At 57.9% G+C, this 112,817-nt stretch carries 114 protein-coding genes, 1 tRNA gene and 2 pseudogenes (1 of these 117 running past the window's edge); 43 read left to right on the forward strand and 74 right to left on the reverse strand.

Annotated elements, in window-relative coordinates; translation table 11 throughout:
- Nucleotides 1-45: 45 nt before the first annotated feature.
- From AB1748_RS12730 to AB1748_RS12745, 4 genes are all read right to left on the reverse strand, one after another.
- Nucleotides 46-768 carry an RNA polymerase sigma factor FliA gene (locus AB1748_RS12730; RefSeq protein ID WP_128084334.1) on the reverse strand — a complete coding sequence of 241 codons (723 nt, stop codon included), beginning with the start codon at nt 766-768 and terminating at the stop codon, nt 46-48.
- Between the two features lie 144 nt (nt 769-912).
- Entirely contained in the window at nt 913-1,881 is a 969-nt protein-coding gene (locus AB1748_RS12735) for an HNH endonuclease signature motif containing protein (RefSeq protein ID WP_111139958.1), read from the reverse strand.
- A gap of 291 nt (nt 1,882-2,172) precedes the next feature.
- Nucleotides 2,173-3,375 (reverse strand): flagellin lysine-N-methylase, encoded by a 1,203-nt coding sequence (fliB, locus tag AB1748_RS12740; protein WP_367395565.1) that lies wholly within the window; start codon nt 3,373-3,375, stop codon nt 2,173-2,175.
- Nucleotides 3,376-3,532: 157 nt separating this feature from the next.
- Complete coding sequence (locus tag AB1748_RS12745) at nt 3,533-4,843, reverse strand: FliC/FljB family flagellin (RefSeq protein WP_367395566.1); 1,311 nt, start codon at nt 4,841-4,843, stop codon at nt 3,533-3,535.
- A 336-nt stretch (nt 4,844-5,179) separates the two neighbouring features.
- Here AB1748_RS12745 and fliD point away from each other — a divergent pair, with 336 nt between their 5' ends.
- From fliD to amyA, 4 genes are all read left to right on the forward strand, one after another.
- Nucleotides 5,180-6,592: a flagellar filament capping protein FliD gene (gene fliD / locus AB1748_RS12750; protein ID WP_367395567.1), complete on the forward strand. Its 1,413-nt coding sequence runs from the start codon at nt 5,180-5,182 to the stop codon at nt 6,590-6,592.
- A gap of 11 nt (nt 6,593-6,603) precedes the next feature.
- Complete coding sequence (fliS, locus tag AB1748_RS12755; protein ID WP_111139963.1) at nt 6,604-7,011, forward strand: flagellar export chaperone FliS; 408 nt, start codon at nt 6,604-6,606, stop codon at nt 7,009-7,011.
- On the forward strand, nt 7,011-7,376 hold the full coding sequence (gene fliT / locus AB1748_RS12760; protein WP_293771424.1) for a flagella biosynthesis regulatory protein FliT: 366 nt from the start codon (nt 7,011-7,013) through the stop codon (nt 7,374-7,376). Before fliS ends, fliT begins: the two co-directional genes overlap by 1 nt.
- 100 nt (nt 7,377-7,476) lie before the next feature.
- Nucleotides 7,477-8,958: an alpha-amylase gene (gene amyA / locus AB1748_RS12765; RefSeq protein ID WP_367395568.1), complete on the forward strand. Its 1,482-nt coding sequence runs from the start codon at nt 7,477-7,479 to the stop codon at nt 8,956-8,958.
- 88 nt (nt 8,959-9,046) lie between these two features.
- On the opposite strand, the gene yedD is transcribed toward amyA, so the two are convergent.
- Entirely contained in the window at nt 9,047-9,517 is a 471-nt protein-coding gene (yedD, locus tag AB1748_RS12770) for a lipoprotein YedD (RefSeq protein WP_367395569.1), read from the reverse strand.
- A gap of 251 nt (nt 9,518-9,768) precedes the next feature.
- Here yedD and AB1748_RS12775 point away from each other — a divergent pair, with 251 nt between their 5' ends.
- On the forward strand, nt 9,769-10,092 hold the full coding sequence (locus AB1748_RS12775; RefSeq protein WP_293771430.1) for a DUF6388 family protein: 324 nt from the start codon (nt 9,769-9,771) through the stop codon (nt 10,090-10,092).
- A gap of 167 nt (nt 10,093-10,259) precedes the next feature.
- Here AB1748_RS12775 and iraP read toward each other — a convergent pair whose 3' ends face one another.
- Nucleotides 10,260-10,559 carry an anti-adapter protein IraP gene (iraP, locus tag AB1748_RS12780; protein ID WP_293771432.1) on the reverse strand — a complete coding sequence of 100 codons (300 nt, stop codon included), beginning with the start codon at nt 10,557-10,559 and terminating at the stop codon, nt 10,260-10,262.
- 176 nt (nt 10,560-10,735) lie between these two features.
- Here iraP and AB1748_RS12785 point away from each other — a divergent pair, with 176 nt between their 5' ends.
- On the forward strand, nt 10,736-10,975 hold the full coding sequence (locus AB1748_RS12785) for a DinI-like family protein (protein WP_111139969.1): 240 nt from the start codon (nt 10,736-10,738) through the stop codon (nt 10,973-10,975).
- A 38-nt stretch (nt 10,976-11,013) separates the two neighbouring features.
- Here AB1748_RS12785 and AB1748_RS12790 read toward each other — a convergent pair whose 3' ends face one another.
- From AB1748_RS12790 to AB1748_RS12800, 3 genes are all read right to left on the reverse strand, one after another.
- Nucleotides 11,014-11,280, reverse strand: a complete 267-nt coding sequence (locus AB1748_RS12790) for a hypothetical protein (RefSeq protein ID WP_111139970.1) — start codon at nt 11,278-11,280, stop codon at nt 11,014-11,016.
- A 151-nt stretch (nt 11,281-11,431) separates the two neighbouring features.
- A complete protein-coding gene (locus AB1748_RS12795) occupies nt 11,432-11,773 on the reverse strand; it encodes a hypothetical protein (protein WP_367395570.1) in 342 nt (113 codons plus the stop codon).
- Nucleotides 11,760-12,143: a hypothetical protein gene (locus tag AB1748_RS12800; protein WP_111139972.1), complete on the reverse strand. Its 384-nt coding sequence runs from the start codon at nt 12,141-12,143 to the stop codon at nt 11,760-11,762. The genes AB1748_RS12795 and AB1748_RS12800 overlap by 14 nt, the downstream gene beginning before the upstream one ends.
- Nucleotides 12,144-12,279: 136 nt before the next feature.
- Between AB1748_RS12800 and AB1748_RS12805 the strand changes: the two genes are divergently transcribed.
- A complete protein-coding gene (locus tag AB1748_RS12805; RefSeq protein WP_111139973.1) occupies nt 12,280-12,912 on the forward strand; it encodes a helix-turn-helix domain-containing protein in 633 nt (210 codons plus the stop codon).
- Between the two features lie 39 nt (nt 12,913-12,951).
- On the opposite strand, the gene AB1748_RS12810 is transcribed toward AB1748_RS12805, so the two are convergent.
- Complete coding sequence (locus tag AB1748_RS12810) at nt 12,952-13,200, reverse strand: hypothetical protein (RefSeq protein ID WP_128084347.1); 249 nt, start codon at nt 13,198-13,200, stop codon at nt 12,952-12,954.
- Nucleotides 13,201-13,471: 271 nt separating this feature from the next.
- Between AB1748_RS12810 and AB1748_RS12815 the strand changes: the two genes are divergently transcribed.
- Nucleotides 13,472-13,672, forward strand: coding sequence for a hypothetical protein (locus AB1748_RS12815; protein WP_111139975.1), 201 nt, complete (start codon nt 13,472-13,474; stop codon nt 13,670-13,672).
- Between the two features lie 135 nt (nt 13,673-13,807).
- Here the strand turns inward: AB1748_RS12815 and AB1748_RS12820 are convergent, their stop codons facing one another.
- On the reverse strand, nt 13,808-14,149 hold the full coding sequence (locus tag AB1748_RS12820) for a hypothetical protein (RefSeq protein ID WP_111139976.1): 342 nt from the start codon (nt 14,147-14,149) through the stop codon (nt 13,808-13,810).
- Between the two features lie 859 nt (nt 14,150-15,008).
- Here AB1748_RS12820 and AB1748_RS12825 point away from each other — a divergent pair.
- On the forward strand, nt 15,009-16,094 hold the full coding sequence (locus tag AB1748_RS12825; protein WP_293771445.1) for an acyltransferase: 1,086 nt from the start codon (nt 15,009-15,011) through the stop codon (nt 16,092-16,094).
- 309 nt (nt 16,095-16,403) lie between these two features.
- Here AB1748_RS12825 and fliE read toward each other — a convergent pair whose 3' ends face one another.
- A complete protein-coding gene (fliE, locus tag AB1748_RS12830) occupies nt 16,404-16,715 on the reverse strand; it encodes a flagellar hook-basal body complex protein FliE (protein ID WP_111139987.1) in 312 nt (103 codons plus the stop codon).
- 230 nt (nt 16,716-16,945) lie between these two features.
- Here fliE and fliF point away from each other — a divergent pair, with 230 nt between their 5' ends.
- The 15 genes from fliF to AB1748_RS12905 all read left to right on the forward strand — a co-directional run bounded on the left by fliF (nt 16,946) and on the right by AB1748_RS12905 (nt 30,802).
- Entirely contained in the window at nt 16,946-18,667 is a 1,722-nt protein-coding gene (gene fliF, locus AB1748_RS12835; RefSeq protein WP_111139988.1) for a flagellar basal-body MS-ring/collar protein FliF, read from the forward strand.
- Nucleotides 18,664-19,656, forward strand: coding sequence for a flagellar motor switch protein FliG (gene fliG / locus AB1748_RS12840; protein ID WP_008926874.1), 993 nt, complete (start codon nt 18,664-18,666; stop codon nt 19,654-19,656). Before fliF ends, fliG begins: the two co-directional genes overlap by 4 nt.
- On the forward strand, nt 19,649-20,341 hold the full coding sequence (gene fliH, locus AB1748_RS12845; protein ID WP_111139989.1) for a flagellar assembly protein FliH: 693 nt from the start codon (nt 19,649-19,651) through the stop codon (nt 20,339-20,341). Before fliG ends, fliH begins: the two co-directional genes overlap by 8 nt.
- On the forward strand, nt 20,341-21,705 hold the full coding sequence (gene fliI / locus AB1748_RS12850) for a flagellar protein export ATPase FliI (protein ID WP_111139990.1): 1,365 nt from the start codon (nt 20,341-20,343) through the stop codon (nt 21,703-21,705). Before fliH ends, fliI begins: the two co-directional genes overlap by 1 nt.
- A gap of 25 nt (nt 21,706-21,730) precedes the next feature.
- Nucleotides 21,731-22,174 (forward strand): flagellar export protein FliJ, encoded by a 444-nt coding sequence (gene fliJ, locus AB1748_RS12855; RefSeq protein ID WP_111139991.1) that lies wholly within the window; start codon nt 21,731-21,733, stop codon nt 22,172-22,174.
- Nucleotides 22,171-23,436, forward strand: coding sequence for a flagellar hook-length control protein FliK (locus AB1748_RS12860; protein ID WP_111139992.1), 1,266 nt, complete (start codon nt 22,171-22,173; stop codon nt 23,434-23,436). The genes fliJ and AB1748_RS12860 overlap by 4 nt, the downstream gene beginning before the upstream one ends.
- Nucleotides 23,437-23,565: 129 nt before the next feature.
- Entirely contained in the window at nt 23,566-24,051 is a 486-nt protein-coding gene (gene fliL, locus AB1748_RS12865) for a flagellar basal body-associated protein FliL (protein WP_111139993.1), read from the forward strand.
- A gap of 4 nt (nt 24,052-24,055) precedes the next feature.
- Nucleotides 24,056-25,063, forward strand: coding sequence for a flagellar motor switch protein FliM (gene fliM, locus AB1748_RS12870; protein ID WP_293771461.1), 1,008 nt, complete (start codon nt 24,056-24,058; stop codon nt 25,061-25,063).
- On the forward strand, nt 25,056-25,466 hold the full coding sequence (gene fliN, locus AB1748_RS12875; protein WP_111142212.1) for a flagellar motor switch protein FliN: 411 nt from the start codon (nt 25,056-25,058) through the stop codon (nt 25,464-25,466). Before fliM ends, fliN begins: the two co-directional genes overlap by 8 nt.
- A 13-nt stretch (nt 25,467-25,479) precedes the next feature.
- A complete protein-coding gene (fliO, locus tag AB1748_RS12880; RefSeq protein WP_111142211.1) occupies nt 25,480-25,878 on the forward strand; it encodes a flagellar biosynthetic protein FliO in 399 nt (132 codons plus the stop codon).
- Complete coding sequence (fliP, locus tag AB1748_RS12885; RefSeq protein ID WP_128084380.1) at nt 25,878-26,609, forward strand: flagellar type III secretion system pore protein FliP; 732 nt, start codon at nt 25,878-25,880, stop codon at nt 26,607-26,609. The genes fliO and fliP overlap by 1 nt, the downstream gene beginning before the upstream one ends.
- A 25-nt stretch (nt 26,610-26,634) precedes the next feature.
- Nucleotides 26,635-26,904 carry a flagellar biosynthesis protein FliQ gene (fliQ, locus tag AB1748_RS12890; protein WP_003854466.1) on the forward strand — a complete coding sequence of 90 codons (270 nt, stop codon included), beginning with the start codon at nt 26,635-26,637 and terminating at the stop codon, nt 26,902-26,904.
- A complete protein-coding gene (gene fliR, locus AB1748_RS12895; protein ID WP_367395571.1) occupies nt 26,904-27,689 on the forward strand; it encodes a flagellar biosynthetic protein FliR in 786 nt (261 codons plus the stop codon). Before fliQ ends, fliR begins: the two co-directional genes overlap by 1 nt.
- A 628-nt stretch (nt 27,690-28,317) precedes the next feature.
- Nucleotides 28,318-28,953: a transcriptional regulator RcsA gene (gene rcsA, locus AB1748_RS12900; RefSeq protein ID WP_009089542.1), complete on the forward strand. Its 636-nt coding sequence runs from the start codon at nt 28,318-28,320 to the stop codon at nt 28,951-28,953.
- Between the two features lie 142 nt (nt 28,954-29,095).
- Nucleotides 29,096-30,802 (forward strand): methyl-accepting chemotaxis protein, encoded by a 1,707-nt coding sequence (locus tag AB1748_RS12905; RefSeq protein ID WP_367395572.1) that lies wholly within the window; start codon nt 29,096-29,098, stop codon nt 30,800-30,802.
- A 141-nt stretch (nt 30,803-30,943) separates the two neighbouring features.
- On the opposite strand, the gene dsrB is transcribed toward AB1748_RS12905, so the two are convergent.
- Nucleotides 30,944-31,138: a protein DsrB gene (dsrB, locus tag AB1748_RS12910; protein WP_111141182.1), complete on the reverse strand. Its 195-nt coding sequence runs from the start codon at nt 31,136-31,138 to the stop codon at nt 30,944-30,946.
- Nucleotides 31,139-31,201: 63 nt separating this feature from the next.
- The gene (locus tag AB1748_RS12915; protein ID WP_111141183.1) at nt 31,202-31,360 is read right to left on the reverse strand and encodes a YqaE/Pmp3 family membrane protein; all 159 of its coding nucleotides are present in this window, start codon (nt 31,358-31,360) and stop codon (nt 31,202-31,204) included.
- Between the two features lie 314 nt (nt 31,361-31,674).
- Here AB1748_RS12915 and AB1748_RS12920 point away from each other — a divergent pair, with 314 nt between their 5' ends.
- From AB1748_RS12920 to AB1748_RS12930, 3 genes are all read left to right on the forward strand, one after another.
- Nucleotides 31,675-31,908 carry a DUF2525 domain-containing protein gene (locus AB1748_RS12920; RefSeq protein WP_367395573.1) on the forward strand — a complete coding sequence of 78 codons (234 nt, stop codon included), beginning with the start codon at nt 31,675-31,677 and terminating at the stop codon, nt 31,906-31,908.
- Between the two features lie 353 nt (nt 31,909-32,261).
- Complete coding sequence (locus tag AB1748_RS12925; RefSeq protein WP_111141185.1) at nt 32,262-33,050, forward strand: mannosyl-3-phosphoglycerate phosphatase-related protein; 789 nt, start codon at nt 32,262-32,264, stop codon at nt 33,048-33,050.
- Nucleotides 33,051-33,080: 30 nt separating this feature from the next.
- Entirely contained in the window at nt 33,081-34,301 is a 1,221-nt protein-coding gene (locus AB1748_RS12930; RefSeq protein ID WP_111141186.1) for a glycosyl transferase, read from the forward strand.
- Nucleotides 34,302-34,364: 63 nt separating this feature from the next.
- Here AB1748_RS12930 and AB1748_RS12935 read toward each other — a convergent pair whose 3' ends face one another.
- The 5 genes from AB1748_RS12935 to AB1748_RS12955 form a co-directional block, all read right to left on the reverse strand.
- Nucleotides 34,365-34,559: a YodC family protein gene (locus AB1748_RS12935; RefSeq protein WP_111141187.1), complete on the reverse strand. Its 195-nt coding sequence runs from the start codon at nt 34,557-34,559 to the stop codon at nt 34,365-34,367.
- 187 nt (nt 34,560-34,746) lie between these two features.
- Complete coding sequence (locus tag AB1748_RS12940) at nt 34,747-34,878, reverse strand: hypothetical protein (RefSeq protein WP_003854444.1); 132 nt, start codon at nt 34,876-34,878, stop codon at nt 34,747-34,749.
- Between the two features lie 33 nt (nt 34,879-34,911).
- Entirely contained in the window at nt 34,912-35,823 is a 912-nt protein-coding gene (locus AB1748_RS12945; protein ID WP_367395574.1) for a DUF808 domain-containing protein, read from the reverse strand.
- Between the two features lie 10 nt (nt 35,824-35,833).
- A complete protein-coding gene (locus AB1748_RS12950; RefSeq protein ID WP_293771487.1) occupies nt 35,834-36,109 on the reverse strand; it encodes a hypothetical protein in 276 nt (91 codons plus the stop codon).
- Between the two features lie 52 nt (nt 36,110-36,161).
- Nucleotides 36,162-36,641 carry a very short patch repair endonuclease gene (locus AB1748_RS12955; RefSeq protein WP_111141190.1) on the reverse strand — a complete coding sequence of 160 codons (480 nt, stop codon included), beginning with the start codon at nt 36,639-36,641 and terminating at the stop codon, nt 36,162-36,164.
- A 189-nt stretch (nt 36,642-36,830) separates the two neighbouring features.
- Between AB1748_RS12955 and dcm the strand changes: the two genes are divergently transcribed.
- The gene (gene dcm, locus AB1748_RS12960) at nt 36,831-38,216 is read left to right on the forward strand and encodes a DNA (cytosine-5-)-methyltransferase (protein ID WP_293771492.1); all 1,386 of its coding nucleotides are present in this window, start codon (nt 36,831-36,833) and stop codon (nt 38,214-38,216) included.
- Nucleotides 38,217-38,256: 40 nt separating this feature from the next.
- On the opposite strand, the gene AB1748_RS12965 is transcribed toward dcm, so the two are convergent.
- Both AB1748_RS12965 and AB1748_RS12970 read right to left on the reverse strand, forming a co-directional pair.
- A complete protein-coding gene (locus AB1748_RS12965) occupies nt 38,257-38,538 on the reverse strand; it encodes an Arc family DNA-binding protein (RefSeq protein WP_111141192.1) in 282 nt (93 codons plus the stop codon).
- A 71-nt stretch (nt 38,539-38,609) separates the two neighbouring features.
- On the reverse strand, nt 38,610-39,314 hold the full coding sequence (locus AB1748_RS12970) for a phosphohydrolase (protein ID WP_111141193.1): 705 nt from the start codon (nt 39,312-39,314) through the stop codon (nt 38,610-38,612).
- Between the two features lie 611 nt (nt 39,315-39,925).
- Here AB1748_RS12970 and AB1748_RS12975 point away from each other — a divergent pair.
- The 3 genes from AB1748_RS12975 to AB1748_RS12985 all read left to right on the forward strand — a co-directional run bounded on the left by AB1748_RS12975 (nt 39,926) and on the right by AB1748_RS12985 (nt 41,724).
- On the forward strand, nt 39,926-40,603 hold the full coding sequence (locus AB1748_RS12975; RefSeq protein WP_111141194.1) for a hypothetical protein: 678 nt from the start codon (nt 39,926-39,928) through the stop codon (nt 40,601-40,603).
- Nucleotides 40,604-40,771: 168 nt separating this feature from the next.
- Nucleotides 40,772-41,545, forward strand: coding sequence for a DgsA anti-repressor MtfA (gene mtfA, locus AB1748_RS12980; protein ID WP_233499002.1), 774 nt, complete (start codon nt 40,772-40,774; stop codon nt 41,543-41,545).
- Between the two features lie 103 nt (nt 41,546-41,648).
- Nucleotides 41,649-41,724 (forward strand) — tRNA-Asn (locus AB1748_RS12985).
- Nucleotides 41,725-41,948: 224 nt separating this feature from the next.
- Here AB1748_RS12985 and AB1748_RS12990 read toward each other — a convergent pair.
- Nucleotides 41,949-42,203 (reverse strand): LysM peptidoglycan-binding domain-containing protein, encoded by a 255-nt coding sequence (locus AB1748_RS12990; protein WP_111141196.1) that lies wholly within the window; start codon nt 42,201-42,203, stop codon nt 41,949-41,951.
- Between the two features lie 154 nt (nt 42,204-42,357).
- Between AB1748_RS12990 and AB1748_RS12995 the strand changes: the two genes are divergently transcribed.
- From AB1748_RS12995 to AB1748_RS13005, 3 genes and pseudogenes are all read left to right on the forward strand, one after another.
- The gene (locus AB1748_RS12995; RefSeq protein ID WP_111141197.1) at nt 42,358-42,618 is read left to right on the forward strand and encodes a GlsB/YeaQ/YmgE family stress response membrane protein; all 261 of its coding nucleotides are present in this window, start codon (nt 42,358-42,360) and stop codon (nt 42,616-42,618) included.
- A gap of 26 nt (nt 42,619-42,644) precedes the next feature.
- Entirely contained in the window at nt 42,645-43,025 is a 381-nt protein-coding gene (locus tag AB1748_RS13000) for a YidB family protein (RefSeq protein ID WP_293771502.1), read from the forward strand.
- 179 nt (nt 43,026-43,204) lie between these two features.
- Nucleotides 43,205-43,439, forward strand: a pseudogene (locus AB1748_RS13005) (SymE family type I addiction module toxin).
- A gap of 68 nt (nt 43,440-43,507) precedes the next feature.
- Here AB1748_RS13005 and AB1748_RS13010 read toward each other — a convergent pair.
- The 6 genes from AB1748_RS13010 to AB1748_RS13035 all read right to left on the reverse strand — a co-directional run bounded on the left by AB1748_RS13010 (nt 43,508) and on the right by AB1748_RS13035 (nt 49,166).
- Entirely contained in the window at nt 43,508-43,738 is a 231-nt protein-coding gene (locus tag AB1748_RS13010; protein ID WP_367395575.1) for a hypothetical protein, read from the reverse strand.
- Nucleotides 43,735-45,105 carry a VENN motif pre-toxin domain-containing protein gene (locus AB1748_RS13015; RefSeq protein WP_367395576.1) on the reverse strand — a complete coding sequence of 457 codons (1,371 nt, stop codon included), beginning with the start codon at nt 45,103-45,105 and terminating at the stop codon, nt 43,735-43,737. The genes AB1748_RS13010 and AB1748_RS13015 overlap by 4 nt, the downstream gene beginning before the upstream one ends.
- Before the next feature lie 598 nt (nt 45,106-45,703).
- Complete coding sequence (locus tag AB1748_RS13020; RefSeq protein ID WP_367395577.1) at nt 45,704-46,177, reverse strand: hypothetical protein; 474 nt, start codon at nt 46,175-46,177, stop codon at nt 45,704-45,706.
- 2 nt (nt 46,178-46,179) lie between these two features.
- Nucleotides 46,180-46,335: a hypothetical protein gene (locus AB1748_RS13025; protein ID WP_167498253.1), complete on the reverse strand. Its 156-nt coding sequence runs from the start codon at nt 46,333-46,335 to the stop codon at nt 46,180-46,182.
- Between the two features lie 134 nt (nt 46,336-46,469).
- A complete protein-coding gene (locus tag AB1748_RS13030) occupies nt 46,470-47,582 on the reverse strand; it encodes a lactonase family protein (protein ID WP_367395578.1) in 1,113 nt (370 codons plus the stop codon).
- 174 nt (nt 47,583-47,756) lie between these two features.
- Nucleotides 47,757-49,166 carry an EmmdR/YeeO family multidrug/toxin efflux MATE transporter gene (locus tag AB1748_RS13035; protein ID WP_128084378.1) on the reverse strand — a complete coding sequence of 470 codons (1,410 nt, stop codon included), beginning with the start codon at nt 49,164-49,166 and terminating at the stop codon, nt 47,757-47,759.
- A 450-nt stretch (nt 49,167-49,616) separates the two neighbouring features.
- Here AB1748_RS13035 and AB1748_RS13040 point away from each other — a divergent pair, with 450 nt between their 5' ends.
- The 3 genes from AB1748_RS13040 to AB1748_RS13050 all read left to right on the forward strand — a co-directional run bounded on the left by AB1748_RS13040 (nt 49,617) and on the right by AB1748_RS13050 (nt 53,226).
- A complete protein-coding gene (locus AB1748_RS13040; RefSeq protein WP_367395579.1) occupies nt 49,617-51,071 on the forward strand; it encodes an AMP nucleosidase in 1,455 nt (484 codons plus the stop codon).
- Between the two features lie 801 nt (nt 51,072-51,872).
- Nucleotides 51,873-52,556, forward strand: coding sequence for a helix-turn-helix transcriptional regulator (locus AB1748_RS13045; protein WP_111141202.1), 684 nt, complete (start codon nt 51,873-51,875; stop codon nt 52,554-52,556).
- 4 nt (nt 52,557-52,560) lie between these two features.
- On the forward strand, nt 52,561-53,226 hold the full coding sequence (locus AB1748_RS13050) for a PAS domain-containing protein (protein ID WP_111141203.1): 666 nt from the start codon (nt 52,561-52,563) through the stop codon (nt 53,224-53,226).
- A gap of 355 nt (nt 53,227-53,581) precedes the next feature.
- Here AB1748_RS13050 and AB1748_RS13055 read toward each other — a convergent pair whose 3' ends face one another.
- The gene (locus AB1748_RS13055) at nt 53,582-54,880 is read right to left on the reverse strand and encodes an NCS2 family permease (protein WP_233499003.1); all 1,299 of its coding nucleotides are present in this window, start codon (nt 54,878-54,880) and stop codon (nt 53,582-53,584) included.
- 422 nt (nt 54,881-55,302) lie between these two features.
- On the opposite strand from AB1748_RS13055, the gene AB1748_RS13060 reads away from it, so the two are divergent.
- A complete protein-coding gene (locus AB1748_RS13060) occupies nt 55,303-56,046 on the forward strand; it encodes a response regulator (protein ID WP_293771513.1) in 744 nt (247 codons plus the stop codon).
- Nucleotides 56,047-56,079: 33 nt separating this feature from the next.
- Here the strand turns inward: AB1748_RS13060 and AB1748_RS13065 are convergent, their stop codons facing one another.
- Nucleotides 56,080-56,805 (reverse strand): SDR family oxidoreductase, encoded by a 726-nt coding sequence (locus AB1748_RS13065; protein WP_367395580.1) that lies wholly within the window; start codon nt 56,803-56,805, stop codon nt 56,080-56,082.
- A 135-nt stretch (nt 56,806-56,940) separates the two neighbouring features.
- Between AB1748_RS13065 and AB1748_RS13070 the strand changes: the two genes are divergently transcribed.
- Nucleotides 56,941-57,831 (forward strand): AraC family transcriptional regulator N-terminal domain-containing protein, encoded by an 891-nt coding sequence (locus tag AB1748_RS13070; protein ID WP_367395581.1) that lies wholly within the window; start codon nt 56,941-56,943, stop codon nt 57,829-57,831.
- A 56-nt stretch (nt 57,832-57,887) separates the two neighbouring features.
- On the opposite strand, the gene AB1748_RS13075 is transcribed toward AB1748_RS13070, so the two are convergent.
- From AB1748_RS13075 to AB1748_RS13090, 4 genes are all read right to left on the reverse strand, one after another.
- A complete protein-coding gene (locus tag AB1748_RS13075; protein WP_111141550.1) occupies nt 57,888-58,571 on the reverse strand; it encodes a D-lyxose/D-mannose family sugar isomerase in 684 nt (227 codons plus the stop codon).
- Nucleotides 58,572-58,614: 43 nt separating this feature from the next.
- A complete protein-coding gene (locus tag AB1748_RS13080; RefSeq protein ID WP_111141548.1) occupies nt 58,615-59,553 on the reverse strand; it encodes an ABC transporter substrate-binding protein in 939 nt (312 codons plus the stop codon).
- A 90-nt stretch (nt 59,554-59,643) separates the two neighbouring features.
- Entirely contained in the window at nt 59,644-60,624 is a 981-nt protein-coding gene (locus tag AB1748_RS13085) for a ribose ABC transporter permease (protein WP_111141546.1), read from the reverse strand.
- A 10-nt stretch (nt 60,625-60,634) separates the two neighbouring features.
- Nucleotides 60,635-62,149 (reverse strand): sugar ABC transporter ATP-binding protein, encoded by a 1,515-nt coding sequence (locus AB1748_RS13090; RefSeq protein WP_367395582.1) that lies wholly within the window; start codon nt 62,147-62,149, stop codon nt 60,635-60,637.
- Between the two features lie 147 nt (nt 62,150-62,296).
- Between AB1748_RS13090 and AB1748_RS13095 the strand changes: the two genes are divergently transcribed.
- Complete coding sequence (locus AB1748_RS13095; protein ID WP_367395583.1) at nt 62,297-64,900, forward strand: ATP-binding protein; 2,604 nt, start codon at nt 62,297-62,299, stop codon at nt 64,898-64,900.
- Here AB1748_RS13095 and phnE (AB1748_RS13100) read toward each other — a convergent pair.
- The 14 genes from phnE (AB1748_RS13100) to phnF form a co-directional block, all read right to left on the reverse strand.
- The gene (phnE, locus tag AB1748_RS13100; RefSeq protein ID WP_111141540.1) at nt 64,854-65,738 is read right to left on the reverse strand and encodes a phosphonate ABC transporter, permease protein PhnE; all 885 of its coding nucleotides are present in this window, start codon (nt 65,736-65,738) and stop codon (nt 64,854-64,856) included. The genes AB1748_RS13095 and phnE (AB1748_RS13100) overlap by 47 nt on opposite strands.
- Nucleotides 65,735-66,595, reverse strand: a complete 861-nt coding sequence (gene phnE / locus AB1748_RS13105; RefSeq protein WP_111141537.1) for a phosphonate ABC transporter, permease protein PhnE — start codon at nt 66,593-66,595, stop codon at nt 65,735-65,737. The genes phnE (AB1748_RS13100) and phnE (AB1748_RS13105) overlap by 4 nt, the downstream gene beginning before the upstream one ends.
- An 88-nt stretch (nt 66,596-66,683) precedes the next feature.
- Nucleotides 66,684-67,610, reverse strand: a complete 927-nt coding sequence (gene phnD, locus AB1748_RS13110) for a phosphonate ABC transporter substrate-binding protein (RefSeq protein ID WP_367395584.1) — start codon at nt 67,608-67,610, stop codon at nt 66,684-66,686.
- A 26-nt stretch (nt 67,611-67,636) separates the two neighbouring features.
- Complete coding sequence (gene phnC, locus AB1748_RS13115) at nt 67,637-68,464, reverse strand: phosphonate ABC transporter ATP-binding protein (RefSeq protein WP_367395585.1); 828 nt, start codon at nt 68,462-68,464, stop codon at nt 67,637-67,639.
- Between the two features lie 79 nt (nt 68,465-68,543).
- Nucleotides 68,544-69,314, reverse strand: a complete 771-nt coding sequence (gene phnP / locus AB1748_RS13120) for a phosphonate metabolism protein PhnP (protein ID WP_293772103.1) — start codon at nt 69,312-69,314, stop codon at nt 68,544-68,546.
- 53 nt (nt 69,315-69,367) lie between these two features.
- On the reverse strand, nt 69,368-69,904 hold the full coding sequence (gene phnN / locus AB1748_RS13125) for a ribose 1,5-bisphosphokinase (protein ID WP_367395586.1): 537 nt from the start codon (nt 69,902-69,904) through the stop codon (nt 69,368-69,370).
- Nucleotides 69,904-71,040, reverse strand: coding sequence for an alpha-D-ribose 1-methylphosphonate 5-triphosphate diphosphatase (gene phnM, locus AB1748_RS13130; protein ID WP_367395587.1), 1,137 nt, complete (start codon nt 71,038-71,040; stop codon nt 69,904-69,906). The genes phnN and phnM overlap by 1 nt, the downstream gene beginning before the upstream one ends.
- Nucleotides 71,037-71,750 carry a phosphonate C-P lyase system protein PhnL gene (phnL, locus tag AB1748_RS13135; RefSeq protein WP_367395588.1) on the reverse strand — a complete coding sequence of 238 codons (714 nt, stop codon included), beginning with the start codon at nt 71,748-71,750 and terminating at the stop codon, nt 71,037-71,039. Before phnL ends, phnM begins: the two co-directional genes overlap by 4 nt.
- Entirely contained in the window at nt 71,751-72,512 is a 762-nt protein-coding gene (phnK, locus tag AB1748_RS13140) for a phosphonate C-P lyase system protein PhnK (protein WP_111141393.1), read from the reverse strand.
- Nucleotides 72,502-73,350 (reverse strand): alpha-D-ribose 1-methylphosphonate 5-phosphate C-P-lyase PhnJ, encoded by an 849-nt coding sequence (locus tag AB1748_RS13145; protein WP_293771540.1) that lies wholly within the window; start codon nt 73,348-73,350, stop codon nt 72,502-72,504. Before AB1748_RS13145 ends, phnK begins: the two co-directional genes overlap by 11 nt.
- Nucleotides 73,343-74,419, reverse strand: coding sequence for a carbon-phosphorus lyase complex subunit PhnI (locus tag AB1748_RS13150; RefSeq protein WP_293771543.1), 1,077 nt, complete (start codon nt 74,417-74,419; stop codon nt 73,343-73,345). Before AB1748_RS13150 ends, AB1748_RS13145 begins: the two co-directional genes overlap by 8 nt.
- A complete protein-coding gene (gene phnH, locus AB1748_RS13155) occupies nt 74,419-74,994 on the reverse strand; it encodes a phosphonate C-P lyase system protein PhnH (protein WP_111141390.1) in 576 nt (191 codons plus the stop codon). The genes AB1748_RS13150 and phnH overlap by 1 nt, the downstream gene beginning before the upstream one ends.
- Nucleotides 74,994-75,440, reverse strand: a complete 447-nt coding sequence (phnG, locus tag AB1748_RS13160; protein ID WP_111141389.1) for a phosphonate C-P lyase system protein PhnG — start codon at nt 75,438-75,440, stop codon at nt 74,994-74,996. The genes phnH and phnG overlap by 1 nt, the downstream gene beginning before the upstream one ends.
- A complete protein-coding gene (gene phnF, locus AB1748_RS13165; RefSeq protein ID WP_111141388.1) occupies nt 75,440-76,153 on the reverse strand; it encodes a phosphonate metabolism transcriptional regulator PhnF in 714 nt (237 codons plus the stop codon). The genes phnG and phnF overlap by 1 nt, the downstream gene beginning before the upstream one ends.
- 341 nt (nt 76,154-76,494) lie before the next feature.
- On the opposite strand from phnF, the gene AB1748_RS13170 reads away from it, so the two are divergent.
- Entirely contained in the window at nt 76,495-77,307 is an 813-nt protein-coding gene (locus AB1748_RS13170) for a hypothetical protein (protein ID WP_367395589.1), read from the forward strand.
- 52 nt (nt 77,308-77,359) lie between these two features.
- Here AB1748_RS13170 and AB1748_RS13175 read toward each other — a convergent pair whose 3' ends face one another.
- From AB1748_RS13175 to AB1748_RS13185, 3 genes are all read right to left on the reverse strand, one after another.
- Nucleotides 77,360-78,169: a Brp/Blh family beta-carotene 15,15'-dioxygenase gene (locus tag AB1748_RS13175; RefSeq protein WP_367395590.1), complete on the reverse strand. Its 810-nt coding sequence runs from the start codon at nt 78,167-78,169 to the stop codon at nt 77,360-77,362.
- Nucleotides 78,166-78,879: a bacteriorhodopsin gene (locus AB1748_RS13180; protein ID WP_367395591.1), complete on the reverse strand. Its 714-nt coding sequence runs from the start codon at nt 78,877-78,879 to the stop codon at nt 78,166-78,168. Before AB1748_RS13180 ends, AB1748_RS13175 begins: the two co-directional genes overlap by 4 nt.
- Nucleotides 78,880-79,639: 760 nt before the next feature.
- Nucleotides 79,640-80,731 (reverse strand): mechanosensitive ion channel family protein, encoded by a 1,092-nt coding sequence (locus AB1748_RS13185; protein WP_111141384.1) that lies wholly within the window; start codon nt 80,729-80,731, stop codon nt 79,640-79,642.
- Between the two features lie 375 nt (nt 80,732-81,106).
- Here AB1748_RS13185 and AB1748_RS13190 point away from each other — a divergent pair, with 375 nt between their 5' ends.
- Nucleotides 81,107-83,281 carry a putative bifunctional diguanylate cyclase/phosphodiesterase gene (locus AB1748_RS13190; protein ID WP_367395592.1) on the forward strand — a complete coding sequence of 725 codons (2,175 nt, stop codon included), beginning with the start codon at nt 81,107-81,109 and terminating at the stop codon, nt 83,279-83,281.
- A 45-nt stretch (nt 83,282-83,326) separates the two neighbouring features.
- On the opposite strand, the gene AB1748_RS13195 is transcribed toward AB1748_RS13190, so the two are convergent.
- The 3 genes from AB1748_RS13195 to AB1748_RS13205 are packed head-to-tail and all read right to left on the reverse strand — an operon-like array spanning nt 83,327 to nt 86,743.
- Entirely contained in the window at nt 83,327-84,013 is a 687-nt protein-coding gene (locus AB1748_RS13195; RefSeq protein ID WP_111141382.1) for a cysteine hydrolase family protein, read from the reverse strand.
- Nucleotides 84,006-85,310, reverse strand: coding sequence for a cytosine permease (locus tag AB1748_RS13200; RefSeq protein WP_111141381.1), 1,305 nt, complete (start codon nt 85,308-85,310; stop codon nt 84,006-84,008). The genes AB1748_RS13195 and AB1748_RS13200 overlap by 8 nt, the downstream gene beginning before the upstream one ends.
- The gene (locus tag AB1748_RS13205) at nt 85,307-86,743 is read right to left on the reverse strand and encodes an amidase (protein WP_367395593.1); all 1,437 of its coding nucleotides are present in this window, start codon (nt 86,741-86,743) and stop codon (nt 85,307-85,309) included. Before AB1748_RS13205 ends, AB1748_RS13200 begins: the two co-directional genes overlap by 4 nt.
- A gap of 355 nt (nt 86,744-87,098) precedes the next feature.
- On the opposite strand from AB1748_RS13205, the gene AB1748_RS13210 reads away from it, so the two are divergent.
- Complete coding sequence (locus AB1748_RS13210; RefSeq protein ID WP_367395594.1) at nt 87,099-87,755, forward strand: hypothetical protein; 657 nt, start codon at nt 87,099-87,101, stop codon at nt 87,753-87,755.
- Nucleotides 87,756-87,965: 210 nt separating this feature from the next.
- Here AB1748_RS13210 and AB1748_RS13215 read toward each other — a convergent pair whose 3' ends face one another.
- The 20 genes and pseudogenes from AB1748_RS13215 to cbl form a co-directional block, all read right to left on the reverse strand.
- Nucleotides 87,966-88,808, reverse strand: a complete 843-nt coding sequence (locus tag AB1748_RS13215; protein ID WP_367395595.1) for an oxidoreductase — start codon at nt 88,806-88,808, stop codon at nt 87,966-87,968.
- 91 nt (nt 88,809-88,899) lie between these two features.
- Nucleotides 88,900-90,687 carry a thiamine pyrophosphate-requiring protein gene (locus AB1748_RS13220; RefSeq protein ID WP_367395596.1) on the reverse strand — a complete coding sequence of 596 codons (1,788 nt, stop codon included), beginning with the start codon at nt 90,685-90,687 and terminating at the stop codon, nt 88,900-88,902.
- A 62-nt stretch (nt 90,688-90,749) separates the two neighbouring features.
- On the reverse strand, nt 90,750-92,708 hold the full coding sequence (locus tag AB1748_RS13225; protein WP_367395597.1) for a hydantoinase B/oxoprolinase family protein: 1,959 nt from the start codon (nt 92,706-92,708) through the stop codon (nt 90,750-90,752).
- A gap of 1 nt (nt 92,709) precedes the next feature.
- Nucleotides 92,710-94,755, reverse strand: a complete 2,046-nt coding sequence (locus tag AB1748_RS13230; protein ID WP_367395598.1) for a hydantoinase/oxoprolinase family protein — start codon at nt 94,753-94,755, stop codon at nt 92,710-92,712.
- Between the two features lie 26 nt (nt 94,756-94,781).
- Nucleotides 94,782-95,219: pseudogene (locus AB1748_RS13235) on the reverse strand (GNAT family N-acetyltransferase); the annotation flags it as partial.
- Nucleotides 95,220-95,462: 243 nt separating this feature from the next.
- Nucleotides 95,463-95,975, reverse strand: a complete 513-nt coding sequence (locus AB1748_RS13240; protein ID WP_111140661.1) for an Lrp/AsnC family transcriptional regulator — start codon at nt 95,973-95,975, stop codon at nt 95,463-95,465.
- A gap of 285 nt (nt 95,976-96,260) precedes the next feature.
- Complete coding sequence (gabT, locus tag AB1748_RS13245) at nt 96,261-97,577, reverse strand: 4-aminobutyrate--2-oxoglutarate transaminase (protein WP_367395599.1); 1,317 nt, start codon at nt 97,575-97,577, stop codon at nt 96,261-96,263.
- Between the two features lie 113 nt (nt 97,578-97,690).
- On the reverse strand, nt 97,691-98,824 hold the full coding sequence (locus AB1748_RS13250; protein ID WP_111140663.1) for a M20 aminoacylase family protein: 1,134 nt from the start codon (nt 98,822-98,824) through the stop codon (nt 97,691-97,693).
- A 1-nt stretch (nt 98,825) separates the two neighbouring features.
- The gene (locus AB1748_RS13255) at nt 98,826-99,752 is read right to left on the reverse strand and encodes a glyoxylate/hydroxypyruvate reductase A (RefSeq protein WP_111140664.1); all 927 of its coding nucleotides are present in this window, start codon (nt 99,750-99,752) and stop codon (nt 98,826-98,828) included.
- Nucleotides 99,752-100,594 (reverse strand): GNAT family N-acetyltransferase, encoded by an 843-nt coding sequence (locus AB1748_RS13260; RefSeq protein ID WP_367395600.1) that lies wholly within the window; start codon nt 100,592-100,594, stop codon nt 99,752-99,754. The genes AB1748_RS13255 and AB1748_RS13260 overlap by 1 nt, the downstream gene beginning before the upstream one ends.
- Nucleotides 100,595-100,605: 11 nt before the next feature.
- Nucleotides 100,606-101,937, reverse strand: a complete 1,332-nt coding sequence (locus AB1748_RS13265) for an NAD(P)/FAD-dependent oxidoreductase (RefSeq protein ID WP_367395601.1) — start codon at nt 101,935-101,937, stop codon at nt 100,606-100,608.
- Nucleotides 101,938-102,080: 143 nt separating this feature from the next.
- Complete coding sequence (locus tag AB1748_RS13270; RefSeq protein ID WP_128084501.1) at nt 102,081-103,745, reverse strand: ABC transporter ATP-binding protein; 1,665 nt, start codon at nt 103,743-103,745, stop codon at nt 102,081-102,083.
- Nucleotides 103,742-104,593, reverse strand: coding sequence for an ABC transporter permease (locus AB1748_RS13275; protein WP_111140668.1), 852 nt, complete (start codon nt 104,591-104,593; stop codon nt 103,742-103,744). Before AB1748_RS13275 ends, AB1748_RS13270 begins: the two co-directional genes overlap by 4 nt.
- The gene (locus tag AB1748_RS13280; protein ID WP_111140669.1) at nt 104,590-105,546 is read right to left on the reverse strand and encodes an ABC transporter permease; all 957 of its coding nucleotides are present in this window, start codon (nt 105,544-105,546) and stop codon (nt 104,590-104,592) included. Before AB1748_RS13280 ends, AB1748_RS13275 begins: the two co-directional genes overlap by 4 nt.
- 41 nt (nt 105,547-105,587) lie before the next feature.
- Entirely contained in the window at nt 105,588-107,195 is a 1,608-nt protein-coding gene (locus AB1748_RS13285; RefSeq protein WP_367395602.1) for an ABC transporter substrate-binding protein, read from the reverse strand.
- An 81-nt stretch (nt 107,196-107,276) separates the two neighbouring features.
- The gene (locus tag AB1748_RS13290) at nt 107,277-108,554 is read right to left on the reverse strand and encodes an NAD(P)/FAD-dependent oxidoreductase (RefSeq protein WP_367395603.1); all 1,278 of its coding nucleotides are present in this window, start codon (nt 108,552-108,554) and stop codon (nt 107,277-107,279) included.
- Nucleotides 108,555-108,564: 10 nt separating this feature from the next.
- Nucleotides 108,565-109,233: a haloacid dehalogenase type II gene (locus AB1748_RS13295; protein WP_111140672.1), complete on the reverse strand. Its 669-nt coding sequence runs from the start codon at nt 109,231-109,233 to the stop codon at nt 108,565-108,567.
- 27 nt (nt 109,234-109,260) lie between these two features.
- The gene (locus AB1748_RS13300; protein ID WP_367395604.1) at nt 109,261-110,730 is read right to left on the reverse strand and encodes an aldehyde dehydrogenase; all 1,470 of its coding nucleotides are present in this window, start codon (nt 110,728-110,730) and stop codon (nt 109,261-109,263) included.
- A gap of 444 nt (nt 110,731-111,174) precedes the next feature.
- Nucleotides 111,175-112,632, reverse strand: coding sequence for an NAD-dependent succinate-semialdehyde dehydrogenase (locus tag AB1748_RS13305; RefSeq protein WP_367395605.1), 1,458 nt, complete (start codon nt 112,630-112,632; stop codon nt 111,175-111,177).
- A 157-nt stretch (nt 112,633-112,789) separates the two neighbouring features.
- Nucleotides 112,790-112,817, reverse strand: partial view of an HTH-type transcriptional regulator Cbl gene (cbl, locus tag AB1748_RS13310; protein WP_128084508.1) — the 3' end only. It continues 932 nt past the right edge of the window; only the last 28 of its 960 coding nucleotides appear in the window; its start codon lies off the right edge, out of view — the gene reads right to left on this strand; the stop codon is at nt 112,790-112,792.

The following is a 112,817-nucleotide window of genomic DNA, read 5'->3' on the forward strand; positions in this document are numbered from 1 at the left end:
GAGTCCCCGGTTTCTTATAATTTGAATCGCCAGGAACTGATACTGCTAGCGCGCTCCCGTAAGTCGGGCACGCAGGCGTTTAATCGCCTGACTGTGCAGCTGGCTGACACGGGATTCCCCCACATCAAGCACCGCGCCAATCTCTTTCAGGTTCAGTTCTTCCTGGTAGTACAGTGTCAGCACCATCTTTTCACGATCGGGTAACGCTTCGATCGCTTCAATGACGCGCTCACGCAGACTCCCTTCCAGTAGCTGATGAAGCGGATTGGCCTCTTCATGGCCTTCCGTCACCAGTTCCGCACTGTCGCCGTGCTCTTCCCGATACTCGTCGTAGGAGAAGAGTTGACTATTGTTGGTGTCCAGCAGGATCTGCCGGTACTCCTCCATAGAGACATTCAGCTGCTGTGCCACTTCCTGCTCGGAAGCAGAACGCCCCAGCGCCTGCTCCACTTTATGCATTGCTCCGGCCACTTCACGCGCGTTACGACGAACGCTGCGCGGAGCCCAGTCCCGACTGCGAAGCTCGTCGAGCATTGCGCCACGAATGCGCTGCACGGCGTAGGTGGTAAAGGCTGTGCCCTGTAGCGCATCGTAGCGCTCCACAGCGTTTAACAACCCTATCCCTCCGGCCTGCAGCAGGTCGTCAAGCTCCACGCTGGCTGGCAGGCGAACCTGCAAACGCAACGCTTCATGGCGCACCAGCGGCACGTAGCGCTGCCAGAGCGAATGTTTGTCCATCACGCCTTCGGCGGTATAGAAATCGTTCACGTTGACTACCCTGCGTTAATGAAGTTATCGGCATGATTATCCAATTCTGTAGCGTTTTCGATTGGATGAATAGGCGGGGTAAAACGAGGCTATTTCATTTTTGTTGCATCAGAGCGCAGATCCCTCTGCACTCATCAGTCGGGATTAACGACGGGCTCGCAGCCGTTGCCGCGTGGCGGGCGGCACGGCTGACCACAGGCTACAGACACGTCCATCCAGCTCCTGATACCAGGGCGCAATATGCTGCCGCGCCTCCTCACCAGGGTGCACATGAATCTCGCCCGACTCACCATCAATGCTAATCAATCGGTTAATAAACAGTCGCTGCAAATCGCTGCGCAGAAACAGGCCGTTGTCGATGCTGTTGTCGGCCAGCAGACCATCCTCCCCCTCTCGCGTATCGATGTGGCAGGCTTCCACCCACGGCCAGTTGTGTCGCTCAGTCAGCTCGGTGCCGGTCATAACGCAGGCCCCGTAGCGCGCTTTGACGCCAGCGCTGAATTCGGCCTGGCTGGCGCGTTGCAGCACCCGCGCTTTGACCCGGCGCCCGACCTCCGTTCCCGGCATTACCGCCGCAGGCACTTTGAGCTGAGGGGTACTCAGCACCACAATGAACTGAATGCGTCGGGACTGCGGAAAACAGGGATTTGCCTGCGGATTAAAGAGCTGCCAGTACGCCTCATCGTCGTCCTGGTGCATCAGTACCAGCTTATAACCGCGGCTGCTGAGCAGGTTCTGCGCCGTGGCCGATTGCGGATCGATCATCGCAAAGACCTGACTGCTGCCCATCACCTTCCACAGGTTGTCGCGCCTCTCGTTTTCGCTGCGACGGAAATAGAGAAACGAGAGATTCTGTTTCAGGTAGTGCTCAAAGCGGCGCAGGTAATTTTTACGCTCGTTGTCACTGGAGATAAACAGCAGATCCTCCAGCGGGCTGTTGCTCTCCTCCTGGGCGAAGACCGCACGAATTTTCAGGGTGCGCAGGCCGGTTGAGGGACTCAATAAGGCGCGCGCCGTCAGCTCTTTGTCATCAGGGTATTGCAGAGCATAGCGCCGGGCGATCTCCTCGAAGGTCAGCCGCTCGCCCGGCAACAGATCATAATTGAAGCGCATAGACACTCCACAAAGTTAAAATCAAAATGATGTTGTTCTGTGAAGAGTTATCGGCAGGCCAGGGGGGAACTGTAACGGGAGGGGGAGATTAGGGGGAATAAGTGATAGTAAGGCTGAATCCGGCTGTTTCACGGATCGCAGAGCGGTTGCCTGACTATTCTGTATGATTGCCTGGCGTAACGGCTTTGAAAAGGCCGTTACGCCAGCAGCACGCTTGGGGGTATCAACAGACGCGGCATCCAGAGCAGGAAATAGAGTCGCTGCCCCCCCTTTTGAAGCGGACAGACCGGACTATTTCAGCAGGTAAATCAGCGACAGATCGTCATTGACTTTGACCTTGTTAATCTCTGCCAGAAATGCAACCACCGACTGTGGTGTGTGTTTGGTAATAGAATGGTAGCTATAAATAATATTGATAATATCTTCCTCATCCAGCTTGCCGACCAACTCAACATTGGCCGCTATTAATGACTTAATCATGAACCATTCTGTAGTCAGGAGATATAGACTTAGCAACGGGCTGCGGGACTCATCATTCGGAAAGAAATCATCATAAATACGATACTGAATATAGTTATTCATTATCCACGGGCGTTCCGCAAACCAGGGCATGACCTTATTCTGCCAGACCTCATCAAGCCTGATCATCGACTGACTGATATCACCGGCTTTAGCCCCTTCCGCCTGAATATAGATGAGCTTATTAACGTAGTGGTTGAGGGTAGAAAAGGCACGTTTATCTTTCCTGGTACCTAACCATGCTTGCATCCGTAAAAGTAATGACCATTGAAGATGATAGTCAGGGCGGATACTGGCCAGCTGCTCTCTGATTACGCCCTGTGCCAGGTTGTTAAGCACGTCTGAAAAGTTATTTTCAATTTGTGTCAGCCAATCCTTACTCGGATTTATTCTTTCAGCGCCCAGTAAAAAAGTGACCAGCGCGTAAAAAGCTTCATCCAGTTTCTCACCACTACCTTTAACCAGATTAAGACACATAAGACTCATCAACTTTTTTTGCTGATCGAGGTCGCTGGCCTTGTTAGCTTTAGCCTGTGGTCTGAGTACCTGTGCAAAAAGCATTGCATCCGGTGCTCCTAATAACTGGCTGGTTGCTTCCGGACACGAGAGTGTAAGGTTTTTTTGCTGCTCAGTTTTAAACACCCTTGACTTCCTGGGATAGGTGGCACATGTGTTGCTAAGAGCGGATGCGCCCAGCGTGGCGTGTACTTTACACAGGCGAGCTTCATCCATAAAGCCACAGTTGCCCGCTGCGTTAAGCTTCATTACCCCCCAGTTAGAATAACTTTTTCGGGTGACATCAATATTATCAGCGGCCAGGTTTTTTATCTCAATAATAGAGGATCTTAAATAGCGATTGACCGTAGGTTTATCGAGATTGACATCCCAGCCCTGGCAACAGTGATCACGACACTTACTGCCAATGCATTTAAAGGCACTGACAAAAAGCGGTTCGACGATAGCAATATTTTTCATTATTTACCTGCCTGCAAGCCATATACAAGAATGTAATTAATGACCAATATAAACGAATGAGGAGTGGTTGATTGACAGAGAAACAAGGTAAAAAGGGGCTAATCATACGCATAAAAAACCCCGCCGGAGCGGGGTTTTGGATGAAACCAGAAGGTGATTAGCCCTGCAGCAGAGACAGAACCTGCTGTGGAACCTGGTTCGCTTTCGCCAACACTGAGTTACCCGCCTGCTGTACGATCTGCGCTTTAGACATGTTCGAAACTTCAGTTGCGTAATCGGCATCCTGAATACGAGACTGTGCTGCAGACAGGTTAGTGGTGGTGTTGTTCAGGTTAGTTACCGCTGAGTTCAGACGGTTCTGCACGGCACCCAAGCTTGAACGGAAGGTATCGACAGATGCGATAGCTTTGTCCAGCAGAGCCAGTGGATCAGCAGACGCTGCGCCAGCAAACTGAGCCGTTGGAGTTGCAGTAGACAGCTCAACGGTGATTTTATTGTCAGTACCCGTCTTGGTGTTGTCATCATCCAGAGCAGTAGTTACGGTTGTTGCGTAGTTTTTACCCTGGAAGGTGACATAACCCTGCGCTGCGCCAGAGGAGTCTGTACCTACTTTAATCAGGTTATCTTTCTGCGTTGCTGCAGCGGTTAAGCCGTTGTCGGTATCAGTGTATTCAACGTCAGCTTTGTTCAGTGTAACTTTACCAGAGGCGTGGTCGATAGACGCTGAGTAGAAATCACTACCGCTCTGTACCACGAAATCCTTCGAAGCAGTACCATCTGCTTTCAGGGTGTTGTGCAGGCTCAGGCTTGATGCATCAACAGTTTTACCTGTTGAGGTGCTCAGAGAAGCTGCAGCAGTTTTCAGGTCAACTGCAACCGGTGCCGTACCGGCAGCGCCTGTGATCTGCGTGATGGAATCGCTGACTTTCAGTGCATTACCTGCTACTGAGAAGCCGGCCAGTCCTAGGGTAGAAGAGTCGATTTTCTTCAGATCGATATCGATGGTCTGGCCATCGTTAGCGCCAACCTGGATAGACATTTTGCCGTCTTTCGCCAGCACGTTCACGCCGTTGAACTGAGTCTGACCTGATACGCGGTCGATTTCGCTCAGACGGGATTTGATTTCGTCCTGGATTGAAGTTTTATCAGAATCGGAGTTAGTTCCGTTCTGCGCCTGTACGGTCAGCTCACGAACACGCTGTAAGTTGTTGTTGATTTCTGACAGTGCGCCTTCAGTGGTCTGCGCAGCAGAGATACCGTCGTTGGCGTTACGGGCAGCCTGAGTCAGACCCTTGATGTTAGAGGTGAAACGGTTGGCAATCGCCTGACCCGCAGCGTCATCTTTCGCGCTGTTGATACGTAAACCAGAAGACAGACGCTCCATAGAGGTAGACAGAGCTGACTGGTTCTTGTTGATGTTGTTCTGAGTGATCAGCGAGAGGCTGTTGGTATTAATGACTTGGGCCATGATAAATTTTCCTGTTAATCAAGTCTTTCGGTTAAGGTGTGGGCTTCAACCCGCCGGCTTCAGCGCCGTCAAGGTTGTTATCGTCTGCCGTCAAACAACCTTTAGAATTTTTTTAGTACCAGGCGAACTTTTCTGCTTCTGCCTGTCACGTTGTAAGTTATCGCCACCGGTTCCGACTTCTTTAGACTTAATTCATTAATTTTCTAGCCGCTGAATTACCCTTCTCTATAGTGCTTATTTATCCCATTACCCTAAGGCAAATAGCTTTAAACTTTCCTTAATCAAGGCCGATAACTCCGGTATCAATTTCCCTGTCGACCTTATAAAGGAATAAACATGGCTAGTTTTAGCAACCTCGGTGTCGGTTCCGGCCTGCCGCTCAGTACGATGCTTGATAATCTGCAGACTGCGGAAAAAGCGGCGCTGAAACCCATCTCAACGCAACAGACAGCTTATACCGCCAAGCTGAGTGCCTATGCCACCCTGAAAAGCTCGCTGACGACGTTCCAGACCGCAAACACTAAACTCAACAGTGCCGATCTGTTTACCGCCACGACGGCGGCCAGCAGTTCGACCGCGTTCAGTGCTACTACCTCAGGCAGCACCGTAGCCGGTAAATATTCGATCAACGTAACGCAGCTGGCGCAGGCGCAGGTTCTGACCTCGGCGGTACAGAGCAGCAACACCGACGCGCTGGGCGACAGCTCCGCGACCAGCCGTAGCATCGCTATTACCCTGAAAGATGGCACCAGCAAAAGCGTCACGCTGAGTAACGACCAGACGTCGCTGACCGGCATGCGCGATGCAATTAACGGCGCAAATGCTGGCGTGACCGCCACGATTATCAAAGTCTCGGATGGCAGCTTCCGCCTCTCAATGAGTGCCAACAAGACCGGCAGCGACAATGCAGTCGCTTCTGTTGCCGTCACTGGCGACAGTACCCTGCAGGGGATCGTCGGTTTTGACGCCAGCGCCAGCAGCAATCCCATGACGCAGAGTGTCGCGGCGCAGAACGCTAAACTGACCGTGAACAATGTGGCCATTGAGAACAGCAGCAACCAGATCAGCGACGCGCTGGAAGGCATTACGCTGAATCTGACTGCGCAGACGGTGGGCGATCAGACACTGACGATCACCAAAGATACCTCAAAAGCGTCCAGCGCCATCAGCAATTGGGTGGATGCTTATAATACCCTTCTGGATCAGTTTAATACGCTGACCAAGTACACCAAGGTCGATACCAATACGGGGTCTCAGGACAGCAGCAACGGTGCACTGCTCGGTGACAGCACGCTCCGGACTATTCAGACCCAGCTGAAAAGTATGCTGACCAATGCGCAGAGCACATCAGCTTACAAATCGCTGGGGCAGATCGGTATCACCACTGACCCTACCACCGGTTCACTAAAGATTGATGCGACTAAAGTCAGTGCCGCCCTGGATAAAGATGCGGCGGGCGTGAAAGAGATGATTGTGGGTGACGGCAAAACCGGCATCACCGCAAAAATGGACACCAAACTGACCGAATGGCTCTCATCAAAAGGGATCGTTCAGTCTGCCACCGATGGTGTCAGTAAAACCCTGAATAACTTAACGGCGCTTTATAACACCACCAATGATCGCATCGATGCGGATATCGCCCGTTATAAAACACAGTTTACCCAGCTGGATATGGCAATCAGTAAACTCAACTCGACCAGCACCTATCTGACGCAGCAGTTCGACACGTCCGATTCGTCTAAAAAATAAAAGGAGTGACCATGTACACCGCTACAGGCACCCAGGCCTATGCAAAAATTGGCGTCGAAAGCGCCGTCATGAGCGCCAGCCAGCAGCAGCTGGTGGTCATGCTGTTCGATGGCGCACTGAGCGCATTAATCCGCGCACGCCTGTTTATGCAGGATGGCAATATTGAAGGCAAAGGCAAATCCATCTCCAAAGCCATCAATATTATCGAAGCGGGCCTGAAAGAGGGTCTGGCTGAAAACCGTGGTGATGAACTGGCAGATAACCTGCTGGATCTTTACAACTACATGACGCGTCGCCTGTTAGAGGCCAACCTGCACAATGATGTTGCCGCGATTGAGGAGGTCGAAGGCCTCCTCCGCAACATCGCAGACGCGTGGAAAGAAGTGGTTCAACCTAACCCTATTCAGGACGCCGTTTAATGACAACTGCACCGCATCTGATTGCCGTTTACCAACAGTTACTCGACCTCAGCCAGGGGATGCTGCATCATGCGGTACAGGGCGAATGGGATGAATTAATCAGCAGGGAGACGGAGTATGTCAGCGCGGTGCAGAATTTAGCGCACTCGACAGAGGCGGTATCGCCCTCCTCGCAGACGCAGGAGCAGTTGCGCCCGGTACTGCGTCGTATTCTGGATAATGAAAGCGAAGTCAAACGCCTGCTGCAGGCGCGAATGGATGAGCTGGCCTCGTTAGTGAGCCAGAACAGCCGCCAGAAATCGGTACTCTCCGCCTATGGCAAGCAGGGCGGCGTCGTTATGGTGCCGCGCGAAACCCTCTCCTGATCCCCTGCTTTTCACGCCGCCAGATTTATTTTTCTGCGCGGCGTCTCTTTTCTGCCGCTTACTCCATACTTAATTTTCATCATCCCCTGGAGTGTGGTAAATGCAAAACCCGACGTTATTACAGTTTTTCCATTGGTATTACCCGGATGGCAGCAAACTGTGGCCTGAAGTCGCCGAACGTGCAGCCTGGCTCAGTGAAATTGGCATTACGATGGCGTGGCTCCCTCCGAGCTACAAAGGGGATTCAGGAGGTTATTCTGTCGGTTACGACACCTATGATCTCTTTGACCTGGGTGAATTTGATCAGAAAGGCGGCGTTGCCACCAAATATGGTGATAAAAAGCAGTTACTGGCGGCAACAGAGGCGCTGCGCAGCCACAACGTTGGAGTGCTGCTCGATGTCGTGCTGAACCACAAAATGGGTGCCGATGAGAAAGAGGCAATCAGCGTCAACCGCGTCAATCCGGACAACCGTGATGAAATCTATGACGAAGTCGTGGAGTGTGAGGCCTGGACCAAATTCACCTTTCCGGCGCGTGAAGGAAAATATTCGAAATTCGTCTGGGATCACAAATGCTTCAGCGGCGTAGACCACATCGAAAATCCGGACGAAAACGGCGTCTTCAAAGTCATCAACGACTACACCGCCGAAGGCTGGAACGATCAGGTCGATAACGAGCTGGGCAACTTCGACTATCTGATGGGCGCCAATATCGATTTCCGGAATAACGCGGTCCGGGAAGAGCTGAAATACTGGGCGCGCTGGGTGATGGAACAGGTGCCCTGCACCGGCTTCCGCCTGGATGCAGTCAAACATATTCCCGCCTGGTTCTATAAAGAGTGGATCGACCATATCCAGGAAGCCGCTCAGGACCCGATGTTCATCGTGGCGGAATACTGGTCGTTTGAAACCGAAAAACTGCAGGAGTATGTGCATCAGGTGGAGGGCAAAACGATGCTGTTTGATGCTCCCCTGCACATGAACTTCCATCAGGCCTCTACGGCCGGCAGCGCCTACGACATGAGCCAGATCTTCGCAAACTCCCTGGTCGTGGCCGACCCGTGGCACGCGGTGACCATCGTAGCCAACCACGATACGCAGCCGCTGCAGTCACTGGAAGCGCCGGTGGAAGCCTGGTTTAAACCGCTGGCCTATGCGCTGATTCTGCTGCGCGAACAGGGCGTGCCGACCATCTTCTATCCGGATCTGTTCGGAGCGACCTATGAAGATGAAGGCGGCGACGGCGAGAAGCACAAAATCGAAATGCCGGTGATCCCGGAACTGGAAGGGTTAATCCGCGCCCGTCAGCAGTATGGCTGGGGTGTCCAGACCGACTATTTTGATCATCCGAACTGCGTGGCGTTCAGCCGCAGCGGGACCGAAATACAGCCGGGCTGTGTGGTCATCATGTCGAACGGCGATGCGGGCGAGAAGAGTGTGCCAATGGGCGAAGGCTTTGCCGGCAAGGTCTGGCGCGATCATCTGGGTAACCGGGAAGAGACCATTACCGCCGACGAGCACGGCACTGCGGTCTTTGCCTGCAACGGAGGCAGCGTCAGCGTCTGGGTGTTAGCAGAATAACCTAAGCCGTAAAAACAGCACCGCCCCGGCGGGCAGAGGCGTAAAGGACGCCATCTGTCCGTCGGGGCGGTGCATGTCAGGAAAGTATTTAACCGGCGTTGTGTTCGGTGATCGCCGTCCGCAGCAGCTGCGGCTCAATATTCTGGATCACCGCCGCTTTAGGCTGTTTCGCCACTTCTTTCATCGCCTTCTGACACTCGACGGTCGGACGCGCCACTTTGCGCAGGGCCAGTCCGTCATATTTCAGCTCACCATTATCTACGTTGAGCGGCATCACCCGCATCTGACGCGTAATGTTGACATAGTCCCCGTTCAGTCGGGTCAGTTTACCCGGCTTCGCAATCACCCGCTGCCACTGACGGCAATCCAGCGTGGTGCCCTCTGCAGTAATCAGCAGACTGCCGATAGCCTGATCGCTGACGAGGCTGCTCTGCGGGCCGACGGTCTGCCAGTTCCCCTGCAGTTCCGCTGGCGCCGGCGTCTGCACCGCACTTTCATAATCGTTGATTTGCGCACAGCCACCCAGTGCCAGCGCAGCAATCAGCATCCACTTTTTCATGTTTAATCCCTAAGATCGCGTCAATGGCGGCTACGTTATAATTTTTCCCCCGCGTTGCGCAAGGTATCTGGTGTCTGGCAGGCGACGAAGAACCAATAAAAGCCGTATTTCATCCGCAGCGCCTGCCCCCTGCCCTCTTCGGCTGGCTGATGCTCCCCGTGAGAGGTTCCTGATGCGGGTCTGTCGCACCTGACAAGCGAAACACAACCCGCTACACTGGCGCGCTGCAACACTTTTTCAGGAATATGAGTATGAAAACGCCAGAAGCCTACTATGCCCAGGCGCGCGAGATGTTTTTCACCGCGCATCCCGACTTTCAGGCTGCGCTTGATGAGTTAACTGAGAGCGATGCCCGTGCCGCCAATCTGTCGCTGCGCGAGCTGCGCGCATGGCATGCAGAACGCATCTATGCCGCTTTTTTACGGCAGAAGAATCTGGATGGGATGATCTTCTCTATTCAGCTCGCCGAGCCGGATAAAGCGGTGGCGGCGGAAGCGATCGAGACCTACCTCAAATCTCACGCGGAATCGCTGGGGATGAGCTGGGAAGAGTTCTGCATCAAAAACGAACTCTGATCGGCGCTGTACCGGAAAGCCAGGTGATGGCTTTCGGGCCGTTGCACTACGACCATCATGCGGGTGCGACGGGCCCCCCTGAACGGATTTTGCAGGTAAACTCTGGTTTTCACTGGCCCTGAAACGGCGGCACTCTGTGGTAACGCAGGACGCGCGTGAACCTGCTGTTACTCTCTCTCTTCCGCGATTCTGCCCTTCACTTCCACATAACTGGCCACGGCCAGCAGACGATTGATGTGGGTCAGCAACAGGTCAACGTCGGACTGCATAAATTCCGCGGAGGACTGCGAGGCGGTGATAATCGCATCCTGAACCGTTTCCGTAATGGTCAGGGAGTTATCCTGTTTGGCCTGCACCAGCAGCGCGGCAACCAGCAGGGACTGAGCCTCCAGCTGTGCAGTCAGCTCCTTAGCATCAACGTCCATTTTTGCCAGTTTGAGCAGAATATCAATCACCAGTTGTCGCATCGGGCACCTCCTGAAAAGTAAGCCGCCATTATGTCGTGAGGCGTGCCTGTTTTGCCAGTTTAAGATGACACCCCGTTTACCCTGAAAATTTTGCCCAAAATCGGCTGCGCCGCCTTGCTACTGTTTTTATTTACAGTATCATAGGTCAGCGATTTTACTCAGAATGGATTGCCATCATGTTTGTTGAACTGATTTATGACAAGCGCAACGTTGCCGGTTTGCCGGGTGCCCGCGAGATGATTCGTGAGGAGCTGGAAAAGCGGGTGCATCGGGTGTTTCCTGATCTCGAAGTCAGGGTTAAGCCGATGGAGCGTAACGCGATTGATACTGATTTAAGTAAGAATGATAAAGCGACGGTTGCGCGGATTGTTGAAGAGATGTTCGACGAAGCGGAAATGTGGCTGGTGGCCGATTAATCCCTTATCGGCCACCGCATCAGTCAGCGGGAGAAAACTTAACTCTCCTGCTCGCTGTGATTGATTTCAATCTCGATGTCCTGAATCGCGGCATCCAGATCTTCCAGCAGTTTTCCCTGCTTATTCAGCAACGCATCAATTCGGTCGGCGTTGGTTTTGTCTTTATACTCACCGGCATCAAACGCTAACCAATGGCTGGAAAGGGTTTCGGTGTTGGTCTGCGCGTAGTGGCGCATCTCTTTAAGCTGAGAGGTCACGTCACGCAGATATTCAGTTTTGGTCTTGGTTTCAGTTGAATCGCTCATGCTGAATTTCCTTCTGGTCAGTTATCCAAAGTGATTAGGCTTAGCGGTTCATCAACCGGCCAATCAACCAGCGCACATTAAGAGATAAAATGTCGCCGTGAGATTTAAATGTAGTCGATAATAGCGAAGCCGCACTAAGAATAATCGGAAGTTACGGTTTTGCTTTCGCTTTGACCGGTGGCAGTTCACCATCCACCACCACCTCTTTCACTTTGATGACCGTCTTGTCCGCGGTGCGGTCAGGAATGGCATCCAGTTTATGCTGCAGCGCCGCCACCTGCGTCGTCAGCAGATCGACTCTGTCATCCCGTCGCGCGGCGATCACCCGGTAATCTGCCCGGATCTCCTCCACCCGCTTATTTGCTGTGTTGCTGACATAGAGAAAAATAATTGTCATCAGGATGCAGATCATTGAGCAGCTCAGCAGAATACAGCCCAGAATGACTTTGCGCCGGTATGACATCGGAGAGTGACTACCATTAATCGTTGTCATCACTGCGATCCTCCAGAGTTGAGATAAGCCGATCAATCTCGATACGAAATTTGTCGTTGTGATCGGTTTCGGTCATGGCCAGTAATATCCCTACCGCGTTCTTGATTAACCGAAGATCGGTTTCGAGTGTCGCAATCCGCCGCAGATTCCTGTCATGACGTTCACGCAGCTCGTCGTTCTCCTCCCGCATCAGTTGATTACTCTCTTTCAGCAACACCACCTGCTCTTTGTAACTGGTAATAATTTCGCCGCCTGCACGATTACTGGTCACGATTGAGGCAATCCCTGCCAGTAACGGTTTCCAGAACAGTGCTGCTGCCCCCCCACCCAGAACTAACGCACCCATACTGGTAATCAGACTACTTTCCATGCCACACCCCTTAATCCGGTAAGGTCTCTGGAACTTACTGCGTGCTTATCAGACACGATCCCCGCCAGGAATTTAAGATTGCTTAAATCACCAACTTAAGTATACTTAAGCCACACTTCATCAAAAAGTCAAGCCAATGAAAAACAGAACCCTGGGTGACCGCATCCGACTCCGCCGTAAGGCATTGCAGTTAACGCAGAAACAGCTGGCTCAGCAGGTAAACGTGTCCCATGTCGCTGTTTCACAATGGGAAAAAGAGGAGACGCTGCCGCGCGGCGAGAACCTGCTGCGGCTCGCCGAAGCGCTGGGCTGCGCGCCCTCGTTTCTGATAGATGGGGATGGCCCTGTTTTCAGCGAAAGCGCGTGGGGCGGCCTGCACCAGATCCCGCTGGTGAGTCAGCGGAACCTAACGCAGTGGCTGGCGGATGCGGAGGCTGTGAAGTGTGAGTGGCTGATGCACAACGACATGGCGCTTGCGCAGCAGAGCTTTGGTGTGCGTGTGGAGGAGCAGGCGATGGCACCCGCAATCCTGCAGAATGATGTGGTGATTATCGATCCCACGCAGTCACCTCAGCCCGGCGACTGCGTGCTGGCCCTGCAGCAGCAGACTCCCCTGCTGCGCACCTGGCGTCAGCGCGGCCCGCAGGATGGTGTCGTGCAGTTTGAACTTGCCCCGGTCAACATTAACTTTCCCGATCTGCATTCCAGCCGGGACAGCCTGAAACTGATCGGCACGCTGGTCGAACTGCGCCGCTATCGCCAGGCATAAAACCTGGCACAGACCAGGTTCCGGCGGGAGCCTGCGGGGTTACAGGGCGTCGGTGAGCTGATCGACCACCACGTTACCCTGCAGGTCGGTCTGCATGATACGGTAACTGACCGGCCACGAGCGGCGGGTACTGAGTTTGTCAAACAGGGTGACGCCGCCGGTCTTCATCCCCTGACCATTGACGATAATCCATTCCGTGACCTCTTCCTGCCCCCGATTCTTCAGGCTCAGCGAGCGTTGCTCAATCAGCTGATCGTCAGCTTCAATTTTTAAATAGTCTCTTAACATTGTATCCACCTCCTGGTAACGCTGGTCACTATATGCTTTTATTTAATCATTTCAATCGAATTTATTTATCGACATGGGACTGCCTGACAGTGATCGCCAGCCTGAATCTGCTTACGACGCTGTCTGGCTTTTGCTTTGAATGGCCATTGCACAAAATCCGGAACGGATACGTCACTCGCAGCGACTCTGCTGCTGAAAGTCATCCTCAACTCAGCGCGGATAAGACGCTCAGGCTGGTCTAGACTTAAGAGACTGAAAAAAGGAGCGACGCATGTTTAAGCACAATTCGAACGAAGAACGTAATAAAGAAGGTGATGTCAGCAAGAGCCTTCCGGAAGCAGCCCCGCACGCAGGAAATATGTATGAAGAGGACGATCATCCCGCGACGGATGCGCCGAAAGATCATGGCGAAGTGCCGCGTAAAAACGACGACAGCCAGGATGATAAAAAGGATCCCTTTAAAGCCAGCTAAGGCGAATGGCGCGCCCGACGGGCGCGCGGATTGCAGGATTCAGGCGGTGCCGAAGCCTGTCGGCGTTTTCCCCTTTTCACCTGAGGCATCCCCCGGTTTCCAGGCTGCGATGACCCGTTGTTCTCCTCAGCGGATTTACTTCACCTGTTCGCAATCATACGCGCCCCGTATACGGATCTGGCTCTGGCTGGTGCGGACGATTTCGGCTCTTAACATCCCTTTGCCATCCCGTGTCGTCTGCTCCATATCCACCATCCCCGGTGCCCGGCTGTTTTTGACCCGCAGCTTAATCGTCGCGTTATCGTAATCGCCCTTCTGTTTTGCAAACGTGACCTTCTGCGTCTTTGCGCGCTCCCCATTGACGGAGAACCAGCCGCTGCTGTCCGGTTTAAGGGTGAATGGTCCGCACTGCGTGGAGGCCAGGGCCGAAGAAGAGAGCGCGGTTAAACAGGCGATAAGGGTGAGCGTTTTAAACATAGGTGAGCGTCCTGCTGTTCACAGAAAAGCGGAAAAGCGCGGCAGACGGAGGACCCTTTTGTCTGCCACGCGCTGAAGTAAACAGAAGTATAGCCGGGTGCAGTCACCTTATCACTGGCGGACGTGACCCGTTCAGCGCATCAGCACTAATCTTATGTTGCACCAGTGTGTAACTTGCAGAGGCGATAATAGAGCAGGCGTTAGAAGGCTCCAGTTTTTTTGTTGAAGTCATTCAACAGTAAAAGAAGGTTAAACCAGTTTTGGATTGCAGTAAGTAACTGCGTCTTTATCAGAACAGTTTAAGGATATAGACAGTCCCATCTGTTGAAAAAAAATTAAGACAGATCGAGATCACGATCAGACCTCTTAACGACCGAAAAAAGATAAAAAATTATCTGGCTCTCTACTTTTGACATCTTCTTTCTGCATTCATAATGCATAAGAAATTTGAAGGCTCTTTACTATAAAATGGACCTGTTTTCACCTTTTAAAAGCCTTACTTATTCCCGCCCTTAGGACCTTAAGCCATTTTGAACTGCTAAATACTGGATGTTTAACATACAAAAAAAGGGAGTCAGTGGAGTGAAATATTCTCCAAAAAGACAATAAACGAAAATCATCTCTTGACAATCTTAAGACATTTCTTAGTATCCCTCTTAAATTTGCTTACAGATTCCTTACGAATGATTCATCAGAAAATTTTTCGTTTTATCCTCCGATCCAGCAGGCTGCTATCAGCCTCCAGATTCATGACAACTCACCTTTTTTGCTTTTTTAATGGCTCCGCCGTTCGGTTGTTTATCGGGCGCTTGCGAGCCGAACATACAGGAATAAACATGCAAACAGAGATGTGCAGCTCATGAAGAGACTGGCTGGTCTTGATGGTTTGAGAGGGATCCTTGCACTTGGCGTCGCTCTATCGCATGCCTATAGCCACTTCACCGGTTGGCGCACGGGTTATGACATCTTCCATAATCCGGATTATGCGGTTGACATATTTTTTATTCTTTCCGGTATTGTTCTCTATCACTCTTATAAGAGCAAAGTCGGCCAGGGAGGTATGTCAGCACTTGAATTTTTTGTAATCCGGCTCTTCCGGCTCTATCCCCTGCATATTATCGCTGTCGTACTGGTACCTCTCGCTTTGTTTGTGTCTACCGGATCGTTCTTTCCCGCGTGGCTGGGGCCAGTTACGCCATGGAACCTGATAGGAGACCTGACATTGACCAACTCAATTGGTATCGGGTTTATACCCAAAACGAATGTGCCAAGCTGGTCGATTTCGGTAGAGCTCTTTGCCGGTACTGCAGTTCTGCTCCTGAGCTTTATTCACAGAGGATTGCCGTGGATCACGGCCGCCGCAGGCATCGGACTCAGCCTCTTCTATCACATTGACATCAAGGGAGCTTCCTATGCTGCCTTCCCATTCCTGAGTGATGGCGTCATCCGCTGCATTTTGTGCGTTTCTTTAGGCATCTGCGCTTATCAGGTATCAATGAGATACAGTGAATGGATAACGCGTCATGATCGTGTGGTTTCGACAGGTATCTTTATCACCTTTATGCTGACTCTGATCATTCTTTTTGGCATGAATATCACACTGCCCGCCTATCTGTTTATTACTCCGATAGTGGCTCTGGCGATAGCGGCTATGCCACATATTGAATCTGATTGCCGGACCTTTCTTGAGTCAGATAAGTTAGTGTTTCTTGGCCACATATCGTTCTCGCTCTACCTGTTACACACGCCCGTTGTCTATGCGATGTTGTGGCTGAAGGGTGAGTCATTCGATGCAAACATTATTTATGCAACTCTGGCTGTAGCTATAGCGGCTGGCATTGCTGTTCTTTCGCTGAAATATATTGAGCTTCCCTGTTATGACTATGGCAAAAGAATCGCCAGACAACACCTCTTTCCGCTTATGAAAAAAGAAAGCCCTCAGTAAGGGGCTTTCTTTTTGCCGATTTCATGCGTTTTTTTGCATCCGGAGCTTGTTGTGAAGAGCTGATTTGGTCTCATGCCAGCAATTCAAACCAAATCACACTGTAGCGAACGTGTAAGACTTCCTACATGCGGCTTGTTGAAATTAAGAGAGTTGCTTCTGAGTTGAAGGTAAGCCAACTGCGGCTCCTAAATACCAGACAACAGCTCGTACCTTTTATCTGCCTCAAAACTCGTCATCCTGTGGTGCACACGTGCTCGACTGTATCAGCCACAGGATTAACCTCAATAACTTCAGACAGCAGTGCCTGACCTACACCTGCATATTCATGATTTCGCTGTACGCTGACACCAGCTTATTCCTGACCTGAATCCCCATCTGCATCGAGATTGAAGATTTCTGCAGATCGACCATCACATCATTCAGGGCAATGCCGGGTTTCCCCATCTCAAAATCCTGCGCCTGAGTGCGGGCGGTGGTCTGGGTCTCACTGATCTTATCCAGCGCCGCTTTCATGGTGGCGCCGAAATCGATCTGATGGGTGGCTTCACTGCTGCGGTTGCTGGCCTGCAGTGAGGTCGCCTGCAGCTGCTGCAGCACGCCGTCGATTGCCTGAATGGACATAAACGATACCTTTTAAAGAGGAGTTATTTTTTCTGTGCTCAAAAGTTAGCACGTTGTCAATGAGACAAAGCCGCTAAATGACAGCAAAAAACCTACCTTATCCAGCCATCGAATTTTGCTTATCACCTAATAATGCCTGGCATTGAAGTGGAAATTTTATCTACGCAGGTCAGGGAGTCTGTTTTGCCATCTCAACTTACCCGGTCAATTACGTCAGGCAGGAATCGGTCATGAATGCGAGCACAGCCGCCACAACAGAACAAGATAAGAAAGGCTTCGGTGACCTGCTCGCTCGCCTGCGCGCAAACCCGCGTATCCCTTTAATCGTTGCCGCTGCCGCAGTGGTAGCGATCGTGATCGCGATGGTGCTGTGGGCAAAGCAGCCCAGCTACAGCGTTCTTTATAACAACCTCTCAGATGAGGATGGCGGCGCCATCGTGACTCAGCTGACGCAGATGAACATCCCCTACCGTTTCGCTGAAAACGGCGGCGCGCTGATGGTGCCGGAAGCGAATGTGCATGAGCTGCGTCTGCGTCTGGCTCAGCAGGGTCTGCCGAAAGGCGGCTCTGTAGGCTTTGAGCTGCTGGATAAAGAGAAGTTTGGCATCAGTCAGTTCAGCGAGCAGGTGAACTATCAGCGTGCGCTGGAAGGCGAACTGGCCCGCACGATTGAATCACTCGGTCCGGTCAAAACCGCCCGCGTCCATCTGGCGATGCCTAAACCGACCCTGTTTGTGCGTGAGCAGAAAGCGCCCTCCGCCTCTGTCACCTTAACCCTGCAGCCCGGCCGTGCGCTGGATGAAGGCCAGATTCAGGCGATCGCACACATGGTGTCGAGCAGCGTTGCAGGTTTACCGCCAGGCAACGTCACCGTCGTCGATCAGGCCGGTCGCCTGCTGACCCGCTCCGATGCCGCCGGTCGCGATCTCAATGATGCGCAGCTGAAATATGCCGCAGAAGTTGAAGCGCGCTATCAGCAACGTATTGAAGCGATCCTGAATCCGATTCTCGGTCAGGGTAACGTTCATGCACAGGTCACCGCACAGATTAACTTCGACACCAGCGAGCAGACAGATGAGAAATATCAGCCTAACGCTAACCCGTCGAACACCGCTATCCGTTCGCGGCAGACCAGCACCAGTGACCAGTCTGGTTCCCCATATCCGGGCGGCGTGCCGGGCGCGCTCTCCAATCAGCCTGCGCCAGCCAACACTGCGCCGGTAACGACGCCGAACAACAATGCGGCCAATGGTCAGAACGCGAACGGTCAGAACAATGCGGCTAACAACGCCACGCAGGCCACCAGCACCGCCGCCAGCGCAACGCCGACGAACTCACGTCGTGACGACACGGTGAACTACGAACTGGATCGCACCATTCGTCACACCAAAATGAACGTCGGCGACGTGCAGCGTCTGTCGGTTGCGGTCGTCGTGAACTACCGTGCGGATGATAAAGGCAAAGCCATTGCGCTGAATGAGCAGCAGCTGAAACAGATTGAAGATCTGACCCGTGAAGCGATGGGTTACTCTCAGAATCGTGGTGACAGCGTCAACGTGGTGAACTCGCAGTTTAACACCACCGAGCCGATGAGCGTCGACCTGCCCTTCTGGCAACAGCAGTCGTTCTTTGAACAGCTGATGGATGCCGGTAAGTGGCTGCTGGTTGCCCTCGTCGCCTTCATTCTCTATCGCAAACTGGTTCGTCCGCATCTGGTTCGCAAGCAGGCCGCAGACAAAGCCGCTGCTGAAGCCATTGCCGCCCGCGCTGCCGAGAAGCCGGAAGAAGAAGCCTTTAGCGTACAGCTCAGCAAAGATGAGCTGGAGCAGGAACGTAAGTCTAACAACCGCATGAGCGCAGAAGTGATGAGTCAACGCATCCGCGACATGTCAGAAAACGATCCGCGTGTGGTAGCGCTGGTCATTCGTGAATGGATGAGTAAAGAGCTATGAGTCTGACCGGAACTGAAAAAAGCGCCATCCTGATGATGACCATTGGTGAAGAGCGCGCGGCGGAAGTCTTCAAACACCTGAACCAGCGTGAGGTGCAGCACCTGAGCGGCGCGATGGCGAATATGCGTCAGGTGTCGCACAAACAGCTGACCGAGGTCCTGCGTGAGTTCGAAGCGGATGCCGAGCAGTTCGCGGCGCTGAGCCTGAACTCCAACGAATATCTGCGTTCGGTACTGACCCGGGCGCTGGGCGAAGAGCGCGCCTCCAGCCTGCTGGAGGACATCCTCGAAACGCGCGACACCACCAGCGGCATGGAAACACTCAACTTTATGGAGCCGCAGGCTGCTGCCGACCTGATTCGCGACGAGCATCCGCAGATCATCGCCACCATTCTGGTACACCTGAAACGTGCCCAGGCCGCCGACATCGTGGCGCTGTTCGACGAGCGTCTGCGTCACGACGTGATGCTGCGTATCGCCACCTTTGGTGGTGTGCAGCCAGCCGCGCTGGCCGAACTGACCGAAGTGCTGAACGGACTGCTGGACGGTACCAACCTCAAGCGCGCGAAGATGGGCGGCGTGAGAACCGCAGCCGAGATCATCAACCTGATGAAAACGCAGCAGGAAGAGGCGGTTATCGAAGCGGTACGCGACTTCGATGGCGAACTGGCGCAGAAAATTATCGACGAGATGTTCCTGTTCGAGAACCTGGTGGAAGTGGACGACCGCAGCATCCAGCGTCTGTTGCAGGAAGTGGAGTCCGAGCAGCTGCTGGTGGCGCTGAAAGGTGCCGAACAGCCACTGCGCGAGAAGTTCCTCAAAAACATGTCAGCCCGTGCAGCCGATATTCTGCGCGACGATCTGGCAAACCGGGGGCCGGTGCGTATGTCTGCGGTGGAAAACGAACAGAAAGCGATCCTGCTGGTGGTTCGCCGCCTGGCCGAATCGGGCGAGATGGTAATTGGTGGTGGCGAGGAAACGTATGTCTGATGCATTTTCTGCCCGTCCCTGGCAGCTGTGGCAGCCCACGGATTTAGGCCGTTTCGATGAGCCTGAAGCCGCGCCGGAGCCTGAATTTACCGAATCGGATGATGGCGTCGATGAGCAGCAACTGCAGCTCGAACGCCTGCAGCAGCAGATGCGGAAAGAGGCGCAGGGCCAGGGGTACAACGAAGGCTATCAGCAGGGCATGACCGAAGGTCAGAAAGCGGGCTATGACGCCGGTTTTCAGCAGGGCCTGGTGGATGCCCAGCAGCAGCAGGCGCCGCTTCAGGCGCGGATGCAGCAGCTGGTTACCGAGTTCCAGAACACCCTGGAATCCCTGGACAGCGTGATCGCCGCGCGTCTGATGCAGCTGGCTCTGGAAGCGGCACGCTCCGTTATCGGCCAGGCAACCGCCGTCGATGGCACTGCCCTGCTGCGCCAGATTCAGGGCTTACTGCAGCAGGAACCGATGTTCAGCGGCAAACCGCAGCTGCGTGTTCATCCGGATGACTTACAGCGCATTGAGCAGACCCTGGGCCCGACGCTGGATCTGCACGGCTGGCGTCTGATCGCCGACAGCACCCTACATCCCGGCGGCTGCAAACTCAGCGCAGAAGATGGTGACCTGGATGCCAGCGTCGCCACGCGCTGGCAGGAACTCTGCCGTCTTGCGGCACCAGGAGAAATTTAATGACCACCCGTCTGAACCGCTGGCTGGGATCGCTGGACGCCTTTGAGAAACGCATCGCCCAGGTGCAACCGGTGCGCCGTTATGGTCGCCTGACCCGCGCCACCGGTCTGGTGCTGGAAGCGACCGGCCTGCAGTTACCGCTGGGGGCAACCTGCATCATTGAACGCAACGATGGCAAAACCATCAGCGAAATCGAAAGCGAAGTGGTGGGATTTAACGGCCAGAAACTGCTGATGATGCCACTGGAAGAGGTGGACGGCATTTTACCTGGCGCGCGAGTCTATGCCCGTCAGAATGGCGATAACCCGCAGGCAGGCAAGCAGCTGATGCTGGGGCCGGAACTGCTGGGCCGCGTTCTTGACGGCAGTGGCCGTCCGCTGGATGGTCTGCCGTCGCCGGATACCGGCTATCGTGCGCCGCTGATCACACCGCCCTTTAACCCCTTACAGCGTACGCCGATTACCGACGTACTGGATACCGGCGTGCGGGCAATCAACGCGCTGCTGACGGTTGGCCGTGGCCAGCGTATGGGCCTGTTTGCCGGTTCGGGCGTGGGTAAAAGCGTGCTGCTGGGCATGATGGCGCGCTATACCAAAGCGGACGTCATCGTGGTCGGCCTGATCGGTGAACGTGGCCGCGAGGTCAAAGATTTTATCGAGAATATTCTCGGTGCCGAAGGCCGCGCCCGTTCAGTGGTCATCGCCGCCCCGGCCGATGTCTCCCCGCTGCTGCGTATGCAGGGTGCCGCCTACGCCACGCGCATTGCGGAAGATTTTCGCGATCGCGGCAAGCACGTCCTGCTGATTATGGACTCCCTCACCCGCTACGCCATGGCGCAGCGTGAGATTGCGCTGGCGATCGGTGAGCCGCCCGCCACCAAAGGCTATCCGCCTTCCGTGTTCGCCAAACTGCCTGCGCTGGTTGAACGCGCCGGTAACGGCATCGACGGCGGCGGTTCGATTACCGCCTTCTATACCGTTCTGACCGAGGGCGACGATCAGCAGGATCCGATCGCCGACTCCGCGCGCGCCATCCTTGACGGCCACATCGTGCTGTCACGCCGGCTGGGCGAAGCGGGTCACTACCCGGCCATCGATATTGAAGCCTCGATCAGCCGTGCGATGACACATCTGATCGATGAGAACCACTATGCGCAGGTACGCCAGTTCAAGCAGTTGCTCTCCAGCTTCCAGCGTAACCGGGATCTGGTCAGCGTCGGCGCCTACGCCGCCGGGAGCGACCCGATGCTCGATAAAGCCATCAAACTCTATCCGCAGATGGAAGCCTTCCTGCAGCAGGGGATTTTTGAGCGCAGCGATTACGACGACGCCACCCTGCATCTGCATGCGCTGTTTGGACAGTAACACCCTTTAACGCGAGGTAACGGCAATGAAAACTGCAAATGCCATCGACACGCTGCGTGATTTAGCGGAGCAGGATCTCGAACGCGCCGCCATCTACTTAGGCGATATGCGTCGCGGCCAGCATGCCGCCAACGAGCAGCTGACGATGCTGCTCGATTATCAGGACGAATATCGCAACAAACTCAACGATGACATGTCATCAGGTATCGCCAGCACCCGCTGGACCAACTATCACCAGTTTATTCAGACGCTGGAAAAAGCGATCGAGCAGCACCGTAACCAGCTCAATCACTGGAATCAGCGGCTCGAACAGGCGCTGATTAACTGGCGCGACAAGCAGCAGCGGCTGAATGCCTATCAGACCCTGATTACGCGGGCAGCAGAAAACGCATCACGACAGGAAAACCGTCTCGATCAGAAACGGATGGACGAATTTGCCCAACGGGCCGCATTGAGGAGAGGCGAATGATTACGCTGCCACACATTGCCACAAAAGCGGCGGTGAAAACTGACGCTGAACCATCAGTTTCAGCTGATGCCACAGCGGGCAATGATGCCCTGCCACAGGACTTTCTGACCGCGCTGGGCAACCAGCTTCTGGGGCTGGCTAAGCAGCCCGGAAAAACGCTGCAATCGGCTGATATGAAAGCCGAAAAAGGCGATGACGCGCGGGCCAAACCTACCCTGAATGCGCTAATGGCGGCACTGGAAAATCCGGCTGCACTGAGTGGCCTGTTTAAACCGGAAAATATTAAAGCTGATCCAAAATCAGCCGATGATAAAGACAAGCCGGACGTGGCCGCCCTGAGCGCCAGCGAGCTGCAGAATGTGCAGGCACTGTTCGCTATGTTACCCGGCGTGACAACCGCCGCTGCCGCAACGCCGACCCCGGTCAGCGGTGAGGCCGGCGAGCTGATAGCTCAGGCTGGCGGCGACCGCAAAGCACAGAACCCGCTGATGCAACTGCTCAACAGTGCACAGACTACTGCGCCAGCGGATAAAGCTGAGAAACATGACGCGAAAGGCGCCGCCGCGGATGCCTCTGCGGCCGGCAGCGCAGCCAGCCAGGGTTCAGCCCCGGCGAAAAGCGCAACCGGCACTGGCCTGACGCCCGATGCCAGTTTCCAGCAGGCGCTGAACACGCTCGTGAAGCAGGATGACCAGGCGGCGGTGAAAGCCAGTAACAGCGATAACGCGCTCATCGCGCCGCCAGTGAGCAGCGCCAGCAGCCTGCCGGCCCCGGTGACCGCCTCTGCGACCAGCAGCACGCCAGCCACGCCGATGCTGAATGCGCAGCTGGGCAGCGACGAATGGCAGCAGGCGCTGAGTCAGCAGATTGTCATGTTCAGCCGCAACGGTCAGCAGAATGCGGAATTGCGTCTGCACCCGGAAGATCTTGGCGCTATCCAGATTAGCCTGAAACTGGATAACGACCAGGCACAAATTAGTCTGGTTTCCAGCCACAGCCATGTCAGATCGGCGCTGGAAGCCGCGATACCGCAGCTGCGCAGCGCACTGGCAGAGAGCGGTATTAACCTGGGCGAGAGTCAGGTGAGCAGTGACAGTTCCGCGCAGGGCCAGAGCTTCCAGCAGCAGGAGGCGCCTCGCGATGGACAGCATGGCCGCTTCTCCCTCTCCCAGGACAGTGACACCGACATCACGCCGATTGCCGTCCCCGCCGCCCTTCAGGCTCGCGTCAGCGGCAACAGCGCCGTCGACACTTTTGCCTGACAGCGACAAACGCTGAAGGTAAGCGTAAAACCCGCGTCTTTTCTTCCCATTGGTTTGACTTAAGACGCGGGATAATCTGTCCCGTGAGCCGAGAGGCTTGCCCATAATTCACAGGAAGTAACTGCAACCATGTCTGAAAACGCAAAAGCAAAAGGCCGCAAACGTAAACTCTTAATACCGGTGTTGCTCATTGTGACGCTGGCCGCTTGCAGCGTGGCAGGCTATGCAGTCTGGCGAATGATGAACAAACACGAGGGCGATAAGCCTGAGGTGGCGAAAGTTGAACCGCCTCCCGCTCCGGTCTTTTTTGCACTTGATACATTTACGGTTAACCTGGTCAATCCCGACAACGATCCTGACCGCGTGCTTTACGTAGGCTTTACCCTGCGTCTGGCCGATGAGGATACCCGTCGTCGGCTGAATGATTATCTGCCTGAGGTGCGCAGCCGTCTGCTGCTGCTGCTCTCGCGTCAGAGTGCTGCGGCGCTGGCGACCGAGCAGGGAAAACAGGCGCTTGTTGAACAAATCAAACAGGCGCTGGCCCCACCGCTGGTAAAAGGTCAACCTCCGCAGGTCGTAAACGATGTGCTGTTTACTGCCTTCATTTTGAGGTGAATCAATGGGCGATAGTATTCTCTCCCAGGCTGAAATTGACGCCCTTCTGAACGGCGACAGCGGCAGCGCGGAAGAAGAAAAGAAACAAAGCGGGCCGGAAGGCGACATTCGTCCTTACGACCCGAATACCCAGCGTCGCGTGGTGCGCGAGCGTCTGCAGGCGCTTGAGATTATTAACGAGCGTTTTGCCCGTAGTTTCCGTATGGCGCTGTTTAACCTGCTGCGCCGCAGCCCGGATATCAGCGTCGGGACGATCAAGATTCAGCCGTATCATGAGTTTGCCCGCAACCTGCCGGTGCCGACTAACCTGAACCTGATCCACCTGAAACCGCTGCGCGGCACAGCACTCGTGGTGTTCTCACCGAGCCTGGTGTTTATTGCCGTCGATAACCTGTTTGGTGGCGACGGCCGCTTTCCGACCAAAGTCGAAGGCCGTGAGTTTACCCATACCGAGCAGCGCGTCATCCGCCGCATGCTGAAGCTGGCGCTGGATGGTTACAGCGATGCCTGGAAAGCGATTTATCCTCTGGACGTCGAGTATGTACGTTCAGAAATGCAGGTGAAGTTCACCAACATTACCACCTCACCGAACGACATCGTGGTCAACACGCCGTTCCAGGTGGAGATTGGTAACCTGGTGGGTGAGTTTAATATCTGCATCCCGTTTTCAATGATTGAACCGCTGCGCGAGCTGCTGGTGAATCCACCGCTCGAAAACTCACGTCAGGAAGATAACCACTGGCGTGACAACCTGGTCAAACAGGTGCAGCACTCTGAGCTGGAACTGATTGCACACTTTGCCGAAACCTCACTGCGTCTGTCACGGATCCTGCAGCTGAAACCTGGCGATGTGCTGCCGATTGAGAAGCCGGAACGCATTATCGCGCATGTGGATAGCGTCCCGGTCTTAACCAGCCAGTATGGCACGATGAATGGTCAGTACGCGCTCCGTGTTGAACACCTGATTAACCCGATTTTGAATTCGCTGAACGAGGAACAGCCCCATGACTGACAGTAATAAACCGTCTGACGATATCTCTGCAGACGATCTGTGGGCTGAAGCGATGAATGAGCAGGTCGGCAGCAGCAGCAGCGCGCCGCAGACCGATGACGTCTTTAAATCATTCGACAGCGGCAATGTCGCTGGCTCGCTGCAGGATATCGACCTGATTATGGATATCCCGGTGAAGCTCACCGTAGAACTGGGCCGCACCAAGATGACGATCAAAGAGCTGCTGCGTCTGACGCAGGGTTCCGTGGTGTCACTGGATGGCCTGGCGGGTGAACCGCTGGATATTCTGATCAACGGTTACCTGATCGCGCAGGGTGAAGTGGTGGTCGTGAACGACAAATATGGCGTGCGCATCACCGACATCATCACCCCGTCTGAACGTATGCGTCGTCTGAGTCGCTAAAGAGCCACTGACTATGAACAGCCAGAATCAAACGCTGCAGACGGCGACGCCGCACGCGCAGGCGATCTCTACCGGCTCTATGCTGGCGCAGGTCAGCAGCGTCTTAGCCGTAATTATTCTGTTGATTCTGGCCTGCGCCTGGCTGGCACGTCGTGCCGGCTTCGCGCCGAAGAAAGTCAGTAGCCAGGAGCTGAAGCTCACCGCCAGCGTCTCCGTTGGCCAGCGTGAGCGCGTCGTGATTGTTGATACGGCCGATGCCCGTCTGGTGCTGGGCGTCACCGCGCAGCAGATTACCCATCTGCACACGCTGCCACCGGGTCAGCCGGTCTCCGTGACGCCGGACAATCGTGCGCCACAGGATTTTCGTCAGTTATTACAGAATCTGGTTAAACGTCCCGGAAAACCACAATGATGCGTCGACTGCTTCCTTTACTGCCACTGCTGTTACTGGCACCGGCTGCCCATGCCCAGCTGCCGGGTCTGGTGAGTCACTCGCTGCCTGGCGGCGGTCAGAGCTGGTCCCTGCCGGTTCAGACGCTGGTCTTTATCACCGCCCTGACCTTTATCCCGGCGGTGCTGCTGATGATGACCAGCTTCACCCGCATCATCATTGTATTCGGTTTACTGCGTAACGCCCTGGGCACCCCCTCGGCGCCGCCGAACCAGGTTCTGCTCGGTCTGTCGCTGTTTCTGACCTTCTTTATTATGGCGCCGACCTTCGACAAAATTTATCAGGATGCTTATCTGCCGTTCAGTCAGGACAAGATCAGCATGGATGTCGCGATTGAGAAAGGTGCTCAGCCGCTGCGTGACTTTATGCTGCGTCAGACTCGCGAGGCGGATCTCGCCCTGTTTGCCAGGCTGGCCAATACCGCGCCGATTGCCGGTCCGGAAGCCGTGCCGATGCGCATTCTGCTGCCAGCCTATGTGACCAGTGAACTCAAGACCGCTTTCCAGATTGGCTTTACCGTCTTTATTCCGTTCCTGATCATTGACCTGGTGGTAGCCAGCGTGCTGATGGCGCTGGGGATGATGATGGTTCCACCCGCGACCATATCGCTGCCGTTTAAACTGATGCTGTTTGTTCTGGTCGATGGCTGGCAACTGCTGGTCGGTTCACTGGCGCAAAGTTTCTACTCCTGATCCCCCTTTTTTACCGGAGCAACACATGACACCTGAATCAGTAATGGTAATGGGACAGGAAGCGATGCGCGTCGCCCTGATGCTGGCCGCCCCGCTGCTGCTGGCCGCGCTGGTCAGCGGCCTGCTGATCAGCCTGATCCAGGCGGCGACCCAGGTCAACGAACAGACCTTATCCTTTATTCCCAAGATCCTGGCGGTCGCCACCACCGGTATCATTGCCGGACCGTGGATGCTGAATCTGCTGCTGGACTACATCCGTACCGTCTTTACTAACCTGCCTTATATCATCGGCTGATGATTACTCTCGACAGCAGTCAGCTGGTTCAGTGGGTCAGCCAGTTCTTCTGGCCGCTGGTGCGCATCATGGCGTTGTTCGCCACCGCACCCATCCTCAGTGAACGATCTGTCAGCAAGCGTGTCAAAATCGGTCTGGCGGTGATGATCACCTGGCTGCTGATGCCGCTGTTACCTGCAGTGAATGTCACCCTGTTTTCTCCGGCGGGTTTCTGGCTGCTTATTCAGCAGATGCTGATTGGTATCGCGCTCGGCTTTACCATGCAGTTTGCCTTTGCGGCTGTGCGCTGCGCCGGTGAAGTGATTGGTCTGCAGATGGGCATCTCCTTCGCCACCTTTTTCGATCCCGGCAGCCGTCTTAACATGCCGGTACTGGCCCGTTTCCTCGACATGCTGGCGATGTTACTGTTCCTGACCTTCAACGGGCATTTATGGCTGATCTCGCTGCTGGCGGACAGTTTTCATACGCTGCCGATTGGCGGACACCCGCTGAATGCCAATGCGTTTATGGCGCTGGTGAAATCGGGCGGATTAATTTTCCTTAATGGCATGATGTTAGCGCTACCCTTAATCGTTTTGTTACTCATGCTAAATCTGGTACTAGGTTTGTTAAACCGTGTTTCACCACAGTTATCAATCTTCGCAATTGGCTTTCCGATTACCTTAACAGTCGGAATTTTAACCATCAGCCTGCTGATGCCCCTTCTCGCCCCGTTCTGCGAGCATTTGTTCGGGGAAGTCTTTGATTTACTCACCCTGTTCCTGACAGAACTATCCCGTCCCTGAACATTAAGTTTCTAACTATCTTTACGTTATGAAACTTAAGTATCGCAAAACCATACGTGCATTTTCCGAACCATGTTTTTCAGAATGCAACTAAGGAAATTCTGATAAATGTGCGCAGAGTCTGAAAATAATTCTTATTAAACCGGGCTTCGCGTATTTTAGTTGGGTGGTTCACGGAAGCACTTAGACTGTGAATTGGCGGGCAAATCCGGTAAACCCATGAATTTGATAGAAAAAAAACTTTAAGTGATTTTTCTTGTTAAAAAATGTTTTTTCCGGCATTGTCATCGCACGCTGAGGCGTCACACTTTCGTAAAACAAATGCTTTTGAGAATTATCCTATCAGAAAACTCTGTGTTTTCAGGGATAGTGATTTTGCTCTCAAAAAAACGCGTTTTACTTAACCTCCGGCACTTCACTGGCATTCCCCGCCACGGCCGGAGAATGTATGACGTCAGGGCAGCACAAAATTTTTGCAGAACGGGTCAGGGATGAAGACTTTTACGGGCGGTTGCCTGTTGCCAAACTGCACGAGCAGAATAAAAAAGTACCTAAGAAATCTCTCTCGTACCGCAACGCGTATTCATCGTTGATTTAAACGGATAACAAATTGGTGAGGGTCGCTATTATGCCAACTATTATTATGGATTCCTGCAACTACACACGCCTGGGATTAACAGACTACATGTCTTTAAAAGGAGTTAAGAAGAAGAACATCTCGTCTGTCTCCGATATTGAACAACTACAGCAAAAATGTGAGCAATTAAATCCTGGTGTCGTCTTTATTAATGAAGATTGCTTCATTCATGAGTCTGACTCCAGCGAACGCATTCGCAGCATTATTACACAGCATCCTGACACACTGTTTTTTATATTCATGGCGATCAGCAATATCCATTTTGAGGAATATCTCTACGTTCGTAAGAACCTGATTATTACGTCAAAATCGATGAAGACTTCGACCCTTGATTCCTTACTCAGTACCTATTTGCAGAAGAAGCTTAACCAGTCTGCGCGCATCTCTTCGGGCATGGATGTACATCCGCTGACGCTGAGCCAGACTGAATCAAACATGCTGAAAATGTGGATGTCAGGTCATGATACCATCCAGATTTCAGACAAGATGCAAATTAAGGCCAAGACGGTTTCGTCGCACAAAGGGAATATTAAACGCAAAATCAAAACCCATAATAAGCAGGTTATTTATCATGTTGTTCGTTTGACGGATAATGTGACCTCGGGTATTTACGTTAATATTCGCTGATTGTCGCAGCACAGGAACCGGCCTTTATGGCCGGTTTTTTATTGCGCGAAATTGCGATCTGCGTCTCACTCTGGCTGTTAAGCCTTCTGCTCCGGCTGCCGATGTTAAGTTTTATAACAATCAGCCTCATGAGAGCATGGATATGAACACTGCAGTAGATAATGATGGACAGAAAAGCGCGGGCCTCTGGCAGAATCTCCGTCTGGTGCCGCTGTTTAGCCTGATCTTCGGCGGCATTTTGCTGCTGTTTGCACTCTGTATCGGTGTCGCCAGTTACTTCCTGATTTTAAGCAATCACTCTCTTGATGATGCGACCAACGAGATTCAGGTTCGCATGGGCCTTTCAAACAGTTCGAACCATCTGCGTACCGCCCGCCTGACTATTATCCAGGCCGGTGCCGCCGCGCGTATCGGGGAAATGGATGAGTTTCGTGCCAATGTGGCAGCGGCCGAAAAACGCATCCAGCAGGCCAAAGAGGGCTTCGCCGTGTATGAAGCGCGGGAGGTAAAATCGCCCGCCGACACGGAACTCGATAGCAGCCTGAAGGCCCGCTTCAACGATTACATCACCAAAGGCCTGATCCCGATGATCAACGCCGGTAAAGAGGGCAGCTTCGAGGGCATTATCGCCCAGGAAACCGATGTAACCCGCAAGCTGGATGATGACTACAACGCGGTATTGCTGAAGGCGATCAAGATCCGTACTGACCGGGCGATGGCGATCAATGCGCAGGCGGACCATCAGTCGCGCGTCGGCTTTATCTCAATGGCGGTGGCCTTTGCCGCCGCGCTGGTGCTGGTGCTGATGACCTTTGTCTTCCTGCGCCGCGTAGTCATCACGCCGCTGCGCCTGTCGGTGCAGCGTATCGAACGTATTGCTCAGGGTGACCTGACCTCCCCGCCTCTGCCGCATGGCCGCAGTGAGATCGGCACGCTGATCTATAACCTGCAGCTGATGCAGCAGGCGCTGGTCACCACCGTGGGAACGGTGCGTGAAGGTGCGGTGGCGATCTATCAGGGTTCCAGTGAGATTTCTGCCGGTAACACCGACCTCTCGTCACGCACCGAGCAGCAGGCCGCCGCGCTGGAGCAGACCGCTGCCAGCATGGAGCAGCTGACCGCGACAGTGAAACAGAACGCCGAGAATGCACACCACGCCAGTCAGCTCGCGGCCGATGCCTCCGGCAAAGCGCGCAGCGGGGGCGAACTGGTGGGCAGCGTGGTGAAAACCATGAACAATATTTCTGGCAGTTCGAAGAAGATTGCCGAGATCACCAACGTCATTAACAGTATCGCCTTCCAGACCAACATCCTGGCGCTGAATGCGGCGGTTGAAGCCGCGCGTGCCGGTGAACAGGGTCGTGGCTTCGCGGTCGTGGCCAGTGAGGTGCGGAATCTCGCACAGCGCAGTGCGCAGGCGGCTAAAGAGATTGAATCCCTGATCGCCGAGTCGGTCACGCTGATTAATGACGGCTCGCATCAGGTTGGTGCCGCCGGCAACACCATGGGTGAAATTGTCGAAGCGGTGCGTCGCGTGACCGATATTATGTCGGAGATCGCGGCGGCGTCGGACGAGCAGAGCCGGGGGATTCAGCAGGTCAGCCAGGCCGTTACCGAGATGGATAATGTGACCCAGCAGAACGCCTCACTGGTGGAAGAAGCCACCGCCGCAGCCGCCTCGCTGGAAGATCAGGCAGGCAAACTGACCCAGGCCGTGGCAGCGTTCCGTCTGCAGGACGCGCCCGCCGCCGCCCGGACGCCTGCGCGTGAGGCGGCAGCGTTAAAGAGCCCTGCTATTGCCTCCCGTCCGGCGCTGGCCGCCGGTAACGATAACTGGGAAACCTTCTGAGTCAGGCGGCTGACACTGCGGCCACTGCTAACCGAACAACCGGCCGGATGAGTGCGTAACGCCCGTCGCCACCCGGCCTCAGAGAGCAAAAAGCCGCCTTCCCGTTTTGCGGGAAGGCGGCTTTTTTACGTCACGTCAGGTTCAGGCGTCCTCGTAAGGCTCAACAAAAATCCCATCCGGCTGATGCAGCTCATTAAAGAACCAGATTCCCAGCGGGTAATCTTCGAGCGCGACCAGAAACATGGTGCCCTCATTAAATGGCTCCATAGCCAGAATAGTGCCGGTGCGGCGCGGGCCGCCATCGGTTTTGACGCTGACGCGGTCATTGACCTTCATTATCGGTTCTCCTGATGAGTAGCTGAATACAGTCTAAACGAAGAACCGTGGCGATGCAGCGCGTTAGCGACGGGCAATCACCCAGACAGCATGAACGATACCAGGAATATAACCACAGAGAGTCAGCAGAATATTCAGCCAGAAAGCGCCGCCAAAACCGACCTGCATAAACACGCCCAGCGGTGGCAACAGGATAGCGATAATAATTTTTAAGATGTCCATAACCCTTCCTTTAGGTGTTGAAATAAATCAGCTTTATCTTCAACTATAGCTGAATCTGCTCTCTTCAGGCGAAAAGTCAGGTAAATCTGAGTAAGGTTACACCTTTTCGCTTTCCTGACAGTTCGCTGCCGGACTTCTGACGTGCCGGGCCGTTACACTCATCCTGCTGCTGCCCCCCCCAGAGGTGCAGCCAACCTGTTAGTAACAAGGATTTTGCCCGCGCAGCGCGGGCTTTTTTTCTGCGATCTGCCTGGACTCCCCTTTTACTACCGCGTTCTATACTGATCACTCTGTTTGCATCCGGAGGTCAGCACATGACAGACGAAAAACAGCACAGCGACGGGCAACCGTCCGAACTGAAGGTGGATATCGAGGGATTACTGGCGGCGATTCAGGCCAGGACATCGGGAGAGGTGCGGGATTATATGGAGCAGGAGCAGGCGCCACGGCTGGAAGCGGATGGCCAGATTTTCCACTCTTACAGCGAACTGGCTGAGGCATTCGAAATCGATATCTGCGATTACCGCGCCAGTGAAGCGAATCGCTGAAATCGATTTCAAAAAAATACCCGGCGGGATGGCCGGGTAAAAATTCAATTCGTTACACCAGGGAATTCTTAACACCTGTGCAGATTACGCTATCCCACAGGCGAAACAAGCACCTGATATGCACATTTCTGCACCCTATCCGGAAATTTCAGTTCTGAAGTTACCGAAAATACCGCGTCAGACAGCCACTTAGCCTCTGCGCACTTCGCGCACGTCGCCTGTTCCGGCACGAATTTTTAAGATTAATCCTGGATTCATCGCAGACGGCACATTAAAAAAAGTGTGCGCCAGATTCAACTATAATATTGAAAAATCGCTGCTTTAGCCGCGAACGTGATGAAAGGAGCCTGTTAATGCCCACTCTCCATCAGCCGTTAATGATCGTTACCGACCTGGATGGTTCATTGCTCGACCATCACACCTATCGCTGGGATGCGGCCAGTGAATGGCTTGCCACGCTGAAACAGCAGGCCGTGCCGCTGGTGATCTGTTCCAGTAAAACGGCCGCCGAGATTATTCCGCTGCAGAAAAGGCTGGGTATCAGCGGCTCGCCCTTTATTGCGGAGAACGGCGCCGTGGTACAGACGCACGATCAGCAGCGGGTTCGCCTGGATGACACGCAGACCTATGAGGCGATCTGCGAACGGCTGGCCGCCATGAAAGCCACCTGGCGCTTCACCGGTTTTCATGACTTCTCCGACCCGGACGTGGCTTCAATGACCGGCCTGAGCGAGGCAGATGCGGCGCTGTCGCGTCAGCGCGACGCCTCCGAGGTGGTGGTCTGGCGCGACAGTGAGGAGGCGCTGGCGCAGTTTCGCGAGGCGCTGGGCGCTGAAGGCCTGGCCCTGACTCAGGGTGGCCGTTTCTGGCATGTGATGCCCGCGGGCTGCGGCAAGGGCCAGGCGCTGCGCTGGCTGCTGGATCACTCACCCGGTGAGTCGCGCGTCACCATCGGTCTGGGCGACGGGCCCAACGATGCCCCGATGCTGGATGCGGTGGACTACGCCGTGGTGATCCGGGGCTACAGTAAAACACCGGTCACCCTTACCCGCACCGATCAGCAGCAGGTTTATCACACGGCGCATCACGGCCCTGAGGGCTGGCGTGAAGGGCTGGACTATTTTTTGACTCAACCTCAATAAGCTGCCCGCGGGCATTAAAAGGATGATGCGATGAGTGACTTTTATCAGAATGGCGTAATCACCAATTTCCACAATCTGACCCACCGCAGCGTGGAGTCGCTGGAAAAAGAGATGGTACGCTTTGCCCGCAAACGCAAAATGGGGCTGATCCTGCCATCGCTGTTTTCCGAACTTGAAGGCCCGGCACTGACGAATATCGTCGATGAGCTGGCGAAAGTGCCCTATCTGGACGAAATTGTCATCGGTCTGGATCGGGCTGACCGCGACCAGTTTCTCTATGCGCGCGAATTTTTCTCCCGGCTGCCGCAGCGGCATCGCATTCTGTGGAATGATGGCCCGCGTCTGAAGGCTATTGATGCCGAGCTGGATAAGGAGGGTTTATCCCCTACCCAGCCCGGCAAGGGACGTAACGTCTGGTTCTGCACCGGTTATACGCTGGCATCCGACCGCACCAGCTGCGTCGCCCTGCATGACTGCGATATCGTCACCTACGAGCGCGGAATGCTGGCCCGCCTGCTCTACCCGCTGGCTAATCCGGCCTTTCAGTATGAGTTCTGCAAAGGCTTCTACGCACGCGTGGCCGACGGCAAGCTCAATGGCCGCGTAGGACGGTTGCTGGTCGGCCCGCTGCTGCGCTCGCTGCAGAAAGTCTACGGTCATTCCGAGTATCTGGATTATCTGTCGAGTTTCCGCTATCCCCTGTCCGGCGAGTTTGCCATGCGGACGCATGTGCTGAACGGCATCAAAATTCCGGGAGACTGGGGGCTGGAGATCGGTGTGCTGTCGGAGATTTACCGTAACTATACTACCCGCCAGTCATGTCAGGTGGAGATCGCCGATAACTACGATCACAAGCATCAGCCGCTGGCGGAAGATGATGGCACCGGCGGCCTGAAACGCATGAGCAGTGACATTGTTCAGTCGCTGCTGCGTAAGCTCGCCACGATGGGTGTGCCGCTGACCAGTGACTCGTTCCGGGTGCTGAAGGCGACCTACTACCGTAATGCGCTGGATATGATGGAGACCTATAACCATGAGGCGGCGATGAACGGCCTGAAGTTTGATCAGCATGTCGAGGAAGCGGCGGTGGAGATGTTCACCCAGTCGATCCTGGAAGCGGGTCAGGCCTTTATCGAACGGCCTAACGACAAACCGTTTATTCCGAGCTGGAGCCGGGTGCAGTCTGCGTTCCCGGACGTCTTACAACGCATCTACCAGGCCGTTGAAGAGGATAACGACGGCAACGTCTGAAGCTGAGCGGGCGGCACAGAGTGTGCCCGCCACCGCGTTTTGCTCACCGGGCCTGCCTGGTCGTCAGACCTGCAGGCCTGAGCCCGCCAGCTGCTGCGCCGGTGCTGTCGCACACAGCTCATCGCTGCGGAAAGCTTCACTGCGCACCGCGTAGCCGTCATACCAGCGGCACTCGACCATGCCACTGGCGTAGCCGGTCACCACCATTGTCTGGCCCTCTTCCTTGTGTTGCACTTCCTCACTGATTGCAAAAACCATGATGCGCTCCTTTTACGAATGTTAATAACCGGGGTGATGATTTCCTTTATAGCAGGCGAACGGGGTTCCTGCCTGTTAAGGCACGCAAAAAAAGGGCAAATTCAGAATTAAGCAGAGAGATATGCGGAAAATAAACAAAGCGGATAAAAAATATTACCCGCTTTGAGGAAAGGTTAAGGCGCTGACGTCAGATCTTGCACCCTTCGCAGTCGGCTTCGTCACCGAGATCGTCCGGCACTTCGCTGGCTTTTTTCTCCGCTTTCGCTTCAGCCTGCTCCAGTTGTGCGTCGATATCAAATTCAAACATGTCGTCGTTCATCGTCATTCTCCTGACCGTAAATCAAAGTGCGCTTTATACCGATTTTCCGCGCACTCTGGCAATAAGGTTAACCACTAACAGCACGATCGACCCAATGATAAAGCCGAGCACCAGGTTAGCACCGTTGCTGAGCAGCATCGCGATCCAGCCATTGAAGCCGCCGCTGACCTCTTCAATCAGATGATGCAGTGGCGCGATGCCGTGCACCACAATGCCGCCGCCGACCAGGAACATCGCAATCGTGCCGACCACCGTGAGGATCTTCATCAGCCAGGGCGCGGCAGCCAGCAGCACACTGCCGATGCCCTGTGCCAGGCGGGACGATTTTTCACGCAGCCAGAATCCCAGGTCATCGATTTTCACAATCGCCGCGACGATGCCATAGACGCCGATAGTGACCAGAATCGCGATGCCCGCCAGAATAATCACCTGATTCAGCAGCGGGGACTCTGAGACGATCCCCAGGGTGATGGCGACGATCTCCGCAGAGAGAATAAAATCGGTCCGCACCGCACCTTTGATTTTTTTCTTTTCAAACTCTGCCGCGTTCTGATTCGCCAGCGAATCCAGTCGCTGCTGACGCGCTTCCGGTGATTTGCTCTGCCTGTCGTGCTGCAGGCTGTGCAGCACCTTTTCCACGCCTTCGTAGCAGAGATAGGCACCACCAATCATCAGCAGCGGCGTGATCAGCCAGGACGCAAACGCGGAGATGATCAGCGCCAGCGGCACCAGAATCAGTTTGTTAAGAAACGATCCTTTGGCCACACCCCAGACCACCGGCAGCTCGCGATTGGCTTTGACGCCCGTGACCTGCTGGGCATTCAGTGACAGGTCGTCACCCAGCACCCCCGCCGTTTTTTTCGCCGCCACTTTGCCCATGACGGAAATATCATCCAGAAGTGTTGCAATATCATCAAGTAAAGTGAGTAAACTGGTTCCCGCCAAAATCTTATCCTTAGTCTGGTTCGTTATGTTGACAACATGGGCAGCGCTCAATTTCCGTCACGGTCATCTCGGCGATGCCCTCACAATCCCACTCTACCCGCACCGTCTCACCTGCTGTGCCTTCCGCATGCAGATATTTACTGACCGGACTTTCGGTCATGCCGGTGATCGCCTCCGTGGCAATCAGTCTCTCGCCGCTATAGACCCGCGCGGTCGCTTTGGTGTTGACCATCCGCTCGTCACGGATCTGATAAAGGCGTTTTACCGTCAGTTTTATGCTGCTCATTTCGGCCTCCTGGCCACGGAGAAAGCGCAGATCTAACCAATTATGTCCGGGATTAGCAATCTGCGTGGTAATGATGAATGCCCTGATGATCGATCTCGGCGCTCTCTGACATCACCAGCAGCCACTCCTCCAGCCGCTCCAGCAGATCCTGATCCGTCAGGCGCAGTCTGCCCCGCAGCGCACACTCCCAGATGATCAGCACCTTCCAGCCCGCCTCCTGCAACTGGCGTACGTAACGCCGATCGCGCTCAACGTTACTGTTAATTTTTCCGGTCCAGAACTCGGTGCGCGTTGCGGGCAGCTTAAAGAGATAGCAGTGATGACGATGCCAGAAGCAGCCATGCACAAAAATAATTGCCTGCTGGTCGGTCAGAACGAAGTCGGGCCGTCCCGGCAGATTTTTATCCTGCACGCGGTAGCTGAAGCCACGGTCTTTCAGCAGCAGCGCAATACGCTGCTCAATGGCCGTATCCTGAGCGCGAATCGCACGCATATTCTTGCTGCGTGTTTCGCTGGAGTGAACATCAGCCATAACCTCTCCTTTTTTGCTGGTTATGTAACTTTAGCCTGCGCCGCGAAAAGCGAAAGTCGCCGCCGGTTGACTCTGGATGCGGGGCCGTAAAAGCAGAAGATTCCGGGGTGCCACTGCAGGGCACATCCCGGAATTTCCCTGCAGCGCCGGGAGTGATAGCATAGGCGCCTTACTGTTAAGGAAAAATGCATGCATCCCGCCCTCCTCGCTGAACCACTCTCTGCCGCCCCTTCCTCTGCCGATAGCGCTGAACTCGTGCAGCAGGTGCTGGAAATCTATTCGGTGCGTGATCTCACGGCCCGCCTGCAGCAGGCTGGCTTTACCGGCTGGACGCCAGCCCTGCTGAACCGGGTACGTCAGGGTAAAAGCGCCCTGCCACCGCTGTGTGAGGCAGAGTTGCTGCTGCTGCAGTCACTGCTGCCGTCGCGGCCCGCCCATTATGACGATCCCGAATTTCGTTTTATCGATCTCTTTGCCGGGATTGGTGGTATTCGCAAAGGCTTTGAGGCGATTGGCGGCAAGTGCGTTTTCACCAGTGAATGGAACAAAGAGGCGGTGCGCACCTATAAAGCGAACCACTACAGCGATCCGCTGGAGCATCACTTCAATACCGATATCCGTCAGGTCACCCAGCCGGAAGGGCTGACCGGTGATGACGAGATCTATCGGGCAATTGATGCCGCCATCCCCGATCATCAGGTGCTGCTGGCGGGTTTTCCCTGCCAGCCCTTTTCACTGGCAGGCGTCAGCAAAAAGAATGCGATGGGTCGCGCACATGGCTTTGAGTGTCAGGTTCAGGGCACGCTATTTTTCGATGTGGCCCGCATCCTGGCTGCCAAAAAGCCGCCGTTCTTTGTGCTGGAAAACGTGAAGAACCTGAAAAGCCACGATAAAGGCCGGACCTTTGCGATTATCATGGAGACGCTGGATGAACTGGGTTATGACATCGCCGATGCCGGTGCTGTCAGCCCGGACGCCAAAGTGATCGATGCACGTCACTTTCTGCCCCAGCATCGCGAACGCATTGTGCTGGTGGGCATCCGTCGCGATCTGAAAAAGCAGGACTTTACGCTGCGCGATATCCGCCGCTTCTATCCCGCGCAGGTGCCGACCCTGCAGAGCCTGCTGGAGCACGCCCCGGACGACAAATATATCCTGTCGCCGGTGTTGTGGCGCTACCTCTATGAGTACGCGAAGAAACATAAAGCCAGAGGCAACGGGTTTGGTTTTGGCCTGAACGACCCGCGAAATCCTGACTGCTGCGTGCGAACGCTGTCAGCGCGCTATTACAAAGATGGTTCAGAAATCCTGATCGACCGTGGCTGGGACAATGCGCTGGGAGAAGCAGCGTTTCAGAATGCGGAAAATATGGCCCGCCGTCCGCGTCGTCTCTCGCCGCGTGAGTGCGCCCGCCTGATGGGGTTTGATGTGCCAGGCCAGGCGCCCTTCCGTATTCCGGTATCAGACACCCAGGCGTATAAGCAATTTGGCAATTCAGTGGTGGTGCCGGTGTTCGCCGCGGTGGCTCAGCTCCTGCTGCCGCATATCCGCCAGCTGACCTCGTCATCGCGCTGAATCGCGCTGAAAAAAACCCGTCTTTCGACGGGTTTCTGTTTTATTTCTTTTTCTTACCCTGCTTCTTCAGCAGCAGGCGAATCTGCTTCAGCTCGGTCGCGGTAAGCCCATCAGCCTTTTCATCAGCAGACGTTGCTTTCTCTGCTGACTCTTCAGTGATGTCCTGACTATCAATGGCCGGATGCGGATGCGTTTCCAGGCTGGCCTGTAAGCGCTGCACAATCTCCTGGCTCATTGAAATCTGATTTTCCAGCGCCAGCTGTTTGATCGTTTCTTTCAGTTCAGGGTCAATTTTAATCGTTAAATTAACAGTTTCGGTCATTGCGCCACTCCTTTTTGTTATTGCTACACGCTACCGGATGACCGTTTCGATTAACATACTGTCATAAAAATTTAATATTCGGTGCGCAACGGGGTGAAATCCCGCAGCACACCCTCATCGATTCCCACCAGATTGCCCTGGAGTTCGGCATAGAGCTTGGCCATGTACCGCACCAGAAAATCTGCGTTGTGTTCTGCCAGCATGCGACCTGTTTCCGTGTGCATTGTCTCCGGCAGGCGCAGCAGTTTCTTCTGGAAGTGATCCAGCGTCCATTTGACGTCATTCAGCTCGCGGTCTTTGCCCAGGGGATCCTGGCTGTCGAACAGCGGACGGTTAAGCGCACCCGCGGTATAAAAGACCCGCGCCAGCCCGATCGCACCCAGCGACTCCAGCCGGTCAGCATCCTGCACAATTTTCGCCTCCAGCGTCTGCGGCGGAATGCCGGCGCTGAAACTGTGCGTTTTCACGGCATGCATGACGGCTTCAATGCGCTCAGCCGGGAAGTCAGGAAAGTCCTGCTGCAGAATGCGCTGGGTTTCCGCTGCGGCATACGTTGAGGCGAGATGACGCTCCGGGTGATTCTTGGGCAGATTAACCACATCGTGGAAATAACAGGCGGTAAGCACCACCAGCGGATCGGCCGGTGTGCCGGTCATGATTCGCTGTGCGCTCATCCATACGCGCCGCAGATGGGCGATATCGTGTGCGCCATCATCGTGGATCCAGTTCGCCTGAAACCAGCTTTCGTAACGAGTCTGCCAGAGTGTAAGTGACATAGTCTGTCTCCCTGTAGTGATCGACAGCGGTTTCTCTGTCGTGATCAGTGCGCGAACGGCAAGCCATCATAGCGACTGGCTAATGACACTTTTTTTACAGTGCGGTCGAAAAGCGCGGCGCTGCCAGCGATTTCTGGCAGAAAAATGAGATCTGGATCATCTGTATAGCATCTCTGTTACACAATAACCGCAATTTCGGCGGTTTTCAGTCTTTCCTCAGTGAATTGCTGCTAAGAAAATTAGTTTAACAGGCGTAATGTTTTGTTCTGTCTGAGAACCCTTTACGGGTCCGTTTAAACTTTTTTTTTCATCATCGGTGATTGTAAAATTATGTGTGATGACAGGGGAAAAAAGCTGAAAAGGTTCCTATTTTTACCGTTATAACGTACTGTATCCGTGCTCTTCATCGCTTTCTGCCGCCTGGACAGAGAGCGTTGGTGCGCTTTTTGCATTTTGCTGGTTTTCAACTATCAAAGTGGCACTTTCAAAGTGACTGTCAGGCGACAAATTATTAAGCAGAATGATTTAAAGCCTTTATGATAACTCTCAGATGTGAAGCAAATGGACGTTTACAGCAGTAACCGGGTTCTACTAATAAAAAGAGGTAATCCATGAAAGAACGGCCGATTCTTTTTTCCGAACAGCGTGTTCGTGCCCTGTTGGTTGGCCAGCAAACACAAACCCGGCGCATTATGAAAACGCAGGCTTTTGGTCCGGGACAGGATCATCACGAAGGCGTACACGCTTTCGATGTGAGCGCGAACCATCTTCATGGCTATAAGATGATGTCGATGACGGACATCAGCTACCAGTGCCCGTATGGCAAACCCGGCGACATTCTCTGGGTGCGTGAAACCTGGCGTGGTCCCATGGTGCCAGAGCACGATCTGGCAGAATATGACCGCGACCCGACGCCGTTTCGTCAGCCGGAATTTTGCCAGTACCGGGCAGACAGCAACGAACTGGGTCAGCATGCGATGAGTACGCCGGAAGCCGAAGAGTTTGGCTGGCAGACCGCCATCCACATGCCGCGCTGGGCCAGCCGCATCAATCTGGAGATTACGGGCGTACGTGCGGAAAAAATTCAGGATATCAGTGAAGATGACATCATGGCGGAAGGCGTACAGACCGATTCGCACTTCCTCAATAATTTCTTCACCATGAACGTCAATTCGGAGTCGCCCAAAGAGGCGTACCGCAAAGCGTGGCAAAAACAGTACGGTGCCACCAGCTGGGAAGTTAACCCCTGGGTCTGGGTCATTGAATTTCAGCGTGTTGAACGCAAATAACCCGCCAGAACCACGCTTTGCGGGTTAAATCACAGACAACGGCCGCGCTAACGGGTTGAATAGGCCTTCAGCCCTGAAGTCAGAATCTGATGCCAGCATTCGATGCTGGCATTTTTATGTCTGGCGCGTCAGGATAGCCAGAGAGTCCGGTTCTGTGCAGGAGTTACGATGTTTAAATGGCCCTGGAAAACGCATAACGACAGGCTGGTTGCCTTGCCCTGGCAGCAGGGACTGGCGCAACCGATCTTCAGCCCGCTCAGTGAGGCCGAGCGGCAGACGCTGGTCGCGCTGGCGACGCGCTTTCTGCAACAGAAAAAGCTGGTGGTGATGGAAGGCGCTGAGCTGGATGAACTGCGCAGCGTGCGCATCGCCCTGCTCTTCTGCCTGCCGGTGCTGGAACTGGGCCTGGAGTGGCTGGACGGTTTTCATGACGTACTTATCTATCCTGAACCGTTCAGCGTGGCGGATCAGTGGCAGGATGAGGATGGGCTGGTTCACAGCTCACCCGCCGTTCATGCCGGACAGAGCTGGACGCAGGGGCCGGTGGTGCTCAACTGGCTCGATATTCAGGATTCGTTTGATCTCTCCGGTTTCAATCTGGTCATTCATGAAGTGGCCCACAAGCTGGATGCACGCGGCAGTGGTTACACCAGCGGCGTGCCCATGATGCCACTGCGCGATGTGGCGCAGTGGGAAAAAGATCTGCGTGCCGCGATGGCAGAGATTGAAACGGAAGTGGAACTGGTCGGTGAACAGGCAGCGACTCTCGATCCCTACGCCGCCAGCGATCCAGCGGAGTGCTTCGCCGTCCTCTCTGAATACTTTTTTACGGCCCCGGTTCTGCTGGCTGAACGCTTTCCGTCCATGTATCAGCATCTTCAGCACTTTTATCAGCAGGACCCTCTGAGCAGAATAACCGCAGAGACGGCCCAAAGTGCTTAAATCGTGATCGCTTTGCTTTAAAGCTAGCCAGTTGAATGATAATGTATTTTTTGCTGTTGACACCTTCGGGCGACGTCGTTAATATTCGCCTCGTTCCAACGATTCCTCTGTAGTTCAGTCGGTAGAACGGCGGACTGTTAATCCGTATGTCACTGGTTCGAGTCCAGTCAGAGGAGCCAGATTAGAAAAAGCAGATATCTCCGGATATCTGCTTTTTTGCTTTTCGGAAGCCGCAGATTTCTCCTGCGCACGCTTGTTGTCATCTCCCCTGCCGATAATGAAAAAGCCGCTGGCGTTAATTTTCTGCACAGCCGCAATTCCCTATTTCACCGGGCTACAGGCAAAGCGATCCGCTAAAAACCAGCCGTCAAAACAGACCGGCTGGCTTAGTCGACTGACAATATTATTCAGGGATCGTCAGCACCTGACCCGGTGCAATATGATCCGGGTTACTGAGGATGCCCTTATTCGCCTCAAAGATTTTCATATATTGCGCGCCATCATTGTAAAACTGTTTAGCGATTGCGCTCAGCGTATCACCGGACTTCACGGTATAGCTGCGCGTGCCCGCTGCCGTCGCGGGTTTATCTTCAACATTTTTATCAACAGCATTTAACAACTCACCGCCAATATTTTTAATATTATCCAGAATGCTCATATTTACTCCCCTATCGTTTCTGAAACGTTTACTTTAATTAAAAAAACAGGATTGCCAGACAATTACTTCGCGGCGTACGATACACCCGCTTTAATTTTGTGGATTAAACCACTGTTAAACGCGAATTAATTTTATAAAAAGAGGGATGTTGAGAATGGGTATATTGTCATGGGTTTTATTCGGACTGCTTGCCGGTGTCATCGCCAGATGCATCATGCCGGGTAAAGAGAACATGGGTATTTTTATGACCATTGTTCTGGGTATTATCGGCGCGCTGATTGGCGGTGCGGTCAGTACGGCGCTGGGCTTTGGCCAGGTCAGTGGTTTTAATATTTTCAGCATCGCGATTGCCACCGTCGGTGCCATTATTGTGCTGTTCGTTATTCATAAAATCAGAGCGTGCAAGCAGGCGTAACGGATTAATTTTCAGGGGATAGCAGAATGAGTTTACTGGATACTGTGCTGGCGATGTGCGGCCTGAATAATCAGACCAGTCAGGAAGTGAGAGGCGTGCTGGAGTGGGTTGAGCAGCAAGGCGGATTGCACACGATCGTCAGTCATCTTCAGAACGGCGAGTACAGCGAAGTGGTTAATTCCTGGCTCGGCGATCAGCAGAACGTTGCCCTGAGCAGCGATCTGGTGCAGAAGATGATTAACTCTGAGGCCATTGAACAGCTCGCTGCACGAATGGGCATTAACACCAGCGACGCACTGAACCTGCTGGTAAAATATCTGCCTCAGCTGGTTGATAAAGCCTCTTCCGCAGGCGTAATTGACAAGAAAGCCGATTTAACCGGGCTGGTCAGTCAGTTAACACACTAAGCGTAAGGCAACCGGGGGATAAAAGCCTGCGGCTAAAGTAGTGGGCTTTTATCTTTTGGGTTGGGTACATGGACTAATTTAGTCTATAAACAAAAGATTATCTGTTAACACGAACGCGGGCTGAGGGTATGACAACACCAATAGCCCGCTGACAATAAGCAACTCAGAAGGGAGTGATCATGGCTGACACGCATCCTCAGCCCGATACCCGCCACACCCATAACCGCCGCCAGCGAATCGCAGTTGCATTATTACAAAGTGGGATACCGGCCTAACAGGGGCCTGCCGAACCGGCTGCCACAGCTCACCATTAAAGGCCGCTGGCTGGAAGCGCTAGGATTTACGACCGGGCAGAAGATCGAGGTGATCACCGGGCCGGGACAGTTGAGCTTCCGGCTGGAGGGAGATGCATAACTGGCTGACCTATACTGTAAAACCCCAGCAAAATGAACTGGGGTTTGGTTGTCACTTACTAATAGAGATCACCTTTTAAATAAAGGTAAAAGGTGATAGGCAAACCAAAAAATCAGGCTTGCAGGAATAGTACCAAAGGTAGCACCTTTTAACCCACGCCATAAGTTATCAAAATAAAAGACGCCTTCAGTTAAATAACTTACTCCCTCAAAAAATATAAAAAAAACCACAACAACGAAACTCAATGCTAATTCAAATATCAAAAAAACCTTGGCTAGCACCATGAGACTTTTTATCATTTTTTAGTCTCCGTCTTTTCCAAATATCCTGGAACCAATCCTGATGCAACAGAGCCCCCTATATTTCCGACAACTGATGGTAAAGGATGCTGGGATACTGGTTTTGTAATTGTCCAGACACCGGTCGGCACCCATTCATACTGTTTAGTTACGGGGTTAAGTATTTTATCCATTGGTACTTTGATTACGTTGCCTGTCGCATATCCGACTGTTGAACCCGCCTTACTCAACATCGTCGCGATAAAAGGATCATCACCGCTTATTTCCGCCTGATAATAACCGCCTGCCGCATTCCAGGCCATTGTTGGGTTATAACCTTTACCTGCCGTAATAGCCCCAATTAACCCGGAACCGATAACGTCTGATAATTTCACTTCACCTGTTGTTCCATACTGGATACCTGCACCTGCGGACATACCCACACCGACAGCAATAAGTTGCTCTTTAGTATTATTCATGGCATTAGTAATAATGGCCTTCCAACCCATTATTGCTACCGGCCAAGAAGTTGGGGTCATAATTACATCCATAACCCGATCGCCGTTCGTAATATTTTCCTTCAAAAATTTAAGATCCGAACCGTTAAGATATTTAACTATCGCCGCCGCATCCGGATCTTTAAGTTTCTCATCCAGCCTTACCTGATGTTTATCCGCATTCAGCGCAACGTTAGTTGCCGCCTGAACTAGTTCTTCCCAGCTCAAACAGGTAACACCGCCGCCGGTACAGGCTTCCTGAAGCTCCTTGCTGTTTTCATTACTGATGGCGATGTACTTCTCAGCAACCTTATTACAGTCACCACCCGAGGCTTTACAGTCCTGCATTTCTTTATCGAGCGCTCTGGCTTCTGTACTGCTCAGATAGTTATTCTCAACCGCATTCTTACCCGCCTGCGCGCCGGTCGCCGCTCTTGCAGTATCGCCCGTCGCCAATCCGCCTGCAAGCCCTGCTGCCAACTGACCGAGCGCGCTGACAACCTGCTTTTGATCCTCTGTCAGTTCGCTGGCCTTCTTGCCAGGATACATCGTGCTGAGGATCGCTCTGGCCATCAGCTCACCACCTGCAGCACCGGCTGCCCCCGCTGATGCGCTGTTACCTGCAAGCTGAGCCAGCACGGCACCTGCGACCGCATGAGCCATAGTATTGGCCAGGACGTTAGTCTGCTCGTGTCCATCGACAAATTTGCTGGTTGCGTGCTTGATTTTATTGGCGATATACGGTGCCATCCCACCCGCTGCGGCTGCGCCCAGATTACTTGCGCCGAGGCCGCCCAGAACGCCCGTTACTGCGGCTGCTGCCATTGAATAGCTGCCGCCGCCATTAAGAGAACTGCCTTTGACGGCATTGGCTTTATATTCCGACGACAATTTACTCTTACTCGCGCCGACGCTAAGCTCAATTTTGATCCCCGCCTCGCTCATATTGCCGTTGGCAAGAGCTTATCCGGGCTGCATGGTCTGTTTGCATGACATAGCCCAGCCTCTTTTTTAGCGATGACGTCTGAGCCACTGATGTGGGCATTATTACCGGCGATTAACGTGACGCTACTACTGTACTGCCCACAGCGCTGGCGCTCTGACTTTGGGTTGTGACGTCACGATTAAGCTGCTGGCGAGTAGAAGCACTGCCGAACGTCACGCCGATACTGCCGCCGCTCATCATGCCGCTCTTTTTAATTTCTTTCAGGCTGTGGCTATGCTGCTCTCCAGTGGCCGCAGCGATCGCGAGATCACGTCCTGCCTTACGCGCAACACTGTTATCGCCTACTGCGCTGGAACCCGTTACACCAAGATCACGTCCGGCGACGATCTGGCTGCCCGTGGTGTTAATAGTCTCAGTACTGGTCGCATCAATTTTTTGCCAGCAGTTTCCGAAACCGCACTGCGAGGTACCAGTAACGCTTTTACTTCCGGTAATGCGATATCATTCCAGGCATTCAGCAGCAGATCACCCCCGGCTTTGAGGTTAGCTATCGTTGCCCGCTTTGAGGGTCAGAGAGTCCAGTGAAGTGATGCTGGCCGCTGGTCCAGTCAGGGTTTCGGTATAAGATTTCTTCGTTCCCTTGCCGTTGTCTGCATCCAGGTGCCAGAGCTGTGACGTAGTCAGGTTATTGATGTCATCGTTAACGCTTTCCAGAGCGACTTTTTTACCGCTAATCGTCGCGCTGACGTTGTTGATATCGTTCAATGCGCTAAGTTGCAGATCGCCACCAGCCTGGAGCAGACCGGCGTTGAGGTTACAAAGGGTATTCTGGCTATGGATTGTCAGGTCGTTTTTGGCAATCACGCTACCTTCGCGCTCATTCATATAAATATCTAAAGAACCGGATGCAATAAAACGGTGAAGGTATCCGAATAAAACCCACCGTTGCACACCACGCCCCACAAATGAAAAAGGCCCGCGGGATAGCGAGCCTTTAACCGGAAAAAACAAAGCCACCCTTATTTTTCATGGTAGCGATGCACGGCCGGATAATATTCCAGTCCATAAAGCTGGCCCAGCGGCAGCAGCAGTTCAACATTGATATCATGCCCGGCTGCCTCTGCCGCAGAACCACTCAGCAGCTGCTCAAACCAGGCTTTCAGTTTCTGTTTCATCTCAGGTTCTCCGCTTCAGTTGATGCCCTGAGTAAACCCGCTTGCACGCTCCAACAGAAGCAAAAATTTCTGCGCTGCTTATGCCAGAAATGACAAAGCAGATTCTGACTGGCTGAAAGCCCGCTTCAGGCTGGCTACTGCGTGATCAGCGTAACCCAGTTTGCGCCTTTCCCTGCCGGCGCTTCAGCGACCCGTGTGAGCGTGCCGCGGGCGGAATCGATGGCGTAGCTGCCAATGACGGCGCTTTTCTCTCCGCTGACGATCAGCCATTTCCCCTGCGCATCAATCGCCATACTGCGCGGCTGTTTCTCGACCGGCCAGCTGCCGATCAGCGTTAACTCACCCGACTGCTTATCTGCCTGGTAGCCGCTGACGGTGCTGGAGGTGCGTTCGGTCACATAAATAAATTGCCCATCCGGCGTGATTTTAATGTCTGCCGCCCAGATGCGCGGCGTCGGATCGCTGTAGCCCGCCGGACGCTGCACCCCATGCTGCAGGTTATATTGCTTTGCCACCGCGTTCGGCCAGCGTTTCAGTTCTGTCAGGGAGCCATCCGCTGCACGCCGGAACTGGGTGATGGTGCCGCTCATCTCTGCGAGGTTATAGAGGAAACGGTTATCCGGCGAGATCACAGAATGCCGCGCACCGCTGTTCTTCTCACCCTGGACAAAACCGGTTCCCAGCGGCGTTATCACCCCATCAGCGCTGAATCGGTACTGCAGCACCCGATCCGCACCCAGATTGCCCACATAAAGCGACTGATTGCTGACGTCGGTGATAACCGAGTGGGCGTGCGGCCCGGTCTTCACCTCACTGGTCACCTGCGCTGTCACTACACCCTTATCATCAATCCGGTAGCTGATGACGATATCGCTGTCATACGAGGCGGCGAGCAGATAGCGACCCTGTCTGTCGGTGGTGATCCAGGGAAAACTGGCGGACACCGGCGTCACCGCCTGCTTCTGCAGCACACCCTGTGGCCGGGTCACGCGCCAGCTGACGATCGCATAGGGCGGCGTGCGCAGTGCGCCATACAGCCATCGGCCATTCGGGCTGGCTGCCAGCGGCATGATCTTTTTCCCGGCGGGGGTATCGCCCTGCCACTTCAGGCCGCCATCTTTCTCGCTGAGCTGATAGCGGGATACCGTGCCGGATTCCGCGTTCGACACATAAACAAAGGTTGTCGCCCACAGTGGGCTGCTGCAGAGCAGTGGCAACAGGGCCAGCGCCGGTTTAAGACGGGTCATAGGGTCACCTCGATAAGTTTGATCTGCGCCAGTGCGCAGCAGGGTTTACGCTAACCCGGTGAGGCGAGAGTGGCTTTGTGCAACTGTCTGAAATCAGGCGCGAAAGTCTGGAGATGTGACGGCGCAGGGATTTCTGATAGTGCCTTCCCCCGCCGCCGGAGGAAGGCAAAGGCGCTAACCGGTTTTCTCGATCATTTTCTGATAGCGGTTAAGCCATTTACCGCTGTTGAGCCGCCACCAGAAGAAAATCCCGCGCACCGTCCAGTCCAGGAACATCCCGAGCCAGACGCCGGTCACGCCCATCCCGAACTGGATGCCGAGCAGATAACCGACCACCACGCGCGCACCCCACATGCTGAACATTGACACGTACATGGTATAACGCGCATCGCGGGCGCCTTTAAGCCCGGCGGGCAACACCCAGGAGGCGGCCCAGAGCGGCATAAACAGTGCATTCAGCCAGAGCAGATGCTTCGTCACATTAATCACTTCCGGATCGCTGGTGTAGAAACGCGCCAGCAGCCCTGCCAGCGGCACCGTCAACAGCGCAATGGCACTCAGACAGGCCGTTGCCAGCCAGAATACATGCCGCACCTGACGCTCCGCCTGGAACACCTGATTCCTGCCCAGACGGGTGCCGGTGATAATGGTCGACGCCGACCCCAGCGCATTGCCCGGCAGGTTAATCAGGGACGCCACCGAGAAAGCGATAAAGTTACCGGCAATCTCGCTGGTGCCCATGCCCGCGACAAAGACCTGAGTCAGCAGTTTACCGCCGTTGAACAGCACGGACTCGATACTGGCAGGCACGCCGATCCCCAGCACTTCCATCAGGATGCTGCTGTTCCAGCGCCGGAAGTAGCTCGACAGCGTGATTTTCAGCGAGGCGTTGAAGCCGATCATCAGCACATAGATCACCGCAATCGCCCCGATATAACGGGTGATGGTCAGCCCGAGTCCGGCCCCGACAAAACCTAAACCGTCCCATGAGAAGCAGCCGTAGATCAGCACGCTACTGATGATGATATTAAGGATGTTCATGCCGCCGTTTATCAGCATCGGGATTTTGGTGTTTCCTGCGCCCCGCAGCGCCCCGCTGCCGATCAGGGTAATGGCCGCCGCCGGATAGCTCCAGGCGGAGGTCTGCAGGTAGCTGAGCGCCAGGGCTTTCACTTTCGGGTCTGCGGCCCCCGCTATCGCATCAACAATCAGATGGCCCCAGAACTCAATAGCGATGACCAGCACAAAGGCGAAGATTGTCATCATGGCCAGCGACTGGCGCGTGGCGGCCCGCGCCCGCTTACCGTTGCGTTTGGCGAGGCTGAATGCCACCACGACCGTGGTGCCCAGATCGATAGCGGCAAAGAAAGAGATAATCACCATGTTGAAGCTGTCGGCCAGACCCACGCCCGCCATCGCCTCTTTACCCAGCCAGCTGACCAGGAAGGTGCTCAGCACACCCATCAACAACACACAGGCGTTCTCGAAAAAGATAGGCACTGCCAGTGGCGATATTTCACGCCAGTAGAGCGTGCGATAAGAGCGGCGTTTCGGATACCACGCCGTGCGTCTGATCGCCTGCATCACTGCTACGCCGGGATTTTGCAAAGGATTACCAAATCAGAAGAGACTGACGAGATATTATGATGATAGGGGTCAGAGAAATATGCAAAGTCTTTCCGGTGGAAATTAATCATAGTTACAAACTTTTTAGGGTCGTACCGGCAGATTCTGTCGCGGTGCGCTGCCAGCTTCAGTCGGCCTGACGATTTCCCTGCCGTGACGCTGTGTTACCTGACGTTGATGTTACGGCGTATTGAGTGTCCTGCTGCTGCTTCAGGGGGCATTTTCCTCCCTGGATCCTAAAGGTTTCCTTAACGACTTTTTATGTTCTCTTTTCTGCCGTCGCGTCGCGCTGCTCAGATAACGCCCGGCTTCAGCACAAAATTAAAGCAACTCAATATTCTTCACCAATCCCGGCAACAAACCCGCTAAGCTTGGGGCAAATCGCGGAAAAAAATGGAAGGAGAAACCATGCCGACACAACGGAAAAACCTGACCAGCCAGCAGGCGCTGGATGAACTTGAACGCCTGTACGAGGGGGCTGTTGAGGCGCTGCGCGCGGCGATTAAAGCCTTTACGGAAAACGGCACACTGCCCGATGCCGACAAGCGGGCGCAGGGGCTCTTTGTTTATCCGGAGCTGCGCATCACCTGGCACGGCGAAGGGCCGCAGCAGAACCGCACGCGCGCCTGGGGACGCTTTACTCATACCGGCAGTTACAGCACCACCATCACCCGTCCGGCACTGCTGCGTCACTATATTGCGGAACAGCTTCAGATGCTGGAGAAGGAGTATCAGCTGGAGATTGCCGTGGTGCCATCCAGCCAGGAGATCCCCTATCCTTATGTGATCGACGGTTCCGATCTCTCCCTGGATCGCACCATGAGCGCCGGTATTGCGCGCCATTTTCCGACCACCGAGCTGTCACAGATTGGCGATGAGACGACCGATGGCCTGTTCCACGCAGATGCCCAGTTCCCGCTGTCGCACTTCGACGCGCTGCGCACCGACTTCTCGCTGGCCCGTCTGCGTCACTACACCGGCACCAGCGTAGAGCACTTCCAGCCGTTTGTGCTGTTCACCAACTACACCCGTTATGTCGATGAGTTTGTGCGCTGGGCGATTGAGCAGGTACGCGATCCCAATACCCCGTACGACAGCCTGGCCTGTGCCGGTGATGTGGTGCTGACCGCCGACACTGCCGACAGCGAGTCGATGCTTTCGGATCTGGCGTGGAAGAAGCATCAGATGCCCGCCTGGCACCTGACGTCACCGAATCGCCGTGGTATCACGCTGATTAACATTGGCGTCGGCCCGTCGAATGCCAAAACCATCTGCGACCATCTTGCCGTCATGCGTCCGCACGCCTGGCTGATGATTGGTCACTGTGGTGGCCTGCGCGAGAGCCAGCGGATTGGTGATTATGTACTGGCCCACGCCTATCTGCGTGACGACCATGTGCTGGATAGCGTGCTGCCGCCGGATATTCCGGTCCCAAGCATCGCCGAAGTGCAGCGCGCGCTCTATGACGCCACCAAAGCGGTGAGCAACATGCCAGGCGAAGAGGTGAAGCAGCGGCTGCGCACCGGCACTGTAGTGACCACGGATGACCGTAACTGGGAGCTGCGCTACTCGGCGTCGGCGCTGCGCTTCAACCTGAGCCGCGCGGTCGCGGTAGATATGGAGAGCGCCACCATTGCCGCCCAGGGCTATCGCTTCCGTGTGCCTTACGGCACGCTACTGTGCGTTTCCGATAAGCCGCTGCACGGTGAGATCAAGCTGCCGGGTCAGGCAAACCGTTTCTATGAGGGTGCGATTTCAGAGCATCTGCAGATTGGTATCCATGCGGTTGAGCTGCTGCGGGCTGAAGGCGATAAGCTGCATTCCCGTAAGTTGCGGACCTTTAACGAGCCGCCATTCCGGTAAGATTTTGCTGCTGGCGAGGGTTCGTCTGGCGGCGGTGCAGGGTTGTTGCCTGAACGGGCGTTAAGCGGGTTTCGTTCGCGTGGTGAAGGGGGCCGTTTCGGGCCCGCTTCAGCAGGCGACCGACAAGGGGGCGCCGGTCGCCGCGTCCCCCTGCCCCCGGCTCCGGCCTGCAACACCGCCGCTTCGCGCTCCCTCTGCCTTTTCCGGATTTCTCACGGACCGGCGGAACCCGTCATCCCTGGCGCGAACCTGCCGCTTCGCGACATCCCTGGCCCGCATCCGCTCAGCGGCTCTGACGGCCCCCCAACCCTTCCGCAGTTATCGCTGATTATCATGCTGAACTCTTTATCGCGGTGAATTTCCGGCTCTGACTCTGGCTTCCAACCCAGCACCAAATTAAACCTGAAAGTATGACTGGCGGGAATTATGATAGGCGTTCGCCTATCCGGGCGAGCTGAAACGCATCCACGACCGACATGCGAAAGAGGCGCAGCGCAAATCCGTAGCCAGATGAATGCGCTGTGAACCATGATGCTCTCTCGTTTATCGTAATCAGAAACCATCATTACCGGGTTTATTAAAAAAAAGCCCATAACCTTTCGGTAATGGGCATACTTCTTTTTTATTATTCAACAAACTTTCCCTGAGCGTTGGCTTGTGATATTAATTTTATACTCATCTCTGCATACCAAAAGGTACGATTAAAGTACGGTGATGGATATAATACGTTATTTCTCTGTAGGATTATTAAGTTGCAAGGTCAAATTAATGTAGAGTAACGAAAAATGTAAGGACACGTTTATGAAAGAAACTATGTTGCCTGCCAGGCTTATCAGAATGTTTGAAAGCGATCCTGTTGTTGGCTGGGGAGTGAAAGATACTCAGTCCCGATTTATTTATGTCAATAATACCTTTAAGAGCTGGCAAACGCTTTCAACACGATTTGACTATGAAGGTCGCCATATCAGGGATATTCCTGCGCCGGTCGCAGAGTTTGCTGACCTTTTCAGCCAGCAGGAAAGAGAGATTGAAAAAACGGGTCTGGCAGTCAGAGCCATTACCACTCACATACAGGGCAAAGAAAAGATCATGCAGCCTGTATACAGCGTTCAGGAGCCACTCTACGACGACGCACAGCACTGCATAGGTACGCTGGTCAGCGTCAGGCCTGTGAGGATTATCACACCAGGCGCCTTACTCGACGGTAAAATCATTCAGCATGCGACTTTTGAATCGCCCTCATCCATTTTCACCGAAAAAGAGTGGGAAGTCGTGTATCTGCTGGTCTGTGGTATGAGCATAAAAGAGATAAGCAGCATACTGGGGGTTTCAGCAGACGCCATTAATGGCAGATTAAGAAGTTGTTACAGAAAGACTAACCTGAACTCGCTTGCCACGCTGATTGGGTATTGTCGTGATAATCAGTTAGATCACTATATTCCACCGTTTTTCCTGAAGAAAGGCCATATTATAATAAAAGGATGAACAGATGTTCTCAAAGCTGGACCCTGTTAAATATTACTTTGATAACTCACGCTTTGGCTGGGCTATAAAAAATAGCGCCTCACGTTATGTTTATGCGAACAGCATTGCACACCGCTATTTCAACATTCCGTCAGGAACAATAGCAGGAACATTTGATACCGACCTGACGCCAGATATCAGCGATTATTATCATCATTTTCTGCATGACGATAAAAAGATCCTCAAAACAAAAGAAATGAGCATTGTTCTTAAAACTTTCGAATATGGAAGAGAAAACAGGCTGAAAACCTTTATGGTCGAGAAACGCCCGTGGACGTTGAGTGACGGAAGCGACGCTATTATCTGCACCTACCTTGAGATCACCAATCTTTACTTTTCAACGTTTCTGAGACCACGCGGAAGAAAACCCTTTGTCTTTACCCGGCCCGCGAAAACCTTCACCGACAGAGAATGGGAAGTGATTCTGTTGCTGTTTTGTGGGGTAAAGCAGAACCTTATGCCGGAGATTCTGGGCATCAGTGCTCCGGCCCTTCGCAACCGGCTTATACGCTGTTACGACAAAACAGGTGTGACTAACATCGCTGCATTAAAGCAGCATTGTATGCAGGAGGGGTGGGATAACTACATTCCCCCTTTTTTTCTGAACAAAGGACATGTGCTGATGACCTGAGGCACAGAGAGTGGGTTTGTTCGCTGCGCAAACGGGCTATGAGGAAGGTTTCGTTCGCCTGAGCAGCTTCAGTAACGCCTCAGCAGGCGACCGGTAAGGGGGCGCCAGTCGCCGCGCCCCCTGACCCCGGGCTCCGGCCTGCATCACTGCCGCTTCGCGCTCCCTTCGCTTCTTCCGGATTTATCACGGCGCGTCCGGACGGTCCGCAGCCCGCAGGGTGTGACGAGGGCACCCCGCTTCGCGGGGCGCAGTGGCAGCCGGACGCCGGGATTGTTAAGGGGCGGGCGCCAGCCCGATGTAAACGAAGCCCCTGCGCTGCGCCCCAGCGTAATGTTCCCCTGCCGCCAGGCATCACTCAGGCACTCAGCCATCCCAGCTTAATCACAAACAGAATCGACAGGATCACCAGCGCCGCATTCACCTCTTTCGCACGACCGCTCAGCAGCTTCACCAGCGTCCAGGTGATAAAACCAAACGCGATGCCGTTTGCGATTGAATAGGTCAGCGGCATGGTCAGCGCCGTCACCGTAACCGGCGCGGCGGTGGTGATATCTTTCCAGTCAATTTCGGCCAGGCCCGATGCCATCAGCACCGCCACAAACAGCAGCGCAGGCGCGGTGGCATAGACCGGTACGCTTGACGCCAGCGGCGAGAAAAACAGCGCCAGCAGGAAGAGTACGGCGACCACGATCGCCGTCAGGCCGGTGCGGCCACCTGCACTCACGCCCGCCGCCGATTCCACATAACTGGTGGTGGTCGAAGTACCCAGCAGTGAGCCAAACAGCGCAGCCGCACTGTCAGCAATCAGCGCACGGCCCATCTTCGGCACGTTACCCTGCTCATCCGCCAGTCCGGCGCGTTTGGTCACGCCCAGCAGCGTCCCGGTGTTATCAAACACATCCACGAACAGGAAAGCAAAAATCACGCTGACCAGACCGACGTTAAACGCACCCGCGATATCAAGCTGCATAAAAGTTGGCGCAATCGACGGCGGTGCAGAGAAGACACCGGCAAACGGCGACAGGCCGATGCCCATAGAAATAAAGGTGACCAGCAGAATACCGATCAGTACCGCCCCCGTTACGCGACGGGCTTCCAGCACCACGATGACAATAAAGCCGAGCATCGCCAGCAGCGGCCCCGGTTTGGTCAGATCGCCAATGCCCACCAGCGTCGCCGGGTTATCAACGACAATGCCCGCACCTTCCAGCGCAATAATCGCCAGGAACAGGCCGATACCGGCACCAATCCCGGCGCGCAACGGCAGCGGAATACTGGTAATAATCCACTCACGGATTTTAAACAGCGACATCGCAAAGAAGATCACTGCCGAGAGGAATACGGCGCCCAGGGCAACCTGCCAGGTGTAGCCCATATGCAGCACCACGGTGTAGGTGAAGAACGCGTTCAGCCCCATGCCGGGCGCCAGCGCAATCGGGTAGTTGGCGATCAGGCCCATCAGTAAACAGCCAATCGCCGCGGCCAGGCAGGTGGCGACAAATACCGCGCCCTTATCCATGCCGGTCGCGCCCAGAATGCTCGGGTTTACAAACAGAATATAAGCCATCGCCAGGAAGGTCGTGAACCCGGCGATAATTTCGGTACGAACCGTGGTGTTATGCGCTTTGAGTTTGAATAGTTTTTCTAACATCATCATCTCTCGATACAGGAGACAGCCGTCTCTCTTGCCAAAGGGGGTTGCATGCTGATTATTCTGTTTCCGGGAAAGGGAGAGCGGCCGCTGCATACTGACAAACCGATTTCGCCTGACATCCGTGACTAACCCACTGCCAAAAGCAATTGCCATGCCATCTTACGACGCAATCGATTACCTGGCAGGGCCGGAGAAGCCTGAGACAATTCCGAGCCAAAACGAGGCGCGATTATGGTGCAATGCACCGTTCCTGCGCAATCGTTTTCCTGCGACGGATGCGCACCCCCTGAAAACTCTGCGTCAGCGCACGCTTCTGCACTCTCACAGGCGAAGCTGGTCACGTTTCAGCACGCTCGCTAAGCAACCTTTTCTGGCCTGTGTAGACTCCAGAATTAACTCTTTCGCAACATTGAGGCCGCGCCATGAAGCCAGCGATTTTGGTGGTGGATGATGATCCTGCCGTCTGCGATGTCCTGCAGGATGCGTTAAGTGAACATCTGCTAACGGTTTACCGCTGTCATCAGGGACGAGAGGCGCTGTTGATGCTCAGCAACCACCCGGAAATCTCGCTGGTGATGCTGGACATGATGCTGCCCGACACCAACGGGCTGCTGGTACTGCAGGAGCTGCACCGGCAGCGGCCGGAGGTGCTGGTGATTATGCTTACCGGTATGGGATCGGAAGCAGAAATGGTGGTGGGCCTGGAGATGGGCGCAGATGACTATATTGCGAAACCCTTTAATCCCCGCGTGGTGGTGGCGCGCGCCCGGGCGGCTCTGCGGCGCAGCGAGCGGACGGCATTAGCCGATCCCGGCCAGACGGGCTGGCGGTTTGGTGGCTGGCAACTGGACGATGGACGCTGCCAGCTGTTTAATCCGCAGCGCGAGCTGGTGCCGCTGACCCAGGGAGAGTACAGCCTGCTGCGGGCGCTGGTTCGCCACGCCCGCAAGGTACTGACCCGCGATCAGCTGCTGGAGCTGACCCATAGCGAGAGCCTTGATGTGTTTGACCGCACCATCGATGTGCTGATCATGCGGCTGCGGCGGAAAATCGAAACCAACCCCCATCAGCCGGATCTGATCCGCACCATCCGCGGGCTGGGCTATGTCTTCTCGGCGGATGTAGTCAGGCCGGAGATCGCGTCGCGCGCCAGCCAGATCGCCTGAATCAGCGCGGGCCTGAACACAGCCTGCCCGCGGCTAGCCCTCAAGCGTTCCCCCCCACGCGCGCGGTACCAGATCGGCATGAGCCTCCCCGCTTTCAATCACTGTCAGGATCTTTTCCGCGACCCGGCCGGGAGTATGCGCAAAGCCTGCACCCTGCTGCGCCTGTGCCATCGCCGCATCCTGCCCTGAGGATACCGACTGATAAAATTCCGTGTCAGTCATAAACGGATAGAGGGTGGACACCCTAATCCCGGCGTCAGCCAGCTCCAGCCTGGCCACGTCTGAGAGCTCGTTCAGCCCCGCTTTGGAACTGGTGTAGGCCGCCGAACCCGGATAGGTTGCCAGCGTTGCCCCGGAACTGATGTTGACAATGTGGCCTGCGCCCTGACGTCGCATCACGGGGATCACGGCCTGCATCATCATCAGCGGGGCCACCAGGTTCAGGTCGAGTAGCGCCCTGAACCGCGGGATATCAATCTCCTCAACCGCTGCATACAGCTCCTGCCCGGCATTGTTGATCAGCACATCGATCCGGCCAAAGCGTGCCACGCCCTCCCTGACAGCATGATCAATCTGGTCAGCATCGGTCACATCGCAGGTGAGCGCCAGCGCAGACGCTCCGGCCAGGGCATCCAGACGTGTTTTACGCCGCCCCAGCAGGATTACCCGCGCACCCGCCTGTAACGCCGCATGGGCGGTGGCTTCCCAGATACCCGACGAAGCGCCGGTAATCACGATCACGGATTCGTTAATATTCATCTCTTCTCCCCGCCATACACATTCAGAAAGCCAGCGTACTCCTCAGCGGATTGCGTGGCGGCTGCAATCCTGCCTAAAATTTGCCTGTTCCTGCTTTTTCACCCATTCTGGCACCGCGTGCCGGGGAGATCGGAGATGACCGGGCTTGAAGCGTTAAGAGAGGCGGTACTGACCTGTGTGGCGGATGACCTGACGACAACCGCGATTCCGCGCGTCGATCTCTATCGCGTCAGTCAGCCCATCGCCCTGCCACCAGCAATCTACCCGCCGTTCGTCAGCCTGATCCTCCAGGGTGAGAAAAGGCTTCAGGTGGGCAATCAGTCAATTCGCTATTGCGCAGGAGAGAGCTTTACCGCGTTGTGCGATCTGCCCGCGACGGGTGAAATCACCGATGCCAGCGAAGCGTCACCCTATCTGGCCGCGCGTCTGACACTCGATTTTGCGGCCATCCGCGATCTGCTTCAGCAGATGCCCGCGACCGATTTTTCCGGGACGTCACACGGCATCGCCGTCCATAAGGTGGAGGATGCGCTGGCGGATGCCTGGCTGCGGATGGTGCGTCTGCTGGCAAAACCGGATGAGCTGCGGGTGATGGCCCCGCTGGTGGAGCGCGAAATCCTCTTTCGGCTGTTGCAGGGGCCGCAGGGTGGACTGCTGCGCCAGGCGGCGGCGGTGAACGGCCATTTCACAAACATTCGCAAGGTGCTGCTCTGGCTGAGAACGCACTATGCCACTGCCTGCCGTATGGAAGAACTGGCGGCGATCGCGGGCATGAGCCTCTCTGCTTTTCATCGCGGCTTTCGCGCCAGCACCGGGCTTTCTCCCCTGCAGTATCAGAAACAGCTCAGGCTCTATGCGGCGCGAAAAACACTGGCGCGGCATCCCGGAAACGTCGCCACCGTGGCAGCCGATGTGGGCTATCAGAGCCTGACGCAGTTTACCCGGGAATATACCCGCCTGTTCGGCCTGCCCCCTGCCCGCAGCCTCAGGCTGTTCAGGCAGAACGGCACAGATTCCCGCCGGTGAGCCGCGCGTGAAACTGGCGCCGCAGCACTGCGCACGCCCAGGCCTTGCATGTTGTCTCAGAAAAAACCGTGCGAATAGTCGTTACAGAGCAGCCAGCGTGGTGCCTCATCTTCGTCCAGCGGATTGAAACGGGCCAGCGGCGTCAGAAAGACATTGTCATTTTCGTCGTCGTTGGGCATCGATACCTCGCCCACCAGCACGTCGCCGTAGCCGCGCTCTCCCCAGAAACTGTGCCAGACGCCCGCCTCCAGCGTCACACTTTCACCCGGCGAGAGCCGCAGCTGTGAACCGGCCGCGTGTGTCTGGCGCTGGCCATCCAGCGACACCGCTACCGGTGAATCCGCCAGTCTGTCCCCTTCCCGGTTATGCAGTTCGACGATCAGATTCCCGCCGCCGCGGTTGATGATGTCCTCCATCTTGCGTGGATGATAGTGCATCGGCGTGAGCTGCCCTTCGCGGACGTGCATGATCTTCTCAGCGTAGGGTTTATGCCAGGGTCGTCCACCCGGCGAGCCGTTACGCAGGGTAAACAGCGTCAGCCCGGTCTGCAGGAAATCTGCCGCGCCAAAGCTGGTGAGATCCCAGCCCAGCCGCAGCGCCAGAATCTCCTGCATCACATCAGGATCGCGGGTGCGCCACTGGCTCAATCCGTAGTCGGCCCACGGCGGCAGATGGACATCCTGCTGCCGGAAAAACTCGCGGGTCTGTTGCAGGTAGTGATTGACCGCTGAACGTTGCATGATTGCCTCCTGAGGGCGGCACCCGGCGGTGCCGCCCCGTCCCTTATTTCACCGTCCAGCCCTGATAGCTGCCGACGTTATCGCGATCGATCAGCTTCACGGGGATCAGTACCGGCTTATCCGGCGCCGGTTTACCCTGCAGGATGTCATAGCCAATCTCCACCGCTTTGGCCGCCATCACCTGCGGATCCTGTGCCGGTGTCGCCACGAACAGCGAGTTTTTGCGCTTCAGCGCCTCTTCACCGTCCGGCGAACCATCGACGCCGACGATAAAGAATTCGCTGCGCTGCGCCTGTTTCGCTGCTAAATCAGCCCCGATAGCCGTGGGGTCGTTGATCGCAAACACCGCATCGATTTTGGGATTGGCGGAGAGCAGCCCGGTCATCACCTCCAGGCCGCCTTCACGACTGCCTTTGGCGTTCTGGTTGTAAGAGAGCAGCTTGATATCAGGATGGGTTTTCAGCTCGTTCATGCACCCTTCCACACGGTTCTGCACCGCCGAGACCGGTGGCCCGTTGATAATCACCACATTGCCTTTGGCCTTCAGGCGGTCCGAGATGTATTTACAGGCCATCGCGCCCGCCTGGGTGTTGTCGGAGGTGATGGTCGCATTGGCACCATCGGCCGCCACGTCCACGGCCACTACCACGATCCCGGCGTCACGCGCCCGCTTCACCGCCGGGGCGATCCCTTTGGAGTCCGCAGCGTTGAGGATAATCATGTCCACTTTCGCCGCAATGAAGTTGTCGATCTGGCCGACCTGCTGGCCGAGGTCGTAGCCGCTGGAGACCAGCGTCACATTCACTTTATCGCCCGCCAGCTGACGCGCCTTCATCTCCGCGCCTTTGGTGATCTGCACGAAGAAGGGGTTAGCCAGATCGCCGACCGTGACGCCGATAGATTTAAGTTCTTTTGCCTGAGCCAGGCCGGAACTGAAGAGCGTTGCCGCCAGCAGCCCGGTTACAATCGGATTAAAACGCATAGACCTTCTCCTGCTGTTTTCAGAGTGCCAACCACTTAATGGCGTTTGGACCGGGGCTGACACGGCTTCACGCGTCCGCCCTGTTAAATCTCAGCTCACATGGTGACGGGTACGGTATTTGTCGATCAGCACCGCAATGATGATCACCGCCCCCTTGATCACCAGCTGCCAGAAATAGGAGACGCCCATCAGCGTCATGCCGTTGTTCAGCGTGGCGATAATCAGCGCGCCAATCAGCGTGCCGGTGATGGTGCCGATCCCGCCGACAAAACTGGTGCCGCCGAGGATCACCGCCGCAATCGCATCGAGCTCATAACCGACGCCGAGGTTCCCGTTGGCACTGTACAGCCGCGAGGCGCTCATTAAGCCCCCCAGCCCCGACAGCAGACCGCTCATGCCGTAGACAAACAGCAGCACGACGCCCACCTTGATGCCGGTCAGCCGCGCAGCCTGGATATTGCCACCTACCGCGTAGATATGGACGCCCAGCGTGGTGCGGCGCAGGATAAACCAGCAGATGGCGATGACCGCAAAGGCGATCACAATCAGCCACGGCACCGGGCCGAGATAGCCATTGCCGATCCACTCGAAGTTAATATCGGAGTTGATCACCGTGGTGCCGTTCGCCAGCAGGTAGGCGGCGCCGCGCAGCGCGGTGTAGGTGCCGAGCGTCACAATAAAGGGCGGCAGGCCGGCCCAGGCGACCAGGATGCCGTTGAACAGCCCCATGATCAGGCCCGCCCCCAGCGCCATCGGGATAGTCAGGGAGGCAAGCATCGGGTCGAGCGATGCCACCAGCGCCACCACCGCCGTCGTCCCCAGCATCGACCCCACCGACAGGTCGATGCCGCCGGTCAGGATCACAAAGGTCATGCCTGCCGCCAGCACGATGTTGATGGAGGCCTGGCGGGTAATATTGAGCAGGTTCGCTTCGGTAAAGAAATTGGGGGTGATAAAGCCAAACACCGCGACAATCAGGATAAGAATCGGCAGGATCCCCACCGTTTGCAGCAGGTCGCCCATCAGGGCTCGTTTCAGCGTTGGCGCTTTGGTGCGGGCCAGTTGAGTCATCGTGGTCTCCTTAAACTTCGCTGGCAGACGCGCTGTGCGCACCGGTTGCCAGCGTCATAATATTTTCCTGACTGATGTGACTGCCCTCCAGCTCACCGACGATGGTGCCTTCATGCATCACGTAAACGCGGTCGCTCATCCCGACCACTTCCGGCAGCTCACTGGAGATCATCAGAATTGCCACGCCCTGCCGCGCCATCTGCTGCATCATCCGGTAGATTTCGCTTTTGGCGCCGACATCAACGCCTCGGGTCGGCTCATCCAGGATCAGAATGCGCGGCCCGATGGCTACCCAGCGTGAGATCAGCAACTTCTGCTGATTGCCGCCTGACAGGCCGCCCGCCCGGACCTGCGCATGCGGCACGCGAATATTGAGCGAGGCGATCGCCTCAGAGGCGATGCTCTGGCCTTTGCGGCGATTGAGCATCCCGTAACTGGCATCCCGCTCCAGCGTCGCCATCACGATGTTCTCCTGCGCCGCCATCTCCAGAAACAGCCCCTGCTCTTTGCGGTTTTCGGTGAGGAAGCCGATGCCGCGTGCAATCGCGTCGCGCGGCGACTGGATGGTGACCTTCTCACCGTCGATCCAGATCTCACCCTCCTTCGGCTTGTGAACCCCGAAGATCAGCTGCGCCAGTTCGCTGCGACCCGCGCCCACCAGCCCGGCCAGTGCCACGATCTCCCCGGCCCGCACCGCCAGACTGCTGGGGTGCACTTTGCCGCCGTCGGTCAGATGATTGACCGCCAGCCGGATATCACCGAAAGCGATGGTGCGGTCTTTGTTAAACAGGTCGCTGAGCGGCCGTCCCACCATCATCCGCACCAGTTCGCTGGCGTTAAGCTGCTCCCGCGTCAGGCTGCCGACATACTCCCCGTCGCGCAGCACGCTGACGCGGTCGGACAGCTCATACACCTCCGCCATGCGGTGGCTGATGTAGATGATGGCCATACCATCGCTGCGCAGCCGTTTGATCAGCGCAAAGAGCTGTTCGGTTTCCCGGTTGGAGAGCGCGGCGGTCGGCTCATCCATCACCAGAATGCGGCTGTTGCGCTGCAGCGCGCGGGCGATCTCTACCTGCTGCTGCTCGGCAATGCTCAGCCGGCTGACGAGATCCCAGGCGCTGAACTGCGCACCGAGCCGGTCGATGACCCGCTGCGCCTCCTCCGCCATCGCCCGCCGTCTGACCAGCCCACCCGGCGCGATTTCGCTGCCCAGAAAGATGTTCTCCGCCACCGTCAGGTTAGGTGCCAGGTTGATCTCCTGATAAATCAGGGTGATCCCGGCGGCCAGCGCCTCTTTCGGCCCTTTCAGGGCGTAAGGCCGGCCCTCAATAAGGATTTCCCCGCTGCTGGCGGTATAGGCACCGGCCAGAATCTTCATTAACGTGCTTTTTCCTGCGCCGTTCTCCCCCATCAGCGCGTGAACCTCACCAGGATAAACGGTGAGATCGACGCCCTTCAGGGCATAAAAGCTGCCGAAGCGCCGGGTAATACCCCGCATTTCCAGTATGGGTCTGGCTGTCATCGCCTCGCTCCTGCCGACTGTGAATAGCCGCCAGTAAAGCAACGCCAGATAAATGGAAAATGTCAGCGGCCGTTCATATTTGTCATAAAGCGCGGCCTGACCGCTCCTATACTCGGCCCACTGTTGCAGTGATAAAGAGGTCGTGGGATGCAGCACAGTTATCCGTGGCAGGCCGGGGCGCGTGGGCGCCTGTTGCTGTTTAATCTGCTGGTAGTGCTGGTCACGCTGATGGTGAGCGTGGTGGCGATCGTGGGCTTCCGCCACGCCGGGGCGATTCAGGAGCAGGCGCAGGCACAGACGCTGGCAGACATGAACGGCAGCCTGGCGCTGGCGCGGGACACCGCCAACGTCGCGACGGCGGCGGTCCGGCTGTCGCAGGTGGTCGGGGCGCTGGAGTATCAGAGCGAATCGCAGCGGCTGCAGCAGAATCAGCGGGCGCTGCAGCAGTCGCTGAGCCTGCTGGCCAGCGCGCCGCTGGCGGCCCGTCAGCCCGAGCGCCTCGCCCGGATCCGCGCCCGCAGCCTGATGCTGGAACAGACCATTAACCGCCTGCTGCTGACCGGCCATCAGCGCCATCTGCAGCGCAACACGATGCTGAGCGATCTCTGGCAGGCACAGATTCTGCTCAATCATATCGGCCTGCTGGTGCAGCGGGAACAGCGGACCCTGCCGGATGCCGCGCTGCGCGAGCAGACTGAACGGCTGATTACGATCGCGATCCGCACGCCCTCGCCGATCGCGGTCATTGAGCAGCTTCAGCAGCTGATGACCGCGTGGCGGGCCGTGCCACTGGCTGGCGTAACCGGCGAGAAAGTCGGGCGACTGCTGGAGACGCAGCAGCGTCTGCTGCCGCTGGCGGAAGCCCTGGAGCAGAGCGACCTGGCGATCGCTTACGCCACCTACCGGATTAAAGCACTGGTGGCGATGCTGAATGAGGATATCAGCGCCTCGGTGCAGCAGGTGGCGCTGCAGAGCGAGGCGCGGACGCTGGCCACCCATCGCGAGCTGGATTCAATCATCGGCTTTATCGCGCTGTTTGTGCTGCTGGCACTGGCGATCACCGGCTATGCCGGGATCTATATCTACCGCAACCTCGGTTCAGGTCTGACGGCGATTGCCGGTGCGATGACGCGGCTGGCCCAGGGCGAGCAGAACGTCAGCGTTCCGGGGGTGCAACGCCGCGATGAGCTGGGCGAGCTGGCGCGCGCCTTCAACGTCTTTGCGCGCAATACCGCCTCGCTGGCGCACACCTCGCGGCTGCTGAAGGAGAAGAGTAACCAGCTGGAATCGACGTTTCTGGCGATGCGCGACGGCTTCGCCCTGTTCGACAATGGCGGTCAGCTGGTGGTGTGGAACGCTCAGTACGCGGAGCTGCTCGGCATTGCGCCACGCGCGCTGCATCGCGGCGTCCACTATCAGCAGCTGCTGGCCCCGCTGGCGGTGGATCTGCACGATCCGGGTGAACCGCAGGAGATCCGGCTGGCCGATGGCCGCACGCTGGAGCTGCGCTTCAGCCCGATCCCGCGCCGGGGCATGGTCAACACCGTGCTGGATCGCACCTCACGCAAAACCCTGGAAGAGGCACTGCAGCACAGCCAGAAGATGAAGGCGGTCGGGCAGCTGACCGGCGGGCTGGCACACGATTTCAATAATCTGCTGGCGGTGATCATCGGCAGCCTGGCGCTGACCGAGGGCCAGCCGATGCCCGGTCCGCTGGCCAGCCGCATTGAGCGGGCGCGTCAGGCCGCCGACCGCGCCGCCCAGCTGACCCAGCGGCTGCTGGCCTTTTCGCGCAAGCAGGCCCTGTTCCCCCGTTCGGTGTCGGTGGTGACGCTGGTGGATAATCTGCAGGGGCTGTTGCAGCACTCATTGCTGCCCGGACAGCAGCTGATTATCGATGCGCAGCGTCCCGGCTGGCCCGCCTGGATCGATGCCGGTCAGCTGGAGAATGCGCTGATGAATCTGGTGGTCAATGCACGCGATGCGATGCACCAGCAGAGCGGTGAAATCCGGCTGCGTATCTGGAACCAGCGCCGGATGGAGGGGGCTGAAAAACGAGACCGCGTCACAATCGAGGTAATCGACCACGGCTGCGGCATGTCTGCTGCCGTGCGCGAACAGGTGTTTGAGCCCTTTTTCACCACCAAAGCGACCGGCAGCGGCAGCGGACTGGGGCTGTCGATGGTCTACGGTTTTGTGCGGCAGTCGGGCGGTCAGATCGAGCTGGAAACCGCACCGGGCCAGGGCACCACGGTCAGACTGCTGTTGCCGCGTGCAGCAGACGCCGCCGTGACTCCGGCGGTCGCCCCGCCCCCGCCTGCGCCCGCCGGGACCGGCAGCAACCGGCTGGTGCTGGTGCTGGATGATGAACCGGCGGTGCGCCAGACCCTGTGCGAGCACCTCCATCAGCTGGGTTATCTGACGCTGGAGTGTGGCGACGGCGAAGAGGCGCTGACGCTGCTGCGGCAGACCCCCGATATTGACCTGCTGATCAGCGACCTGATGCTGCCCGGCGAGATCAACGGCGCAGAGGTGATCCGCCAGGCGCAGCAGAACTGGCCGCAGCTGGCGACACTGCTCATCAGCGGTCAGGATCTGCGCCACCAGCCGGTGACGCTGCCGCTGTGTGAACGGCTGGCAAAACCCTGGCAGCAGGCCCAGCTGGTGCAGGCGCTGCAGCGCGCCTGGCAGCGCAGCGAACGGCTTAATCGCGCGCAGCAGGCTGCCACAGCGGCACCGGCTTCCCGCTGATGTAGCGTTTACGCAGGCGGCTGGAGATCACATCCATCACCATAACCACCACCACCAGAATCAGCGTCAGGAACATTACCACGTCCCAGTTCCACAACCGCATGTTCTCGGCATAGACCAGACCGACCCCGCCCGCGCCGACGAAACCCAGCACCGCCGCCGAGCGGGTGTTGGACTCGATCTGGTAAAGGCTCAGCGCCAGGAACTGCGGGAAAGACTGGGTGAAGATACCGAAGCGGTGCTTCTGCAGGCTGCTGGCTCCGACGGCACTCAGCCCGCGTCCCGGCGAACGCTCCACCGCTTCGTGCCCCTCGGCGTACAGCTTACCGAGCAGACCGACATCCTGCAGGATGATGGCCAGCACCCCGGCCAGCGGCCCCATCCCGACCGCCCGCACGAAGATCAGCCCCCAGATCGCCATGTCGATGCCGCGCAGCACGTCGAACAGACGCCGCATCAGGAACGCCAGCGGTTTAGCGGCGCGGTCGTGCATCACGTTACGCGCCGCCAGAAACGACAGTGGCAGGGCCAGCAGCGAGGCGGTCAGCGTACCGGCAAACACGATCCCCAGGGTGATGCCGACCTGCGACAGATAGTAGCCAAAGGGCCAGCTGGCGAACGCATGCCAGACAAACATCCGCAGAAAATAGCGCCCCAGCTGCTGGCAGCCCGCCAGCAGACGCGACCACTCCAGCCCGAACACCGAGAAGAAAAAGAGGTAGTAGAGCAGCACCGCCAGCGCAATCAGCGCCAGACGACGCAGGTAGCGCGGCTGCGCGGCGAAGAGTGCGCGATGCTGCTGCTTCATCTGCGCGATATCGGGTACGTGGCTGATCATGCGCGATCTCCTGTTACACGGCGACGAAGCTGGCCGGATACGCTATCCAGCAGCGACACGACAATCAGGATCAGCAGCAGCGTGATGCTCACCTGATCGTAGCGATCCAGTTTGATATTGGTCATCAGCTCCTGACCGATTCCACCTGCGCCCACCAGGCCGAGAATGGTCGAGGAGCGGAAGTTAATCTCCAGTCGCATAAAGCTGTAGGAGAGAAAAACCGGCTTAACCTGCGGCCAGAAGGCGAAGCGCATCCGCTGCAGTTTGCTGGCCCCACAGGCCGCCAGACCGCGCACCGGCTTATCGGACGCCGACTCGATCGCCTCATAAAACAGTTTGGTCAGGCTGCCCACCGTGTGCAGCGCCAGCGCCAGGAAGCCGGGAATGGCGCCGATGCCGAACGCCATCACAAACATCACCGCCCACGCCAGCTCCGGCATGGTGCGCAGAAAAGCGACGAACGCACGAATCGCCAGCCGCACGCTGATCGGCGTCTGCGTATTGTCGGCGGCGAAGAACGCCAGCACCGCCGCCACGCCCACTGCCACCAGCGTCGAGGCCAGCGCCAGCTGCAGGGTTTCCCAGATCAGCGGCAGCTGAATGGGCAAGCGATAGCCCCAGTACGCCAGCGAGCCTTCGGTTTTACCGTCGGCAAACAGCAGCGGCAGGTGCAGCACCGGCAGGATCTCATGCAGATAGTCGAAGAAGTGCGGCAGCGACTGCCAGACGGTGAGCAGATTAAACTCGGCGACCCTGCCCGCCGCCAGATAGAGTGCCACCAGCAGCAGCGACCAGATCAGCGTGTCACGTTTCTGCTGACGGCGGATGCGCTGGTAGTAGTGTTCGAATTCAGTCAAAGGGGGATCTCCGGCACAAAAGCCGCGGGATAACGAGCCGACGGCCGTATCCCGCGTTTCCCGCCTGCGCGGGAAAGATAAGTCAGTTTCAGCCGCGGCTGCCTTTCATCAGGTCGCGCTTCATGTCGATGATGTTCTGATAGTCGGCGACCGTCGCCTCACCGATATGCTGCTGACCGCCCACCGCTTTCACGAAGCAGGCGTGATCCTCTTTATCCAGCTTTTTAATCGCCGACACCACTTTCGCTTTGAAGTCAGCGGGCAGCCTGTTGCTGACCAGCACCGGACCGTTGGGGATCAGCGGAGAGTGCCAGATAATGCGGATTTGCTTCATCAGATCCGGGTGGTCCATGCGGATCAGACGGCCAAATGCGCCGGAGGTGTAGCCGCTGTTGTAGTCACCCACCATCGAGGTCCAGGTGACCGCGCCATCAAACTGGTTGTTCAGCACGCCCAGAATGTCCTGCTCGTGACCGCCGGAGAAAGTGACGCTGGAGAAGGTATTGTTATATCTGTCATCCACCGAGCCGCCAAACATCTTCTTAAACGCCTGGTTCGGCATCAGGAAGCCGGAGGTCGAGTCGGGATCGGCCATTCCAAACGATTTGCCCTTGAGATCGTCGATCTTTTTGTAGGGGCTGTCCGCCTTCACGATCACCACCGAGTGGTAGCCGCGCGACTGATCTTTGTCATCAACCACAATGCCGACCACATCCACCGCTTTCGGGTTCTGAATGTAGACCGACGCAAACGAGGCGGGCGACATGCTCAGCACCATATCGATCTTGCCACCCAGCAGGCCCTGAATCACACCCGAATAGTCAGAGGCGTTGCGCATCTGGGTATCGACACCCAGCTCTTTATCAAAGAAGGTCTTCACACACTGATTGTCGCCAATCTGCTGCGTGGCGTTCTGGCCGCCGAGAATGCCCAGGTTAAACTGTTGTGGCGCATCCGCTGCGCTGACACCCAATGCCATGACGGAGGTCAGGAGTGCTAATAAAGTCAGTTTCATTCGACGTGGTTCTCTTACAGTGGACGTTAATGGATTTGGTTAAGTTCATCACCGTACAGCTGCTGCAGCAGGCTGTCGGTCAGTCGGGAGGGATGATCATCAAACAGCACGACGCCGCGCTGAATGCCAATCACCCGGGTACAGTAGCTTTTCACCAGCTCGATGGAGTGCAGGTTAACCATCACGCTGATGCCCTGCTGGCTGACCTGGCGCAGCACATCCATGATGCGTTTGGTATTTTTCGGATCCAGCGACGCCACCGGCTCGTCGGCCAGCAGGATCCTGGGGTTCTGCATCAGCGCACGGCAGATCGCCACGCGCTGCATCTGCCCGCCGGAGAGGTTCTCAGCGCGCTGCAGCGCCTGCGGCAGCATGTTCATCCACTGCAGCAGTTCGATAGCGTGCGCCCGGTCGCGGTCAGAGAAAATTTTAAAGAAGGATTTCAGCGTGCCGGTCTGGCTCAGCCGTCCCAGCAGGACGTTGGTCAGCACGTCGAGGCGCGGCACCAGACAGAAATCCTGAAAGATCATGCCGCACTGACTGCGCCACTCGCGCATCTGGCGGCTGTTGAGCGTCACCACGTTACGCTCCGCCTCCCCCTGCGCGCTGATAATCGCGCCGGACGTGGCATCGATGGTGCCGTTGAGCATATGCAGCAGGGTCGATTTACCGGCCCCTGAACGGCCGATGACCCCTACCAGCTCCCCGGCATGCAGGTCGAAACTGACCTGATCCAGCACCGTCGTGTCGCCGTACGCTTTGCTCAGTTTCTGCACTGACAACACTTTTTGTCCGCGTTGGCTGGCTGGCGGCAGATCGTTATCGACCACCGTTTTCAAGAGGGCCTGTGCCATGCTGTTCTCCGTCATCGCTGATTACGTTCTGCGGCTTATTAAGGCGTGGCGCGATGAACGCGGGATGACAGCCAGATGATCAAACTGTGACAGGCCACGCGGCATCGCACCGCAGCGTCTGTCCATCACGGGCAGGCTGCACGCCCTCCGGTAGCGCATTTTCCGCCAGCCAGTTATCCATCTCATGACTGAGGTGCGTCAGCCAGGTCTGACGCGGTCGCAGCAGCGCCACGATCGCCAGCGCCTGCGTCACATCATTGTGGTTTCGCGGCGCGGCGCGCGGCGGATCGTTGCAGTCAATCACCAGCTGGTCCAGCGCCTGACCGCGCAGGAAGTCGGCGGTGTCGGGCGGCAGGCCGCAGGTGTCACACAGCCAGGCGATGCGGATGTCATGCCACGCCAGCAGATAGCCGTGCGTCAGCCGGGAGTGCTGCAGCGGCAGCGGCGTGACCTGCAGTTCGCCAAAGGCGTGCGCCACGAACGGCGTCAGGGCGGGCCGGAAATCGAGCAGGCCGGGGTGTTTGTAGAGATCGTCACAGCCACGCGGGTCGGGCGGCCCCCAGACCGGGATCGAGTCGCCCTGCCCCCAGCGCAGCGCAAACAGCCCCTGGACATGATCCATGTGGTAGTGCGTCAGCAGAATGCGCGACAGGGTGCCGGGCGGGAAACGGGACGCCAGCAGCGGCAGCCCGGCATCCAGCAGGATCCGTTCGCGGCCATACTCAATCAGCGCGCTGCAGGGCGCCCGCGCAAGACGGGGGTCGTGTGTGGCCCGCTGGCAGGCGCGGCAGCGGCAGCCCGGCAGCGGTGCCGCCGTCACCCCGCCGGTGCCCAGAAACGTGAGTCTCAGAGAGGCCGATGTGTTGTTATCCGCACCGGAACCGGTGCCGGGTTGCGTCCGCGTCATGGATGCGCCTCCAGAAGCTGGCGCAACTGCCGGACGGTCTCCGCCAGGGTGCCATCATTGTTCAGGATCAGACAGCCGTCGGGCTGCGGCTGCGCCGCGCGGGCCAGCCGCCGGGCAATCTCCGCCTCATCTTCCCGTCCGCGCTGACGGAGCCGCGCCGCCAGCACCGCAGGCGAGACCTGCAGACAGACCGGCAGCAGCTGCGCGCCGAAGCGGGCCTGCGCCTGCGCCAGATGCAGCCGGGAGCCGTTCACCACCACACTCTGTCCGCGCGCCAGCCACTGCTCCGCCTCACAGCCGATGCCATAGCAGAAGCCGTGCGCCTGCCAGCTCACCGCGAACAGCCCCAGCGCGGCGCGGCGGGCAAACTCCGCGTCGCTCAGCGCCACATGGTTCTCGCCGCCCGCATCGGCGGCGCGGGTGATGTAGCGATGCGCGATTAGCAGCCGGGGCGGCGGTGACGCACGCAGCGCATCCAGCAGGCTATCCTTGCCTGAGCCGGAGGGCCCGGTCAGCCAGATGAGCCGCGCCATCAGTACACCTGCCGCCCTTTGCTCCAGACGTGCCGCACATGCGGATAGCCGTGGGCGGTATGGGCCAGCACCAGATCGGCGCGGCAGCCTTCGGCGATCACCCCGCGATCGAACAGCCCCAGCGCGTGCGCCGGATTGCAGGTGACCAGGGCGATCGCCTGCGCCATGCCCAGGCTGTTGCGCGCATCCTGCGCCAGCCGGAACGCGGCATCCAGCAGGCTGGCCGGGTAGTAGTCGGAAGAGAGAATGTTCAGCAGCCCGCTGGCGGCCAGCTCCCAGGCGGCGACGTTGCCGGAGTGGGAGCCGCCCCGCACGATGTTGGGCGCGCCCATCAGCACCTGCATGTTGCGATAGCGCGAGGCGCGCGCCGCCTCCAGCGTGGTCGGGAACTCGGCGATGCGGCTGCCCGCCGCGTGCGACTCCTCAACGTGCGCGGCGGTAGCATCGTCGTGGCTGGCGATGGCGATACCATGTTCCCGGCAGAGCCCGGCTATCGTCTCACGGTTAGGCTGCGACCACGCCGCCGCCAGGGTAAGCTGGTCATGTTCGAACTGATCCATCTCCGCATCATTGAGCTGATATTTGCCCTGATAATATTCGCGATATTTGGTCAGCGAGGCGTACTGCCGCTGGCCCGGTGAATGGTCCATCAGCGACACCAGCGCCAGCTCCGGGGTGCCCATCAGCGCCTCAAACAGCGACGCCGTGGTGGGATGCGGCAGCTCACAGCGCAGATGCAGCAGATGCTCGGCCCGGTTCAGCCCTTTGCGGTTGCTGTCGCGGATGGCGTCGATCATTTTGCTGAGGTTGTCCAGCCGGTGTCCGCCGTCGCGCACATCGCCGACGCCAATCGCGTCCAGCACGGTGGTGATGCCGCTGGAAACCATCAGCGCATCGTGACTGCTCATCGCCGAATGCGCAGGCCAGTCCACTTTGGGTCGCGGCGTGAAAAACTTGTCGAGATTATCGGTGTGCAGTTCCACCAGCCCCGGCAGCAGCCAGGCCCCTTCCCCATCCAGCGCACCCGGCTGCTGGCTGCTGGTTTCGCTGAAGCTGCTGATGCGCTCATCGCGGAACTCCAGCGAGCCGCTCACCACTTCGTTTTCCAGCACCAGTCTGACGTTATTGATGATCATGCCTGCGCTCCTGTTTCGATCGGCTGCATCAGGTGCAGCCGGTCAGCCACCCGCTCACGCACCGCCCGATCGTGAAAAATACCGACGATGGCGGCACCCCGGGCGCGCGCCTGTTCAATGAGTTCGACGACCGCCGCGCTGTTCACACTGTCGAGTGAGGCGGTCGGCTCATCCAGCAGCAGCACCGGATAGTCGGCGATAAAACCGCGGGCGATGTTAACCCGCTGCTGCTCGCCCCCGGAGAAGGTGGAGGGCGCCAGCGACCAGAGGCGCTGCGGAACGTTGAGGCGGCTCAGCAGTTCAGCGGCCCGCGCCTCGCAGAGGGTGCGCTCAACGCCACGCTCCAGCAGCGGCTGCATCACGATCTCCAGCGTCGGCACCCGCGGAATGACCCGCAGAAACTGGCTGACCCAGCCCAGGGTATCGCGCCGCAGCGCAATAATCTGGCGCGCCGGGGCCTGCGCCATGTCGATCCAGTCACCCTGATGGGCGATCCGGATATGACCGCTGTCGGGCTGATAGTTGCCATACAGCGCCCGCAGCAGCGTGGATTTGCCGCTGCCGGAGTGACCGTGCAGCACCACGCATTCGCCCTCGCCCACCGTGAGGCTGGCGTTATGCAGCACCGGCAGCGCCGCGCCATTCTGGTTATGCAGCACAAAGGTCTTGCAGAGATTTTCAACCCGCAGGCGGGCAGTATTCGTCGTCATTTAATTGAGCACCGAAGAGACCAGCAGTTGAGTGTAGGGATGATGAGGATCGTCCAGCACGCGGTCGGTCAGACCGCTCTCCACCACCCGCCCCTGTTTCATCACCAGCAGGCGATGCGCCAGCAGTCGCGCCACGCCGAGATCGTGGGTGACGATGATCACCGCCAGATTCAGCTCACGCACCAGCGTGCGCAGCAGATCCAGCAGGCGCGCCTGCACGGAGACATCCAGCCCGCCCGTTGGCTCATCCATAAACATCAGCTGCGGCTGCGTCACCAGATTGCGGGCGATCTGCAGACGCTGCTGCATGCCGCCGGAAAAGGTGGTGGGCAGATCGTCGATGCGACCGGCATCGATCTCCACGGCCTGCAGCCAGCGGCTCGCCTCGGCGCGGATGTCGCCATAGTGGCGCTGCCCGGTCGCCATCAGCCGTTCGCCGATGTTGCCCCCTGCGCTGACCTGCGGACGCAGCCCCGCCATCGGATGCTGATGCACTACCCCCCACTCGGTGCGCAGCAGGCGACGGCGCTCGCTCTCGCTCATCTGCCAGAGATCGCCTCCCCGATAGAGAATGGTGCCCTGCTGGGGAGCCAGGCGCGCCGACAGGCTCTGCAGCAGCGTGGTTTTACCGGAGCCGGACTCGCCGACAATCCCCAGCACTTCGCCGGGATAAAGATCGAAACTGACCTGCTCAAACCCTTTGCCCGGCGCATAGAGATGGGTGAGCTGACTGACCGCAAGCAGCGGCTGTTCACTGTGCATGGTGCTGTTCCTGCTGCTGATGGCAAAAATCGGTGTCGGAGCAGACAAACATCCGCGTGCCCTGGTCATCCATCACCACCTCATCCAGATAGCTGTGGCGCGAGCCGCACAGCGCGCAGGGTTCATCCCACTGCTGAACCGTGAAGGGGTGATCCTCGAAGTCGAGACTTTCCACGCGGGTGTAAGGCGGCAACGCGTAGATGCGTTTTTCGCGGCCGGCACCAAACAGCTGCAGTGCGGGCATCATGTGCATTTTCGGGTTGTCGAATTTGGGGATCGGCGAGGGGTCCATCACATAGCGATCGTTGACCCGGACCGGATAGGCGTAGGTGGTGGCGATATGGCCATAGCGGGCGATATCTTCGTAGAGCTTCACCTGCATGATGCCGTACTCCTCCAGGGCGTGCAGGGTGCGGGTCTCGGTTTCGCGCGGCTCGATAAACCGCAGCGGCTCCGGGATCGGCACCTGAAAGATCAGGATCTGATCCTCTTCCAGCGGCGTTTCCGGGATGCGGTGACGGGTCTGGATCAGGGTCGCATCGGCGGTGCGCTCGGTGGTGGCGGCATTGCTGACCCGCTTAAAGAACTGGCGGATCGACACCGCATTGGTGGTGTCATCCGCGCCCTGATCGATCACCTTGAGCACATCCTGATCGCCAATCACGCTGGCGGTGATCTGGATACCGCCGGTGCCCCAGCCATAGGGCATCGGCATCTCGCGTCCGGCGAACGGCACCTGATAGCCGGGGATCGCCACCGCTTTCAGGATGGCGCGGCGGAGGGTGCGTTTGGTCTGCTCGTCGAGATAGCCGTTGTTATAGCCGGTGAGTTCAGCCATGGTTGCGCTCCTGATAATCGTGCTGCAGCTGCTTAAGCAACGCCAGCTCGGCCTGGAAATCGACGTAGTGCGGCAGCTTGAGATGTGAGACAAAGCCCGCAGCTTCAACGTTGTCGGCGTGCGACAGCACAAACTCCTCATCCTGCGCCGGGCTGGTGATGCGCTCCTGCTGTTCGCGGCTCTGCAGCGCCCGATCCACCAGCGCCATCGCCATCGCCTTGCGTTCGGCGCGGCCAAAGACCAGGCCGTAACCGCGGGTGAAGTGCGGTGCCGCCGCCTCGCTGTGGGCCACGCCGTTGACCATTTCACACTCCGTCAGCAGCAGTTCGCCAATCTCCAGCTCAAAGCCCAGCTCTTCGGGACAGAGGCTGACGCTGACATAACCGGTGCGGATCTCACCGGCAAACGGGTGGGTGCGGCCATACCCGCGCTGGGTCGAGTAACCCAGCGCCAGCAGAAAGCCTTCGTCGCCGCGCACCAGCTGCTGCAGCCGTGCTGCGCGCGAGGTGGGATAATGCAGCGGCTCGCGGGTGATATCGGCAGGCTCGCTGCCATCATCCACCTCTTCGGTGGCCAGCCCTTCACTGCTCATCATGCTGAACATGTGCGGGCACGCCCCGGTCATCTGGTTATCGTCGCGCGGTGCGGCCGGGGTCTCACCGTTGGCCAGCAGCGTAAAGTCGAGCAGGCGGTGGCTGTAGTCATAGGTCGGCCCCAGTACCTGGCCGCCCGGCAAATCTTTATAGACGGCGGAGATGCGGCGTTCGATGCGCATCGCGCCGGTCGCCAGCGGCGTGCTTTCCGCCAGCCGGGGCAGCGTGGTGCGATAGGCGCGCAGCAGGAAGATCGCCTCAACCAGATCGCCGCTGGCCTGCTTGATCGCCAGCGCCGCCAGTTCCGGATCGTAAATGCCGCCTTCGGTCATCACCCGATCGACCGCCAGCCCAAGCTGCTGCGCCACCTGGTCGCAGCCGAGTTCCGCCACCGCCCGATCGCCCCGCCGCAGATCGGCCTGCAGCTGATGGGCATGGGCTATCGCTTTCTCGCCCCCTTTGACCGCGACATACATCAGCACACCTCCACAACGGTCGTGCGCGGCACGGCCATCATCGCTTCGCCACAGGTGAAGATCAGATCCACGCCCTGCGGGAATGGATGCGGCCGGGCACGCAGGTATTCCAGCACGCTCTCCGGCAGCTGCGGCGCAATGGCGCGGGTTTCCCGCAGGCCCGGTCCGGAGAGGCGCAGCGTTAAGCCGCCATTCAGCGACGGCACTTCGATAATCAGCGTGGTGCTTTTTTCCGGTGAGAGATTGTCACCGGCCGCAAACTGCGCCGGATCGGGCTGCGCCGCCGCATGGCTCAGGGCAAACGGGGCATCCTGCCCGCTGCTGATCGGCGCGCCGGTATGAAAACGCAGGTTGCTGCGCAGCTGCTCGCTGTCGATTTTTGCATCCAGCCAGATCGGGCTCTCCTGATCGACCAGCGTCAGCAGCAGCGCCGTGGCGGCAGGCGACAGTGCCCCCCAGCCCTGCTGCAGGGGCAGCGAGACCATCACGCCCGGTTCGCTCATCGCTTTCAGAATGCGGCGAAACGCGCGCTGTGCATCCGCCACCGGATGGTTAAAACTTGCCAGTAAAGTCATCAGTTATCTCCGCGAACCAGCGTAAAGAAATCCACTTTGCTGCTGGCGATTTCACGGGCGCGCAGCTGACGCTGCTCCTCACGCCACGCCGCCAGCGGGGTAATAATCTTCTCTTCCAGCAACGGCCGGGTTTCCGGCTGCTGCAGCAGCGCATCCAGCAGGGCGCAGCGCTCGGCATGCGCTTTGTCGCGCCCCAGCAGATAGCTGTAACCCAGGGTGCCATCCTCCAGCTGCACCACCGCTCGCGTCACCGTGGCATCGCCCATGACAAAGCGGTTGCCGGTCGCGCCCATCCGCGCCTGAAGCCGCGTCAGCCCGATCTCCGCCGGACGGACCAGGGTGAATGCGGGCTGGAGATTCAGCGCCTGCCAGTGGGTTTCCAGCATGGCGGCGTTGCTGTGGGCCAGTACCGACAGCCAGCGCTGGCGATCCGTTTGCTGTTCCATTAGTGCTCCAGGGTCAGTTCGATCATGTCACCGCGCGTCAGGCTGACGGAGTATTCCGCCAGCGCGCCATCGCAGGTTTTGTTCAGGGTGCGCACGCAGAGCAGTGGCGCGTGCAGGGCGATATCGAGCTGGCGGCACTCTTTGGCCTGCGCGCGGCGGGTGCTTATACGCGTCTGGGTGCGCACCAGCTGTTTGCCGGTGTGCTCCACCAGAAAGTCGTGCAGCGAGCCGCTGTTAAAGTGCTGAAGCTGCGGCCACCAGCTGAGATCGGCCAGGAAGTGGTTAATCAGGCAGAGCGGCACGCCGTTGGCGCGGCGCAGGGTGCGCAGATGAATGACGTTGTCGCCCTCTTTCACGCCCAGCGCACTGGCGACGTCGTTGCTGGCCGGACGCAGCACCGCCAGCAGCCGTTCACTGGTCGGGTGGCTGCCCTGTTCCAGCAGATTCTGGCTGAAGCGCGCCTGGGCATGCAGCGGATAGTCATAGGGCCGCATCAGCACCAGGATGCCGACGCCGTGGCGGCGCTGGAGCAGGCCTTTCTGCACCAGCTCATCCACCGCCCGACGCAGCGTGTGGCGGTTCACCGCATAGTGATCGGCGAGCTGTTGCTCGGAGGGCAGATAGTCACCGCAGCGATAACGCTCTTTCAGCGCCTGCTCCAGCTGGGCGGCAACGGCCTGATAGACAGTGGTCGGATGTCTGGATAACTCCATCACGATGAAATCCTCACGGGTTACAGAGTGGGAACGCAGTGACAAGACGCTGCGGGATGGGAGTAGCTTGCGGGGATCAGATGACACTACCGTGACGACGCGGTGAAGGAGTGGTGAACCTGATGGAGAGGTGTGCACCGGGATGCGTCAGCGAACACCCCGGAACCGGCCGTGGAAAAACAGTTAAAGCAGACGACGGGGCTTCAGCCACGGCCCTTTTGCCGCACACGCTTTTTTGACCACGGTGACAAAACGGCAATCCGCCCGGCGGGAAATATAAAGTTGGTTAACGGATGACCGATATTCTAAGCAGGCGTCTTTAACACAACATGGAGAGAGTAATGATTAGCGCATCTGAAAACAGCCTGATCGGCGCAGACGTATTCAGCAAGCAGCAGAGTCTGCCCAGAACGATCACGCTGACACAAGAACAGGTCAGTAAACTGATGGACCCGGCCCCTTCCGCCCTGCCGCAGCTCAGTCAGGCGGCCCGCGATAAAAATCTGAGTGAGGTGGTTCAGCTTCGTAACGGGATAATGGATAAAAGCCGTGCTGCCACCCATGGTATTACCAACGAGATCGACACCTGGTTTTCCGCGCTGCAGTCCGACGCCACGCTCTCTGCAACTGATATGTCCGGACTGATTTCAGATGCGCTGCAATCCTACAGCGGTTCCGGTAATTCCACGACGCTTTCTATGGATCTTGCCGTCACAAAAGGCATGCTGAATAAGCTGGTTGAACGTTTTGTCCCCGGGGAAAAACAGGCCGACAGCTTCCGTGAAGTGGCAAAATTTGTCGCCGATAAGGTAAAAACGCAGGATACGCTCCTGCACGATCTTACCCGGCAGTCACTGGACATAGCCCGACAGTATGGCGACAGCGCAGGCGTAAACCAGTTTCAGCAGCAGTTAGATCTGCTAAGCCGTGGGGAGCATGAGACGCAGAAAGAACGCGATGCCCTCTTCAGCCTCACGGATGCAACAGACAGCAGCGCCGGATGGCTGTCCGGCTTCCGGCAGATGGTCAGCCAGAGTAGTGACAGCGACTTCTTTAAAAGCATCAGCTACGACCATATTGCACAACTGGGATCGCACATCGCGCAGTTCGTCCATAAGGCGCAGCACGCTGATCCCGGCTTTTCGCTAAGTTAACGCCATCCGCTCTGCGGTCGGTGTAAGCACTGAACGCCTGAGAAAGGTGTTGTTATGCCGGCTGCCGTCGTTCAAACCAGGGCGTGATCACCATATGGGGAATCGCCAGCGCCGCCAGCGCAGCAAAGAGTGACTGGATACCCGCCCTGTCGGCAGGATGAAGCATCACTGCGGTTCCCGCCGCCAGCAGAATGGCTGCCGTCAGTACCGGCCAGGTGGCGTGCAGATAGCCGTTGTAGCTGTCACACCCGAGCTGATCGCGCCGTAAGCGGGTTTGCGGCAGCGCATGCAGGATTAAAAAGCCCATCGAAAAACCGACAAACGGCGGCAGTACCACCAGCGCCAGTATGCCGGTAATCAGTGAGCCGTCGTGACGACGTACGCCTGTAACGATCAGGCCCGCCGCACATATCCCACCCGTTATCGCTACGCCTGCTGCCACAGAACGCGGAATGGCTGAAGTCAGCCCGGCCTGCTGCAGAATGGTACTGAACTGGCTCAGATGCAGGGCGGCGGGTGCCGCGATCATGCCGATCCCCCGCGCCAGGCGTTCGATGAGATGCCCCCGCGGGGCATCCTCAAGGGCAAAATGTATTGCGGAGGCCAGCAAAAAGCCGGGCAGTGCCAGAGCCGAATCGTAATGCCACCAGCAGAGACAGAGCACGATGACCACGATGTAGGCGGCAAGAAACGGCAGCCGACGCTCGCGCCGGACCACCTCAAGATCGCTGGCACCGTGTGCCATCCCGAGGAAGCCAATCGCCATCACCGCAAAGGCCAGCTGAACAGACAGGGGGTTCAGGGAGGCAACAAAGGCTGCTCCCCAGAGCGCCGCCCATCCGCCCTGCTTTAGCCGGATCATGCGCTTGCAGCACCCTCATAGCGGCTCTGCGAAAGCGCGTTTTTCAGGTTTCCGGCGGCGTAGAAGGCGTAGAAGACCTTGGCGATGACATCCAGAATTAAAAACACCCAGACTGAGGTCGGATCGGTAATCATCCGGAGCCCTTCCGGACCCACCAGAAAAACGATCGGATAGATGAACCAGACAATGGTCAGCAGCGCCACGTCTTTGTTGTAAGCCGCTGCCAGGGCACGTCCCCGCGTTGCGGCGATGGTGCGCAGCGGCCCCCAGAGCAGGTAAACCACGCCCAGGAAGGCGGCACAGGACCAGAGATACCAGACCCACTTCGCAACACCGCTTTCAGCCAGCGAAGAGACCAGACCGGTGATGATCATCATTACATCCAGCACGATGATGGCCGTCAGAAAGCCCCCCATTTCGCCCGGTTTGCCTTCCTCATGGAAGGCCAGCATGACGAGGCCAGCCAGCAGGATCGGTGTGGTGACAGACCAATCGGCATAGCGTGCCAGGTAGAGGGTCACGCCATTGTCCAGCGTAAGGTTACCGAATCCCATCGCCATTGCCAGATAGGCGGTCGCGGCGATAAAGGGCACAGAAGCGTGCATCAGCGTATGGTGACAGGCAGGAAACTGTTTTCCGCCTGTGGCGTAAATAACCAGTGACGCAATAGCCATGATCGAAAATCCGATCATAAACGCGGTTTGATCCATTTTGTTCTCTCCTGAACTGAGACGCCGGAAAACGTCCGCAGTGCTGCAATATTTAGCGTTAAAATCCCGTTTATATTCATTGCCTGAATATGCTCAAAGTATATGGCGGGATTAACTTTCTGCCTGTCACAGGCGCAGCAAGCGTTAATTTTCAAAAAAACTGTTTAAATAAGTCTCTTTTTCGGACATTTTTTCTCCTTTACATAACCTGACAATGTAATGAACTGTTTCTGTTGATGTCCTGCTGACTGCCTCTTTACGCCGCAGGCCACCCCGAAATTTAAATAAAAACGCTATTTATCATTTAGTTGTAAATTACCCCGCTTTTCAGAAAACCATTTCTATCAGCATCTGACATTGCCATGACAATATTTTTGGCTGGAAAAAGTGCAGCAACCGTCTATGAAAACGCTAATCGTCAGGCGTCAGTCCGGCGGGAAGTTGTCTGCTCAGATATTATTTCTGACAGCCAGAAGCCGACCCATGCTCAGAATAGGCTCGACCTGTTCAGCAGGCAGGATTTATCCGCCTGCGTGATTTCAGACATCACCGTGCGGCCCTGAAAGAGGGGAATAAAACAGAGGCGCTTCTGCGACTTATTTCCTGACGGGTGACGCCGCCGCGTTCAACAGCCATCCGGCGCATCCGCGTCGTTCGCTCTCCGGGAGAAATCGCCTGAATGTGCAGAGGATAAAAGCCGGACAGCCGCCCGTCTGATCGGGTTTCCTTTGCGGACGGCCGCCCTGCTCTCTGAACGTCGTTACTCTGCGCTCTCGCGCACCACCTTCCCGCTTTCGCTATCCGTCAGCGACGCCCTGACCAGCGGCAGGCTTTGCGGGTAGTTCTGCTGAATAAACTCAATCATCTTTTCCCGGACGTAGCAGCGCAGGTCGAAGGCGATAGGGGAGTTCTGTGCGGTCATCAGCATCCTGATGGTCATGGTCTTCTCGGTGGTGTCGGTCACCTGCAGAACCTGGGTTTCGCCATCCCACAGGCGGGTTTCGCTCAGCACCTTTTCAAAATGCCGGCGCAGCGGCTCCAGCGGCATCGAGTAATCAACGTAGAGAAACACCGAGCCTAAGATCTGGGCGTTATTGCGCGTCCAGTTCTGGAACGGGTTTTCAGTAAAATAGGTGATCGGCAGCACGAGACGGCGCAGATCCCAGATACGCACCACCACATAGGTCAGGTTGATCTCTTCTATCCAGCCCCACTCTTTCTCCACCACCACCGCATCATCAATCTTAATCGGCTGGGTAAAGGCGATCTGGATACCGGCAAACAGATTGACCAGCGACTTCTGCAGGGCGAAACCGATAATAATCCCGGCCACACCGGCACCGGCCAGGATGGTGGTGCCGAATTTGCGGACGCCAGGAAAGCTCAGCAGGATCAGCGAAACGCAGAAGAGCACCAGGATGACAATCACCACTTTTTTGACATAGATAATCTGGGTGCGGATTTTGCGCGCCCGCAGGTTATTGGAGATGTTGATGTCATAGCGGATATAGAGCATATCCTGCGCCACATTCGTCAGCCGGATCAAGACCGAGCAGAAGGACATAATGATAAAGACGTTGATGATGTTGGTGATTAACTCCAGTGAATCAGGATGGAAGTTAATGTAGTTGATACCGACATTGATCATCAGCAGCGGAATGAAGAAAAACATGGAACCCCTGAGGTGTTTCTCAAGGGATTTAAACAGTTTTCTGTCGCGGATCTGCCAGTAGCGGATAAACCCGAGCAGGATCAGGCGGGCCAGAAAACCCAGAATAAACGAGAGCGAGACGAGTAATACAACAGGCACCCACGAGGGGAAACCAGATAACTCACCGAATAACAAAGGCATTATCTTCCCTTTCAGTAAGCTGACAGCCTCAGGCTGGCAGGCAAGTGATACATGCAGTAACCGTTGTATTCACGGTTATCCGTTCGTCAATCAGCGCAGACAAGTATGAACCATAGCCGCGAAGTTCACAGGGAATGCGGGAAAGCCCGCGTTCACCCCGCGCGGGACAGACGCTGTTTACCCTTCCGGCCGCCTCGCTTCATTAGATTCACTGATGAAAGGCGCAATTTTCCCGCCTGACCATTCGCAACCGTCGCGGCGCGCCACGCGCGAAAAACGTCATTCAGCCGCCGATTAAACCGGGCGAGGCATGGACGATCGGCTGGCATCTGCTAATTTTTAAGCTGTTCCCCTGATGCTGAGAAGAACAACAGTATGATTAGCACACTTAAACTTTCCTCTGATTTCCGGCGCAGTTTCCTGCGCGAGGTGCTGGTGCCGCTGGTGGCGATCTTACTGCTGACCTTTACCGGCGCGGGCGCTGCGCTGTTTGCCGGCACGTCGCTGACCAACAGCGAAGCGCGGCATCAGCAGCAACGGATGATCGAAGCCTCTTTTTCGCAGAGCTTGAGTGAACATCTGCGCCAGTTGCACAGCCTGTCACGCTGGACACCGTTGCAGCAGCATCTGGCGGAAAGTCACAGTGACAAATGGCTGGATGAGAATATTGGCGAGTGGCTCTATGAGATGTTCGGCCATCAGCTGATCATGGTGCTGGACCCGCAAAACCAGATTGTCCGGGTCTGGCGTGAAGGCCAGCCGATCGCCGCCCCGGATAACGACCCGCTGACTGGTGAGGTATTACAGAACCCGCTGGTCAGCGATCCGGGTCGCCAGGATGATGCCGATTATACCCGCGTAAGCCAGCGCGCGGCGGCGCTGGCCGTGGGGGCGATCCAGCAGGATAGCGATACCCAGCCACGGTTCCGGCTGGTAAGTCTGAAATTTCTCGATGATGGCTATCTGGCCAGCCTGGCGGAACGCAATCAGCTGCAGGGGCTGCACTTCTCCGATGGCGCCTCCCAGCCGGAGGCCAGCGCCCGCTATCTGCTGATTGCCCAGGCGGGCGATCCGGTAGGCTATCTCAACTGGATCCCCTCCCGTCCCGGTGCGGACATGCTGCGGACCATCGGCCCCTCTACCGGACTGGCGGTGCTGGCGATCTCCCTGCTCTGCCTCTATATGGTGCGGCGGCTCTGGCACTCGTCGGTGAACCTTTCCCAGTCGATGCTCCGGCTCGGCGCGTCGGAGGCCCAGGCGCAGCATCTGGCGTTTCATGATGTGCTCACCGGGCTGCCCAACCGTGCGCTGATTGAGGATCGCCTGACTCAGGCGCTGGCGCTGGCGACACGTCACGATCAGCGGGTGGCGCTGCTGCTCATCGACCTCGACCGCTTTAAAACCATTAATGACACCCACGGCCATCACGCCGGGGATGAGCTGATTATCGCGGTGGCGCAGCGTCTGAGCCGTCTGGTGCGCGCCAGCGATACCGTCGGCCGCCTGGGCGGCGACGAGTTTATCGTGGTGATGCCGGAGGTGGAAAGCATCGGTCAGGTGCAGAGTCTGGCGCAGCGCATCATCGACGAACTGGGCCGTCCCTTTACGCTGTTCGGCAGCGATATCTGGAGCGGGGCCAGTATCGGCGTAACGCTGGCCCCCAAAGATGGCATCGATCGGCTTGAGCTGATGCGCAAGGCGGATATCGCGCTCTATGAGGCCAAAAGCGGCGGACGGGGCAGATACCGTCAGTTTGAACGGGCGATGGATGAGTCGGTGCGCACCCGTCAGGCTATCGCCGCCGACCTGCGGATCGCGCTGCAGCAGCATCAGGGGCTGGCGGTGTGGTATCAGCCGCTGATGGAGATCAGCGGACAGCAGATGGTGGGCGTCGAAGCGCTGCTGCGCTGGCATCATCCGACCCGCGGCCCGATTGCACCCGGTGAGTTTATCGCGATTGCCGAAGAGACCGGCCTGATTATTCCGCTGGGCGAATGGGTGCTGGCCGAAGCCTGCGCGACGCAGCAGCGTTTCCCCGAACTGCTGGTGGCAGTCAACGTTTCACCCGTTCAGTTCCGCGCGACCGGCTTCGTTGAGCGGGTGATGGCTATCGTCAGCGAGCATGGCGGCGATCCGACCCGTCTGGAGCTGGAGATCACCGAGGGGGTGCTCATTGAAGATGAACGCGAGGCGCGCGCGATTATTGTGGCGCTGCGCGACGCGGGCTTCCGGATTGCGCTGGATGACTTCGGCACCGGCTACTCCAGCCTCAACTATCTGAGCACGTTCCCGGTCGATAAAATCAAAATCGATCGCTCCTTCACCCAGTCGCTGGGCGTGGCCGAAAATTCGGTGGCGATTGTGGAGTCAGTGGTGAAACTGGGGCACGCCATGGGGCTGATGGTCACGGCGGAAGGCGTTGAAACGCCGGGGCAGATGTCTGCGCTGGCGAATGCGGGCTGCAATCAGTTGCAGGGTTATCTCTTCAGCCAGGCCGTGCCCGCCGACCGGCTCGCGGCCCTGATTGAGTCCTCCCCGCAACAGGCGTGAGCGCCAGAAGCAGCCTGAGCGCCGCTGTGCGCTCAGGCTGGCTTTTTACGTCCCGGCTCCCAGGCTGTCCAGCAGCGCAGCCGAGGAGGCAACTGCACCGAAAATCCCCCCCTGCATGTGAATCATGCTCAGCGCCGCCTCATGATGACGCCGCTCGGTCGCCGCGCAGCAGTCGGAGAGGACCAGACACTCAAAGCCGCGATCGTTGGCCTCGCGCAGCGTGGTGTGGACACAGACGTCGGTCGTGATCCCGGTGAGGATCAGATTACGGATGCCCTGGCTGCGGAGGATCAGCGCCAGATCGGTGGCGTAAAACGACCCTTTACCCGGTTTGTCGATTACCACTTCATCCGGTAAGGGTGCCAGCTCGGGAATAATCTCCCAGCCCGGTTCGCCACGCACCAGAATGCGGCCACAGGGCCCGGTATCCCCGATGCCGGCGTTCATACGACGCGAACGCCAGCGTTTGTTGGCGGGCAGATCGCTGAGATCGGGCCGGTGCCCTTCGCGGGTATGGATAACCGGAAACTGCCGGGCACGCATCACCGCCAGCACCTGCTGCAGCGGGGCGATCGGCGCACGGGTCAGGCTGACGTCATAGCCCATGCTGTCGACGTAGCCGCCCACGCCGCAAAAGTCGGTCTGCATATCGATCACAATCAGCGCCGTATCGGCCGGGGTGAAACTGCCGTCAAACGGCCAGCTGTAAGGTGTGGAATTAACACTAAACATTGCTCTTCTCCATAACGGGGCGCGGCAGGCGCACTCTGCTGATCAGGCTGTAGCTCACTGCGGCGGTGACCAGACCGATCACCGCTTCACCGAACTGTGGAAAGGCGAGATGGGCGATCACCGCACAGAGGCTGCCAATGGCCCAGGCCGCAAAGGCGTCCCCCCGGAAACGCTGCGCCGGACGCTGCTCGCTGATGCGCGCCATAAAAATCAAATCCACAATCATCACCGCGCCAAACGGCGGCACCACAATACCCAGCAGGCTCAGCCACTCCAGGAAATAGGACCAGACACCCGCCAGCGCCAGCACGCCGCCGATGGCTCCGAGGATCAGCGTCCAGAGCCGCATTTTGCTGCTGAACAGGTGGCTGAAGCCCACCGCGCCGTTATAGAGGCAATGCGTGCAGACCGAGCCGAGATTAATAAAGACAAACAGACAGGCCACGACCGACAGGAAGGCGCCATGCCCCATCAGCATCGGCAGAAAATTGCCGCCGTTGGTCAGCGGATCGACCGCGGCTCCCGCAGCGACAATCACGACGCCGAACAGGTAGGAGATTACGTTGGCAACAGGAAAGGCGGAGAAGGCGGCAATCACGGCCGAGTGACCACTTTTCGACCAGCGGGTAAAGTCAGCGGTCATGGTGCCGGAGTCGGCAAAACCCGCCACCACCATAGTGACGGCGGTGCCCATACTCATGGCGCCGGCGGCGCTGGCGCTGCCCTTCCACTGGGTCACGACGGAGAAGTCATGCTGTTTGCTGATCAGCCACAGCGCCACCGCGCCCAGCACCACAAACAGCGGTGCCGCGATCATGCCGAGTACCGACAGCGCCCGTACACCCAGAAAGGTGATGCCGGTATAGAGGATCATCGCAAATGCCGTCACCGCCAGCGCATTCCAGCCAAAGGTCTGATTGATGACGGTGCCGGTCAGCCCGGTCTGGAAGGCATACCAGCCGATCACCACCGTTGAAAGAAAGCCGGAGACGAGGATATAGCCTTTACTGCCGAAGGTGCGCCGGGCCTGCAAGGCGAAGTTCATGCCGCTGTTGCCGGCGTACCAGCTCAGCGCGCCGACATAGGCAAACAGCACCAGATTGCCCAGCAGGATGGCGATCAGCGCGGGCCAGAAGCCCAGATGCCAGGTGATGATGCCGCCAAACAGCGCGTTAGTGAGGATCATCGGAAAGCCAAACCAGACCGCCGAGACGGAACGGGTTGAGTGACGATGCGACAGCGGCACCGGCTGATGTTCAAACTCCTGCTCCAGCGCAGGTGAAGATGAGGTTTTCATTGGGCAATCCCGGGTTGAAGGTGATTCCACGGCTGAATGCGCTCGAAAGCGGCACTGGCAGCCAGCACTAAGGCATCATCAAGATGACGCCCGACAATCTGCAGCCCGACGGGCAGGCCGCTGGCGGTGAAACCGGCGGGCAGTGACGCGGCAGGCTGGCCGGTAAAATTGAACGGGTAGCAGAAGGAGAGCCAGTGATCGCTGCGGACCATGCGGCCATCGATAATCTCCGGCCCCTGCATCCCCAGCGGAAACGGCGGCACCGCCAGCGTCGGGGTAATCAGCAGGTCAAAGCGCTGCATAAAGCGCCACAGGCTGTTGCTGACCGCTTTTCGGGTGGCGATGGCATCAGTAAAGTCCTCCGCCCGCCAGTCGCGCTGCAGCATCGCCACCAGATGCGGCGACATCGCGCTGCCCTGCTCCGCCATCATCTGGCGCATCCCCGTCAGATCGCTCTCCATCGCCACCAGTGCGCCAAAGGCGGCGGCCGGATCGCTGAAGCCGGGATCGGCCAGCTCCAGCTCTGCACCGATTTCAGCGGCAAACCGCTGCACCGCCGTGCTGACCACCGCCCGCACCGCCGGGTCCACGGCCACATAGCCAAAATCCGCGCTGAAGGCGATGCGCAGCTTACCTGGCAGATGCTGTGTCGCACCCAGCCAGTCCACGTCGCTGCAGGGAATAGAGTGGCGATCGCGCATGTCCGGCCCGGCCATCAGGGAGAGCATCAGGGCCGCATCGCGGACGCTGCGCGTCATCGGCCCGATATGCTCCAGCGACTCCCACCCCGACACACCGGGATAGCGTTCATCACGACAGCCGGGCCATAACGGCACCCGCCCCATTGAGGCTTTGAAGCCGAAAATGCCGCAGTGCGCCGCCGGGATACGAACCGAGCCGCCGCCATCACTGCCGAGCGCAATCGGGCAGAGTCGCGCCGCCACGGCAGCCCCCGATCCCGCACTGGAGCCGCCGGGCGTCATAGTGAGATCCCAGGGATTTCGCGGCGAAGGGAAGAGCGGATTGTGCCCGACACCGCTGTAGCCAAATTCCGGTGCGGTGGTTTTACCCAGCAGGATCGCATCGGCGGCCAGCAGCCGTTCCACCGCAATGTCGTCATCTTCCGGCACGAAATCGCGGTAGGCCATCGAGCCGGAGGTGGTTCTGACGTTCGCCGTGCAGATCAGATCCTTTACCGCCAGCGGAACGCCTGCCAGCGCCCCCAGCGTTTCCCCGCGCGCGCGGCGGGCATCGACTGCGCGGGCCTGAGCCATCGCCAGGTCGGGCGTGGGCGTACAGAACGCCCGTATCGCCGGTTCCCGTTCCGCCATCCGCGCCAGCGCCGCCCCGGTCAGCTCACAGGCCGAGACTTCTCCGCTGCGGATGCGTGCGGCCATCGTGGTGGCATCGTCGTCTAATAAGGAGTCAAACATGGGTTACCTCGCCAGAAATGTACCTGTCAGCGAGTGCATGAAGCGTGCCAGATAGCGGGCGTATCCCCCTCCCGAAAGCGGGATGCCAGATGGAATACGGCCTGGGATACAAGATCGAATTCTTATGATGTCAGGCGCGGGCAGCTGTTTATTTTTTCAGCACAACGATGGCGCAGGGCTGCGCGATAAGGGGGCGTGAGTTGCGAGCTGGCTTACAACGTCTTGTCGGTCAGCAGCAACAAGGGCTGACAGCCTGGAAGGGATAACCCCACTTTTGATAGGGCTGTTTGACGAATCGGGTCTCTGGCTGAAAACTCCGGCAAGAGGATTCGCAGGCTGGCGGCAGGGATGACACGTGCGCGTTGAGGAAGATATCTATCTCGAAAATTATGCGATCAGGCGGAAAAGATTTATCTACGGTCGTCAGGACTATTACAGCTACGTATTCGTTGCCGCGAGTGAAACGTATGCCGTCATCGCGGGTCATTTAGCTGATGAAGAGGCGCTTGCCCGCATCGGTTATCAGATGCCGCCGGGAATGTCCTTCCCGGCTAATGGCCTGGCTGAGATCTGTTTTGACGTTTTCGATGGTCTGGAATGCCTGAGCGATTTCCGCCATATCAGGCTGGCAGGCCTGGGCAGCGCTGTTGTTTTAAAAAACGTGATACCCGCGCTGATGGCCCACCATGAAAGCTTCTCAACCGGTGGTTTTGTCTTTCAGGCTGCATCGGGCGAAATCGCTGACCGCAATCGTCCGACGCCGCTGGAAGAGATCTATGACGCGATACTTGGGTTAAAAAATGAACTACGCTACAATCGCAGGACAGGGTTGCCGAAGAAAGCACTGCAACCTTTAATCCCGGACTGTTTCCGGGCTTATAAAGTCGTAACTACAGGGAGAGCTTGCTATGTCGTTTTACGGAAAACACGAAACTACCCCTCTGGAATCAGTGGATGCCCGGTACAGGAAGGTCAGATCGCGCTTGATTGCGGCGTGGCTGGCACAACCTGATCTGCCCGCGATTTACGCTCAGTTAGATCAGGCGAAAAAGCGCTCGTCGTCAGCCCTGTTGCGCCGCAAGCTGAAAGAGTTTAATGCGCGCGAAATGCAGGAAGCCGGAACACGCACTTAACTCTGCAAGGCCCGCTAAGGGCCTTCTCTGTTTTCACGCTCTTCAGACTCATCCGCAGGCGGTGTCCCGCCGCTCACACCGCACTCGCCTTAATCAGGAAAATCAGTTCCGACCGACGTCTCTTTCCAGGCTTCGACCTCCGCCAGCCTCTCTTTAAGCTTGCCGATGACGGCTTCATGCCCCCAGGCACCCATCACCAGATGGCGTGGCGGACGATCCTCCTCCGTGATAGCAATCATCGCCCTGGCGGCGCGCGCCGGATCGCCCTTCTGGGTGCCGCTGCTTTCGGCGGTCGCTTTCATCCGTGCGGCTGCGGTCTCTGCATAATCCGGCAGCGTGCCCGGCGTCTGACGCAGTGAACGTCCCGCCCAGTCGGTGCGGAACGGGCCAGGCTCGACGCAGGTGACGTGAATGCCCAGCGGCCCCGCTTCCAGCGCCAGCGCATCGGACCAGCCCTCCACCGCATGTTTGCTGGCAGAGTAGTAGCCGGAGCTGGCGAAGCCGATTAAGCCAGCGACTGAAGTGATGTTGATGACGTGGCCGCTTCGCGCTTTTCTCATGACCGGCAGCACGGCGCGGGTCAGGGCAAACAGACCGAATACGTTGGCATCGAACTGCGCACGGATTTCGCTCTCCACGCCCTCTTCCACCGAACTCTGATAGCCATAACCGGCGTTATTCACCAGCACGTCAATCGTGCCGAAAGCGTCCAGCGCCGCCTTTACGGCCTGGTCGATGCTCGCCTGCTGTGTGACATCCAGAGCCACCGCCAGCGCATTGTCGTGTCCGTCGACCAGATCGGTAATGGCGTCGGTATGACGCGCCGTGACGACGACGTTAAAACCCCGTGCAATCGTCTGCCGGGCCAGTTCACGACCAAAACCGGTCGAACAGCCTGATATTAACCAGACAGGGGCAGAGTGAGCAGTCATACAGAGACTCCCGTTGAGTGTGATGAAATGGCGGATAACCCGGACGCGAAAGCATCCGGGCGTATAGGTCAGTGAAGCGCGACGGCCTCACTTAGCCCTGCTGCTTTTTATGAAACAGCTGACTGGCGGTGTCACTGATGATCTGCGCCGCACCGCGATCGCCCTTTACCATCGACGCCATAAAGGCTTTTGCCTGTTTAAAGGTAATGTGCGGCGGCAACGGGGCGACTTCGGGATCGGTTTTCACCTCCAGTAAAACCGGCCGGTCGGCGCTGAGTGCCTGCTGCCAGGCCGCCGCCAGCTCGTCCGGGTTATCGACATAAATCCCGACCAGCCCCAGCGAGCGGGCAAATTCGGCATATTTCACATCCGGCAACTGCTGCGAGGCATCGAAACGGGGGTTGCCCTCCATCACGCGCTGCTCCCAGGTCACCTGGTTGAGATCCTGGTTATTGAACACGCAGACAATCAGGCGCGGATCGGCCCACTGCTGCCAGTATTTCTGAATGGTGATCAGCTCGGCCATATTGTTCATCTGCATGGCGCCATCACCCACCAGCGCCACCACCGGTTTTTCCGGATGGGCAAATTTTGCCGCAATCGCGTAGGGCACCGCCGCGCCCATACAGGCCAGACCGCCGGAGAGCGTGGCACGCTGCCCCTGCTTAACCCGGTAATCGCGGGCAAACCAGTTAGCGCAGGAGCCGGAGTCGGAGGTCACAATCGCGTTATCGGGTAGCTGGGGGGACATCTCCCACACTACCCGCTGCGGGTTAACCGGATTCGCGGGTGCCAGGGCGCGCTCCTCCATCAGGGTCCACCAGTCACGCACCTGCACGGCAATCTCTTCCTGCCAGCTGCGATCCTGCTTGTGCTCCAGCAGCGGCAACAGTGCACGCAGGGTTTCCGCCGCATCGCCGTGCAGATTGACCTCGCTGGGATAGCGCAGGCCAAGCATGGCCGGATCGATGTCGATCTGCACCGCACGCGCCTTGCCCTCTTCCGGCAGAAATTCTGTCCACGGGAAGCCGCTGCCGATCATCAGGAGCGTATCGCAGTTCTTCATCAAATCAGAGGAGGGTCTGGTGCCCAGCAGGCCTATCGACCCGGTGACAAAGGGTGCATCGTCCGGTAGCACATCCTTGCCCAGCAGGGCTTTTGCCACACCGGCACCCAGCATATTGGCGGCCTGAACCACCTCAACGGCCGCGCCGCGCGCGCCTGCACCAATCAGAATCGCCACTTTTTTACCAGCGTTGAGGACGTCGGCGGCGCGTTGCAGATCCCTCTCATAGGGGATCACTTTCGGACGCTGATAACCGCTGCCGGAATGGGTGAAACCGTGCAGATGCTGAGGCGGCTGCCACTCTTCATCCTGAATATCTTTGGGAATGATGATGACCGCCACGCCATTCTGCGCTTTGGCAATGCGCACGCCCCGGTCCAGCAGATGCCGCACCTGGCTCGTCGCCGAGGCTTCCTGAACAAAGTCAGCGACGTCGGAGAAGATGCGATCCAGATTCATCTCCTGCTGATAGCTGGCCCCGCGGGCGGTCGCTTCCGCCTGACCAGCAATCGCCAGTACCGGCGCATGGTCCATTTTCGCGTCGTAAAGGCCGGTCAGCAGGTGGGTGGCACCCGGTCCGCCGGTAGAGAGACAGACCCCCAGTTCGCCGGTGAACTTTGCATGTCCGGCGGCCATAAAAGCGGCCATCTCTTCGTGCCGCACCTGAATAAATTCGATGCCTTCGCCTTTAGCATTCGCACGCTGAATCGCGCCCAGCACCCCGTTGATGCCATCTCCCGGATAGCCGTAGATGCGTGTCACGCCCCACTCTTTCAGGCGCTGGACAAAAAAATCACTGGTTTTCATGCTCATCGTCGCGTTTCCCCTCGAAGTCCATGCAGACTTAAAGCGTAGTAGACGATGAGCCTTTGCCTTTAATTGTTCGCGATAAGCGGGTACTTCTGACGCAAATCACTGAATATCTGCGCCATCTCCGCCGTTTCGCCTGATTCCTCAACCCTGCGGAAAACCTGGGTTTTCAGGAAGTGACGCCAGCTGACCGGCACGCTCGCCAGAAAAGCCGTCAGCAACTGATAACGCGCTGGCGTCCAGAGTGCTTCAAAGCGCTGCCGGGCGTCCCCATGCTCAAAATGGCGGGTTGCCTGCTGCGGCATACTGGCACGCAGGCGCGCTGTGGCGTCATGATCTACGCGGTTATCTGTCACCACCACGCCATACTCCCTTCTGGCCGCTGCGATACTGAGATAGCCGCAGCGCACGTCCTGCATCACGGCTTCCACATCACGCTGCGACGGCAGGCCATATCCGCCCGCGCCGGGGCCGCGCACCTCAACCACATCGCCCGGCTGGCAGTGGATCACATCCGTGTTGCCGTGATGAAGGATCCCGCCGTTGCGCCGGGTGCAAAAGGTGGACAGCGCGCCGCTGCGTCCGCCCAGTACGCCCGCCGAGGCAAACACCGATCGGTTACGGTTGCGCGCCGTAATGGTGGTATCAGGCGAGAAGATCTCAAAAGCCATTTCAGTCGCTAAGCCGCCCCGGAACTGGCCCGCTCCGGCACTGTCCTGCGCCAACCCGTAACGATGAAAACGAACCGGCACTTCCGCCTCGTTAATCTCGATCGGGGTGTTTTTCAGGAAGGCGGAAAGCCCGCCGGAACCATCGGGGCCGTCATGACGCGGCGTACCGCCCGCTCCGCCGCCTACCGGCCCCAGCGAGGCGACGACGCTGCGGTCATGGATCTGCGTGCGGATATTCATAATGGAGTTGCCGCCGGGCGAGTTCGCCGGCAGGCGTTCCGGCATCGCCAGCGAGAAGACGCCAAGGGTCGCAATCTGCGACAGCGCGCAGGTCAGCGATCGCATCCCGACCGCCGCCGGTGCCTCGCAGTTCATTACCGTACCGGGCGGCAGAATGGCCCGGGTTGGCCGCAGCGTGCCCGCGTTGAGCAGCAGCGAGCGGTCCAGGGTTGAGAGCACATAGGTCACGCCCACCAGCGCCAGCGGATGCCGCTCCCGCCCGCCGGTCGGCATGTTCAGCGACGAGGCCAGCTGCGGATCGCTGCCGGTATAGTCCAGCGTCAGCTGGTCGCCTTCGACCCGGAGCGTAACGGCGATGCGACAGGGATAGCCGCCCTCTCCATCTTCATCGGCGTAGTCGGCATAGAAGTATTCGCCATCGGGGATGGTGCTGATGATGGCGCGCGCCTGCGCGTCGGCGTAATCGAGAATGCCCTCAATACCCTGCAGAAAATCGTCGAGGCCAAAGCGGGCAATGATGTCATGGATCTTACGCTCCCCTACGTTCACCGACGCCAGCTGCGCTTTGAAATCGCCCCAGTTCTGTTCTGGGACCCGGACGTTGAGCCGCATAATACTGGCAACCTCTTCATTAAGCTGACCCTGCCGCATGATCTTCAGCGGCGGGATGCGGATCCCCTCCTGCACGATATCGGTCAGCGAGCGCGACAGAGAGGCCGGCACCGCGCCGCCCACGTCGGTGTTATGGATGTGACCCACAACAAAGCAGACAATCTCGCCCTGATGGAACACCGGTTTCCAGATATGGATGTCGGGCGAGTGCGTGGCCACGTTACCGGCGTAGGCGTCGTTGGTGATACAGATGTCGCCCTCAGCATACTCCTCAATCAGCGCCAGTACCGGCGCGTAGTCAATGCCGCTGTACCAGGGCGCGCCAAAGCTGCGCGGCGAGGCAAAAGCCAGCCCGCTTCGGCTGACAATCTGGCAGGAGAAATCTTCCGTCTCTTTTACAAAGGTGGAGTGCGCGGTCCGCATCAGGGTAAAGGCCATCGCATCGGCCGCCGCGGCGCAGTAGTTCGCCAGAATTTGTAAGTTACGACCATCAATCGCCATGTTATGCCTCGCTCGCCGTAATCAGCAGGTTACCGAATGAATCGACCCTGACGCCCATCCCTGGCGGAACACAGGTAGTGCAGTCGTCCTGAGCGATAATGACCGGGCCACAGAGTTCATGCCCCGCACGCAGCGCCGCGCGCAGCACCAGATCGACCTGATGCCAGCCGCCGTCTATCCACGCCCGGGTCTGCTTCAGCACCGGCACCGCGTCTGTAGCCACGGGCAACGGGCTTATCACGGGTTTTGGCGTGGGTGAGACGATCACCAGCCGCAGCGTGATCAGCTGCACGGGCGCCTGCGGGTCGCAGTGACCAAACAGCTGATGATGCTGACGATCAAAGGCGTCATGCAGCGCGGTGACATCCGCCTGTGCCAGCCACTCCGCCTCCAGTGGCACGTCGATTTCAAACGACTGGCCGCGATAGCGCATATCGGCGCTGAACTGCAGGCTATAGGGCATCCTGCTGCCGTGCTCCTCTGCCAGCCAGTGGCAGGCGCGCTGCTGCAGTGCCGCAGCTTCACTGGCCAGGGTATCGGCCAGCGCGGGCGTCAGATCGCCGTAAAGCGTGCGGATAAAGTCGTTGCGGATGTCCGCCACCAGACCACCCAGCGCGGAGAGGACGCCCGGCGTCGGCGGCACAATCACCCCTTTCATATTGAGTTCGCGGGCCAGAAAACAGCCCATCATCGGCCCCGCGCCGCCAAAGGCGAGAAACCAGAATTCACGCGGATCAAGGCCAAATCGCGACAGCAGGCCGCTGGTGTCGCTGTACATGCTGGAGATCGCCAGCTGGATGGCGGTTTCTGCCGTTTCCTGCACCGAAATGTCGAGCGCCTCAGCCAGGGGCTGAAAGGCGCGACAGGCCGCGTCGACATCGACCGTCACCGCGTCATACCCCAGCGCACCGTGGCCCATCAGACCGCAGGCAGCGAAGGCATCGGTGGCCGTGGGCTGCGTTCCCCCGCGCCCGAAGCAGACGGGTCCGGGCAGCGAGCCTGCACTGTCTGGCCCCATCTGCAACACGCCCTGCCCGTCGATCCAGGCCAGCGAGCCGCCGCCCTGACCCACCGAGGTCACGGCGACGGAGGGAATAAATATCGGGAAGTCACCGATGATCTCACCGTTACCCTGCGCCACGTTGCCATTGATAATCACCGCCACATCGGCGCTGGTGCCGCCAATATCCAGGCTGAGGATTTTGTCAAAACCGCAGGCGCTGGCGAGATAGCTGGCACCAATTACCCCGGACGCCGTCCCGGAGAGCACCATCTGCACGCATTCACGCTTCGCCTGTTCGACGCCCATGACGCCGCCATTGGATTTTGTAATGCGCGGCGGCGGCCTGACGCCCAGCCGTTTCAGCGCCTGTTCGAAGGATTCCAGGTAGTGGATCACCATCGGCTGCACGTAGGCATTGATGGTGGCGGTAATGGTGCGTTCATATTCGCGGATAATCGGCCAGATGTCCGCAGAGCAGGAGGTGAGCAGTTCAGGCGCCACCTCATCGATAATCGCTTTCACTGCCGCTTCGTTGTGCCGGTTGCGATAGCTGTGCAGCAGCGAGACCACAATGCCCTGGCAGCCTGCGGCGCGTGCCTGGTCGATAGCGTTGAGCACGCTCTGGCGATCCACCGGTTGCAGCACCTTGCCGTGCGCGTCACTGCGCTCGCGGATGGCAAACACCCGATCGCGGGTGATCAGCGGTGCCGCTCGCCGCGAGAAAAGGTCATGAATATGGGGGATTTTCAGCCGGGCCAGCTCCAGCACGTCGCAGAAGCCTTCGGTGGTAAACAGCGCCAGGCGCACGCCGCGCCGCTGAATAACCGCGTTGATCCCGACCGTGGTGCCGTGGGTAAAGTAACCAATCTCCGCAGGGTCAATGCCCTGCTGCTGCTGAAACTGCGTCAGCCCGGTCACGATCTCGCTACCGGGCTTATCCGGTCGCGACAGGACTTTCAGGGTGTGGATCTGGTGGGTCTGTTGATCAAGCACGGCGAAATCGGTAAAGGATCCACCAATATCCACGCCAACGCGGTATCGCATATCGGGTTAACTCCTGTGTCAGGAAGGGGGAACTCCATCAGCGTTTCGGGGTGCTGCACCACGCGCCAGCCGAGCCGCTGGTAGACCAGGTGAGCATCCTGGGTTGAGAGCATCCAGCGATGCACCGTTTGCAGCTCCGGATGTTCACGGACGCAGGTCGCCAGCCAGCTGCCCAGCCCGTGACCACGCCAGTTTTCGTCAATTATCACATCGCACAGCCAGCCAAAGCGGGTGTAGTCGGTGATCAGCCGGGCAAAGCCAATCTGTGACGTCTGGTCATAGAGGCCAAAGGGCAGCGACCCGGCTATCGCCCTGCGGGTTTTCGCTTCCGGCTGGCCTTTGGCCCAGTACGATTTTTCCGCCAGCTGGTGGTGAATCCATGCCAGGTCGAGTCGCTGGCGGCAGGTCGAGATGGTGAACGCCTCGCGCTGCCACTGCTGGTCAGCAATCTGTAATGAGTCCATGACAACTCCTTGTTCTGTGAAAATCAGTGTAAGAGGATTCATGCAACGGTTGAGGCTGTAGCGGGCGACAAAACCCGGTAAAGCCATTGAAATTAACAGCGGAAAAAAATTTTATGCTGATGCAGGATCGTCAGATTCGCGCGGGAAAAGCGTGCAGGACGAAACGGCCGGAAGGGAGGCGCGGGACCGGGGTGACGGCCCGCTTTCAGAGTGCATCAAGAAAGGGGCAATGCCTGCCGCCCCTTATACGCCGAACTCGACGGAGTTATGTTTGCCGATCAGCGATCGCAGTGGCACGCTGCTTTTCATAATCGGGGATTTAATCACGATATAACTGAAGTATTTATCAATGCCGATCTGAGCATCAAGCAGCTTCTCAATAACTTCCTGATAGTGCTCAATACTGCGGGTAATAAAGCGCAGCAGGTAGTCGTAGCCGCCGGTGATGAGATGACACTCCATCAGTTCATCCACGTCGCGCATCGCACTTTCGAATTTCATAAAGTCTTCGCGACGATGGCCTGACAGGGTGACTTCGGTAAAAACCGTTACCGAATCGGTAATACGGGTAAGATTGATGTGCGCTTCATAGCCGGTGATAAATCCGGCCTGCTCCAGACGTTTGACCCGTTGCAGGCAGGGGCTGGGCGAGAGACCTACGGCATCGGCGAGGTTTACGTTGCTGATACGGCCATCTTTCTGAAGCTGCACCAGAATATTGATGTCAATGCGGTCGAGTTTCATTAAGCCGTTCATAGCATCCCCTCACTGTCAGAGCCTGTACCGGCAGGCGTCATGGTGGCAGGCAGTCCGGAGAGGGACAGCGCGGAACAACCAGCACGAACAGAGAGCCGTCGGGATGGTGAGCACTGCCCAAAGCAGACTGACAATTTAAATAGCCTGACCGGATAGGCTCTTAGTTAAATGTGCAGAACCTCCCGAAGATATAACACGCTTTACAGTTAATGCGCCAGTGCTTCGCAGTGGTTATACCAGCGGGAGATTTTCGACTTACTTTAACAAAATCAATGAGGAACGGTTTTATCCCAACCGGCCGGTGGCGCGGGCCAGTGCAATATCAAAAATATGCAGCGCCTCTTCCAGCTGTGAGTCGGTGGTGACCAGTGGCGCGAGGAAGCGAATGGTGTTGCGATGCAGACCGCATTTAATCAGCAGCAGCCCTTCCTGGCAGGCACTGTCCAGGATCTTCTGGGTCAGCGCCGCATCGGGACGGCCGGTTTCGTAATCGAGAATCTCCACCGCCTGCATAAAGCCCACGCCGCGCACGTCACCGATGCAGGCATATTTTTCTGCCAGCTGGCGCAGTCGTCCATTAAGCTGCTCACCGAGCTGGCAGGAACGCTGCAGCAGGTTCTCCTGCTCAAACAGATCCAGTACCGCCAGCGCCGCCGCACAACCCAGGGCATTACCGCCGTAGGTGCCGCCCAGCCCGCCCGGCGTCGGCGCATCCATGATTTCTGCCCGGCCGACCACACCGGAAATCGGCAGGCCGCCGCCCAGACTTTTTGCCAGGGTGATCAGGTCCGGTTTTATGCCCAGCTGCTGGAACGCGAACATCGTGCCGGTGCGCCCGAAGCCGGACTGCACCTCATCGCAGATCAGCAGAATGCCGTGCTGACTGGTGATCCGCCGCAGCGCCTGCATAAAGGCCGGACCCGCAGGCAGGAATCCGCCGTCGCCCTGCACCGGCTCAATAATGATCGCCGCGACCCGCTCCGGCAGGATCTGCACGGCAAAGAGCTGATCCAGCGCCTTCAGGCAGTCCGCTTCGGTGATGCCGTGCAGCGGATTCGGAAAAGGCAGCCGGTAGATATCCCCGGGGAACGGGCCAAAGTTCTGTTTGTAAGGCGCGGACATACCGGTCAGGGTGACGCCCAGCAGGGTCCGGCCATGAAACGCCCCATCAAATGCGATGATGCCAGGCCGCTGCGTATGCGAGCGGGCAATCTTGACCGCATTTTCTACGGCTTCCGCGCCACTGGTAAAGAAGACGCTTTTATACGCCTCATCACCGCCGACCAGCCGGTTCAGCCGTTGCGCCAGCTCGATGTAGCCCGGATAGGCCACCACCTGAAAACAGGCGTGAGAGACCAGGCCCAGCTGACGGGTGACCGCATTGACCACCGCCGGGTGATTGTGGCCGACATTCAGCACGCCGATGCCGCCGACGAAGTCGAGATAGCGGTTGCCCTCTACGTCCCACACTTCACTGCCCCTGGCGCGTTCGATCACCAGCGGATGGGCGGTCACAACTCCGCGCGGGACGTTCTGCTCACGTGCATCCAGTAACAGGCTGTTATCGGAGTATGCTTGCTGTTCTGCCATGACATTCTGCATTCTAAACCCTCATCCACGTAACGTTCGGTTGGCTCAAGTATCGCAATGCACGGGTTTATTACGCTGCCGTAATTCCCCATGCAGCGGCATTTCCTGTCAAAATCCCGCAGCATTCAGCAGGGAAATTTCTCCGCCAGCGCCTGGCGGATCAGCGTGACAAAAACGTCAACGCCATATGGAATCAGCGCATCATTGAAGTCATACGCGGCGTGGTGCAGCGGCTTACTGGGTGCCGAACCCAGCCACAGATAGGCACCGGGGCGCGCCTGCAGCATAAACGCAAAATCTTCGGAGGTGAGCGCAGGCCGGGGCGCGAGATCCGCCCGGATGCCAGCGGCTGTCAGGGCCTCCAGACAGAACTGCGCCTCCGCCGCGCTGTTCAGCGTTGCCGGGTAGTAGCGCAGGTAACTGACCTCGGCCTGAAGGCCGTGGGCAGCGGTGATGTGCTCTGCCATCTGACGCATCCGGGCTTCGATCGTATCCTGCGCGGCCGCGCTGAAGGTGCGCACCGTGCCGGTGATGCTCGCCTCTGAGGGGATCATGTTGTGCGAAAAGCCCCCCTGCATCCGGGTCACGGTGAGCAGCGCCGTTTCGCACGGATCGAGCGCGCGCGGAACCAGCGTATTGAGCTGCACTACCAGCTCGCTGATCGCCAGCAGGGTATCGCCCGTCAGGTGAGGCTGCGCGGCATGGCCGCCGCCGCCCAGCACGCGGATATCGAACCGATCGGCCGCCGCCATAATGGGACCGGGCCGGGTCTGCACCTGGCCGAGCGGCAGCTCCGGCCAGTTATGAATGGCGTAGACGGCATCGCAGGGAAACCGGCTGAACAGGCCGTCATCAATCATCGCCCGGGCGCCCGCCAGCCCCTCTTCCGCAGGCTGAAAGATAAAGCAGACCGTGCCGTCAAAATGGACGTCGCGCGCCAGTGTTTCGGCAGCGCCAAGTAGCATCACCGTATGGCCGTCATGGCCGCAGGCGTGACTCACCTGTTCGGTTCCGCTCTGCCAGGCCGTGCCGCTCTGATCCCGCATCGGCAGCGCATCCATGTCCGCCCGCAGGCCGATCATGCGCGGACTGCTGCCCTTTTTCAGTATCCCGACGACACCGGTTTTACCGATACCGCGATGCACTTCAATGCCCTGCTCCTGCAGAAAACGGGCCACGATGTCGCTGGTGCGCTGCTCCTGAAAACCCAGCTCCGGGTGGGCATGTAAATCGCGGCGCAGGGCCACTAAGTGTTCCATCTCAATATCCTCGCGAACGGTCGATTTCACCGTGCAGCGGCTCGCCTCGCTGATAACGCCGCAGATTTTCCAGCAGGGCCGCAATAGCACTCTCATTCTGTGTCTGGCTGGCGATGTGCGGTGTCAGCCAGATGGCGGGATGGTGCCAGAAGGGGTGGTCCGGCGGTAACGGCTCCGGGTCGGTCACGTCAATGACGGCGGCGCGCAGCTGACCGCCTGCCAGCGCCTGCAGCAGATCGTCCTCTGCCAGTTGCGGGCCTCGCCCGACCTGCACCAGCGCCGCACCTGGTGGCAACTGACTGAACAGCGTCCGGTTGAGCAGACCCCGCGTGGTTTCGGTCAGAGGCAGCAGGCAGACCAGAATCTCGCTGTGCGCCAGAAACGCCGCCAGCTGATCGTCGCCGTGCCAGCAGCGAACAGCGGGAGAGTGGCGCGGCGTGCGGCTCCAGCCTGCACAGTCAAAGCCCAGCGCCACCAGCTGCGCCAGCACAGCCTGCCCCAGCTCCCCCATTCCCATCACGCCCACCCGACGCTGCGCGGCGGGTGTGGCACTGTGAGCCAGCCACTGCTGCTGACGTTGCTGATGGAAATAGCGTGGCATGTCGCGATGCAGGCCGAGCACCGCGAAGGTGACATATTCGACCATGCCCTGCGTCAGTCCCGGCTCAACCATTCTGATCACCGGCAGGTCGGGCGGCAGCGCATGCAGGTCAAACTGATCGGCTCCGGCTCCCACTGAAAACAGCAGCTTCAGACGGGGAAAGCGTGCCGGAATATCAGCCGGTGGCAGCCAGGCGACCAGCGCCTCCACCTGCGCCGGATCGCCGGTTTCAGGCCAGATATGCAGCTGAATATCGGGCGCATGTTCTGCCAGCCAGCGTTGCCAGATGCGGCCACGTTCCGGTTCGGATTTATAAACGATGTGCATCAGGCCATCGCCTGAGTCATGAGGCCGAATGCCTGCATACCCTGCGGCGTCCAGGGCGTGCCGCGCACCATCGTGACAGGGGCATCAACCTGATCCAGCCCAAGGGTATGAAGCCAGCTGGCCATCGGCAGGCGGGCATCGGTGTCGATGCGCAGAAACTGCCCCTCAAGCGACTGCATCAGTGTGGCGACCAGCGCCTGCGCGACCGGGAACGCCGCCGCGATCACCGGGCCAATCGCCCAGCCGTGGCCGAAACGGCGCAGGCTGGCGAAGCCCTGAATCTGTTGTGCCGCATCCTCCAGCAGCACCGTCTGGCAGTCCCGCAGCAAATGTTCATAGAGTGCCGGACGGGACATGCCGCTTGCCTGCTGATCCAGCGTCACCAGCGTGGCGTGATCGGCCAGGGTCGCCGGACGCAGTTGCAGCCCCGCCGGGATCGCCACCGCCGGAAGCGTGGTCAGGGCGCGGGTCTGATGCTGACGGATCTCGCCGCAGGTGACGAAACCGAGCTTTTCATACAACCCCTTGCCCATTTCAGTGGCGTGCAGCCGGACATGACAGTCGGGCACTTTTTCCAGTTGCGCCAGCATCAGCTGTTTGCCCAGCCCGCGCCCCTGCTGCTGATTATCAACAATCACCAGCCCCACCGTGGCGGCGCGCTCGCCCCAGCGCCAGAGTATCGCGCTGCCGATGATCCGGCCCTGCTCTTCAATCACCGTTCCCTCACCCAGTTGCAGCGCCAGCTGCCAGTCTTCCCGGCGGTGAGGCCATTTCAGCGCCTGCGTCATCTGGTAGCAGGCGTCGAGATCATCAGGTGTCATTGCGCGTAGTGTCAGGCTCATTCGCGTTCTCCTTACATCATGCCTGGCGTATCAAGTCCGCTGCCGTCAACCAGACGGCTGTAGCGGTAGGGTGTCGGATCCACGACCGGTGTGGCTTCGGTTGCCAGATCGGCGGCCAGTCGTCCGGCCCCCGGTCCGATACCGAAGCCGTGGGCGCTGTAGCCCGCCGAGAGTATCAGTCCCGGCACTTTTGCCACCGCCGAGATCACCGGGATGGCATCCGGGGTGCTGTCAATCATGCCGCCCCACGACTGCGCCAGCCTGAGACCGGCCAGCGCCGGATATTCCCGTCGCATCGCCGCCAGCCCCTCTTCGACAATCCCGGCATCGGCGGCCGGATCGAGAATTCGCATGCGTTCAAACGGCGACTCGCGGTCAAAAGCCCAGCGTCCCATCGCTTCCGGGCCATTGAAAAACGGCGACAGGCCGAGGTTCAGCGTGAGGTTTTTCCGGCGACTTTTAAAGGTCGGATAGAACTGACGCGCATAGCGCAGCCCCTGCGCCCCCGGCTCCAGCCGTCCCCGGCCGGAGACCGACACGGTATAACTGCCATCCAGCTGGGGCCGGCAGGCAAAGCCGGGCGTATAGAGCGGCATGGCGATCGCCTGTTCGATCGGCTGCGTGCGGAAGGCCGTACCTATCACGTTGCCGAGCGGCAGATCGATGCCGTGGCGACGACAGAACATGGAGGTCCAGGCACCCGCCGCACAGATTACCCGGCTGGTTTTGATCAGCCCGCGCTCGGTCCAGACGCCGCTGACCCGTCCGGCAGCGATATCCAGTCCGCGAACGGCGCACTGCTGAAACAGCAGCGCCCCTTTTTTCTGGGCGCCCGCCACCAGCCCTGGCGCAGCCAGCCGTGGTTCAGCGTGACCGTCGGTGGGCGAGGAGAGGCCGCCCCGCCAGTTGGTGGTGCTGCCGGGCGTCATGGCTTTGGCCTGTTCCGCCGTCAGGATGGAACTCTGCATACCGTAGCCTTTGGCCATCTGGTTCCACTTATCCCAGGCCGCAATCTCTGACTCCTCCTGTGTGGCGTAGACCAGCCCGCTGCGACGGAATCCCAGCTCCTCCCCGGTTTCCGCGTTAAGCTCGCCCCAGCGCTGCAGCGCATAGATAATCAGCGGCAGTTCACGCTCATCGCGATTCTGCTGGCGACACCAGCCCCAGTTGCGGCTCGACTGCTCTGCCCCGACCAGACCTTTTTCGATGAGCACGACATTCACGCCCTGTTTCGCCAGTTCAAAGGTGGCCGCAGCCCCGGCGATACCGGCACCAATGACCACCACATCGGCGGAATCGGGGAAATTGACACTATCCTGTACGTAACGAAGGGGTGCAGGCATAAAAAGAGAACCTCTGTTGTCAGTAACCGATCGGCTGCACGGCAATATCGCCGCATTGCAACTGACCCATGCGTCTCACCGCCCGCAATGGCGGCAGAGACGGGTAAATGTGGGCGCATTCAGCCTCGCTGAAAGCGTGCCGCTTACTCCGCTTTTAAAATCTCTTCGTGTTCGTCCAGCCATCCCTGACGCAGCTCCGGCACTGCCCGTTTCAGCCGCTCAAAATAGAGTTCGCGGGTTGGCTTATCGTAGTCCTGCCGCGCCAGCTGCGTGACGATGCGGCCACTCTTCATGACCACAATCTCATCGCACACCGCGCGCACCGCATGCATGTCATGGCTGATGAAGATCACGGCCAGCCCCAGCTCACGGCGCAGTTCGCTGATTAAGTCGAGCACCGCGGCGGCGACCACGGTATCCAGCGCCGAGGTGACCTCGTCGCACAGGATCAGATCCGGCTCCGCCGCCAGCGCCCGTGCCAGGTTGACACGCTGCTTCTGCCCACCCGACAGCGCCCAGGGACGCCGCCACAGGACGCTGCGCGGCAGCTGCACCAGATCCAGCAGCTGCCAGAGCCGCTGCTGCCGGGCCGCTCCGCTCAGGCCGTGAAACAGCGTCAGCGGTCGCGACAGGATCCGCTCCACGCTGTGGGCCGGGTTCAGCGCCGTGTCCGCCATCTGAAACACATACTGAATACGCCGCAGCTCGTTATCCGGGCGTTTCTGCATATCGCCCGCGATGTAGTGGCCGTTGAAAAGAATATGCCCCTGACTCGGCGCATTCAGCCCGGCGATGGCGTGGGCCAGTGTGGTTTTGCCGGAGCCTGACTCACCAATAATGCCTATCGCCTGCCCTTTCCACAGCTGAAGATTGATCCCCGCCAGAATAGGGATTTTTGGCTGTCCGTCGCTGCCTCGCGGGCCATATCCTGCACTGAGGTCGCGCACTTCCAGCAACGGCTGGATATCGGCCGAGTCCGGGCACCAGTTGCTGGGCCGCTCTTTCTGCCGTGCGGCCTCCATCAGCTGACGGGTGTAGTCCGCCTGCGGCGCGCCCATCAGGTGTGCGGTCGAACCATACTCCGCCATTCTGCCCCGCAGCAGCACCAGGATCCGGTCAGCCATCTGCGCCACCACGGCCAGATCGTGGCTGACATAAATCGCAGTGACGCCACGCTGCAGGACCACGCGGCGAAACGCCTTCAGTACCTCCACCTGCGTCGTCACGTCCAGCGCGGTGGTCGGTTCGTCCAGGATCACCACGTCCGGTTCACCGATCAGCGCCATCGCCGTCATCAGACGCTGTAACTGGCCGCCCGAGACCTGATGCGGATAGCGATCGCCGATGGTTTCCGGATCCGGCAGCGCCAGCTCACGGAACAGGCCGATCGCCCTGGCTTTTGCCTCCCTGCGGGTCAGCGTGCCATGAATGACGACCGGCTCGATCACCTGGTCCATTATTTTCATGCCCGGATTAAACGACGCCGCCGCGCTCTGGGCGATGTAGGCGACTTTGTTACCGCGAAAGGCGCGCAGCTGGCCCGGTGTGAGGCTGTTAACGTCGGTGCCCGCAACGTGCACATGCCCTTCGGCTATGCGGCAGCCGCTGCGGGCATAGCCCATCAGCGCCATTGCGATAGTGGTTTTACCCGAACCGGATTCACCAATCAGTGCCAGTACCTCCCCTTTCTGCACCGTAAAGTGGATGTCAGAAACCAGGTCGATCTCTTCACCGCGATCGGTCTGCGCCGTCACGCGCAGTTTGTCGACGGAAATGACAGGCATTGCGGTATGTGGTGTCACGTTCATGCTCCCTCCTTCGCCAGGGTCATCGGACGCATCGCCTGCAGGCTGTCGATAAACAGGTTGGCCCCGATAGTCAGGCTGGCGATGGCCAGCGCAGGCATCAGCACCGCAGGCGAGCCGTCAAACAGACCCTGCATATTTTCTCGCACCAGCGTGCCCCAGTCGGCGTAAGGCGGCTGCACGCCCAGGCCGAGGAAACTCAGGCCGCTCAGCAGCAGAACGATGTAGACAAAGCGCAGGCCAAAGTCAGTCAGCATCGGGTGCACCATGTTGGGCAGAATATCGTGGATGGCGATATACCAGCGGCTTTCACCACGCAGCCGTGAGGCGCGCACGTAGTCCATGCTGCGCAGCGAGCTGGCCATGGCAAAGGCGATGCGGAAGGCACCCGGCCAGTAGGTAAAGACGGCGGTCAGGACCAGCATCGGCAGCGAGGAGCCAAACACCGCCACGATCATCAGCGACAGCACTTTGCCCGGCAGCACCAGCAGCGCGTCATTGATGCGGCCCAGCAGCTCTTCCAGCCAGCGTCCGGTTACGGCGGCGAGCAGCGCCAGCAGCGTGCCGACCAGACTGGCCAGCAGCGCGGCACTCAGCGCCAGACCGATAGAGAACTTCGCACCGTAGAGAATGCGGCTCAGCATGTCGCGTCCCAGGTAGTCGGTTCCCAGCAGGTTCTCGGCGGTCAGGCCCCCCATCAGCGGACCGCCGCCGATATCGTCAATGCTGTGCGGTGCCAGCGCGGTGCCGAACAGCGCCATCAGCAGCCAGAACAGCGACACCAGCAGCCCCAGCCGTCCTGACCAGGAGAGCGACTGCAGGAAACGCCACGGCAACAAGAGAGTATTCATGCGCTTCTCCATTTCGGGTTAAAGGCGATAGTCAGAATATCGGCCAGCAGCAGCAGCACCAGGTAACAGGCGGCAAACAGCATGACGCAGAGCTGCACCACGGGCAGATCGCGGTTACTGACCGCATCGACCAGCTGGCTGGCCAGACCGGGATAGCTGAAGATGGTTTCGATGATGATGACGCCGCCAAACAGATAGGAGAGGCTGAGCGAGATGGCATTGGCAATCGGCCCGACCGCGTTGGGCAGCGCGTGACGCAGAACGGCCCTGAGCGGCGACACGCCCTTCAGCTGCGCCATCTCCAGGTAGGGGCTGTCGAGCTGATTGATAATGGCGGCGCGGGTCATACGGGCCATCTGCGCCACCAGCACGCAGCAGAGCGTCAGCACCGGCAGCGCGTACGCTTTGAGGTAGCTCAGCAGGTCGCTGTCGGGGCTGCCGAATGACATGGCTGACACCCAGTGCAGCCGGACGGCAAAGATCAGCACCGCCACGGTCGCTACCAGAAATTCAGGCACCGCCACCGTTGCCATCGTCGCAATGACCAGCGCACGATCGAGCCGGGAGCCACGATTCATCGCGGCCAGGATGCCGATCAGCAGCGCCAGCGGCACGCAGATCAGCGTGGTGATAGCCGCCAGTTCAAAGGTCGCGGGGATGCGCTGCGCCACCAGTTGCGAGACCGGCAGATGACTGGCAAACGAGATGCCAAAATCACCCTGCACCAGCCCGGCCAGCCAGTGGAGATAGCGCATCAGCAGAGGCTGGTCGAGGCCCAGTTGCTGCCGTAACGCCGCCACCGTTTCCGGTGTGGCGTTCTGGCCCAGGATCATCTGCGCCGCGTCACCGGGCAGCAGGCTGGTGATGAAAAACACCACCGCCGAGACGATAAGCAACGTCAGGATGCCGGCACCCGTGCGCCGGGCAATCAGAAACAGCATGTATCGGTTCATCGGCGAACTCCCTATAGGTAGCCTGATGGAGCAGGCGGAGATCAGGCGGACAGCCAGGCAAATTCATGGAAGCGATAGCCCATCATCATGCCTGACGGCCAGGGCTCGACGCCTTTGACCTTTTTGCTGTAACCATCAGTCGAGCTGATAAAGGTCGGGATGATGGTGCCGCAGTGGTCATAAATCAGCGTCTGCATGTCGCCATACATCTGCTTGCGTCTGGCCTGATCGCGCTCGCCGCGCGCCGCGACCACCAGCTGATCGAACCGGGGATTTTTCCAGCCCGATTCGTTGTTCGGTGCGGTTGAGAGATAAAACTGCGAGAAGAGCATATCCAGCGTGGGACGCGGATTTATCGAGCCATATCCCAGCGGATCTTTCATCCAGTGCGAAGACCAGTAACCGTCATACGGCACGCGTCGCACTTTGACATTCAGCCCCGCCCCGCGCGCCATCTGCTGGATCAGCTGACCGCCTTCGTTCGCTCCTTCGATATTCGGCGTAGTAATGATCTCGACGGTGGAACCGGTCATGCCCGCTTTTTTGATATGAAACTTCGCTTTTTCCACATCCAGCGGACGGGGTTTGAGGTCGGCGTTATAGAGTGGATGCCACGGTGGCACCGGCGTGTCATTACTGACGTCGCCGTAGCCCTGCAGGACCGTTTTCACCAGCATTTCACGCGGTTGCAGATATTTCATCGCCAGCACGAAATCTTCGTTGTTACCCGGCTTCATGTCGGTGCGGATAATCAGGTTGGTGTACATCCCTGACTTACTCTCCAGTACGCCAAACTCACCGCTGGCGTTGAGACGCTTACAGTCGGCGGCGGTGAGGGTTGACACCATCTGCAGATCGCCCGACATCAGGGCGTTGACGCGCGCCGCGCCGTCGGTGACGCCAATCAGCTCCACCTCATCCAGATGCGGCAGTCCCGGCTTGTAGTAGTTGGGGTTCCGGGTGCCGATGGTGCGGGTTCCCGGCATAAAGGTTTTGCAGATAAACGGCCCGGTGCCGATGCCTTTACTGAAATCGGTCGTGCCCTCTTTGACGATTAAAAACGGCGGGGTCGCCAGCATATAAGGAACATCGAAGTTGGCGCTGTTCAGCTCCAGCTGCACCTCGCTGTCGCTGACGGCGCTGAAAGCTTTGAACTGATCGGCCAGCTTAAAGGCGATAGAGGCGATGGCGGGATCTTTGTGGCGGCTGAGCGAGAAGATGACATCGCTGGCGGTCAGCGGTTTGCCATCATGGAAGGTGACTCCCTTACGCAGCTTAATATGCCAGGTGATGCCGTCGCTGGACTCCAGCGATTCCGCCAGCGCCGGTTGCGCGGTCAGGTTTTTATCCAGCTCGGTCAGGCCGCTGTAGAACATAAACTGGCGGGTATAGTCGGCGCTGTTATTGCTTTTGGCCGGATCGAGCGTATCGGTGGCGGAGGCGTTCGACATCGCCGCGCGCAGTTTACCGCCCCTGACCGGCTTGTCGTCCGCCAGTGCAGCCCCGGAAAAACCGACCAGGCCACTGCTCATCACCGCACCGGCGGAGAGGATTTTCATCAGGCTGCGGCGGGACAGGGAACCCTCGGTGATCATGCGCGTCAGTGCCGGATTTACCGCATCAGCGTCGTTATTATCAAATTTACTCATCTCTCTACCCTCAATAGTCAGGCGAACCGGGAACAGGGTCTGGCGGTGCTGATGACCTGGCGACCAGCACCCGACGGGACGTTAAGAAAGGCGATCCTTTGCTTTGTAATAGAGTCCTGCGAGCGGTAAAAACCATGGCTTGCCGTGATAACCGGGCAGCGCGGGCCATGCGTCACGCTGCCAGGGATTTTCGTTGCGCTTTTCGGCCAGCAGATCGGCCATCACGCGTCCCATCCAGACCGACATCTGTGTGCCGTGTCCGCTGTAGCCCAGTGAATAGAAGAGCCCCTCCTGTTCACCCGCATGGGGCAGACGGTCGGCGGTCATATCGACCATGCCGCCCCAGCAGTAGTCCACCCGCGCCTGGCGGAGCGGTGGCAGCATCTGCGTCAGTGCGTGATGCAGGATCTCGCCGCTGCGCGAATCAGAGGTCGGATTGCTGACCGCAAACCGCGCCCGCCCGCCGAAAACCAGCCGGTGATCGGTAGTGGTGCGGAAATAGTTGCCGATGTTGAGCGACGTCACGTAGGTCCGATCGTGAGGCAGCACCTGACGCAGCAGCGCCGGATCGAGGGCTTCGGTCACCACAATAAAGCTGCCGACCGGCACGATGCGGCGCTGAAACCAGGGAAACGGGCCGACGTTGGAGCAGCCCGTCGCCATCAGTACTTTATCGGCCAGAATCGCGCCCTGCGCGGTGTGAATCCGATGCTGATAGCCTCTGAGGCGCTCCAGCTTCGTCACGGCGTGGTGCGGATAGATCTTCGCCCCGCTGCGGGCCGCCGCCTCCGCCAGGCCGACGCCAAATTTCCCCATGTGCATCTGGCCGCCCCGCTTCTGCAGCAGGCCGCCGTGGAAATCGTCGCTGGCGATCTCGTCGCGCACCGCCGTTTTGTCGAGCAGTTCGATCTGCGGATCCACAGTGCGACGCATCAGTTCATAGGCTTCCCGCAGACCGGCCATATGCGACGCTTTGCTGGCCAGTTTGAGCTTGCCGCACAGCCGGAAGTCACAATCGATCTGCTCCTCCTGAATCAGCTGGCAGACATAGCTCACCGCATCGTCAAATGCCCGGTAGAAGCGGCTGGCCTGCTCCAGACCCTGGCTCGCCACCAGCGAAGCGAAATTGTGGGCCACCCCGGTATTGCAGTGACCGCCGTTGCGCGCCGACGCCTGGCTCATCACGTCGCCACTCTCCAGCACCACCACGCGGATACCGCTGCGCGCCAGATTCAGCGCGGCCGAGATGCCGGTGAAGCCGCCACCGATCACAACCACGTCCGCCTGAGCGGGCAGCGGTTCGCGGGCGGCGCCGGTAAACGCCGGGGCGGTGGCCTGCCAGAACGATTCCAGTTTCATAGGGAGTTCCTCAGAGTCCGACTACGCCGGGCAGGCCGCCGATATCGTTGATTTCGGTGTACTGGTAGTAAGGATTGGCCGGCTCATGACCGCGATTGACCCAGACTTTGTTTTTAATACCGAGATCGTGGGCGGTCATCAGGTCATAGCGGAAGCTGGAAGAAACATGCAGGATCTCCTCCGGGCCGCAGCCGAGCCTGTCGAGCATGTACTCAAAGCCCTTCATCTGCGGTTTATAGGCACCCGCCTCTTCCGCCGTGATGGTCATGTGGATTGGAGCGCCCAGGCGAGGGATATGGTGCGGGATAAGATCTTTCATCGAGTTGGTCAGCAGCACCAGCGGAAACTCTGTGGCGACTTTCGCCAGCCCGGCGGGCACATCGGGATGCGGCCCCCAGCTGGCGCAGTCGGTGTAGATAAAGTCACTGTCTGCTTTGTCCCAGCGGACACCCCACTTTTTGCAGGTACGCTGAATCGCATTGCTGACCACGTCGTAATACGGCTTCCATGCGCCCAGCACCTCATCCAGACGGTAGCTGGAAAAATCGGTGGTAAAGGCGTGCATGTCGTCCGGATCGACGCGGTCGCTAAAGCGGCGCTGCGCTGCGCCCGCCATGTCAAAGCGGATCAGCGTGCCGTAACAGTCGAACGTGATAAATTTCGGTTTAAACAGTGCCATGTAACGCCCTCGTCTTGTCAGTTGCGCTTAAAAATCGATGAGTACACTCTTCTGCCGCTGGCAGGCCTGAAACGCCTGACGGCCCAGATCCTTACCAATGCCCGAGCCGAGAAAGCCGCCGGTCGGAATGATGAAGTCGCCGGAACGGCCATAGCGATTAATCCAGACGGTGCCCGCCTCGATGGCGCGCATGGCACGTAACGCTCGCGGCAGGCTCAGAGTGTGGACACCGGCGCAGAGGCCATAGGTGTCATGTGCCGCCATCGCCAGGCCCTGCTCCTCCTCATCAAACGTCTGCACCGTCAGCACCGGGCCAAAAATCTCCTGCTGCACCGCCGGATTGTCCTGCGTAACCTGACTCAGCAGAGTGGGCTGCCAGAACCAGCCTTCGTCGGTGCCGGCGAAACGTTCTCCGCCCACCAGCACTTCAGCGCCCTGCGCTTTCGCCGCCTCGATTACCGAGCTGACCTTCAGGCCCTGACGCTCGTCGATTAACGGCGCGTAGCGACTATCCTCCTGCCAGGTCACGCCCGGTCTGACGTCCTGACAGAGCTCTATCAGCCGCTCTGTCAGCGGTTCCGCTATGTTGCGCTGCACGATAAGCCGGGTGCCTGCCACACAAGCCTGGCCGCCGTTGGCCGTGAAGCCGCGCAGGATCCGCTGGGCCAGAATGTCCGGGTCGCCCGCATCATCAAATACCAGCTGCGGACTTTTACCGCCCAGCTCCAGCGTGACCGGCTTCATGCCGTGCTGCGCAGCATCGCTCATGATGCGCGCGCCGGTCAGGGTCGATCCGGTAAAGGAGACTTTGCGCACCAGCGGATGAGTGACCAGCGCGCTGCCGGTAACGGCACCGCTGCCCTGGACAATATTCAGCACCCCCGCCGGTAAGCCCGCCTGAATCGCCAGCTCCGCCATGCGCACGGTTGAAAACGGCGTCAGCTCAGAGGGTTTCAGCACCACCGCGTTGCCCGCCGCCAGCGCCGGGCCGCATTTCCATGACGCCATCGACAGCGGAAAATTCCACGGGGTAATGGCGGCGATAACGCCATAGGGTTCGGCAATCAGCATGCCGAGGCTGCTGTCACGGGTCGGAAACAGGTCACCGCTGTATTTGTCGGCGCATTCGGCATAGAAGCGAATCGCTTCGGCAGTAAAGGGAATTTCATGCAGCACCACGTCGCTGATTGGCCGGGTCGAACCCAGGGCTTCCAGCCGGGCCAGCAGAGGATCCTGCTCAATCAGGTCGGCCCAGCGCCGCAATACCCGTCCACGCTCGCGGGGCGCGCAGCCGGACCAGCCACTGGTTTTCAGCGCCTGATGGGCGACGGTCACCGCGCGGTCGACATCCTGCGGCGTGGCGTCCTGCAGCGTGGCACAGACGCGGCCATCAGAAGGCCGCTTTACCTGGAAAGCGGCGCCCTGACACTGACAGTGCTGGCCGCCAATATAATGGCCGGCTGGAAGAGAAACTTTTTCAGGGTCGAAACTTAACATGGAAGCATTCCTTATTTGTTACACCCATCAGTGGCTGGATTATCACTTTTTATGACCACCCATTTCTGCGCTGTTAATTAACTAATGCAGAAAGTATGCCAGCCGGACAAAAAATAAAAATGCGTTTAAAACAGCGCAAAAAAATTTTCTGCCGTATTGTCCCGCGATTTTTTGCGGAATTGCCGAAGCATTAAACAGATGATTTACTTCACAAAATTTATGCACCCTGTGGGTGCAGCCTGCATGAAAATTGCACCAACGCGGATATTCCGGCGAAGAGGGCTCATTTCGCCGCACGTCACACCGCGATTTACTGACCCGATTCACACCTCTGATAAATTTTTTAGATTTTTAAAAGAGACTGTTTGACGCCGGGACGTTTCTGCTTTCTTACCCGCAAAAAAAAGCCAGCCGGATTGATCGGCTGGCGCGTTATTATTTTTATTACAGACTGCCAATATGAAAGGTTTTCAGCTCCAGATATTCTTCTATTCCGTAGCGGGAACCTTCGCGCCCCAGACCCGAGAGCTTCACGCCACCAAAGGGCGCCACCTCCAGTGAGACCGCGCCGGTGTTAAAGCCCACCATGCCCGCCTCCAGCGATTCCGCGACCCGCCATGCCCGCCGGATGTTTTCGGTAAAGAAATAGGCAGCCAGACCGTATGGGGTGTCATTCGCCATCGCAATCGCCTCCTCTTCCTCATCAAAGATGAACAAGGGTGCCACAGGGCCAAAGGTCTCTTCACGGGCGATGCGCATCTTCACCGTAACCTCACCAAGCACGGTGGGCTGAACGAAAGTCCCCTGGTCCTGACTGATGCCCCCGGTCAACAGCGTTGCGCCCTGGCTGAGCGCATCGTCGATGTGACCATTCACTTTTTCCACTGCGCGGGCATTGATCAGGGGACCGATCGTAGTGCCCGGTGCAAAGCCATCCCCTACCTTCAGAGTGGCGACCTCCTCCAGCAGGCGTGCAGTGAAGCGGGGATAGATGTTTCGCTGAACCAGGATGCGGTTGGCGCAGACGCAGGTCTGCCCGGCGTTGCGGAACTTGCTGAGCATGACGCCCGCAACTGCAATCTCAACATCGGCATCATCAAACACGATCATCGGCGCGTTGCCGCCCAGCTCCAGACTCAGGCGTTTGAGGCTGTTGGCGCTCTGCTGCATCAGCAGCTGCCCGATCCGGGTCGAGCCGGTAAAGGAGATTTTGCGCACCGTCTGGCTTTCAGTCAGCGTCTCACCAATTTCTGCAGGCAGGCCGGTGAGCATCTGCAACACCCCCGGCGGAAAACCGGCACGCTCCGCCAGCACAGCCAGCGCCAGTGCCGAGAGCGGCGTTAATTCCGACGGTTTCACAATGATCGGGCAGCCTGCCGCCAGCGCGGGAGCGACCTTGCGGGTGATCATCGCTATCGGGAAGTTCCACGGCGTAATCGCGGCGGCCACCCCTACCGGCTGTTTCAGTACCAGAATGCGGCGATCGTCGCTGGGCGCGGGTATGGTGTCACCGTAGATGCGGCGGGCCTCCTCCGCGAACCATTTTACAAAACTGGCACCGTAGAGAACTTCACCCCGGGCTTCTGCCAGCGGTTTGCCCTGCTCAGCGGTCATGATCATCGCCAGATCGTCAGCATGGTCCAGCATCAGCTGATGCCATTTTTCCAGCAGCGCGGCGCGGCTGACATGTGTCGTTTTGCCCCAGCTGATGCGCACGGATTCCGCGCAGGCTATCGCCTGCTCTGTCTCTGACCGACCCAGGGCCGGGATCGTAGCCAGGGTTTCGCCTGTCGCCGGATCGGTAACCGGCAGCGTGGCACCCTGATGTGCATCCTGCCAGCGTCCGGCAAACAGCGCCTGCTGGCGCAGCAGATCGCTGTCGTTGAGTTGTAGTCGCGACATAACATCCCCTTGTGGTAAGCAAATTCCACTTTATCGCGCCTGATGCGTGCAGGATGTTGTTGTGCAAAATAAGAAAGGCGGGCCAGCAGGTTTTTGGCCCGGATTTGAAATTTTATGCCGTGCAGGCACCCGGCGGCTCTGCCGGGTGCGACTGAGATCAGATCTGGAAGTCGATAACCGGTTCA

It is taken from the genome of Pantoea sp. Ep11b (genome assembly GCF_040783975.1).
In the GTDB taxonomy this organism is placed as follows: Bacteria; Pseudomonadota; Gammaproteobacteria; order Enterobacterales; family Enterobacteriaceae; genus Pantoea.

Coding starts and splice junctions, on each gene's coding strand:
- AB1748_RS12735 (WP_111139958.1), bottom strand. CDS start 1,881: ATGCGCTTCAATTATGATCTGTTGCCGGGCGAGCGGCTGACCTTCGAG.
- fliB (WP_367395565.1), bottom strand. CDS start 3,375: ATGAAAAATATTGCTATCGTCGAACCGCTTTTTGTCAGTGCCTTTAAA.
- AB1748_RS12745 (WP_367395566.1), bottom strand. CDS start 4,843: ATGGCCCAAGTCATTAATACCAACAGCCTCTCGCTGATCACTCAGAAC.
- fliD (WP_367395567.1), top strand. CDS start 5,180: ATGGCTAGTTTTAGCAACCTCGGTGTCGGTTCCGGCCTGCCGCTCAGT.
- fliS (WP_111139963.1), top strand. CDS start 6,604: ATGTACACCGCTACAGGCACCCAGGCCTATGCAAAAATTGGCGTCGAA.
- fliT (WP_293771424.1), top strand. CDS start 7,011: ATGACAACTGCACCGCATCTGATTGCCGTTTACCAACAGTTACTCGAC.
- amyA (WP_367395568.1), top strand. CDS start 7,477: ATGCAAAACCCGACGTTATTACAGTTTTTCCATTGGTATTACCCGGAT.
- yedD (WP_367395569.1), bottom strand. CDS start 9,517: ATGAAAAAGTGGATGCTGATTGCTGCGCTGGCACTGGGTGGCTGTGCG.
- AB1748_RS12775 (WP_293771430.1), top strand. CDS start 9,769: ATGAAAACGCCAGAAGCCTACTATGCCCAGGCGCGCGAGATGTTTTTC.
- iraP (WP_293771432.1), bottom strand. CDS start 10,559: ATGCGACAACTGGTGATTGATATTCTGCTCAAACTGGCAAAAATGGAC.
- AB1748_RS12785 (WP_111139969.1), top strand. CDS start 10,736: ATGTTTGTTGAACTGATTTATGACAAGCGCAACGTTGCCGGTTTGCCG.
- AB1748_RS12790 (WP_111139970.1), bottom strand. CDS start 11,280: ATGAGCGATTCAACTGAAACCAAGACCAAAACTGAATATCTGCGTGAC.
- AB1748_RS12795 (WP_367395570.1), bottom strand. CDS start 11,773: ATGACAACGATTAATGGTAGTCACTCTCCGATGTCATACCGGCGCAAA.
- AB1748_RS12800 (WP_111139972.1), bottom strand. CDS start 12,143: ATGGAAAGTAGTCTGATTACCAGTATGGGTGCGTTAGTTCTGGGTGGG.
- AB1748_RS12805 (WP_111139973.1), top strand. CDS start 12,280: ATGAAAAACAGAACCCTGGGTGACCGCATCCGACTCCGCCGTAAGGCA.
- AB1748_RS12810 (WP_128084347.1), bottom strand. CDS start 13,200: ATGTTAAGAGACTATTTAAAAATTGAAGCTGACGATCAGCTGATTGAG.
- AB1748_RS12815 (WP_111139975.1), top strand. CDS start 13,472: ATGTTTAAGCACAATTCGAACGAAGAACGTAATAAAGAAGGTGATGTC.
- AB1748_RS12820 (WP_111139976.1), bottom strand. CDS start 14,149: ATGTTTAAAACGCTCACCCTTATCGCCTGTTTAACCGCGCTCTCTTCT.
- AB1748_RS12825 (WP_293771445.1), top strand. CDS start 15,009: ATGAAGAGACTGGCTGGTCTTGATGGTTTGAGAGGGATCCTTGCACTT.
- fliE (WP_111139987.1), bottom strand. CDS start 16,715: ATGTCCATTCAGGCAATCGACGGCGTGCTGCAGCAGCTGCAGGCGACC.
- fliF (WP_111139988.1), top strand. CDS start 16,946: ATGAATGCGAGCACAGCCGCCACAACAGAACAAGATAAGAAAGGCTTC.
- fliG (WP_008926874.1), top strand. CDS start 18,664: ATGAGTCTGACCGGAACTGAAAAAAGCGCCATCCTGATGATGACCATT.
- fliH (WP_111139989.1), top strand. CDS start 19,649: ATGTCTGATGCATTTTCTGCCCGTCCCTGGCAGCTGTGGCAGCCCACG.
- fliI (WP_111139990.1), top strand. CDS start 20,341: ATGACCACCCGTCTGAACCGCTGGCTGGGATCGCTGGACGCCTTTGAG.
- fliJ (WP_111139991.1), top strand. CDS start 21,731: ATGAAAACTGCAAATGCCATCGACACGCTGCGTGATTTAGCGGAGCAG.
- AB1748_RS12860 (WP_111139992.1), top strand. CDS start 22,171: ATGATTACGCTGCCACACATTGCCACAAAAGCGGCGGTGAAAACTGAC.
- fliL (WP_111139993.1), top strand. CDS start 23,566: ATGTCTGAAAACGCAAAAGCAAAAGGCCGCAAACGTAAACTCTTAATA.
- fliM (WP_293771461.1), top strand. CDS start 24,056: ATGGGCGATAGTATTCTCTCCCAGGCTGAAATTGACGCCCTTCTGAAC.
- fliN (WP_111142212.1), top strand. CDS start 25,056: ATGACTGACAGTAATAAACCGTCTGACGATATCTCTGCAGACGATCTG.
- fliO (WP_111142211.1), top strand. CDS start 25,480: ATGAACAGCCAGAATCAAACGCTGCAGACGGCGACGCCGCACGCGCAG.
- fliP (WP_128084380.1), top strand. CDS start 25,878: ATGCGTCGACTGCTTCCTTTACTGCCACTGCTGTTACTGGCACCGGCT.
- fliQ (WP_003854466.1), top strand. CDS start 26,635: ATGACACCTGAATCAGTAATGGTAATGGGACAGGAAGCGATGCGCGTC.
- fliR (WP_367395571.1), top strand. CDS start 26,904: ATGATTACTCTCGACAGCAGTCAGCTGGTTCAGTGGGTCAGCCAGTTC.
- rcsA (WP_009089542.1), top strand. CDS start 28,318: ATGCCAACTATTATTATGGATTCCTGCAACTACACACGCCTGGGATTA.
- AB1748_RS12905 (WP_367395572.1), top strand. CDS start 29,096: ATGAACACTGCAGTAGATAATGATGGACAGAAAAGCGCGGGCCTCTGG.
- dsrB (WP_111141182.1), bottom strand. CDS start 31,138: ATGAAGGTCAATGACCGCGTCAGCGTCAAAACCGATGGCGGCCCGCGC.
- AB1748_RS12915 (WP_111141183.1), bottom strand. CDS start 31,360: ATGGACATCTTAAAAATTATTATCGCTATCCTGTTGCCACCGCTGGGC.
- AB1748_RS12920 (WP_367395573.1), top strand. CDS start 31,675: ATGACAGACGAAAAACAGCACAGCGACGGGCAACCGTCCGAACTGAAG.
- AB1748_RS12925 (WP_111141185.1), top strand. CDS start 32,262: ATGCCCACTCTCCATCAGCCGTTAATGATCGTTACCGACCTGGATGGT.
- AB1748_RS12930 (WP_111141186.1), top strand. CDS start 33,081: ATGAGTGACTTTTATCAGAATGGCGTAATCACCAATTTCCACAATCTG.
- AB1748_RS12935 (WP_111141187.1), bottom strand. CDS start 34,559: ATGGTTTTTGCAATCAGTGAGGAAGTGCAACACAAGGAAGAGGGCCAG.
- AB1748_RS12940 (WP_003854444.1), bottom strand. CDS start 34,878: ATGAACGACGACATGTTTGAATTTGATATCGACGCACAACTGGAGCAG.
- AB1748_RS12950 (WP_293771487.1), bottom strand. CDS start 36,109: ATGAGCAGCATAAAACTGACGGTAAAACGCCTTTATCAGATCCGTGAC.
- AB1748_RS12955 (WP_111141190.1), bottom strand. CDS start 36,641: ATGGCTGATGTTCACTCCAGCGAAACACGCAGCAAGAATATGCGTGCG.
- dcm (WP_293771492.1), top strand. CDS start 36,831: ATGCATCCCGCCCTCCTCGCTGAACCACTCTCTGCCGCCCCTTCCTCT.
- AB1748_RS12965 (WP_111141192.1), bottom strand. CDS start 38,538: ATGACCGAAACTGTTAATTTAACGATTAAAATTGACCCTGAACTGAAA.
- AB1748_RS12970 (WP_111141193.1), bottom strand. CDS start 39,314: ATGTCACTTACACTCTGGCAGACTCGTTACGAAAGCTGGTTTCAGGCG.
- AB1748_RS12975 (WP_111141194.1), top strand. CDS start 39,926: ATGAAAGAACGGCCGATTCTTTTTTCCGAACAGCGTGTTCGTGCCCTG.
- mtfA (WP_233499002.1), top strand. CDS start 40,772: ATGTTTAAATGGCCCTGGAAAACGCATAACGACAGGCTGGTTGCCTTG.
- AB1748_RS12990 (WP_111141196.1), bottom strand. CDS start 42,203: ATGAGCATTCTGGATAATATTAAAAATATTGGCGGTGAGTTGTTAAAT.
- AB1748_RS12995 (WP_111141197.1), top strand. CDS start 42,358: ATGGGTATATTGTCATGGGTTTTATTCGGACTGCTTGCCGGTGTCATC.
- AB1748_RS13000 (WP_293771502.1), top strand. CDS start 42,645: ATGAGTTTACTGGATACTGTGCTGGCGATGTGCGGCCTGAATAATCAG.
- AB1748_RS13010 (WP_367395575.1), bottom strand. CDS start 43,738: ATGATAAAAAGTCTCATGGTGCTAGCCAAGGTTTTTTTGATATTTGAA.
- AB1748_RS13025 (WP_167498253.1), bottom strand. CDS start 46,335: ATGAAACAGAAACTGAAAGCCTGGTTTGAGCAGCTGCTGAGTGGTTCT.
- AB1748_RS13030 (WP_367395578.1), bottom strand. CDS start 47,582: ATGACCCGTCTTAAACCGGCGCTGGCCCTGTTGCCACTGCTCTGCAGC.
- AB1748_RS13035 (WP_128084378.1), bottom strand. CDS start 49,166: ATGCAGGCGATCAGACGCACGGCGTGGTATCCGAAACGCCGCTCTTAT.
- AB1748_RS13040 (WP_367395579.1), top strand. CDS start 49,617: ATGCCGACACAACGGAAAAACCTGACCAGCCAGCAGGCGCTGGATGAA.
- AB1748_RS13045 (WP_111141202.1), top strand. CDS start 51,873: ATGAAAGAAACTATGTTGCCTGCCAGGCTTATCAGAATGTTTGAAAGC.
- AB1748_RS13050 (WP_111141203.1), top strand. CDS start 52,561: ATGTTCTCAAAGCTGGACCCTGTTAAATATTACTTTGATAACTCACGC.
- AB1748_RS13055 (WP_233499003.1), bottom strand. CDS start 54,880: ATGATGTTAGAAAAACTATTCAAACTCAAAGCGCATAACACCACGGTT.
- AB1748_RS13060 (WP_293771513.1), top strand. CDS start 55,303: ATGAAGCCAGCGATTTTGGTGGTGGATGATGATCCTGCCGTCTGCGAT.
- AB1748_RS13065 (WP_367395580.1), bottom strand. CDS start 56,805: ATGAATATTAACGAATCCGTGATCGTGATTACCGGCGCTTCGTCGGGT.
- AB1748_RS13070 (WP_367395581.1), top strand. CDS start 56,941: ATGACCGGGCTTGAAGCGTTAAGAGAGGCGGTACTGACCTGTGTGGCG.
- AB1748_RS13075 (WP_111141550.1), bottom strand. CDS start 58,571: ATGCAACGTTCAGCGGTCAATCACTACCTGCAACAGACCCGCGAGTTT.
- AB1748_RS13080 (WP_111141548.1), bottom strand. CDS start 59,553: ATGCGTTTTAATCCGATTGTAACCGGGCTGCTGGCGGCAACGCTCTTC.
- AB1748_RS13085 (WP_111141546.1), bottom strand. CDS start 60,624: ATGACTCAACTGGCCCGCACCAAAGCGCCAACGCTGAAACGAGCCCTG.
- AB1748_RS13090 (WP_367395582.1), bottom strand. CDS start 62,149: ATGACAGCCAGACCCATACTGGAAATGCGGGGTATTACCCGGCGCTTC.
- AB1748_RS13095 (WP_367395583.1), top strand. CDS start 62,297: ATGCAGCACAGTTATCCGTGGCAGGCCGGGGCGCGTGGGCGCCTGTTG.
- phnE (WP_111141540.1), bottom strand. CDS start 65,738: ATGATCAGCCACGTACCCGATATCGCGCAGATGAAGCAGCAGCATCGC.
- phnD (WP_367395584.1), bottom strand. CDS start 67,610: ATGAAACTGACTTTATTAGCACTCCTGACCTCCGTCATGGCATTGGGT.
- phnC (WP_367395585.1), bottom strand. CDS start 68,464: ATGGCACAGGCCCTCTTGAAAACGGTGGTCGATAACGATCTGCCGCCA.
- phnN (WP_367395586.1), bottom strand. CDS start 69,904: ATGGCGCGGCTCATCTGGCTGACCGGGCCCTCCGGCTCAGGCAAGGAT.
- phnM (WP_367395587.1), bottom strand. CDS start 71,040: ATGATCATCAATAACGTCAGACTGGTGCTGGAAAACGAAGTGGTGAGC.
- phnL (WP_367395588.1), bottom strand. CDS start 71,750: ATGACGACGAATACTGCCCGCCTGCGGGTTGAAAATCTCTGCAAGACC.
- phnK (WP_111141393.1), bottom strand. CDS start 72,512: ATGCACAGTGAACAGCCGCTGCTTGCGGTCAGTCAGCTCACCCATCTC.
- AB1748_RS13145 (WP_293771540.1), bottom strand. CDS start 73,350: ATGGCTGAACTCACCGGCTATAACAACGGCTATCTCGACGAGCAGACC.
- AB1748_RS13150 (WP_293771543.1), bottom strand. CDS start 74,419: ATGTATGTCGCGGTCAAAGGGGGCGAGAAAGCGATAGCCCATGCCCAT.
- phnH (WP_111141390.1), bottom strand. CDS start 74,994: ATGACTTTACTGGCAAGTTTTAACCATCCGGTGGCGGATGCACAGCGC.
- phnG (WP_111141389.1), bottom strand. CDS start 75,440: ATGGAACAGCAAACGGATCGCCAGCGCTGGCTGTCGGTACTGGCCCAC.
- phnF (WP_111141388.1), bottom strand. CDS start 76,153: ATGGAGTTATCCAGACATCCGACCACTGTCTATCAGGCCGTTGCCGCC.
- AB1748_RS13170 (WP_367395589.1), top strand. CDS start 76,495: ATGATTAGCGCATCTGAAAACAGCCTGATCGGCGCAGACGTATTCAGC.
- AB1748_RS13175 (WP_367395590.1), bottom strand. CDS start 78,169: ATGATCCGGCTAAAGCAGGGCGGATGGGCGGCGCTCTGGGGAGCAGCC.
- AB1748_RS13180 (WP_367395591.1), bottom strand. CDS start 78,879: ATGGATCAAACCGCGTTTATGATCGGATTTTCGATCATGGCTATTGCG.
- AB1748_RS13185 (WP_111141384.1), bottom strand. CDS start 80,731: ATGCCTTTGTTATTCGGTGAGTTATCTGGTTTCCCCTCGTGGGTGCCT.
- AB1748_RS13190 (WP_367395592.1), top strand. CDS start 81,107: ATGATTAGCACACTTAAACTTTCCTCTGATTTCCGGCGCAGTTTCCTG.
- AB1748_RS13195 (WP_111141382.1), bottom strand. CDS start 84,013: ATGTTTAGTGTTAATTCCACACCTTACAGCTGGCCGTTTGACGGCAGT.
- AB1748_RS13200 (WP_111141381.1), bottom strand. CDS start 85,310: ATGAAAACCTCATCTTCACCTGCGCTGGAGCAGGAGTTTGAACATCAG.
- AB1748_RS13205 (WP_367395593.1), bottom strand. CDS start 86,743: ATGTTTGACTCCTTATTAGACGACGATGCCACCACGATGGCCGCACGC.
- AB1748_RS13215 (WP_367395595.1), bottom strand. CDS start 88,808: ATGACTGCTCACTCTGCCCCTGTCTGGTTAATATCAGGCTGTTCGACC.
- AB1748_RS13220 (WP_367395596.1), bottom strand. CDS start 90,687: ATGAGCATGAAAACCAGTGATTTTTTTGTCCAGCGCCTGAAAGAGTGG.
- AB1748_RS13225 (WP_367395597.1), bottom strand. CDS start 92,708: ATGGCGATTGATGGTCGTAACTTACAAATTCTGGCGAACTACTGCGCC.
- AB1748_RS13230 (WP_367395598.1), bottom strand. CDS start 94,755: ATGCGATACCGCGTTGGCGTGGATATTGGTGGATCCTTTACCGATTTC.
- AB1748_RS13240 (WP_111140661.1), bottom strand. CDS start 95,975: ATGAACGGCTTAATGAAACTCGACCGCATTGACATCAATATTCTGGTG.
- gabT (WP_367395599.1), bottom strand. CDS start 97,577: ATGCAGAATGTCATGGCAGAACAGCAAGCATACTCCGATAACAGCCTG.
- AB1748_RS13250 (WP_111140663.1), bottom strand. CDS start 98,824: ATGGAACACTTAGTGGCCCTGCGCCGCGATTTACATGCCCACCCGGAG.
- AB1748_RS13255 (WP_111140664.1), bottom strand. CDS start 99,752: ATGCACATCGTTTATAAATCCGAACCGGAACGTGGCCGCATCTGGCAA.
- AB1748_RS13260 (WP_367395600.1), bottom strand. CDS start 100,594: ATGAGCCTGACACTACGCGCAATGACACCTGATGATCTCGACGCCTGC.
- AB1748_RS13265 (WP_367395601.1), bottom strand. CDS start 101,937: ATGCCTGCACCCCTTCGTTACGTACAGGATAGTGTCAATTTCCCCGAT.
- AB1748_RS13270 (WP_128084501.1), bottom strand. CDS start 103,745: ATGAACGTGACACCACATACCGCAATGCCTGTCATTTCCGTCGACAAA.
- AB1748_RS13275 (WP_111140668.1), bottom strand. CDS start 104,593: ATGAATACTCTCTTGTTGCCGTGGCGTTTCCTGCAGTCGCTCTCCTGG.
- AB1748_RS13280 (WP_111140669.1), bottom strand. CDS start 105,546: ATGAACCGATACATGCTGTTTCTGATTGCCCGGCGCACGGGTGCCGGC.
- AB1748_RS13285 (WP_367395602.1), bottom strand. CDS start 107,195: ATGAGTAAATTTGATAATAACGACGCTGATGCGGTAAATCCGGCACTG.
- AB1748_RS13290 (WP_367395603.1), bottom strand. CDS start 108,554: ATGAAACTGGAATCGTTCTGGCAGGCCACCGCCCCGGCGTTTACCGGC.
- AB1748_RS13295 (WP_111140672.1), bottom strand. CDS start 109,233: ATGGCACTGTTTAAACCGAAATTTATCACGTTCGACTGTTACGGCACG.
- AB1748_RS13300 (WP_367395604.1), bottom strand. CDS start 110,730: ATGTTAAGTTTCGACCCTGAAAAAGTTTCTCTTCCAGCCGGCCATTAT.
- AB1748_RS13305 (WP_367395605.1), bottom strand. CDS start 112,632: ATGTCGCGACTACAACTCAACGACAGCGATCTGCTGCGCCAGCAGGCG.